General features: G+C 68.9%; 76 protein-coding genes and 6 pseudogenes (1 of these 82 running past the window's edge). 51 read left to right on the forward strand and 31 right to left on the reverse strand.

Translation table 11 applies throughout. From position 1 onward, the window contains the following. Positions 1-196: IS3 family transposase (locus tag B207_RS38960; RefSeq protein WP_154675631.1), on the forward strand; the 196-nt coding region annotated here is incomplete at its 5' end. Positions 197-237: 41 nt separating this feature from the next. Here B207_RS38960 and B207_RS0125875 read toward each other — a convergent pair. The 3 genes and pseudogenes from B207_RS0125875 to B207_RS0125885 form a co-directional block, all read right to left on the reverse strand. Continuing rightward, positions 238-639: pseudogene (locus tag B207_RS0125875) on the reverse strand (hypothetical protein); the annotation flags it as partial. A gap of 103 nt (positions 640-742) precedes the next feature. Beyond that, entirely contained in the window at positions 743-2,098 is a 1,356-nt protein-coding gene (locus tag B207_RS0125880; protein ID WP_026311456.1) for an ISL3 family transposase, read from the reverse strand. 133 nt (positions 2,099-2,231) lie between these two features. Next, positions 2,232-2,519, reverse strand: coding sequence for an AAA family ATPase (locus B207_RS0125885; RefSeq protein ID WP_018639582.1), 288 nt, complete (start codon positions 2,517-2,519; stop codon positions 2,232-2,234). 589 nt (positions 2,520-3,108) lie between these two features. Between B207_RS0125885 and B207_RS0125890 the strand changes: the two genes are divergently transcribed. The 5 genes from B207_RS0125890 to B207_RS43170 all read left to right on the forward strand — a co-directional run bounded on the left by B207_RS0125890 (position 3,109) and on the right by B207_RS43170 (position 10,734). Continuing rightward, complete coding sequence (locus tag B207_RS0125890; protein ID WP_018639583.1) at positions 3,109-3,465, forward strand: CHAT domain-containing protein; 357 nt, start codon at positions 3,109-3,111, stop codon at positions 3,463-3,465. Next, on the forward strand, positions 3,432-5,090 hold the full coding sequence (locus B207_RS0125895) for a CATRA conflict system CASPASE/TPR repeat-associated protein (protein WP_154675632.1): 1,659 nt from the start codon (positions 3,432-3,434) through the stop codon (positions 5,088-5,090). The genes B207_RS0125890 and B207_RS0125895 overlap by 34 nt, the downstream gene beginning before the upstream one ends. A gap of 174 nt (positions 5,091-5,264) precedes the next feature. After that, complete coding sequence (locus B207_RS0125900; RefSeq protein ID WP_154675633.1) at positions 5,265-5,594, forward strand: CATRA system-associated protein; 330 nt, start codon at positions 5,265-5,267, stop codon at positions 5,592-5,594. A gap of 245 nt (positions 5,595-5,839) precedes the next feature. Further along, the gene (locus B207_RS0125905) at positions 5,840-9,439 is read left to right on the forward strand and encodes a CHAT domain-containing protein (RefSeq protein ID WP_018639586.1); all 3,600 of its coding nucleotides are present in this window, start codon (positions 5,840-5,842) and stop codon (positions 9,437-9,439) included. A 213-nt stretch (positions 9,440-9,652) separates the two neighbouring features. Next, positions 9,653-10,734, forward strand: a protein-coding gene (locus B207_RS43170) for an IS630 family transposase (RefSeq protein ID WP_456095355.1) whose coding sequence is annotated in 2 segments (ribosomal slippage) — positions 9,653-10,148 and positions 10,148-10,734 — 1,083 coding nt in all. Because the reading frame shifts where the segments join, the coding sequence is not laid out codon by codon here. A 31-nt stretch (positions 10,735-10,765) separates the two neighbouring features. Here B207_RS43170 and B207_RS43045 read toward each other — a convergent pair. The 3 genes and pseudogenes from B207_RS43045 to B207_RS35660 all read right to left on the reverse strand — a co-directional run. Beyond that, positions 10,766-11,007 (reverse strand): annotated as a pseudogene (locus B207_RS43045) (transposase); the annotation flags it as partial. Positions 11,008-11,009: 2 nt separating this feature from the next. Beyond that, positions 11,010-11,477: a hypothetical protein gene (locus B207_RS0125920; protein WP_018639589.1), complete on the reverse strand. Its 468-nt coding sequence runs from the start codon at positions 11,475-11,477 to the stop codon at positions 11,010-11,012. Continuing rightward, positions 11,455-15,042, reverse strand: coding sequence for an RHS repeat-associated core domain-containing protein (locus B207_RS35660; RefSeq protein WP_051102673.1), 3,588 nt, complete (start codon positions 15,040-15,042; stop codon positions 11,455-11,457). The genes B207_RS0125920 and B207_RS35660 overlap by 23 nt, the downstream gene beginning before the upstream one ends. A gap of 1,905 nt (positions 15,043-16,947) precedes the next feature. On the opposite strand from B207_RS35660, the gene B207_RS0125930 reads away from it, so the two are divergent. The 4 genes from B207_RS0125930 to B207_RS35665 are packed head-to-tail and all read left to right on the forward strand — an operon-like array spanning position 16,948 to position 26,307. Continuing rightward, entirely contained in the window at positions 16,948-18,408 is a 1,461-nt protein-coding gene (locus tag B207_RS0125930) for a hypothetical protein (protein WP_018639590.1), read from the forward strand. Between the two features lie 17 nt (positions 18,409-18,425). Beyond that, positions 18,426-19,595 (forward strand): hypothetical protein, encoded by a 1,170-nt coding sequence (locus tag B207_RS0125935; RefSeq protein WP_018639591.1) that lies wholly within the window; start codon positions 18,426-18,428, stop codon positions 19,593-19,595. Positions 19,596-19,640: 45 nt separating this feature from the next. After that, positions 19,641-22,475, forward strand: a complete 2,835-nt coding sequence (locus B207_RS0125940) for an ATP-binding protein (protein ID WP_230205241.1) — start codon at positions 19,641-19,643, stop codon at positions 22,473-22,475. Between the two features lie 46 nt (positions 22,476-22,521). Then, positions 22,522-26,307, forward strand: a complete 3,786-nt coding sequence (locus B207_RS35665) for a CHAT domain-containing protein (protein WP_018639593.1) — start codon at positions 22,522-22,524, stop codon at positions 26,305-26,307. Between the two features lie 253 nt (positions 26,308-26,560). On the opposite strand, the pseudogene B207_RS35670 reads toward B207_RS35665, so the two are convergent. Beyond that, positions 26,561-26,908: pseudogene (locus tag B207_RS35670) on the reverse strand (hypothetical protein); the annotation flags it as partial. Between the two features lie 331 nt (positions 26,909-27,239). Here B207_RS35670 and B207_RS35675 point away from each other — a divergent pair. Further along, positions 27,240-28,184, forward strand: a complete 945-nt coding sequence (locus B207_RS35675) for a DUF4037 domain-containing protein (protein WP_230205226.1) — start codon at positions 27,240-27,242, stop codon at positions 28,182-28,184. Positions 28,185-28,483: 299 nt separating this feature from the next. Then, positions 28,484-28,993 (forward strand): helix-turn-helix transcriptional regulator, encoded by a 510-nt coding sequence (locus B207_RS0125965; protein ID WP_026311460.1) that lies wholly within the window; start codon positions 28,484-28,486, stop codon positions 28,991-28,993. Positions 28,994-29,271: 278 nt separating this feature from the next. On the opposite strand, the pseudogene B207_RS35680 reads toward B207_RS0125965, so the two are convergent. Continuing rightward, positions 29,272-30,819 (reverse strand): annotated as a pseudogene (locus tag B207_RS35680) (ISAzo13 family transposase); the annotation flags it as partial. Between the two features lie 263 nt (positions 30,820-31,082). On the opposite strand from B207_RS35680, the gene B207_RS41950 reads away from it, so the two are divergent. The 4 genes from B207_RS41950 to B207_RS0126000 all read left to right on the forward strand — a co-directional run bounded on the left by B207_RS41950 (position 31,083) and on the right by B207_RS0126000 (position 34,802). Next, positions 31,083-31,220, forward strand: coding sequence for a hypothetical protein (locus tag B207_RS41950; RefSeq protein ID WP_018639596.1), 138 nt, complete (start codon positions 31,083-31,085; stop codon positions 31,218-31,220). A 192-nt stretch (positions 31,221-31,412) separates the two neighbouring features. Beyond that, on the forward strand, positions 31,413-31,802 hold the full coding sequence (locus B207_RS43175) for a hypothetical protein (RefSeq protein ID WP_154675636.1): 390 nt from the start codon (positions 31,413-31,415) through the stop codon (positions 31,800-31,802). A gap of 149 nt (positions 31,803-31,951) precedes the next feature. Continuing rightward, positions 31,952-33,577, forward strand: a complete 1,626-nt coding sequence (locus tag B207_RS0125995; protein WP_018639600.1) for a (2,3-dihydroxybenzoyl)adenylate synthase — start codon at positions 31,952-31,954, stop codon at positions 33,575-33,577. A gap of 4 nt (positions 33,578-33,581) precedes the next feature. Beyond that, a complete protein-coding gene (locus B207_RS0126000; protein ID WP_018639601.1) occupies positions 33,582-34,802 on the forward strand; it encodes an FAD-dependent oxidoreductase in 1,221 nt (406 codons plus the stop codon). Positions 34,803-34,874: 72 nt separating this feature from the next. On the opposite strand, the gene B207_RS35690 is transcribed toward B207_RS0126000, so the two are convergent. Then, positions 34,875-44,390 (reverse strand): non-ribosomal peptide synthetase, encoded by a 9,516-nt coding sequence (locus B207_RS35690; RefSeq protein WP_195905354.1) that lies wholly within the window; start codon positions 44,388-44,390, stop codon positions 34,875-34,877. 465 nt (positions 44,391-44,855) lie between these two features. Between B207_RS35690 and B207_RS0126010 the strand changes: the two genes are divergently transcribed. From B207_RS0126010 to B207_RS0126025, 4 genes are read left to right on the forward strand one after another with little or no spacing between them, the layout of a single operon-like run. After that, a complete protein-coding gene (locus B207_RS0126010; RefSeq protein ID WP_230205227.1) occupies positions 44,856-46,460 on the forward strand; it encodes an ABC transporter transmembrane domain-containing protein in 1,605 nt (534 codons plus the stop codon). Further along, on the forward strand, positions 46,457-48,220 hold the full coding sequence (locus B207_RS0126015; RefSeq protein WP_018639604.1) for an ABC transporter ATP-binding protein: 1,764 nt from the start codon (positions 46,457-46,459) through the stop codon (positions 48,218-48,220). Before B207_RS0126010 ends, B207_RS0126015 begins: the two co-directional genes overlap by 4 nt. Next, positions 48,217-49,074, forward strand: a complete 858-nt coding sequence (locus B207_RS0126020; RefSeq protein WP_026311461.1) for a class I SAM-dependent methyltransferase — start codon at positions 48,217-48,219, stop codon at positions 49,072-49,074. The genes B207_RS0126015 and B207_RS0126020 overlap by 4 nt, the downstream gene beginning before the upstream one ends. 56 nt (positions 49,075-49,130) lie before the next feature. Beyond that, the gene (locus tag B207_RS0126025) at positions 49,131-49,382 is read left to right on the forward strand and encodes a phosphopantetheine-binding protein (RefSeq protein WP_018639606.1); all 252 of its coding nucleotides are present in this window, start codon (positions 49,131-49,133) and stop codon (positions 49,380-49,382) included. Between the two features lie 76 nt (positions 49,383-49,458). On the opposite strand, the gene B207_RS0126030 is transcribed toward B207_RS0126025, so the two are convergent. Together B207_RS0126030 and B207_RS35695 are read right to left on the reverse strand one after the other, a co-directional pair. After that, positions 49,459-51,309 (reverse strand): siderophore-interacting protein, encoded by a 1,851-nt coding sequence (locus tag B207_RS0126030; RefSeq protein WP_018639607.1) that lies wholly within the window; start codon positions 51,307-51,309, stop codon positions 49,459-49,461. Between the two features lie 342 nt (positions 51,310-51,651). After that, the gene (locus B207_RS35695; RefSeq protein WP_084692332.1) at positions 51,652-59,232 is read right to left on the reverse strand and encodes a non-ribosomal peptide synthetase; all 7,581 of its coding nucleotides are present in this window, start codon (positions 59,230-59,232) and stop codon (positions 51,652-51,654) included. Between the two features lie 694 nt (positions 59,233-59,926). Between B207_RS35695 and B207_RS42415 the strand changes: the two genes are divergently transcribed. Together B207_RS42415 and tcuA are read left to right on the forward strand one after the other, a co-directional pair. After that, positions 59,927-60,061, forward strand: a complete 135-nt coding sequence (locus B207_RS42415; RefSeq protein ID WP_268258218.1) for a hypothetical protein — start codon at positions 59,927-59,929, stop codon at positions 60,059-60,061. A 37-nt stretch (positions 60,062-60,098) separates the two neighbouring features. Further along, entirely contained in the window at positions 60,099-61,547 is a 1,449-nt protein-coding gene (gene tcuA / locus B207_RS0126045; protein ID WP_026311462.1) for an FAD-dependent tricarballylate dehydrogenase TcuA, read from the forward strand. A 112-nt stretch (positions 61,548-61,659) separates the two neighbouring features. Here tcuA and B207_RS42630 read toward each other — a convergent pair. Beyond that, positions 61,660-62,408: pseudogene (locus tag B207_RS42630) on the reverse strand (NF041680 family putative transposase); the annotation flags it as partial. Positions 62,409-62,764: 356 nt separating this feature from the next. Here B207_RS42630 and B207_RS35700 point away from each other — a divergent pair. From B207_RS35700 to panD, 5 genes are all read left to right on the forward strand, one after another. Next, positions 62,765-63,751: a DUF6444 domain-containing protein gene (locus B207_RS35700; RefSeq protein WP_051102674.1), complete on the forward strand. Its 987-nt coding sequence runs from the start codon at positions 62,765-62,767 to the stop codon at positions 63,749-63,751. Continuing rightward, a complete protein-coding gene (locus B207_RS41960; RefSeq protein WP_268258221.1) occupies positions 63,703-63,918 on the forward strand; it encodes an IS66 family transposase in 216 nt (71 codons plus the stop codon). The genes B207_RS35700 and B207_RS41960 overlap by 49 nt, the downstream gene beginning before the upstream one ends. Positions 63,919-64,053: 135 nt before the next feature. Next, a complete protein-coding gene (locus tag B207_RS35705; protein WP_084692333.1) occupies positions 64,054-65,430 on the forward strand; it encodes a lysine N(6)-hydroxylase/L-ornithine N(5)-oxygenase family protein in 1,377 nt (458 codons plus the stop codon). A 21-nt stretch (positions 65,431-65,451) separates the two neighbouring features. Further along, positions 65,452-65,727, forward strand: a complete 276-nt coding sequence (locus tag B207_RS0126075; protein WP_018639614.1) for an MbtH family protein — start codon at positions 65,452-65,454, stop codon at positions 65,725-65,727. A gap of 74 nt (positions 65,728-65,801) precedes the next feature. Next, a complete protein-coding gene (panD, locus tag B207_RS0126080; protein WP_018639615.1) occupies positions 65,802-66,215 on the forward strand; it encodes an aspartate 1-decarboxylase in 414 nt (137 codons plus the stop codon). Between the two features lie 405 nt (positions 66,216-66,620). On the opposite strand, the gene B207_RS35710 is transcribed toward panD, so the two are convergent. Continuing rightward, positions 66,621-67,064: a transposase gene (locus B207_RS35710; protein WP_018639617.1), complete on the reverse strand. Its 444-nt coding sequence runs from the start codon at positions 67,062-67,064 to the stop codon at positions 66,621-66,623. A gap of 197 nt (positions 67,065-67,261) precedes the next feature. Here B207_RS35710 and B207_RS43055 point away from each other — a divergent pair, with 197 nt between their 5' ends. The 3 genes from B207_RS43055 (at position 67,262) to dapB (ending at position 68,399) form a co-directional block, all read left to right on the forward strand. After that, positions 67,262-67,414, forward strand: coding sequence for a hypothetical protein (locus B207_RS43055; protein ID WP_407671472.1), 153 nt, complete (start codon positions 67,262-67,264; stop codon positions 67,412-67,414). Further along, the gene (locus tag B207_RS40825; RefSeq protein WP_018639618.1) at positions 67,348-67,512 is read left to right on the forward strand and encodes a hypothetical protein; all 165 of its coding nucleotides are present in this window, start codon (positions 67,348-67,350) and stop codon (positions 67,510-67,512) included. The genes B207_RS43055 and B207_RS40825 overlap by 67 nt, the downstream gene beginning before the upstream one ends. Before the next feature lie 140 nt (positions 67,513-67,652). Further along, a complete protein-coding gene (gene dapB, locus B207_RS0126095; RefSeq protein ID WP_026311463.1) occupies positions 67,653-68,399 on the forward strand; it encodes a 4-hydroxy-tetrahydrodipicolinate reductase in 747 nt (248 codons plus the stop codon). Positions 68,400-68,694: 295 nt separating this feature from the next. Here dapB and B207_RS41965 read toward each other — a convergent pair whose 3' ends face one another. The 6 genes from B207_RS41965 to B207_RS0126125 form a co-directional block, all read right to left on the reverse strand. Further along, on the reverse strand, positions 68,695-69,192 hold the full coding sequence (locus B207_RS41965) for an ABC transporter ATP-binding protein/permease (protein ID WP_018639620.1): 498 nt from the start codon (positions 69,190-69,192) through the stop codon (positions 68,695-68,697). Positions 69,193-69,313: 121 nt separating this feature from the next. Next, entirely contained in the window at positions 69,314-70,195 is an 882-nt protein-coding gene (locus tag B207_RS0126105; protein WP_018639621.1) for an ABC transporter ATP-binding protein, read from the reverse strand. Then, entirely contained in the window at positions 70,192-71,301 is a 1,110-nt protein-coding gene (locus B207_RS0126110; RefSeq protein WP_018639622.1) for a FecCD family ABC transporter permease, read from the reverse strand. Before B207_RS0126110 ends, B207_RS0126105 begins: the two co-directional genes overlap by 4 nt. Next, complete coding sequence (locus tag B207_RS0126115; protein ID WP_154675638.1) at positions 71,298-72,341, reverse strand: FecCD family ABC transporter permease; 1,044 nt, start codon at positions 72,339-72,341, stop codon at positions 71,298-71,300. Before B207_RS0126115 ends, B207_RS0126110 begins: the two co-directional genes overlap by 4 nt. Further along, positions 72,338-73,333, reverse strand: coding sequence for an ABC transporter substrate-binding protein (locus tag B207_RS0126120; RefSeq protein WP_018639624.1), 996 nt, complete (start codon positions 73,331-73,333; stop codon positions 72,338-72,340). The genes B207_RS0126115 and B207_RS0126120 overlap by 4 nt, the downstream gene beginning before the upstream one ends. A gap of 38 nt (positions 73,334-73,371) precedes the next feature. Next, on the reverse strand, positions 73,372-75,237 hold the full coding sequence (locus B207_RS0126125; RefSeq protein ID WP_018639625.1) for a siderophore-interacting protein: 1,866 nt from the start codon (positions 75,235-75,237) through the stop codon (positions 73,372-73,374). Between the two features lie 188 nt (positions 75,238-75,425). Here B207_RS0126125 and B207_RS0126130 point away from each other — a divergent pair, with 188 nt between their 5' ends. Then, positions 75,426-76,952, forward strand: coding sequence for a helix-turn-helix domain-containing protein (locus B207_RS0126130; protein WP_018639626.1), 1,527 nt, complete (start codon positions 75,426-75,428; stop codon positions 76,950-76,952). 267 nt (positions 76,953-77,219) lie between these two features. Here B207_RS0126130 and B207_RS0126135 read toward each other — a convergent pair whose 3' ends face one another. The 4 genes and pseudogenes from B207_RS0126135 to B207_RS38995 all read right to left on the reverse strand — a co-directional run. Beyond that, entirely contained in the window at positions 77,220-78,239 is a 1,020-nt protein-coding gene (locus B207_RS0126135; RefSeq protein ID WP_326829080.1) for a toll/interleukin-1 receptor domain-containing protein, read from the reverse strand. Then, positions 78,145-80,985 (reverse strand): CHAT domain-containing protein, encoded by a 2,841-nt coding sequence (locus B207_RS0126140; RefSeq protein WP_195905357.1) that lies wholly within the window; start codon positions 80,983-80,985, stop codon positions 78,145-78,147. Before B207_RS0126140 ends, B207_RS0126135 begins: the two co-directional genes overlap by 95 nt. 76 nt (positions 80,986-81,061) lie before the next feature. Further along, the gene (locus tag B207_RS0126145) at positions 81,062-84,424 is read right to left on the reverse strand and encodes a hypothetical protein (RefSeq protein WP_018639629.1); all 3,363 of its coding nucleotides are present in this window, start codon (positions 84,422-84,424) and stop codon (positions 81,062-81,064) included. 460 nt (positions 84,425-84,884) lie between these two features. After that, positions 84,885-85,022, reverse strand: a pseudogene (locus B207_RS38995) (transposase); the annotation flags it as partial. A 325-nt stretch (positions 85,023-85,347) separates the two neighbouring features. Between B207_RS38995 and B207_RS41970 the strand changes: the two are divergent. Continuing rightward, positions 85,348-85,803 (forward strand): DUF4037 domain-containing protein, encoded by a 456-nt coding sequence (locus B207_RS41970; RefSeq protein WP_230205229.1) that lies wholly within the window; start codon positions 85,348-85,350, stop codon positions 85,801-85,803. Between the two features lie 172 nt (positions 85,804-85,975). Further along, positions 85,976-86,224: a hypothetical protein gene (locus tag B207_RS0126160; protein WP_018639630.1), complete on the forward strand. Its 249-nt coding sequence runs from the start codon at positions 85,976-85,978 to the stop codon at positions 86,222-86,224. 198 nt (positions 86,225-86,422) lie between these two features. On the opposite strand, the gene B207_RS0126165 is transcribed toward B207_RS0126160, so the two are convergent. After that, positions 86,423-87,868, reverse strand: coding sequence for a CATRA conflict system CASPASE/TPR repeat-associated protein (locus B207_RS0126165; RefSeq protein ID WP_018639631.1), 1,446 nt, complete (start codon positions 87,866-87,868; stop codon positions 86,423-86,425). Positions 87,869-87,977: 109 nt separating this feature from the next. Between B207_RS0126165 and B207_RS0126170 the strand changes: the two genes are divergently transcribed. Continuing rightward, complete coding sequence (locus B207_RS0126170; protein WP_018639632.1) at positions 87,978-88,262, forward strand: CATRA system-associated protein; 285 nt, start codon at positions 87,978-87,980, stop codon at positions 88,260-88,262. A 221-nt stretch (positions 88,263-88,483) separates the two neighbouring features. Here B207_RS0126170 and B207_RS0126175 read toward each other — a convergent pair whose 3' ends face one another. Then, positions 88,484-91,738: a CHAT domain-containing protein gene (locus B207_RS0126175; RefSeq protein ID WP_018639633.1), complete on the reverse strand. Its 3,255-nt coding sequence runs from the start codon at positions 91,736-91,738 to the stop codon at positions 88,484-88,486. A 186-nt stretch (positions 91,739-91,924) separates the two neighbouring features. Here B207_RS0126175 and B207_RS37295 point away from each other — a divergent pair, with 186 nt between their 5' ends. The 3 genes from B207_RS37295 to B207_RS35730 all read left to right on the forward strand — a co-directional run bounded on the left by B207_RS37295 (position 91,925) and on the right by B207_RS35730 (position 94,256). Then, the gene (locus tag B207_RS37295; protein ID WP_018639634.1) at positions 91,925-92,593 is read left to right on the forward strand and encodes a TetR/AcrR family transcriptional regulator; all 669 of its coding nucleotides are present in this window, start codon (positions 91,925-91,927) and stop codon (positions 92,591-92,593) included. Continuing rightward, the gene (locus B207_RS0126185; RefSeq protein ID WP_018639635.1) at positions 92,590-93,357 is read left to right on the forward strand and encodes an oxygen-binding di-iron domain-containing protein; all 768 of its coding nucleotides are present in this window, start codon (positions 92,590-92,592) and stop codon (positions 93,355-93,357) included. The genes B207_RS37295 and B207_RS0126185 overlap by 4 nt, the downstream gene beginning before the upstream one ends. Positions 93,358-93,473: 116 nt before the next feature. Then, entirely contained in the window at positions 93,474-94,256 is a 783-nt protein-coding gene (locus B207_RS35730) for a maleylpyruvate isomerase family mycothiol-dependent enzyme (protein ID WP_018639636.1), read from the forward strand. 149 nt (positions 94,257-94,405) lie between these two features. On the opposite strand, the gene B207_RS0126195 is transcribed toward B207_RS35730, so the two are convergent. Next, complete coding sequence (locus B207_RS0126195) at positions 94,406-95,242, reverse strand: oxidoreductase (RefSeq protein WP_018639637.1); 837 nt, start codon at positions 95,240-95,242, stop codon at positions 94,406-94,408. 75 nt (positions 95,243-95,317) lie between these two features. Here B207_RS0126195 and B207_RS0126200 point away from each other — a divergent pair, with 75 nt between their 5' ends. Beyond that, on the forward strand, positions 95,318-95,971 hold the full coding sequence (locus B207_RS0126200) for a TetR/AcrR family transcriptional regulator (RefSeq protein ID WP_018639638.1): 654 nt from the start codon (positions 95,318-95,320) through the stop codon (positions 95,969-95,971). A 133-nt stretch (positions 95,972-96,104) separates the two neighbouring features. Here B207_RS0126200 and B207_RS0126205 read toward each other — a convergent pair whose 3' ends face one another. Next, on the reverse strand, positions 96,105-97,049 hold the full coding sequence (locus B207_RS0126205) for an NAD(P)-dependent oxidoreductase (protein ID WP_018639639.1): 945 nt from the start codon (positions 97,047-97,049) through the stop codon (positions 96,105-96,107). Next, complete coding sequence (locus B207_RS0126210; RefSeq protein ID WP_018639640.1) at positions 97,046-97,384, reverse strand: imine reductase family protein; 339 nt, start codon at positions 97,382-97,384, stop codon at positions 97,046-97,048. The genes B207_RS0126205 and B207_RS0126210 overlap by 4 nt, the downstream gene beginning before the upstream one ends. Before the next feature lie 144 nt (positions 97,385-97,528). On the opposite strand from B207_RS0126210, the gene B207_RS0126215 reads away from it, so the two are divergent. The 5 genes from B207_RS0126215 to B207_RS35740 all read left to right on the forward strand — a co-directional run bounded on the left by B207_RS0126215 (position 97,529) and on the right by B207_RS35740 (position 102,118). Next, the gene (locus B207_RS0126215) at positions 97,529-97,918 is read left to right on the forward strand and encodes a winged helix-turn-helix transcriptional regulator (RefSeq protein WP_035742438.1); all 390 of its coding nucleotides are present in this window, start codon (positions 97,529-97,531) and stop codon (positions 97,916-97,918) included. A gap of 112 nt (positions 97,919-98,030) precedes the next feature. Then, on the forward strand, positions 98,031-98,585 hold the full coding sequence (locus B207_RS0126220) for a Uma2 family endonuclease (protein WP_018639643.1): 555 nt from the start codon (positions 98,031-98,033) through the stop codon (positions 98,583-98,585). Positions 98,586-99,003: 418 nt separating this feature from the next. Continuing rightward, a complete protein-coding gene (locus tag B207_RS39005; RefSeq protein WP_456095356.1) occupies positions 99,004-101,139 on the forward strand; it encodes a CocE/NonD family hydrolase in 2,136 nt (711 codons plus the stop codon). 135 nt (positions 101,140-101,274) lie between these two features. Next, complete coding sequence (locus tag B207_RS0126230) at positions 101,275-101,610, forward strand: YnfA family protein (protein WP_018639646.1); 336 nt, start codon at positions 101,275-101,277, stop codon at positions 101,608-101,610. A gap of 181 nt (positions 101,611-101,791) precedes the next feature. After that, positions 101,792-102,118, forward strand: coding sequence for a hypothetical protein (locus tag B207_RS35740; protein WP_018639647.1), 327 nt, complete (start codon positions 101,792-101,794; stop codon positions 102,116-102,118). Positions 102,119-102,160: 42 nt separating this feature from the next. Here the strand turns inward: B207_RS35740 and B207_RS35745 are convergent, their stop codons facing one another. Then, a complete protein-coding gene (locus B207_RS35745; RefSeq protein WP_051102681.1) occupies positions 102,161-103,018 on the reverse strand; it encodes an RluA family pseudouridine synthase in 858 nt (285 codons plus the stop codon). 356 nt (positions 103,019-103,374) lie between these two features. Here B207_RS35745 and B207_RS37300 point away from each other — a divergent pair, with 356 nt between their 5' ends. Next, complete coding sequence (locus B207_RS37300; protein ID WP_230205231.1) at positions 103,375-104,169, forward strand: NUDIX domain-containing protein; 795 nt, start codon at positions 103,375-103,377, stop codon at positions 104,167-104,169. A 52-nt stretch (positions 104,170-104,221) separates the two neighbouring features. Beyond that, the gene (locus tag B207_RS0126250) at positions 104,222-105,421 is read left to right on the forward strand and encodes an ABC transporter substrate-binding protein (protein WP_018639650.1); all 1,200 of its coding nucleotides are present in this window, start codon (positions 104,222-104,224) and stop codon (positions 105,419-105,421) included. Positions 105,422-105,424: 3 nt separating this feature from the next. Here B207_RS0126250 and B207_RS0126255 read toward each other — a convergent pair whose 3' ends face one another. Further along, positions 105,425-106,609, reverse strand: coding sequence for a glycerate kinase (locus B207_RS0126255; RefSeq protein WP_018639651.1), 1,185 nt, complete (start codon positions 106,607-106,609; stop codon positions 105,425-105,427). 252 nt (positions 106,610-106,861) lie between these two features. On the opposite strand from B207_RS0126255, the gene B207_RS0126265 reads away from it, so the two are divergent. Further along, positions 106,862-108,202 (forward strand): aspartate aminotransferase family protein, encoded by a 1,341-nt coding sequence (locus B207_RS0126265; RefSeq protein ID WP_018639653.1) that lies wholly within the window; start codon positions 106,862-106,864, stop codon positions 108,200-108,202. 200 nt (positions 108,203-108,402) lie between these two features. On the opposite strand, the gene B207_RS0126270 is transcribed toward B207_RS0126265, so the two are convergent. Beyond that, positions 108,403-110,637: an MMPL family transporter gene (locus B207_RS0126270; RefSeq protein ID WP_018639654.1), complete on the reverse strand. Its 2,235-nt coding sequence runs from the start codon at positions 110,635-110,637 to the stop codon at positions 108,403-108,405. Between the two features lie 177 nt (positions 110,638-110,814). Here B207_RS0126270 and B207_RS0126275 point away from each other — a divergent pair, with 177 nt between their 5' ends. The 5 genes from B207_RS0126275 to hpnD form a co-directional block, all read left to right on the forward strand. Then, positions 110,815-111,762: a TetR/AcrR family transcriptional regulator gene (locus B207_RS0126275; protein WP_018639655.1), complete on the forward strand. Its 948-nt coding sequence runs from the start codon at positions 110,815-110,817 to the stop codon at positions 111,760-111,762. A gap of 91 nt (positions 111,763-111,853) precedes the next feature. Next, a complete protein-coding gene (locus B207_RS35755; protein WP_018639656.1) occupies positions 111,854-112,300 on the forward strand; it encodes a DUF192 domain-containing protein in 447 nt (148 codons plus the stop codon). 520 nt (positions 112,301-112,820) lie between these two features. Beyond that, on the forward strand, positions 112,821-113,549 hold the full coding sequence (locus B207_RS0126285; RefSeq protein ID WP_018639657.1) for an SDR family NAD(P)-dependent oxidoreductase: 729 nt from the start codon (positions 112,821-112,823) through the stop codon (positions 113,547-113,549). A 532-nt stretch (positions 113,550-114,081) separates the two neighbouring features. After that, positions 114,082-115,092, forward strand: coding sequence for a squalene synthase HpnC (hpnC, locus tag B207_RS0126290; RefSeq protein ID WP_018639658.1), 1,011 nt, complete (start codon positions 114,082-114,084; stop codon positions 115,090-115,092). Beyond that, positions 115,089-115,343 carry the 5' end (the start) of a presqualene diphosphate synthase HpnD gene (gene hpnD / locus B207_RS0126295; RefSeq protein WP_018639659.1) on the forward strand. It continues 648 nt past the right edge of the window, so 255 of the gene's 903 nt are visible here — the first part of the coding sequence; its start codon is at positions 115,089-115,091; the stop codon falls past the right edge of the window. Before hpnC ends, hpnD begins: the two co-directional genes overlap by 4 nt.

Raw genomic sequence — 115,343 nt, forward strand, 5'->3', positions numbered from 1 at the left:
GGCCGAATCGTTCTTCGCAACCCTGAAAAACGAACGTGTTCACCGCACCGTCTACCCCACCCGCGAACACGCCCGACGCGACATTGCCCGATACATCGAACTCCGTTACAATACGACACGCCGCCACTCGGCCCTCGACTACCGAACCCCACAGCAAGTCCACGATGAGTACTTGAAAAGACAGTCTGCTGCGTAGATCAGCTTAATAACGCCTGTCCGGAATTAACGGGGCACACCAAAGTCCTCCAACAGGCCGAAATCGTAGGTCTGCTTCAGGTAAGGATCAGGCTCGCTGCGAGCCAGCCATGCGGTGAGGTCGACCGCCTCCTGTTCGTAGCCAAGGGTGACCTCCAACGTCGATTCCTCGCCCGGAATCAACCAGTTCACGGCTTTCTGCTGCTGCTGCTCGATGCGGCGGATCTCCGCAAGCGCGGACTTCACCTCCGGAACGTCGGTGTGTCGGGCGAACTGGTGACTGAACAGCACCGCCTCGACCTCGATGCCGTTCATCGCGATCACCCGGCACCGGGTGTACGGGTCGACCGCCGTCTTGTCATACGGCTCGACATTGAGCTCCGACCAGTTCCGTATCTGGTCGCAGAGGGGCACACCCTTCTCTTCGAGCGGATTGAAACTCACGTTGCCTCCCTGGCTGGCCGATCAGGCACCAGGAACCTCCCGGATTCGACCGGCTCTCCTCCGGTCTGTTCGGAGACCGCGGAGGCAAACCGGGTCTTCGAAGTTAAGCGGGGTTGAAACATCCGCGGGCTCGGCGGGTGGTTGCGCAGCGTGTCCGTAGCCGCTGGTTGGTGGGGTTGCGGTATCCGAAGGCGTTGCGGGCGTCGAGCTTGACGACCCGGTTGTGGCCCTCGCTGCCGGCGTTGGTGAGCCCGGTGAGCAGGAATGCCTCGATGCACGGCCACCAGGTGCTGACCGTGGAGGCGAGGCGTTCGAGTTCGGGGATGCCGGCGTCGGCGCACCAGAGGTAGAACCTCGTCAGCCGGTGGGCGATCATGGTGCGGTCGGGGTGGGTGCCGGCGAGGGCGAGCAGGGCGCGCAGTTCCTCCTTGCCGATCCAGGCAGCGAGGATGGTCTGTCCGGGTTCGTCGAGGTCGACCAGGGTGTTCCACAGCTTCGTGAGCTGGCGGTCGGTGAGGTTCTCCCGGTTGTGGCCCAGCAGGTTACGGATTTTCCACTCGGGGTCGCTGTCGCGTCCGCGCCGGCCGCGCAGCAGGGTCGTGACGCGGCGGCGGACCTCTGCGACGACGTTGTTCGCGAGCTGCACGATGTGGAAATGATCGACGATGAGGGTGGCGAGGGGCAGGTAGCGGCGGACGGCCGCGAGAAACACGGTGCACATGTCGATCACCACGTAGCGGATCCGGTCACGCCAGGTGGCGGGCTGGCTGGCCAGCCAGTACGCGACGTCGTCGGCGGTGCGGCCCTCGACCTGGCCGAGCACGCCCTGCCCGCCGCCGAGGTCGGCGAATCCGACGTGCCACCGGTCGGCCAGCACCCGGGCTCTCGCCGGCTCCCCGCGCGCTGACGCATCCTCGCCGGCGGGGTCCGCGGGCCGCCAGCGCGGCCGGCCGCGGCGTGTCTCGTCGATCCCGAGCACGTCCACCGGCGGTGGGGCGGTGTCGGTCAACGGCGTGGCCACGTCGCGCACCGCGTCCATGACTGTCGGCCATGACAGCTCCAGCTGGCGCGCACTGGCCACGACCGTCGCGTAGATCCCATCGACCACCAGCCGCCCGGCCTGCTCGCGCAACCGGGTCGTCAGCCGCGCCCGCGTCGGCACTGCAGGCAGTGACTCGGTGAACGACCGTCTGCCGCACCCAGGCTCCTGGCAGTACCACCGGCGCTTGACCCACACCAGTCGCACAGGGGTGGAGCCGCAGGGCAGGTCACGCGGCCGGGTGGTCACGACGCCCTTGACCCGATGCGCGAACACTCCGCAGTCCGGACATGCCCGCGCCGTCTCGTCCGCGGTCGCAAGCCATGCCAGCCGTGATCCGTCAGCCTGCCGCTCGACGCGCTGCACCACCAGTCCGTCCAGCTCCAACAGCAACGTCGCCGCACTACTATGATCGTCCAAGCCCGTAACCCCGTGGCGTCTGGATTGCGTGAGAACAATCAAGATCGCCCGGGTTGCGGGTCTTTTCGTGTCACGACATGCCAGCGTCCCACGCACGGCACACAAAGCCACGACGAGCCAACATCACGCACGGTCACCAGCCCTGGTCGGGCCACCGTGCCCCACCCCGGTTAACTTCGAAGACCCCCATTTCAGCCAACAGCCGCGCGAAGATCCTCGCGACGGTCGTCTTGCCGGTGCCTGGCGGGCCGGCGAACACCAGATGCTGCGCCTCGAAGGAGACTTTCTGACCACGCTCGGCCATCATTCGGTAATAGTTGATCATCGCCAGGATCGATCGAACCTCGAGTTTCACTCCGTCAAGGCCGATCAGTGCGTCCAACTCGTTGTAACTTTTCAGCTGGTTCAGACCCTGCGGCATGCCCACCTGCCCGCGGTCCGGGCATGCTGACGACTGTTACCCACCTGCGCCCCCGAGTTTCGTCTTCCGTTCCAGGTGTCCGCGTGACGGGCTCAGACTAGCCGCGGCCCACCCCGCAGACTCAGGTTTTCGACGACTTTGCGTCGCCCTCGCGCCTCGCCCGATCGACTCACCGTGGTGATGGTGCCGCGTGTGGAGAGCCTGCCGACTGGGCAGCCTGTCGGCGACCGCGCAGATGCGGAGAATTGATTCCGGCCCTCAGGGGCGGACGCAAACAAGGTCGCAACCGGAGATCCTCCTGCCCGTCGTCCTCCCGGTCGGACGGCTACGAACGGGGAGCATACACAGCGATCCGTCGTCGATCGGGACACGGCGACGTGGACAGGCCGCCGATCCGCCTCAATGCCGCCTTTTCGCGGGGTTGCTGGCTGGCGAGAAGCGTCTGGACCCTGTCTTGCCGAGTCGCGGGGAAAGGCGCTGGTGGATGCCCGGGAACAGGAACACAGCTTTTTGTGCCGGGCCTCCGAGCCGACTCAGCGGTTCTGCTATGTCCGATCCGGTCAGATGAGCTTATGTGGATGATGTGAGAGTGACCGAACCAATCGTGCTCGATCCGGCTGTGGCGCGTGAGGTGGTGGAGCTGGTCAGGGCGGCCGGTGGTCCGTTCGCCGACACCGGGATGATGCACATGCGGTCGGGACCGGTGCTCCTGGACGAGGCCATCCACCTCGCCGCGGCGTTCCAGCCCGCCGGATACCGCCACGTTGTCGGCACGCTCTGGTCGGTGTCGGACGCCGTGTCAGTCTCGATCGCGGACGCTGTCTACACCGCGGTGGAATCCACCCGCGGCGACGTCGCCCTCGCCGTGCACACTGCTGTGCGTGCCGCCCGGTCGCGGGGTATCGAGTCGTCATGGTGGGCGGCCTACATCCACAATGGCGGCTGACGATGGAGGAGTCGGTGCTCCGCGCGGATCTGACCGGCCGGGAGCTGGTGGTTCATCTGTTCGCCCCGCTGGACGGACCGGACGCGGCCGCCGCGGCCGACCACTTGGCGCAGGTGTGGCGCCGATGCCAGCGTGGCCTTGGAATAAGCCACGAGGTCATCGGCTTGGGCCTGCCTGCCGCCCTTCCCGATGGGTGGTTCGCGCCGGGGCCCGGGCACCCCGACCACGTGGCGCTCGCCGCCTGTGCCCGGCGCGGCACCGGGGTTTTTCAGGCAATCCTGCGCAGGCACCATGACGTGGCCAACCTGTCGGTCGTCCTGGCACCGGCTCCGGGCGCCTCGGACGAGGAGACGTCCTGGACCAGCCTGGACGAGTTGTGGGCCCAGGCAGCCGGCGAGGCAACGGCCGCACAGCCGCCAGCGGCCAGGCCGTCGATGACCGAGCCAGCAGTGGCCGAGTCGGCCATGCCTGGGCCGATGGCGGCCGGGCTGCTCGGAGTTGTGCGGATCTATGTCGGTCGGCTGCGCGGCGGGAGTCCCGCCGCACTCGCGGCGCGATCGGGCACTGCGCAGCTACTCGCGGGCCTACTGCCCTGCGCTGTTGCGAGCAATGTCGATCGCAACCGGGCGTCCATCCCCTTGAACTCCCCGGCAACGATGTCCGGACCGGCAGTGATGTCTGGACTGGCCATGTGGGAGGCCGACCTCCTCCCGGACGGCCGGTCGCAGCGCCGGATCGCGCTGCTGGGCGCTGAGGAGGACGACGCTCGTTTGAGCGCCTGGGCCTGGTCGAGAGGAACCCCGGAGATGCCGCCATTTGCCCGGTATCTCCTGCACGCCGCCAAGGTGCGCTACCACCTAAGGGTGTGGGGGGACGGGCGGGCCGTCCGCGGGCTGCGGGACGACGTTGAGGCCCTGACGACCGCGCTGGCTCGAACGCTCGACGCAGATCCCGTCGACGACCAGGCGGGAGGGATCCCGGGCCAGCTCGCGCGGCTGCGGGCCGGGCAGGCACATCTGATCAACACCTCGAGCGCGCTGGAACGGATGCGACGCGCCGTCGACGTCGCCAGATGGAACATGAGCGAAGCTCTAGGCGGTGCCCAGGGCGTCGGGGCCGTCGATGGGTTGTTCCGTGAAGACGCGCGGCTGGTCGAATGGTTCGTTCAGCAGCTTGTCGACGATCAGGCTCTGCTTGAGGCCTCCACACGGCGCGCCCGCGGCATCACCGATCTTGCTCGGGAACACGCCCAGGCGCTGACCGAACGGCTTCCCGGCATCGGCCATGACGCCCGGGCCGGCTGGGAGGACTCGACGCACCCGCACTGGGCAGCCGATGTCCCCCTGACCTGGGAGGATCGCGAGCTTCTGCAGCGGGAGTTGGCGGCGGTCTTTCCCAGCGAGGCTGCCGCGGCTGCGATGCTTGACCGCGTCGGACTCGCTCGCGACCTGCGTCCCACCTTCACGGGCAGCACACCGCGGGATGTCTGGCGCGCAATCGTGATCGACCTGGAGAACGGGCGCGTCGACGCCCCGCACCGTCGGCTCATCGCCGCCGCCCTCGTCGACTTCCCCTTCAACAGGGTGTTCCTGGATCTCGCCCTCCGAACCAATGCGTCGGCCTAAACGGTTTCCGGCGGGAGCGTGGCGGCCCGGGCATCCATCCCGGTTCGACGGCCTCGGTGGAGCGCGCGATCAGGCCCGGGTAGCCTCAGCACTGTGGGGAACGAGATTACGCCGGAGAGTGCGTCCGGCAGGCCGGCCGGCGGCGCCGCCCTCGGCCCGCGGCAGCAGCAGTCGATGGTGATCTCGTTACGCTTGGCCGAGTCCTGGGCGCTGCCGACCCGGCGATGGCAGGAACTTGACAGGGCTCTTGACCGGCTTTCCATCGCGCTCGCGGACGGCGCCGCCGAGGCGATTGACCTTGTCTGGGCAGACCTGATCGATCTCGCGCCGAAGCGGGCCACGCCGCTCGGCGACGAACCCGTCCTTCCCGCACCCGAGCCCGTGCGCGAACGGATCAACGAAATGATCCACCGCCTTGTTGACGCGCCCGTGACCAGCCGACATCCCGCGGATTCCCCGGCCGGTTCTGTCGAGGATTCGTCATCAGGGATTCGCCGGCCCTGACACGCGCTGCCGAGCGCGAGGAACGTCGTCCCGGCCCCAACCGTCGGGCTGGAGCACTGGGCTGCCAGCACGGGCGGGAGTGCGCGTCGGCGGCAGGGCTGCCGGGACCACGGCGCGGTGGCGGACGAGCGCACGGGGCCCAAACCCCTTTGGCGTAGGCGGTTCGTAGTGGGCTTGCAGGATCGACTTGAGGCGGTGGCGGGTTGACCCGAGGAGCACGGGAGCGGGGCATCCGGGAGCAGGCGTTGGCCCGACTTCGAGAGCGGCTGGCGCTCTTCTCGATGCACCAGGATCCCGAGGTGATCCTTGATCCGGCTGCGCTGGTCGACGTCGAGATGCTCACGGACGAGGTGCCAGACCTCGTTGGAGACCTTGAGGTCCTCAGCGCAATCGGCTTGTTGCATTGGTGCCGCTACCTGACACTCGACGCAGGGCAGGACCGAGCGGATCTCACCCGGGCGCTCGCCCTGCTCGCGCCGCTGTACTGGATCGATCGGGCCAGCCTTCCTGGCGTGGTACTCGCCTTCTTCGAGGAGCATCAACCCCCGCGTCCGGACAGTCCCGAGAGCATCGCGGATCGCGCGATCAAGCTGCTGGAGCATAGTCAGACCACAGGCGATTTGGCGTTACTTGATGACGCACTTCCATTGCTTCGGTCGGCTGTAGCGGCGCTGCCGCCAGACAGTCGCTTCCGTACCGCGCATCTGGCCAACCTGACGACGGCGCTGGCTAACCGGTTCGAGCGGACCGGGGATCTGGCCGATCTCGACGAGGCGACGGCAGTGGGACGCGAAGCTCTGGGGGTACTGAACCGAGACGATCCCACCTCGTCAGTCGTGCTTACTAATCTTTGCGCTGTGCTGCTGCAGCGCTTCTCCCAGACTCAAGATCACACCGATCTCGACGCCTCGATCACCATGAGCCGTGACGCTGCCAGCTGTTCGTCGGACAGCGCGTCGCTCGCGTCGTCGTTGTCGACGCTCAGCGCCGGCCTCCTGCTGCGTTTCACGCTTCGTGGGGACCTCGCCGATCTGGAGGAGTCCATCGAGTCCGGTTGTGAGGGGACACGCCTCAGCTCGCCCGACGACGGGCACCACTCCGCCCGTTTGGCGACGCTCGGCAACGCATTCGCCGAGCGTTTCGAACGCCTGGGGGAGACTGGCGATCTCGATGCTGCTGTTGCCGTCTTTCGAGAGTCGGTTTCGGCAGCTCGGGCGGCCTATCCAGATAGCGTCGGCTTCCTGGCCGGACTCGCGCGAGTACTTACCCTCCGGTTCAGCCGCCTCGGGCGGATGGCCGACATCGACCAGGCGGTCGCCCTAGGGCGCAAAGTCGTCGCGACGACTCCACTCGGCCATTCCAAGCGCGCCGTGCGGCTGGCGGCTCTGGGTAATGCTCTCCAAGCCCGCTTCGTACGGTCGGGAGATCTCGCCGATCTCGACGCCGCGATAGGCGTCGGCTGGGACGCGGCGAAGGACTTGGGGGCTGATCACCAGCACCGCGCCGCCACCGTGGCCAACCTCGGCATCGCACTGCAGAGCCGCTTCGAACAGACCGGGAGCGGTGCCGATCTCGACGCGGCCATCAGCAACTACGAGCAGGCGGTCGTGGTGACTCCGCCAGGTCATCCGGACCACGCGGGATACCTCATCGCTCTGGGCCAGAGCCTCCGCCTTCGATTCCAACGAACCGAGAACATCGCCGACATTGACGCCGCTGTCGCAGCCTGCCGGGAAGCTGTCGCTGTCACCCCGCATGACCACCCCGACCGTCTGGCGATGCTGTCGAATCTGAGCGTCGTGGCGCAGTTCCGCTTCGCCGAGACCGAGGACATGGGGGACATCGACGAAGTGATCGCCGTGGGCACGGAGGTCGTGAGGGCATGCCCTTCTGATCATCCGCTGATGTCCCGGTACCAGGCCAATCTTTCAGGGGCCATCAGTGCGCGCGCTTTGCGAAGCGGCGACACTCAGGACTTCGACGCGGCCGTGAAGGCCGGCCGAGCCGCGATCGGCAGCAGCCCTGCCGACCATCCGGAGCGTGTAAGACACCTCATCAACCTTGGCGAGAGTCTACGTTCCCGAGCCGAGCCTCTTGGCGTCGGCGGCCGCACCGGGGACACCGACAGCTGGGAAGCGGACCTCCGAGAGGCAATCGAGTGCGGGCGACAGGCGGCTGCTATCGCGAACGCCCCGCCCCGGGAACGTGTCGTCGCTGCGCGGCTGTGGGCCCGGGCCGCGGCCCAGGCGGGCCGGTGGCGGGAAGCCGCCGAAGGCCTTGACGTGGCAGTGAGCCTCGCAGGTTTGGTGGCGCCGCGAAGTCTGGACCGCTCCGATCAGGAACATCAGATTGAGGAGCTCGGCCGACTAGGCTCGGACGCGGCCGCCTGCTGCGTGCGTGCGGGCCAGGTCGACCGGGCAGTCGAGCTTTTCGAGCAGGGAAGGGGAATCCTGCTCGGGCAGGCGCTGGAGAGCCGCACGGACCTGACCGTCCTCACTGAACGCCATCCGAACCTCGCTCGGCGATTCATCGCGGCGCGCGACGCACTCGACCAACCGAGCGCCGGTGCTGCGACGCCCATCCTTTCTCCGGCCGACACAGCCTCGGACTCGATGCACGCCAGGCATCGACGTCCCGACGACAGCGCGCGCACGCAACGGCGACGGGACGCCGCGACCGCATTTACCGGCGTGCTGGCGGACATCCGAGCAATGCCTGGCTTCGAGAGATTCCTCAGCCCACCGCTGATCCGTGACCTTACCGCGGTGAGCGTCGACGGTCCCGTTGTAGTAGTGACCGTCTCGACCTACGGCAGCTACGCGCTGATAGTGACCGGCGGTGGCGTCGACACGCCGATTCCTTTGACGACGCTCACACCCGAAATCGTCACCAGCCAGGTCACTGCCTTCATCACGGCTCTGGACGAGGGAACGAACTCGCCTGCGGCGGGCGCACCGGCCGAGCGAGTACTCGCCGAGATCCTGGGCTGGCTGTGGGACGAACTCGCCGGTCCCGTCTTTGCTCGACTCGGCATCACAGGTCCGCCGGCACCCGGCGAGCCATGGCCGCGAGTGTGGTGGTGCCTGTCCGGTCTGCTCTCGTTCCTGCCCGTCCACGCCGCCGGCCACCACACCGGTCGGGACGACCCAGAGCCGGCCACGGTGATGGACAGAGCCGTGTCTTCCTACACCCCGACGATCCGCGCTCTCGGTCACGCCCGTCGGCACGACACGGCCGCAGCCGGTGCGAGTATCCAGGACCGAGGCCTGATTGTGGCCATGCCGCGGACACCTGGCGCATCCGACCTGCCAGGCGCGACTGCGGAGGCTGCCGCCGTGAGCCGACATCACACGGGGCACCTCGAGGTGATAGTTGGCGCAGAGGCGACCCGCCGCTCAGTGCTGGCGGCGATGAAAAGGGCCCAGTGGGCACATTTCGCTTGTCACGGCGACGCGGACTTCACTCATCCGTCGGCGAGCCATCTACTCCTTAATGATCATCAAGAATCACCCCTGACTGTCATCGACGTCTCCCGCCTGCGGTTGGATGCCCGGCTCGCTTTCCTGTCCGCCTGCTCCACCGCCCAGTCAAGTGGTCGCCTTCTCGATGAGGCGATCCATCTCGCCTCCGCCTTCCATCTCGCCGGCTACCGCCATGTCGTCGGCACGCTCTGGCCTATCAACGACGCACTGGCGGTCTCGATCACCGATGACATCTACGCCCGACTCGTAGGCTCGGCCCCGACCGATGTCGCGGGTGCCCTGCATGCCGTAGCTCGGCAGCAGCGCGCCCGACTGGTCAACCGTCCGTCGACCTGGGCCTCCCATGTTCACATCGGCGTCTAACCTGACTTGGGCCACGATCTGATCGTCTCGCTGTTCTCAGACAGGTGACCTGCGGGTTTGGTCTGAGCGGCACGCACGGGCCTGTCTGGCGGATCATGTCGTGAGCCAGATCATGACCGAGGCGATGACGACCTCGGACCGGTGGTACTGATGATTAATGCGTGGTGTCAATATGCCTGGTGATGGCTGATGGTGTGTGGGTAAACCTTTTGCATGAGGTATGCGACGGGTGGCGGGTTGACGCCCGTCGAGCAGGTGGAACGGGAACGGATCCGGATGGCCGCGGCTGACCGGTTCGATCAGGGCGCGACCCGGGCGGAGGTGGCCCGGGAATTCAAAGTCACCCCGAAAACAGCGGGCCGCTGGTACCAGGCCTGGGAATCGGGGGGTGCGGCCGCGTTGCGGTCGACTGGCCCGTTGTCGACGTGCCGGTTGGATGATCGACAGCTGGCCCGGTTGGAGGCGATCCTGCGCCGGGGTCCGGGACCGTACGGCTGGGATGATCAGCGGTGGACGTTGGCCCGGGTCGCGGACGTGATCAGACGGGAGTTCGGACTCACGTACACGCTGCCCGGGGTGTGGATGCTGCTGGACCGCAACGGCTGGTCGTGTCAGCTCCCGGCGCGCCGGGCGATCGAACGTGACGACACCGCCGTCCGGGAGTGGCGCGATGAGCGGTGGCCGGCGGTAAAACCACCGCGGCGGCCCAGGCCGCCTGGGTCTGTTTCCTCGATGAGACAGGGCAGGGCCTGAGGCCGCCACGTGGTCGGACGTGGGCACGCCGTGGGGTGACGCCGATGGTGCGGGTGCCAGGACGGGGCGGGTCCGGGCGGGTCAGTGTGGTCGGGATGGTCTGCTACCGGGCGGGATGGCGGCCACGGCTGCTTTACCGGGCCCGGACCTGGCGCGGTGGTGACGGGCGCAAGGGCATCGGCTGGGAGGACTGTCGGGATCTGCTGGCCGCCGCGCACGCGCAGCTTCCCGGGGGCCGGCTGGTGCTGGTCTGGGACCGGGTGAACATCCACCGGCAGGGGGAGATGACCGGGTTCCTGCGAGAGCACGCCGGCTGGGTGAGCGTGGTGTGGCTACCGGCCTACGCCCCGGAGGTGAACCCAGCCGAGGGGGTGTGGTCCCAGCTCAAACGCACCGCGCTGGTGAACCTGGCCGCCCGCAGCCTCGACGAGGTCTGCCAGGCGGCCAAGCACGGGCTGAAACGGATGCAGTACCGGCCCTCGCTGCTGTTGGGGTTCCTCGCCGAAACCGGCCTGGCCTGGGAAGAGCTGTGGTCAACATGAATCTACGCATTAAAGCTTGGTAGTGCCCGCGTTTGCCGTAGCGGGTCGCCAGCTCGCGGTACTGCGAGTCGGTTGAAGCAGCGTTCCACCACGTTGCGCTGCTTATAGAGCTGCGCGTCGAACGCGGGCGGGCGTCCGCCCGCGGACCCGCGACGGCGCCGGTCCGCTTTCTGGTCCTTCTTTTCCGGGATCTTGTGGTATTTACCCTGCGTCCGCAGCGACTTTCGGATTTTCTTTGCTGGTGTAGGCCCTGTCGGCCAGGAGATGGCCGGGGATCAACGGAGCAGGAGGGACTCCCCGCACTCGCAGGCCAGCGTGGCCTCCACCGCCAGTGCGCTCTGGTGGCGCAGCATGTCGGTGAGTTCCGAGGCGCTCCCGGGTGACAGAGCCAGGTTTCCCTCACAAACCACGAGCGAGCGCCCGGCCTCCCCGGGCCAGAGTGAGAGTTTGTACCGGTTCTCGGCGTGCAGCGTCAGCAGTCGGGCTGCCACCAGCCGAACGATCTGGTCGTCGATCTCCCGCACGTGCCAGACCACGTCGAGGAGTACGGGACTCCACTGTGTGTCGGCATCAGTCTTCGTCTGGGGGCCCTGAACGACATCGACGGAGACATCGAACTGGAGCGGACAATCGAAAGGGTCCGGGACTGTCACCCAGGCCCCGTATCCTTCGCTGTCCCGGATTGGTTTAAAGTCGAACTCGGTGTTCCTGAATCCTTCCTCAATGATGTCGAACACGTCCACGGGATCGCTCCTGGAAGTCGGCGAGATGCTGCCACGCGGGGAGTGCTGGTCGGATCTGCACGCGCGGCAGCGGCGGACGCGCCACAGCGGGTGATGCCGGCACGCTCGCGCTGGTTGGGACCGTGCCCACCGTGTCCGTTCTTCCAGTCGGGAGAACGCGGCAGGGCGCCAGCCCGAGGGGATCGACGAGCACGGTGGGGTTGTCGACGTACGTCCGTGGGTTCGGAGCGGGTGCCAGACCGAGGGGGTCGGCGCTGAGATAGCGGCCGCATTCCGGATCGTAGTAGCGGTGCCGGTTGTACGACAGACCGCTTTCACGATCAAAGTACTGACCAGCGAAGCGAAGCGGGTGATCGTCCCTGCAGCCGTCCGCGATGTCCGGCCCGTGCAGCGGGAGCCCCCACAGCGTGGAACGCGCCAGCCAGGCAGCCTCGCCGTCGCGCACGTCCACGAGCGCAGTGGGCGTACCAATCTGGTCGGTCACCATCCCGAAGACCTCGACGGTGGTCTCCGCCCCAGCGGAGTCTGCGATGGAGCGCGTGGAGGTCTGCATGACCGGGGTGACGGTGGAGGGCAGGTAGTCCCACGTGGTCGTTTCGCGTCGCGGGTTTACGGAGGACGACCTGCACGTCTCCACCATCGTCTCGCCGTCCCATGCGAACAGCGTCCGTTCGACGGTGCCGTCGGCGAGCTCCACGGCTTTCTCGATCCGGCGCCCGAGTGGGTCGTACCAGTAGCGGCACCGGGTACCGTCCGAACTTTCGAAGCCGACGAGGCGGTCCTCGCCGTCCCACTCGTACCGCGCCAACAGCTCGTCGTCTTGGCCTGAGTGCTCCCGCCGGCCGACTCGCCGGCCGCGTTCGTCGTGCCAGTAAGCCACGAGGTCGTCGCCGTCTCCGGCGCTCACCAGGAGCGTGCCGGCGTAGGTCCGGCCACCTCCACCGCCGCGGCGGCCAGCCGCGGTGGCAGTGGGCCAGTGGGCGGCCGCGATGTTGCCGGCCGTGTCGTAGGCGTACCGCTCCATCCCGCTGTCGCCCTGGACGAGGGTCACCCGTCCGGCGGCGTCCAGTTCGTAATGCCACCAGCCCGACACCGAGTCGTGGACGCCCACGAGCAGTCCGTCCTCACGGTATGTGTAGTCGCGTTCCCACGTGGTCGGCTGGCGCGTGCCGAGCGGGTCGGGGGACGGGCGAGTGACCAGTCGCTGGGACGCCAAACTCGTGCCGTTCGCCCAGCCCTGGTGCAGCGTGGCCACCTCACCGAAGTCGACCCGCGTCGGTGCGCCCGAGCCGTCGTGGCGCAGCGCCGTCACCTCTCCGTCCGAGGCGGTGAGCTCCGTCAGCCGGCGCCGCGCGTCGTAGGACCAGGTGCTGCGAACACCGGACGGCGTCCGTCGGTGGAGCCGGCGGCCCAGCGGATCCCAACGGGAGACGACGGCACGCCCATCCTGGCTCTCCGACAGCACCCGGCCCAGCCGGTCGCGGGTGATGTCCAGCCGCGACGTGGGCGACACCGCGGCGATCAACCGACCCGCCGCGTCGTGGACGAACGTGACGCGCTCGCCGTTCGTGATCTTCGCGACCACGTTGCCGGCCAGGTCCCGGCGGTACTCGACGCGGACAGCGCCCTCACGCGCGACGACAGCACCGGCGGCGTCACGTTCGTAGCGGACGGTCCGACCGTCGAAGTCGGTTTCACGGATGAGATGGCCGGCCGCGTCGTACTCGTAGGTCCAGACCTGACCTGCATAGTTGGTCACGCTGCGTAGCCGCAACTCGGTGTCGTACCCGTAGGTGACCCTGTTCCCGTCTGGGCCGACGCGTGCGGTCGTCATGTCGAAGTGCCCGATCTCGAAGCGGGTCAGACGCCCGGCCCGGTCCGTGTGGGAGACGAGATTGCCCTCACCATCGTAGGTCCAGCGGTCGCATACGCCGTCCGAGGTCGTCCGGCGGACCATGCGGCCCTCCAACGACCAGTGGAACCGGACCGTGTGGCCCGTGGGGTCAACGACGCGCACCACACGACCGAGCTCGTCGTAGCTCAGGCGAGACTGGCCGCCGGCGGGGTCGATCAGGACCGTCGGAAGACCGGCCCGGTTGTTAACCATGCGGTGAACGTCTCCGACGGCGTCCACGACACTCGTGACCGCGCCGGCGGGACCGCACATGTACGCGGTGGTCGCGCCCTCGGCGTCGACGACGGTCCTGAGGGCGCCCCGTTCGTCGTAGGAATAGGTCCAGTGGGCGCCATCCGGGGTGAGGACACCTGTGGGAAGTGGACTGTCGTCGTACTGGTACCGGGTCACGGCATTGTCCGGGCGTTCGACGGAGAGCAGGTTGCCGAGGGCGTCGTAGCGGTTTCGAATCACCCGGCCGATGGGGTCCGTCCGCGCCAGCAGCTGGTCATGGCGATTCCACTCGTAGGTGGTGCTATGGCCGTTCCCGTCAATCTCGCGCACAAGCTGGCCGAGCGCGTTGGCGACGTACGTCGTGACGTGCCCGAACGAGTCGGTGACCGAGGTGCGGTGCGCATCGGCGTCGTAGGCGAGCTCCGAATCGAGGAAACCCTCCGGTCCCCGCGTCCGCACACACCGACCGGCCTCGTCGTATTCGTAGGTGTACTGGTCGCCGTTGCGATCTGTCCAGCCGGAGATGCGTCCGTGCTCATCGTGTACGAATGTCGTGGGAACTCCGGACGAGTTGGTGACGGACCGCAGCCGGCCGAGGGAGTCGTAACCGTACCGGATCAGGACCTGCCGCCGACCGTCGACCTTCGCACACAGCGCGGTCACGCGGGTGCCCTCCGACACGACATCGACCCGGTAGCCGCCGCTGTGTCGGACCGCCCTGGCCAGGCCTGCCCCGTCACGGTCGATGCGAACCCAGTTCTCGTGCCGGTCGGTGATCTTGAATAGCGGCAGCTCGACCGACCCGTCCTCGCGGACGGGGTCGGCGTCGCCGCCGGGAGGCGCGCAGAAGGAGCGGAACCTACCGTCGTGCCGGTTCATGACCGTGTAACCGGCTCCGGCCTGGGTCAGCGCCAGCTGGCGATCCGCGCTCGCGACGACGACCTCGCCGGTGGCCGGGGCCGGGAACCACAGCAGCTCGCCGTCCTCGGCTACGTAACCGACGCGAGAGCCGGTGACGACGAGCCGTACGTCGAACAGCGAGCACCACCCCGGTCCGAAGTGCCAGCCCACCGGATTGGCCGACCCGTAGGAGCGGCCCAGCGTCAGGGCGAGCGTGCCCGGTAGGTCCACGTCGACGACCTGCATGAACATCTCGCCCGTGACCACGTCGATCGGGTCCCTGCACGGTTTCTGTCGGCTGCTGCCGGGTCGACCGGAAGCGAAGACCAGCCCTTCCCGTTTCATCTCCTTCGCGAGTCTGAGCGCCGAGCGGACGGGCTTGGGCTTCGACTGCGAACCCTTGCGCTGGGACGTACGCGGCCTCGGCGACGGCGCCGGCCGACTCGGCCGCTGGCCCCGGCGGCGCTCCTTCTGCAGCCGGGCCCGCGCGATGGCGCTGACCTCGTCCCGCTGCTTGGTGATGTGCTTGTCGATCATTCTGGCCAACCGCCGTTTCGGCGTGTGTCGCGGCTTCTTCGTCGAGTTCCGCGAACGCCCGCCCTTGAGCGGCTTCGTGCCGTGCCTCGGGTTGTCACGGCCGGGAAGCACGCCCGTCCGGCTCGTCAGGCGGCCTCCCTCCACCCGTTGCGACGACGGGCGCCGTACTGCGCTCACCGCGGCGTTCGGCTTTCTCTCCCGCGAGGTCGACGGCGTCCGCTGGCTGCCGGCCGGACTCCGCGCCGGAGATCTTCCTGCGGTCGTGGCGGTTGTGGAGCCGGGACGTCCGCTGTGCGCCCTGCCCGTGCGAGCACGCCGGAGCCGGCGCGGGACCTCGGCCGGGTTATGACGCGTCGCCCGCGTCAGCCCGCCGCGGGAACGGCGTGCCGCCGAGACGTCAGCGGTCGAGGCGCGGGACGTCGTGCCACGTCTACGATCGACGATCGCCTGCCTGGGGCGCGGCTGGCGGGCGAGGGACCCGCGCTTCGCGGCCTGCGGGCTGGGCCGGACCCGGGACGGCTGGGTGCCGCGTACGCGTCGGGGATGGACCGGCGCCGGGGTCGCGGCCGACCGCTGGCGCCGGGATGCGGGACCGCCGAATCCGGACCGAGCCGCCTGACTCCGTGGGACCCGAGTGGACGCGCCGCCACCGGTCAGCCCCGAGCGGCGCCGGCCCGACTGCTCGCCCCGGCGCGTGTTGGTGCGGACCCTGGCCGCGCGCAGTGGCTTGGCTCGGACCGGCGGCGGGTCCGGCAACGCGCGACGCCGGCGCGGGTTCGCCGGCGCGGACCTGCTGGCCCGGGTCTGCCTTCGCTGCTTCGCGCGTTCGTGCACCTGCCTGCCCGAGCGCCGCGGTGTGGACGCGCGCTCTCCGGCCGGCACGGCCTCACGACGTCGGCGAAGTGCGCCGGCCACCACGGCACGGGCTCGCTTTGACGTCGGCGCGGCGGTGCGTGGAGAACCACTTCGGAACAGACCGGTGCCAGCCTCGACCGAGGCCGTGGCGTCGACCGTGGCGGGCGGGCGTGTGGCGGCCGACCGGGGCGGGTGCGGTGCTTCGGTGGGTCGGGGTCGCGGGCGCCTCCTGACGCGCTCGCCAGGCGGGCCGGCCGCGGCGGGGACCGTGGCGGCGACCGGAGCAGGAGCCGGCCTGACGGTCCAGCTCGGACGGCGCGGGCGCGTCGAGTTCGGATCTGTCGGCCGGGCGGACTCGACGGTGGGCGGGTCCGGGGCCGGCCGACGTGGTCGACGCGCGTGCCGCCGCGGCACGTCCTGCTGCGCCGCGACCACCCGCGCGGCGCCCAGCGGCGGGATCACGCCGTCAGACGGCGGTTGAGCGAGCGGCCGCCGGCGGGCGCGAGACCTGGTCGGTGGGGAATCGTCGGTCGAGGCCGTGACGGTGGCGTCCGGCCCAAGAATGCCCGTATTGTGCCGATTGGCGCGGATCATGGCCTCGCCCCGTTCGAGTCAGTCTTCGCCTGGATTCTGTCATCCGCCGGGTACTCGCGGCGGCGAATACTCGTGGTTCCCGTCGTCGTGTGGTCGGGGCGCCGCATGGAACCGATAGATACCGCAAACTCCTCCGGCCGTGGCGTCCACGGCTTATAGTCACGTCATACGCTGGGCAGTCGTCCGCGGCGCCAGGACATGGGAGCCTGGTCTGCTGGTGGCCAAGCAGGCGAAACGGGGGCGTGGCGCCGTGTGCTGAAGTTTTTTTTGCTTTCGGTCATACCGGCTGTCGTCATACCGGCGGCGATGATCTTAATTTTTCGCGTTCTTCGGAACACGCCGTTGGTGATGGTCGGGCCCGATGAGGTGTCGCCGACACCGACGTCCAGCTCGGCTCTGGTCCCACGTGCCCGCGGGCACCTCGTACAGAGTCGCGACGCACCGAGGGAGAACGCGATGCCCATCGACGACATCATCGTGAGAAGGCCGTGGCAGGCACGATCACTGACAGTCGAAGCCGAGCGCAAGGCGGTGCTGTTCCGCAACGAGATCCCGGTCAAGGTCCTGACCGCGGGCCGCCGTTACTCTCCCGCGCGGGGCCTCCCGTTCTCCGCCGACATGTACGTGATCGAGTTCGACATGCGCAAGACCTGGCACCAGGAGGTACTGCGCGGCCTGCGGCTCGAGGACGGTGACAGCGTCGACGTCGCGGTCGAGGCGTGGGTGGGCCTCCAGACGGCGAACGAGCAGCAGCTCAGCGAGTGGGTGACGAGCTACAACCTGCTCAGCATGCCGAAGGATACGTTGCTGCGGAGGGAGTTCCGCCGCCGTTTCCAGGAGGTGTTCGGGCGCCTCGACCGGAGCCAGGTCATGCGCCATGCCTACGATCGCGAGGACCTGTGGAGCAGCGTCCGCCCCGGCGGGTCGAGCTTCCTGTGTATCCACGAGATCGTCGACGTCACCGTCCTGGATGACGCCGTGGCACTGGCCGACCGGGAGGGCCAGGTGGAGCGGACCCGGCTGCGCCACGAGCTCGCCCGCAAGGCCGAGCGGCTGCGCGTCCTCATCGAGCTGGCACGGGAGCAGAACCTGCCGCTGCACATGGTGGACGAGGAGCTCGCGAAGCGTTTCCGAGCGGCCGTCGAAACCCTCCGCGATCTCTACTCCGTAGGCTCCAACGCCTTTGTCGGAGCTTTCCGGGAGCTCGTCGCCCACTCCAGCGGTATCGGCGACCTCGCGACCGAGCACCGCCAGCTCGTCCCGTGGCTGATGAGCCGGGTCGAGGACCTGGTACCCAACAACATCCTTGCCTCCGTCGTAGGTTCGATGGCTTCGGGGGAGGACCGTGGGCACCCGCCGCCTCCGGCCGCCGCGGCCGCCGCGGGTGGCGCGGGTGGCGCGGGTGGGCGGCGGGAGGCCGAGCCCGCGATGCTCTCACCGCGCTCGACAGCCTGGCGCCCACCCAACGAACTTCGGATGACGCCGCCCGAGGCCCGCCTCATGGTGCGCGGCCTCGCGCTGCCCCACGTCGTCGGATGCTGCGTCGCGTCGCCTCCCACCGCTGAGGCGACGCTGTACCTCGTGAGCGACGATCCCGATTTCCTGGCGGAACGGATCCGCTCGGTCCGTGAGCACCTCCTCCGCGACCTCGCCGTCACCGACGTCGTCGTCCTCGCATGGTGCGCCGACCCCGACGAACGGCTGCCCGAGTGGTGCCGGGGGACGAGCCGCGTGGCGGCCCGGGCTGTGTCGGGCCGCCGGGACGCGGACGGCTCGGTCGTGCTGTCCGCCTACGACGGGAACGGCCGATCGATCAGCGACGAGCTGAGTCTGCTCCGCCTACGGACGTTCACCGAGGTGGTGCGTCTGCTCTCCGGCGAGGACGTGGTTCGCATAGACACCGCGGCTGCGGCGTAACCGGGCACCTGTCAGTTGTGACCGACGATCTGTGGCGGGAACCGGACGACTGGTGGATGTTCGGCTTGTCGGTGCCGTGGCTGTCGAACCAGGAGTCCGCTCGCCGTGGTGACGACCCGAGCCGCTCCTTCGCCGACCAGGTCCTGTTCCTGCGCACCATGGCCTCACGCGTCGACCAGGCCCCGCTGGACCCGTCGGACGGGGACGAGGACCGGAACTGGCGCGTCCAGCTCCGCTACTGGACGGAGGGCTGGGGTGGCAAGACGCTGCGCTGCGCGCTGTTCGGCGCAGCGCGAGGGAGATACGGAGCGGAGGACCTGCTCGCCCATCTGCTCGGGGCGTTGCCGCGCTCGCTCCCGCTCGAGCAGCTGGGCCAGGACGACGCCCGGTCGATGCTGCGCATGGACACGCCGGACCTGCGGGCCGTGGAGATCCGCCGGGCGATCCGCCGAGGCGATCCGCGGGCGACGCGGTCGGAGGTTCAGGCCGACGGCGACCACCTGACGGTCCCGCAGCCGCCGGCTGGTGAGCTTCTGCGGCCGACGGGTCGTACGGTCGGCGGCGCCGACTCGGCCCGGGTGCCGCCCGAGCTCGATCCCCTCGGCGTGCCGGTCGAGGAGCGACGAGACCTGCGGGTGGTCCCCTGGATCTGGTCGGCCAACACCCTCGAGGCGACGCTGTACGCACTCGTGCAGAGACAGGTGCCGACCGCGCTGGCCGTCGTCCTGTCGCCCGCGCGCCTGACACAGCGGGAGCGGGATCATCTGTCGGTCGGCAGCACTCGCCAGGACCTGCACGCCAGCCGACGCGACGACCCGCTGGCGGAAACGCTCTACAAGGCGTACCGAGGTTACAGCCGTGAGATGCGCGAAAGCTGCGTCGAGATGCACGTCTTCCTCGCGTCCGCCGGTGAGCTGGGACTGTGGTTCCCGAAACTGGTCGGAAACGATCTAAGCGCCGGCGGCGGTGAAGTCTCGGGCCTGTGCGTCTTCGAGGCGGCACCCGTCCGGACGCGGCACGACCAGACGTTGGTCGCCGATGCGATCGCGCTGCGCCGCCACGGCGGTCTGCACCGGTCCGAGGCTGGCGCGGTCGCCGGGCTCGCCGACAAGTTCCCGGCCTGGGAGGCGAATGTCGCGTTCCGATTCCCGGTCCTGGCGAACGACCTGTTCATCGCGGACTGGTAGCCGTGCGGGCCACGACGAGGGGGAGGGCACCTGCGCGTGACCGACATGCGTGAGCCGGACGGAGCCGACGAGGCGATCGACGAGTCGGCGACGATGGCGCGCGAGGACGGCGGCACGACTGTCGCCGTCGCCGTCGCGGAGATCCCGTTCCTGCCAGAACCCGCTGACACCCCTCGTGCGGACGCCGAGCGCCGCCAGTTCACCGAGTCGATGGGACACATGGCGCGTGCCCTGCACGTGCTCGGCGGTACGAGTCGAATACGCCGGACCTTCGAGCTGCGCTTGGTCGCCCCGCGCGAGAGCTCAGCGGAGATCGCGATGTTCTTCCTGGTCCACAGTTCGGTCCCGAACGACGGGCAGCTGTCGTCCAGCCGTGAGACGGACGCGCGTCGCGACGCCGCCCGGACGCTGCGCCTCGTCCTGTCGCTGGCACCCACCCGGCTGACCTGCTCCAAGGTGAGCTGGGACGCCACCTCCGGTGCGGCCAAGGATATGATCCGTAAGCGCGCGGGCGTGGACACCCGGTTCGGCTGGCGAGCGGACCTGCGGAAGTTCGATCTGCTGACCTGGGCGACGGAACTCGACCCGCTGTCGCGTGGCGAACGACTCGAGCGCAATCGTCGCAGTCCCCACAACCCCCGTCCTCGGCGGCGCCACGTCTTCCCGGCGTCCTTTCCCCGCGCGCGGGGCGACCTGCTGCCCGTCGTGTCGGCCATGACGGGCGCACCCGGCGAGTTGATGATCCGGATCCTGCTGACGCCTACGAAACTCGCTCAGAACGAGTATCGCGCCGCGGGCCTGATCCAGCGGGACCTCGCTGTTCGGCTGAAGGAGAACGCCCCGGACGCGGTGCTTGCGGTGCGGGCGAGTTCGGCGATTCAAGCGCTGCTGGACGCCCACGAGGTGTTCGCCTACCAGGCCGCTGTCTACGGCGAGGACGTGGAGTCGGTGCGGTCGGTGACGGCGGCGTGGCGCATGGAATTCGACGGGGCCCGCGGCAGGTCGGACGCGGATCTCCCCGTCGCCACCGAACCAGTCGCGCTGTCCGACACCACGCGCGGCCGGCTCGCGTTCGTCGACCAGCCGCAGCACCAGAGGCCTACCGGCCCCGAGGACGTGGCGGGGGTGTTCGACTGGCCATCGCCCCAGGCCGAGGAGCCTGGCCGGGAGCGGGAACACGATCAGCAGACAGACCCTGGGCTGCTGCGGGTGGGAAGCCTGATGTCCGCCGCCGAGGCGGCCGCCCTGTGGCGCCTTCCCGCAGTGCGGCCCGGCGGCCAGTCGGGGTTGCCGAGCCGGCCAATCAACCCGTTCGAGCAGTTGCCGCGAATGACCGACCACAACTTCCGCGAGCACGCGGGACAGTGCATCCCCATCGGGCGGGTTCGGCACCGGGGTTACAGCCTCGCCGCTGATTTCGTGCTGCCGGTGAGTGACGGCAATCCCGCTGGTGTCAACATCCTCGACCGCGTGATGCTCGTGGTAGGGGCCCCGGGTTCCGGAAAGACGAACTTCGCCTGCACGGTCCTCGACCAGATCGACGCTCGCGGCACGCCGTTCCTGGTGATCGACCCGACGCTGGGAGGCGAGTTTCGCGGACTGTCACCTGGCAGGCTCGTCGTCTACACCGTGGGCGAGCGCCACAACCCGCTGAGGTTCAACCCGTTCGCCGTTCCATCGAACGTCAACCTCCAGACGCACATCACCCGGCTCATGACGTGCTTTCGGTCCGCCTTCTGGATGTGGGACCCGCTGCCGGCGATTTTCGAGCAGGCGATCACCGAGGCATACTCGCGCAGGCTGTTTCCCGGCGGTCGACCGCCGGGGTGGCGCGCGGCCGACGTCAAGGGCGCGGACCTCGCCGGCCGCGCTCCGACGCTGCGAGATGTCGCGCGCGCGATGGGAACCGGCGCGGCGGACGAAAAGGACACCGTGCTCGCGGGTATCGGCCGGATGTGGTCCGCAGGTGGAAACGCCACCGAGAACCAGTCCACAATCCTCGCGTCGACCTCGATGCGGCTAAGCAGCCTGGAACGCAACTACGGCCACATCATAGGTGACAGCGGCCCGTACACCGACGTCGCGAGGCTCCTCGACACCCCTACGGTGCTCGAGTTCGGTGCGATCGGGGACGGCCAGGCGCTCGCCCTCATCGCCTCGTTCCTGCTGGTGAGCGTGGTCGGCGAGATCGAGACCGCCGACCGCCGCGGCTACCACGTGCTCGTGCTGGAGGAGGCGCACCGCCTGCTGGCCGGCACGGCATCCTCCACCGCCCGCGCCGAGTCCGCCGATTCCTCCGCCCAGGCCGCTGCGGACCTCAACAATCTGCTCGCCGAGGTGCGCAAGTACCACCAGGGAGTCATGATCCTTGACCAGCGGCCCGGCTCCCTGGTCGGCGGCGTCATCGACAACGCCTACCTGGTGGCGATGCACCGGCTCGGCGAACGAACCGGGTTCGAACACCTGTCTGACATGCTCAACCTGAACGCCGAACAGCGCCGCTTCGCTCGGGTCGGGCTGGACGTCGGTGAAGCCGTCGTGCTGGACCGGCTGCTGGGGGCGCCGGTGCTGATTCGGCCGGAGGTGCGCGAGCCGCCGCCCGAGGCCGACTGGGAGGTATGGCGGGCACGTGCTCGGCGGTTGCTCAGCGACGGTGGTCGAGCTGCGGTCGACGGCGACCGGGCGCGCTCGGTGCTCGCGAAGCTGCGCGCCGATCCCGACGACACCCGCCGGCTGGCGGCGCTGGGCCGGCGGCTGCGCGCCGACGTCGTCGGCTCGGTGACGGTCGCGAGGGTGCTGTCCGCGCTCACCGGCCAGCCTGATCTGGACGAAGAGCTGCTCCAAGCGGTCATCGACATCCTGCGCGAGGAGGCGCATTGACCGGGCGGCTGCCCGCCGGGGTCGGACCGACGCGTCGGGTGAGGCCGTGAGCAACGCGCTCGCACGACTGCGGGACAGGCTCGACCGGTTTCGCGCGAGCGGCGATCCTACGGTGGTGCTGGCTGCGGCGGCTCTGATCGACGCCGCCGCCGCGTGGTGGGAAAGAGGAGCGAAACCGGACGTCGCGATCTTGCGCGACGTCGGCTGGCTGCACTGGTACCGCTACGTCTCGCTCGACCCCGAGGCGGACCTCCCCTCGGATCTCATGATCGCACATGGCCTCTTCGAGATCGTCTACCAGCACGACCCGCGTGCGGTGCCGACCGACCTTCGAGACCACTTCCGTGCCACTCCGTCCGTCCGCGACGACGGCTTCCTCGAGGCGTTGACGAGCAGTTACGGCGCACAACTGCTGGAGGAGGCGTTGCGCGACGACGATCCGGCCGGGCTGGACGCGGCAGTCGATCACCTGAAGCGCATCGTCGCCACGGCCCCGAGGGGCCAGCCCGACTGGGCCGGGGCACAGTCGAACCTCTGCTATGCCCTGCGGGTCCGCTTCGAACGCGCGGGCTCGCTGGTCGACCTCGACGCGGCTGTGGCCGCCGGCGAACAGGCTGCGGTGGCCTTCTCCGCTCACCATCCCGGACGGGCCGACGTGCTGTCCAACCTCGGGAACGCGCTGAGTACGCGATTCGAGCGATTCGGCGTACCGGCGGACATCGACGCCGCCGTCACTGCCGGACGGGCGGCGGTCGCGGCGGCCGCGGGTGTGAAATACCCGGACCCGGGTAGACACCTGTCCGGGCTCGGCTCCTCCCTCGCGATCCGACACGCGCGCGCCGGGTCTTGGACGGATCTCGACGAGGCCGTCGCCACGACCCGGGCCGCTGTGGTGGCCACTCCCGTCGGTCGTCCCGAGCGTGCCGCGAGACTGTCCAATCTGGCCGTCGTCCTGCGAAGGCGCTTCCAGCGCAGCGGGCAGACGGACGACCTGGACGCCGCCGTGTCCGCTGGCCGGGAGGCGCTGGCAGGGCTCGCACCTCACCGGCCGGAGCGGGCCGGAGCCTTGGCGAACCTGGGCAACGCTCTGTTCGCCAGGTACGAGCGGTCCGGTGCCATGGGCGACCTCGACGGGACCGTCGAGGTTGGTCGGGAGGCGCTGGCGACGATCCCGCCGGAACATCTTAGCTGGACCGCGATTTCGTCGAACCTCTCCCAGGCACTGCTCGCTCGTTCTCGTCGTCGCGACTCGTTGGCGGACTTGGACGCCGCCGTTTCGGTCGGTCGAGACGCACTGGCGAGAACCCCGCCCGACCATTCCGGCCGTGCTGCGCTCTTGACCGGCCTCGGGCTCGCGCTGCGCGCCCGCCACGACCGGACCGGCTCTCCGGCCGACCTCGACGCCGCCGTGGACGTCAGCCGCGAGGCCGCTGGCCGTCTTCCCGACGGGGACCCGACCCGCGTCCACGCCCTGTCGAGCCTGTCCAATGCCCTGCGGGCGCGGTTCGAACGCGGTGGCGCGATGACCGATCTCGACGAGGCTGTCACTGTCGCGCGGGCGACGGTTGCCGCTGTGCCGGACGCTCACGTCGACCGCTGCGCACACCTTTTCAACCTGGGCGGCGCAGTTAGCCTCCGGTTCGAACGCACGGGCGCCTCGGGCGACCTCGACGAGGCACTGTCGGCCTTCCGCCGGGTCGTCGATCTCACACCGGGCGACCACCCGGCCCGCGCCGGTCGGCTGTCGAGCTTCGGTAATGCCTTGACGGCCCGCTTCGGTCGGCGCCACGAGCAGGCCGACATCGACGAGGCCGTGGTGGTCGGCCGCGAGGCGGTGGCGGCGACACCCACGGATCACCCCGATCTAGCGAGCCGATGGTCGAATCTGGCAGTCGCCCTCGCCTACCGGCATCAGTGCACCGGCGATCTCGCCGACCTAGACGAGGCCGTCGACACGGAACGCGCCGCTCTCTCCGTCACCGGGCCGGACCATCCCGACAGGGCGGTCCGGCTGTCCAATCTCGCTCTCAGCCTGCACACGCGCTTCGAGCGCACCGGCGAGTCGTCTGACCTCAACGACGCGATCGCCGCCGGCCGCGAGGCGCTCGCGCTCGCCCACCTCGACCATCCCCTCCGGGCCGTCATGCTGTCGGGTTTCGGCAATGCGCTCAGCGAGAGGTTCGCGCGGACCGGAGACTCCACCGACCTCGCAGAAGCCGTCGCGGCGGGCCGGATGGGGTACACCCTGACAATCGCCAGCCCGACCGACCGGCTGCGGGCGGCACGAGTGTGGGGCAAGGCATCCGCCGCCGGTCGCCTGTGGAGCCAGGCGGCCGCGGGATACGCTGCCGCGACAGACCTGATCGGCATGGTGGCACCCCGAAACCTGGCCCGGCCCGACCAGGAACACCGCATCGGTGAGCTCGACACCCTGGGCTCGGACGCGGCCGCGTGCCACATACGGGCGGGCATGCCAGAACGCGCCCTCGAGGTCCTCGAACAGGGACGGGGCGTGCTGCTGGGACAGGCCCTGGATACCCGTACCGACCTGACAGCCCTCGCCGAGAGCCACCCCGACCTCGCTGCCCGATTCGTCGCTCTCCGCGAAGCGTCTGACCATGACGGCCGCGGCCAACCCGGGAGCACCGAGGCATTCGCCGAACTGACCGCGCGGATTCGCGGACTGCCAGGCTTCGAGGGCTTCCTTCGTCCACCACCCGCCCGTGAGCTGATCGAGGCCGCCGGCGAGGGCACCGTCGTCGTCGTCAACGTGTCTACCCACGGCTCGCACGCGCTGCTGCTCGCCCGATCGGGTATCGACGTCGTCGAACTCGACGGCCTGACACCGTCGAAGGTCCGTGAGCGGGTAGCGGCGTTCGTCCGGGCCGTTTCGCCCCTACCCGGGTCGCACGAGTTGGGGGGCGAGGCCCGACCACCCCATGATCCGGAAGTGACAGTGAACGAGACCCTGTCGTGGTTGTGGGACGTGGCTGCGGAACCCGTACTCGCCGCGATGGGTGCGACTGGCCGACCTGCCCCCGGCGCGCCGTGGCCGCGTATGTGGTGGTGCCTGTCGGGCCTGCTGTCGTTTCTCCCGATCCATACCGCTGGTCGCCACGAGACTCGCCGGACACCGAGCCCCGCTACGGTGATCGACCGAGTCACATCGTCCTACACGCCGACGGTGCGCTCGCTGGCCCGAGCCGCGCACGGGGCCGGGATGCTCGGTTCCGGCGTCGTCGACGGACCCGGTCTGGTCGTATCCATGCCCCGCACCCCCGGTCATCCCGACCTTCCGGGCGCCGAGGCGGAGGCCGAACTGCTGCGTCGCTGTCACGTCGGTGGTGCGCGCGTCCTCACGGGTCCCGACGCGACTCGGGAGCGAGTCCTCGACGCGATGCGTGCGGCCCGGTGGTCGCACTTCGCCTGTCACGGTCACAGCGACCCCACCGACCCGTCCAACGGCCGCCTTCTCCTGCACGATCACGACACCGCGCCGCTGACCGTCGTGGACGTCGCTCGCTTGCGACTCGGTGACGCCCGGCTCGCGGTGCTGTCCGCGTGCACTACCGCCCGGCCGGGCGACCGGCTGGCCGACGAAGCCATCCATCTGGCCTCGGCGTTCCAGCTTGCTGGCTACCGCCACGTCCTGGGCACGCTGTGGCCGATCAGCGACACGCTCGCGACGACCGTGAGCCATGACATCCACCAGCGGCTCAGCGGGTCGGAGCCCGACGTCGCCGGGGCCCTGCACGCCGTCGTCCGAGCTCTGCGTGACGCGCTGCCCGACCACCCGTCGCTGTGGGCGTCCCACGTGCACATCGGGCCGTGACGCGAGCTAGCAGAGCACCGGAACGCCACCGTGGGGATCTCGACCAGCCAGCCGGGAGCGCCCGGGGCGGCGACCGCCCGGCCCACCGCGAGCGCGTCCTGCCCGAACACCACCGCGAGACGGTCCTGGGTCGTCGCTGATGACGGCATCGTCCATCCGTCGACCCGCTCGCCGTAGCGGTGCGCCAACTCATCGATGTTCAGGGCGTCGGCCAGCCAGTCCGGAGCCGCGACCACGAGGGCCTCCAATGCCGGGGCTCGGTGATGTTCAGGGCGAACGTGACCGTGCTGGCGAAGATCAGTAGACGTCGTGCAGCGTGGATGACTTCCGCGGGGCCGCCGTGCAGGTTGAGGTGGCGGGCGCCGAGGAGGAGGTGTCCGATGACGGAGAGATCGACTGCGGGTGCCACGAGGATCGCGACGTAGGTCGGGACTCCCAGGCGGATGCCGAGGGTGGCGACGTTGCCCAGTCCGAAGAGGAAGGTGAGCCCGACGACGGTTCCCGCGATCACTGTCACCATGCGGGCGGTGCCGTTCGGACCCACCAGGTCTGTGGAACGTGTGTTCGACTCGATGGGTGAGGTTGCCGGCTGGGTGCTCACTGGGCATCGCCCCTGGCCAGGAGCCTTGTGGTGACTGGCCGGACGGTGATTTCGGGGCCCTGAACCATGATCGAACGGTTCTTATTGTGTTGCGTTAGGTCCACTCGACTTGGACGCCCCTTGCCTTGGTAGAAGGCAAGGGGCGTCTTCGTTATGTCTGCCCGGGGGCCGAGCCCCCGGACCCCCACGGGCGCGATGTCTGGCGGGGTCGGTGGGATCATGGCGTCATCTGGTTCATGACAGGATGCCGTGAGGAGATCTCGGAGCCGTGTTCGGTCTCGATCTTTCTCGGCGGTTCTACGAGCAGGCGGTCCGGCCGCTGGTCCCAGGTGTGCCTCATGCTGCGGCGTTGCTTGGTGAGGGGTCCGAGGTACTCGGCTTCGACGACGAGGTCTCCACGGACCACGATTTCGGCCCCCGCGTGCAGCTGCTCGTCCCACCCGACTTTGACACCACGCCGGTCGACCTTGCCATGGAGAGGTTGCCTGTTCGGTTCGACGGTCTCCCGGTCGCCTATCCGGACAGTGATCGACACGGCGGGTGGTCACACCATCAGGTGGAGGTGACGACCGCGCGGGCGTTCTTCGTCGATCGGCTCGGCGTCGACCCCGCCGACGGGATGGATCTGGCGGGCTGGCTGCTGGCCCCGACCCAGATCCTGGCGGGCCTCACGGGTGGCGTGATCCTGCATGACCCGCTCGATCTGCTCACCGTGCGGCGTCGGGCGCTGGCCTGGTACCCGGACGATGTCTGGCGCTATGTCCTGGCGGCCGGCTGGCTGCGGGTCAGCCAGGAGGAACCGTTCGTAGGCCGCACCGGTGGCCGCGGCGACGACATCGGCTCACGCATGGTCGCTGCCCGGGTGGCCCGTGACCTTGCCCGGATCGGCTTTCTCCTCGAACGCCGGTGGGCCCCGTACAGCAAATGGCTGATGACCGCGTTCACGCGGTTGACCCTCGCGGACCAGGTCGGTCGGCACCTGCGCCACGCGATCAGCGCGACGCAGTGGCGGGCGCGCGAAGCGGCGTTGTGCGCCGCGGCCAGTCACCTCGCCGACGCCACGAACCGGCTTGGTCTGGCTGAACCGGTCGACCCCGCGCCGCGCCGCTTTCACACCCGGGACATCCAGGTACTCGGCGCCGAACGCCTCACCCGTGCGTTGACCGATGCGATCAACGATCCCAGTTGCGAGCCCTCCTCGCCCGGCTCGGCCACCGACCCGACGGCCCGCTCGGCCATCTCCCCGGCGCGATCGACCAGGCCGTCGACAGCGTAGAAGTCCTCACCCAACCGAACCGCCGCCGGGACTACGCACCCCTCCTCGGTCTCCGGGCCTGAGCGTTGCGGCTACGCGCGAACGCGCCCTCTGCCTCGCCTGTCGAGAACCTGGCAGTCCGGTGGGGCTGCGAGGTTCACCGCGCCGCTGGACAGAGATCTTTCGACTGCTCGGGCCGCCTGGCGGCAGGGCTCATGTCGAGGTCACGGCGTATGGGCCGGCGAACAGATCAAAAGACGAGTAGCGTATCTCATCGGATACGCTTAACGTCGTGATGGAGGGGGCCCGACGGAGGAGGAATGGCGGATTCGCTGGCAGGCCGGCTGATCGAATCGGCGCGAGTGGAGGCGGGCCTGTCCGGGGCCGAGCTCGCGCGGCGGGCGCGCACGTCGCGGCCGACGTTGGCTGCCTATGAGCACGGGGTGAAGTCACCGACGTTGGAGACCGCGACGCGCCTGCTGGCAGCGGCGGGCTTCCGGCTCGACGCCGTGCCGGTGCCCTCGTTCGAGGTCGTGGTGGACAGGCGGGGACGACCGTTCACCGTGCCGGATCGGCTGCCCCGGCTCCCGCTCCGGCAGGCGTTGGCACGGGTGCGCCTGCCGGTTCATCTGAACTGGTCCGACCCCGATCGGACCTACGACCTTACGGATCGCCGACAGCGCCACCGCCTGTACGAGATCGTCTTGCGCGAAGGGACGGCGGAGGACATCCTCGCCTACGTCGATGGGGCACTGCTCGTCGATGCCTGGCCGGAGCTTGTCCTTCCCGCCCAGATTCGGCGCGCCTGGGAACGGACCGCCTTGAGGTGATCACATCGTTGCAGCGGGCGGTTGCGCGGATCTTCTTCGGGCTGCCCGAAAGCGTGGGCTTCGCGGTCGCGGGCGGCGCCGCGCTCATCGCGCATGATCTCGTCGACCGCGAGACCCGCGACGTCGACCTGTTCACCGCCCTCCCGCCCACCGCATCGATCCCCGACACGGCAGCGGCGTTCGAACGCGCGGCTGCTTCGCAGGGCTGGGCCACCCGGCGGGTCCAGCTCACGGACAGCTTCGCCAGACTTGTCGTCGAGGCAGGCAGCGAGGCGTTGATCGTAGATCGCGTCGCCGACAGCGCCGCGTGGTGAATCCAGCAGGCGGGTGAGGGCCTGCTGCTGGGTCTTCCAACGATGGTGGATCAGGGTAACGAGCAGCCGGTCGGACAGCGACAGGGGCCCGCGCCGCAGGACGCGGTGACGTGCGCGTTTGTGGTGCAGGCTGATCGGCGGGTGGTCGAGGATGTACTGCTCGGCGGCGGCGAGCAGGGCGGTGAACTCGCCCGGGTCCATACCGGTGATGGTCGGATGGTGCAGCCAGTCCGGGGCCCGGTCGTCGGGCTGGCCGGTCTCGACGTACCGGGACGCCGGCGTCGAGACGGTGCGGGGTGGCGCCGGGACGAGGGTGTAGTTCCACTGGCCGTGCCAGTCATGGGCGGTCAGCGCCAAGGCGTCCATGACCTCGTCGGGCACGGTCAGCCCGGTCGGGTAGACGCCGGGGTCGAGCTCGGCGTGGACGCTCAGCCCGGTGCGCGTCGTCGTCGCGCCGATCGTGTTGACCACGACCTCGTGGCTGGTCAGCGGCCGGCCGCGCCAGTTCGTGCTGATCCGCGAGAACAGCCGGTGCTCGATCTTGTTCCATTTCGAGGTGCCCGGTGGGTAGTGGCAGACGGTGATCTGTAGGCCGGTGTCGGCGGCGAGTTTCGCGAGTTCGTGTTTCCAGAGCCAGGGGCGGTTCCCGTTGGAACCCCCGCAGTCCGCGGTGATGAGCAGCCGGCGCGCGTTCGGGTACTTGTCCCGGCCCATCTCCTGCCACCATTTCCTGATGGTGGCGACCGCGAACGCGGAGGTGTCGTGGTCGATACCGACAGAGACCCAGGCGGAGTTGTCCGCGAGGTCGTAGACGCCGTAGGGCACCGCCTTCTGGGCGTTCTTCTCGGGGAAGTCATGGGCGCGGACCCGCACCGGCTGCCCGGCGCGGTGCCATTCTCGGCCGGCGACGGCGTAGTCGCCGAGGACTTCCTTCTTCTTCGTGTCGACGCTGACGACCGGCTGCCCGGCCGCGGTGAACTCCTTGACTCGCTCGTTGATGTAGCGGAACTGGCCGTCGCGGTCAGGGTGCCGGGCGCCCTCGGTCGTGCGTGAAGTGCCCTGCAGGCTGAACCCCTCCGCGCGCAGCAACGCGCCGACCGTGTCCGCGCCGACCGGATGCCCGCCGGCGGTCAGCTGTCCGGCGAGCCGGCGGGTGGACTTCACCGTCCACCGCAACGGTGACTCCGGATCCCCCCGCTGGTCGGGCTCGACCAGCGCCAGCAGCGCCGCCACCAGCTCCGGATCCTTCTCCCGCAGCGCTTTGCGGCCCGCGCCCGGCGCGCGTACCCGACCCGCCGGGACGGCGCCGGACTCCAGCTCGGCCACGCCACGCGAGACCGTGTCCTGCGACACCCCGGCCGCCCGGGCCACCAGACGGATCCCGCCATGCCCGAACACCCGTGCGTCCGCTCCCAGCACCAGCCGGCGTTGCCGCTCGTCCAGATGCGGCAACAGCACCGCGAACTTCTCCGCGAGCACCACCTCGTCAACCTGCTCCACGCGCCGGACCATCCCACGATCAACCATGTAGATCAAAGACCGGAGTTATTTTCCGGCAGCTCCCTGCGTCCTCCGCCAGTGGCCGCGACCTCCTGAAGCGTCGGCGGGTCATCCGATGACCGCCAACGACTCCTGCCCTGCATGGTGTTATCGGAAAAAGACTCGTCAAGGGCACCTCGCCGACGTCCTACCTCGCGGTCGCGGTCTACCTGACCTACGCCGCTCCGACCGGGCGCGCGTTCCTCGACAATGCCCTGTACCCGTCGAAGTCGTGGATGGCGGACCCGGACCGACGCCGGGCCGCGGGCATTCCCGACGACCTGGAGTTCGCGACCAAACCCGCCCTCGCCAGCCGCCTGGTCGCCACCGCAACGACCCCGCGCTGCGCACCGCGCTGGCGCAGCGTGGCCTAGACTACGTCCTCGCGGTCGCGAAGACCCACCAGATCGACACGAAAGCCGGCAGGAAGAAAGCGATCGACCTCGTCGTCACCCCGCCCGCCACCGCCTGGAACCGGCTCTCCGCAGGTCACGGAGCCAGCCACTACCGCTGCCAGGCCGCAGCACTCCAACTCAACTGATCACAGAAGTCGGGCTGGACTATACATGGCCGCGAGCCGGGTCAACATCTGCACCTCGCCGGCAACGGTGACGGTCTCGTCGACTCCATCAGGAAACGACTGGTGGACTTCGGCGTCGATGCCGACCGAGGCGATGCCCAGTGAGCTCGTGACCACCGCGGCGCGATACCCGTTGCAATGCATGAGGCTTGCCCACCACTCCGTCGGGCCAGATGGGTTCGCGATTCTTCCCCGCCAGGACCGGCACGGCCGGATGTTCGAGCCGGGACAACGCCTGCCTTCCGCAACAGCGAACCGTCGCGAATTCCGCGCGTCGCGTCGGTACGGCGCGCGCGATCGCCGCGTATTACTGCGGCATCAGCGCATCGAGGGGTATGCCGCTGGTCCGTTCGTCGACCTCGACGTCTTCGGGTAGCAGCGCCGCGATCACGGTTCGGCCGGTCACGTGATTGATCGACACTGTGCGCGTCTCCTGGCGGACCGGATCCAGCACCGCTAATCGTGGAGATGTTAGGGTAGGCTAACCTCTCCGGGCTGGGAGGCGGCTCCTCGAAGGGAAACCAATTGATCATCGAACCGCTGACCCTTGACGGGGTCGTTCCGTTTCCGTCCGAGACGGCAGCCAGGTACGTCGCCGAGGGATACTGGCGCGATCAGACACTGCCGGAGCTGCTGTTCGCCACCGCGGAGCGCTGTCCCGACAAACTCGCTGTCATCGACCGCAAAGCCGAGTTGAGCTATGCACAGCTCACGGACGAGGTTCTGCGCCTCGCTGCCGGCCTGCAGGATCTGGGGCTGAGCCGTGGCGACCGGGTGGTGGTACACCTGCCCAACATCTATGAGTACATTGCCCTCGTCTTCGCCTTGTGGGAGCTCGGGGCGGTTCCCGTCGTCGCTCCCATCGCGCACCGTCGTGCCGAGATCGAGCACTTCATCGAGATCACCGAGGCGCGTGCCTACATCACAGTCGCCTCGGACAGCGGCACCGATCTCGCTGCGATGGCTGCCGACCTGAAGCAGCGATGGCTTCATCTGGAGCACACCGTAGTACTCGAACGTGATGGCGGCGGGGCTGAGTACAAGGCGTTGCAGTCGAAAGGATCGCTCGAGCACGCGCGACGGTGCAGCCCGCAGGACGTCGCTCTGTTGCAGATGTCAGGCGGCACGACGGGCGTTCCGAAGCTGATGCCGCATACTCATCAGACGTACGGCTACGCACTGCGGCGAAGCGTTGGGGAACGAGGCATCACCGAGCGCACCGTGCATCTGCTGGTCATACCGATCTGCCACAGTATGTCGACGCGTTCGCCCGGATTTCTCGGTGCGTTCAGCGTGGGAGCCACCATTGTGATCGCACCGAACGGCAGCCCCGATGCGGCGTTCCCGCTGATCGAGAAGCACGGGGTGACCCGCGTTTCGCTGGTACCTCCGATCCTGCTGGCCTGGCTGAACTCCTCGCTCCGCAAGTCCTATGACATCTCCAGCTTGAAGGTGCTCATGTGCGGCGGCGCGAAGCTGAGCGAATCAGTGGCGGATCGGGTCGAGCCGGAGTTCGGCGTGCAACTGTCGCAGAGCTTCGGGATGGGAGAGGGCCTCGTCGTCAGCAATCCTGCCGACGTCGATCGGGCCACCAGCGTGCGATACCAGGGTCGGCCGGCCTCAGCGGCCGACGAGATCCTGGTCATCGATGACGAGGGCGACGAAGTGCCACCCGGCGCACCCGGTCACTTGCTGACCCGAGGACCGTCGGTGATTCGCGGATACTACCGCAACCCCGAGCAGAACGCGCTGGCGTTCACCAGCGATGGTTTCTACCGCACCGGTGACATCGTCGAGCGGGACGAGCGCGGGTTCATCAGAGTCGTGGGACGGTCGAAGGACCAGATCAACCGGGGCGGCGAGAAGATCGCGCCCGAGGAGCTGGAGAACGCGCTGCTCACTCATGCCGGCGTCCACAATGTCTCCGTCGTCGGCGTCGATGACGAGGTCCTCGGCGAACGTATCAAGGTGTACCTGATTCCCCGGATGCCGGAGAGCGCGACCGAGCTCACTCTGGGCAAGCTGCGCCAGTTCCTGCGCGACAAGGGTCTCGCCACGTTCAAGCTCCCCGATGTCGTGGAGGTCGTCGACGAGTTCCCGTACACAGCGGTCGGCAAGGTCAGCAAGCGTCTGCAGCGCGAGCAGAACTAGACGCATGTCGAACAAGACCACACGTGTCCTCGTCGTGGGTGCGGGCCCTGTCGGAATGGTCTGCGCGCTGGCGCTGAATCGGCGCGGTATCCCGGTGACCGTTCTCGAGTCCGAGCCGGCACCGGTGCAGGACCAGCGCGCGGCGACCATCCACCCGAGCACACTGGAGATGCTCGACGAGCTGGGCATAACCGAGAAGGTCCGGGCGCACAGTCTGCTCTCGAGCACCTATCGCTTCCACGACCGGCCGACCGGAGACGTCGTGGCGGAGTTCGATCTCGGCCGGCTGAAGGACGAGCTCCGGTTCCCGTACGTAATGCAGTACGAGCAGTACAAGCTGACCGCTTCGATCGCCGAGGAATACGCCAACGAATCCGACTTTGACGTACGGTTCTCCCACACGCTGACCGGTCTGACCGAAACCGCAGACGGCATCGAGGCGGAGTACACCTCACCTGCCGGCACAGAACGTATGCCGGTGGCCTATGTCGTCGGCTGCGACGGTGGCCGATCGACGGTTCGCAAGCTCGCCGGCATCGAATTCGAAGGATTCACCTATCCGGAGCGGTTCATCAAGATCGCGACCAGCTTCGACCTGAGGACCGTCAAGCCGGATCTGGCGCTGCGCAACTACTTCTCCGACCCCAATGAGTGGGCCAACGTGTTCAAGGTGCGCGGAGAAACGCCCGAGGGGCTCTGGCGAGTGATTCTGCCGATCGGTCACGACGAGGACGATGACACCGCGTTGTCGCCGGCGCGCGTCGAGGAGCGGCTGCAGAAGTTTCTCCCGAAGGCCGGCCGATACCACGTCGAGTACCGCAACGTCTACGGAGTCAATCAGCGCGTGGCCGCGACCTTCCGTAAGGGGCGCATCCTGCTCGCCGGCGACAGCGCGCACGTCAACAACCCGATCGGCGGCATGGGCATGAACGGCGGCATCCATGACGCCGTCAACCTGACGGAGAAGCTTGCGAAGGTGATCGCCGGTGAGGCCGGCGACGACCTGCTCGACCTTTACAGCCGCCAGCGTCGCCATGCGGCGGTGAACTATGTGCAGGCCCAAACGATCGCCAACAAACGGCTGTTGGAAGAACGCGACCCCGAGGTGCGTCGGCACAACCTCGACGAACTGCGCCGCACCGCCGAGAAGTTCGACACCGCGCGGGCCTACATGCGCCGCGCGGCCCTGTTCGACAGCCTGCAAGACGCCGCAGCCATCGCCTGAGGAACTCGATCTCGGGTTCGCCGAGTCTGGTGCAGCACGACGCTCCGTGCTGCACCAGACAACGAAATTCGATCAGATGGTCAACAAGTTCGTCAGCAGCGGACCCCATTTCAGCAGACCGGAGTCGGGCTCGATGATGGACTGGTGGTCTTCGTCTTCAGCGACGAAGAACGAAAAGTTGGTCAGGTGATTTTCCCATCCCAGCGCATCCTCGCGGCCCAGCTCCGCCACTCGGGGCACGTGAGTCGCGGATGACGCGATCACGAGCGTCTCGATGTCGAGAATGCCCTGTGCCGGCACGGACGTCAGGACATCACAACGACGGCCGGCCGTCTCGACAGCCTTGAGTTGCTTTGCGTCGGCGAGCAACTCGTTGAACGCCTCCTCGCCGAAGGCTTTCAGCATCTCGTCACGCATCGACTCGGCAGATCCCGGTCGTACGACGAGCTCCGTCGAGTTTTCCGAACCGGCCGGCATGGCATCCACGATCACCAGGGGGCCGACGCGTTCCCCTCGGGAGAGAAGCTGGCGCGCCACGGCAAACATGATGTGTGCGCCGTATGACCAGCCCAGCAGTTCGTACGGTCCGGCTGGCTGCAGCCCCTGGATGACGTCGGCATAGGTCGAGGCAAGGTCGTCGATATCATCGAACTCGATCTCCAGGCCGATCATCGCCGGATCATCGATCCCGACCAGCCCGACCCCGTCCGGGAGGTATCTCGACAGTTCCGCGTACATGAACGAGGCGCCGAACTTCGGGTGCGCGCAGAACAGCGTGCGGCTGTTCAGGGACTGAGTCAATCGGGTCGCAATCGCGGTGATATCGACCTCGGGATCGGCGCCCGGCTGCATCTTCAGGTCGACCACCGCACTCAGCTCGCCGATCGTCGAAGCGGTGATGACGTCTCGCATCGCTATGGTCACGGAGAACGCGCGATTCATCTGTGACGCAAGCCGCATGGCCGCAAGCGAATGCCCGCCCAGTCGGAAGAAGTCGTTTGCGGCGCCCAGGACCAGTTCCTCGTCGAGGTCGAGCACAGTACGGAAGATCGCGGCCACCGCCAGCTCCGTCTCCGACTCGAGTGCCCGACCCGAGCTGACTCCGGACGCGGCCACGTCAGCCGCGGGCAACGCCCGGCGATCCAGCTTCCCGGTCGGAGTGAGGGGGAAGGACTCCACCGGGACAAGGGCTGCCGGGACCATGTAGTCGGGCAGGTGCCTGGCCAGATGGTCACGCAGCGACTCACTGATGTCGAGGTCCGCGGTCGTGCTGTAGTAGGCAGCCAGTTGTAGCCCCGTGGCATGCTCGAAGGCGACCACTTCGGCGCGTGTTACCTCGGGGAACTTCTGCGCCACGTCCCGGATCTCGTCCGGTTCGATGCGATAACCGCGAATCTTGATCTGCTCGTCGGCGCGGCCGAGGTAGTCAATCATGCCGGCTTCGTTCCACCGGGCGAGATCTCCGGTGCGGTACATGCGTTCTGCGGGTTCCCACGGGCAGGCGACAAAACGTTCGGCGGTCAGCGCGGACTGGCCCCAGTATCCGCGTGCGGTTCCTTCGCCGGCCAGGTAGAGCTCGCCGGCGACACCGGGAAGGGTAGGTTGCAGGTTCTCGTCGAGGATGTAGGCCCGGGTGTTGAAGATCGGCGTCCCGACGCTCGAGTTGGTGCTGTCGGCCAGGTCGGCGCCGAGGGCGTTGATGGTGTACTCGGTAGGTCCGTACAGGTTGTACGACTCGACTCCGGGGGCGCCGCGCAGCTGTTGCCAGAGCCGGTCGGGGACAGCCTCGCCACCGAGGGAGACGAAGACGACACCGGGCGCATCGGAAGACACGGATTGGCCGGCCGGCCGGTCTCGCTCGAGCAGCCCTTCTTCGACCAGCAGTTGCCCGTAGGACGGGGTCACATCGAACCCGTCCATACGCACCTCGTCGTAGTGGGCCAGCAGCCGCTGATGGTCGCGTCGCATCTCCTCGTCAATGACGTGAACCTCATGCCCGTTCAGGAGCCAGAACAGTTGCTCCCACGAGGCATCAAAGGAGAAGGACGTCGTGTGCGCGATCTTCAACCGGCGCCCGCGCTGGTGGTCCACCACCCGATCGAAGATCTTCTCGACGTGATTGAAGTACATATTTGTCAGTCCGCGGTAGCCGACGGCAACTCCCTTGGGCCGTCCGGTGGTCCCCGAGGTGAAGATGATGTACGCGAGGTTGTCGAGCGAGATCTGCCCACCTCGTTCCGCTGCCGTGACCGGAGCTACGGCAAGCTGTGCGAGGCGGTCCACCGTCGTTGCGGAATCCAGGTTGATCACCTTGCCGACGGTGCCGGCGAGCCGATCCACGTCACGGCCGGTCACCAGAGTGACGGTCGGTTCAGCGACCTCGAGCATGTAGCCGATCCGTTGGTCCGGCAGTTCAGTGTCCACCGGGACGTAGGCAGCTCCGATGACGAACACCGCGAACATCGCGATGACCGTGCGCTCGTCGCGCGGCAGCAGCAGTGCGACCCGATGTTCTGGGCACACTCCCTCTGCAAGGAGCAGGCGGGCGTAGCTGTTCACCTCGGCGAAGAACTCCGCAAAGGTGAACTGGCGATCGCCGGCGACAAGCGCCGTCTCCGACCCGGACAGCAGCACCTGCCGGTGCAGCAGCTCGGCGACCGTGACCGGTTCGATGTCGCGGATGAGATCAGCGGCGATACCCGTGTGCGGGGCAGTCTCGTCCGGCAACAGGGCGGACAACATACCAACGGGCTCGTCGAGCCGGCGAACAAGAGAAGCGAGTATCTGGACGTAGCGCTTGAGCAACAGCTCCGCGGCCGGGGCATCGAACATGTCCCGGCGGTAGGACAGGCGCACATGCACGGTCGCCGCGCCGTCGCGTTCTTCTGGGTCGACCGCGAACGTCACTGGGTAGTGCGTCGCGTCATCGACCTTTGCGTCGACGACCTGCAACCCGGTTGTGTCCTGCCCCGCGGCCTCGCCGAGCGGCATGTTCTGCACCACGAACAGCGTGTCGAACAGAACAGGAACGCCTGCATTGATCTGGATCTGTGTCAGAGCGGCCTGCGGATGGTCGATGACGAGCAGCTGCTCGGACTGGACCTGGGCGAGCACCTGCCGAGTCGTTTCGAACGGGGGCAGAACCACCCGCATCGGGACCGTGTTGAACAGCAGCCCGATGATTCGGTCAGCGTCGGGCAACGACGGCGGCCGACCGGAAACCGTGTTACCGAACACAACGTCGTTGCTGCCGATGAGCCGGCTGAGCACGATCCCCCAGGCAGTCTGCAGCAGGGTACCCACCGTGACCTTGGCGTCCCGTGCGGCACCGAACACCATCGCGGCCTCTGCCGGGCTGAGGTCGAGGTGAAGTTCACCGGTCTCGCTCTGCGCATCACCGAGGTCGACGAAGCCAGGGCACAGCAACGTCGGACCAGTCAGTTCCGCAAGGTAGCCGTCCCAGGCACGATAGGCGGCAGCGGGATCCTGGTCGTCGACCCAGTCCAGGTAGGAGCGGAAAGACGCCGGTCGCACGCGATCGACGTATCCGTCATCGGCGTAGATGCTGAGGATTTCGGCGAGCAACGCGTTGATGGACCAGCCATCCAGCAGGATGTGCTCAAAACTCATGACCAGTGTCCACGCCCGGTGGCCGTGTTCGAGCAGTGTGAACCGGATCAGCGGCGGGACCTCGAAGTCGAACGGCTCACCTCGCTCGGCCGCCAGGAACTGCTCCACATCGACCCCGAGGCCACCCCACTCGTCCAGTCGGATGACCCGCACCGGGACTTCGACACCGGCCGGGATCACCTGTACGTCCCCGGGAGGGACGAACGCTGCCTGGAGGTTGGGGTACCTCTCCATGGCACTGGCGATGGCGGTCGTCATCCGCTCGGGGTCGAGATCTCCCGCAATCTGTCGGGTGATCTGCGCGACGTAGGTGTTGTGGTCGTCGGATTCCTGGGACCGCAGTAGATGGTAGAACAACCCGCGCTGCAGGGGGGAAAGCGGAAGGATCTGGGCGTCGTGCCCGTAGCGAGCTCGGATGGATTCCTCTTCGCCGGGCGTCAACGTGACCCGGTCGGCGCGACGCAGCGTGAATGGCTCTCGACGCTCGCGGCCGGCGGCAGGAACTCCAGCTCCGGCAATCTCTTCGGAGATGACGGCGGCCAGTGCCTCGGCGTTGACATCAACGGTGTCCGCCGACTCCACCCAGACGCGGACGACGCAGTCATCGGGCCCACGACCCGCGATGAGGACATGGATGTCGAGTCCATCCCCCGGTACGCCGACACCCGCAGCAGGCTCGGTGATCAGCTCCGCGTTGCTGCGGAACACACCTACACGGATCCGTGGGATCGGAAGATCATCGAAGAAGCGGCTGAACCGGGGGTGCCCGGCCAGCGCGGCATATTCGGCCGCTCGCTCCGGGCTCAGTCCGATGACATCACCATCATCAAGCAGCACGGGGAATCTACGCGCCATCAGGGGACCGTCGGACTCGTGGAGCTCCACGAGCAGATCACCTTCAGCGATCTCGGTCAGGGCCTTGGCCACGGCCGCCAGGACAACGGACCGCAGCGAGGTCTGGTCTGCGGCGGGAGCCGCTCGTCCAGCTGTGGTGCCTGATGCTCCTGAAGCTACCGAGTCACCTCGCTGCCGCAGCACAGTGGCGGTCGCATCAGCGAGCTGATCTACCCAGTCCTCCCAGAACGGATCGTCAAGGACAGCCGCCAGTTCGTCGTCCTTGTATCCAGACGCGGCCCGAGTGGACGTGACGACGACCATCGGAATTTTTGCCTGATATGCGGCGACCAGCTCGGTGAGCTTCTCCCTGACCGCATCCAGCATCGCAGGATTGCCGGTCTCGGCGACCAGTTCACCGGCGCCGCTGTCGCGGATCGCCAACCGCAAGGCGAGGCTTGATCCCGACAGGGCGTGACTGACGTGGTCGATCGCCGCCCGCCAGAGCGGAGCCACGCTGATGTCGAAATCTTCAAGCGGCAGCTGGAAGCGGCGAATGTCACCGACGTTGTTGTCGGCTTTGATCCGGCCCTCGTCACCGGCACGAACGATCTGGGCAAGTTGCCTGACCGTCAGATCCGGATACTTGGATCCAAGTACGAGGAAGCGTGCCGTGCTCCGCAACAGTCGTGATGTGGTTTCCGCCGAGAACAACTCACGGGCCGCGTTCAGATTCATTCCGAACGCGCCGCTGTCAAGTCTTTCGATACTCGACACGAGATCGAACAGCGCAGGTTGGGATGCCAGCGGGCCATCCGCAGTGGTCGAGGCGTAGTTGGTGAGCGGTGACTCCGCGCCCGAATCTCCACCGCGATCCACGTAGGCGGCCATCACCTGGAAAAGCGGACTGATCCCAACCCGCCGCAGCGGGTTCACCGCCTCGACGACGTGCTCGAACGGAACGAGCTTGTGGTCAGCAGCTTCGAGCATGCGATCGCGGCAACGGAGCAGCGTCTGCGCGAACCCGGTTGCGGCATCGATGTCGACGCGCACCACGACGGTGTTCACGAAATACCCGATGAGGTCCTGCAACTCGGGCTGGTCGCGCAGACTGGCCGGGGTGCCGACAGGTACCGTGTCGTCGGCACCTTCATTCCAGAGCGCCAGGGAAAATGCCGCGATCAACGCCTGCAGTGGTGTTGCCCTGTGCTCGACCATGAATTCGTCGACCGTGGCTGTCTCATGGCTGGTGAGGGACGTGGTGGCAGGTCGTATGGTTCGTTTTTCGGATTTTTCGCGTGGCTGGTCGAGGGGTAGGACGGTTTCCGTCGGGAGATCTGACAGTGTGTCCTGCCAGTACCGCAGGTCCGCCTGATAGCGAGACTCCGGATCTTTACGGCTGCCCAGCACATGTCGCTGCCAGACCGCGAAGTCGGCATACTGAATCGACAATGGTGCGACTTCTGTGGAATTGCCGGAAGCCGATTCGAGATAGAACTTGTTCAGCTCGTCAACGAGAATCACAAAGGAATCTGCATCGATAACCATGTGATGCCCGTAGGCTACCAGCACATCGCCATCGGAATGACGCAACAAATGAAACTTCAGTCCGAACTCGGAGGTGAAGTCAAGCGGCAGTGCGGCAACCCGAGCGATCTCGTCGCCGAGCGGCTCGGGGCCGACGTGTTCGACCTCCAGGACCTTGGTGTCGTCGTCGGGTTTCGCGCAGATGACCTGGCGGAGCGATGAGGTCTCCTCGTCCGGCACGAGGATCGTATGCAAGATCTCGTGACGAGCGACTACCCGGCGTACCGCCGTTGCCAATGCATCCAGATCGAGCCGCACGCCTGCTTGCAGCACGATTTCAGTGCGATAGATCGAACGCCCTGCGATCTGCTCTGTGAACCAGAGTGCTTGTTGTCCGTATGAGACTGGTAGGGCGGTGGGGCGTGGTAGGTCGCCGATGCGTGTGCTGGATGTCTTGGTGGTGGTGGTGGTGGCGGTGGTGGTGTCGGCGATGTGGGCGAGGTCGCTGATGCGGGGGTGGTCGAAGACGTCGCGGAGTGTGAGTGCGGTGCCGAGTTGTGCGTTGGCGCGTGCGACGACGCGTGTGGCGAGTAGTGAGTGTCCGCCGAGGCGGAGGAAGTTGCTGTCTACGCCGAGATCGGTGTCGTCGGTGAGGTGTAGTACGTCGCGGAAGATGGCGGCGAGGGTGATCTCGGTGTTGGTTTCTGGTGGCCGGCCGTGGGCTGTTTCCGTGCCGAGGTCTGGTTGTGGGAGGGCGTGGCGGTCTAGTTTCCCGTTGGCGGTGACGGGGAGTCGGTCCAGGTGTGTGAACGTTGCGGGGATCATGTAGTCCGGCAGTGATTGTGTCAGGTGTTCGCGGAGTGCGTCGATCGGTATTGTGTCGGTGGTGCTGGTGGTGGTGATGTATGCGGCGAGGTATTTTCCGCCGGCGGGGTGGTCCAGGGCGGTGATGACGGCGCCTGATACTGCTGGGTGTTGTTCGAGGACGGCGCGGATTGCGCCGGGTTCGATCCGGTATCCGCGTATTTTCACCTGGTCGTCGTTGCGGCCGAGGTATTCCAGCTGTCCTTGGGAGTTCCATCGCACGACATCGCCGGTGCGATACAGCCGTGTGCCGTTGTTACTGAACGGATCAGCCACGAACCGGTCGGCGGTCAGGCCCGCGCGTGCGACGTATCCGTGGGCGAGTTGCACTCCGCCCAGGTAGAGCTCACCTGCGACACCGGCCGGTACTGGGCGCAGCCACGCGTCGAGGACGTGCGCTGTGGTGTTCGTGACCGGTGTGCCGATGGGGGTGTTGTCGGTGATGATGGCTGCCGTGCCATCGCCGGTGACTTCGGTTGAGCCGTAGAAGTTGTGGAGTGCTGCCTGTGGCGTGGTGGTCCGCAGGGTGGTTGCGGTGCCGGGGGTGAGTGCTTCGCCGGAGGAGACCCAGGACCGGATCGTGGTGAGCGATGTGGGTGCGTCGTCGTGGCGGACGAGGACGTCGGCCAGGCTGGGCACGGTCAGGAGATGGGTGACGTGGTGTCGGGCGATGGTGTCGAGCAGGCCGGCTGGGTCCTGCGCGGTTTCTGGGGGCACGACCACGGTTCGGGCACCGGCGATCATCGGCCCGAACAGCTCGGTCACGGCGTCGACGAAACCGACACCACTTTTCGAGAGCGCCACACTGTCCGGTGTGTAGTCCAGTACCTGTTGACCCCAGGTGAGGCGGTTCACCAGGCCGCGGTGCGAAACGGTGACGCCTTTCGGGTTGCCTGTCGTTCCTGAGGTGAAGATCACGACGGCTGCGTCAAGGTCGTTCAATGGCCGTGTCAGAGCAGGGGCGGCTTCCTGGCCGGTGGCCAGCCGTCGCTGTACTTCGTGGTCGTGGATCCGCAGTGCTGGTGTGCGGTGTTCACCCAGTACGTGTCGATGCGTTTCTGCGGTGTGCTGGTCGATGATGACCAGCGCGGGTGTGGCGTTGTCGATGATGTGTTTGACGTGTTCTGTGGGGTATCCCGGATCGATCGGTACGTAGGCCGCTCCCACGCGGATCACTCCGGTGAGTGCCACGACCAGGTCGACCGAGCGCTTCATCGCGATCGCGACGCGGTCCCCGACCCGCACGCCCTCATCGATCAGGAGGTGAGCGACAGCGTTGACCTGTGCATCGAACTGGCTGTAGGTGAGTTCGGTGCCGTCGTCGGCGACGACCGCGACCGCGTCCGGATCGGCCGCGACCCGGCGGCGCACCAGCGCGTCCACCGTTACCGACGCGCCTACCGTCGCCGGCGCGATATCAAATGTCTCGCCTTGCGCCCACGACGGATCCGGGCCGTCGGTATCGGGTGTGAATCCGGCGCTCAGGTCGTGCAGGGTTCGGGCCGGGGACCCGTCGAGGACGGCGTTGAGGAAACGGCTGAAGTGTTCGGCGTGCAGGAACGGATCGCTCGTGGCGGATCCTGTGGATAGCTCTAGCCGGATTCCGGTGTCGGGGTGGCGGTAGATCGCGAGGTCGAGTGATCCGACCGGGCCGGTGCTGATCGTTTCGGAGACCGCGGCGGTGTCGCCGAGGTGCGGTGTTGAGTCGAAGAGCCTGATGTTGATTGTTGGGAGTGTGAGGTAGGAGGCTTGGCCATCTGGCCAGAGGCGGGCGATCTGGTGGTCTTCGACGGTCGTGTGGCGCCGGGACGTCTTCAGCTGGTTCGCGACGGTCTCGAGGATGTGTTCGAAGGTGTGGTACGGGCGGATCTCGGTGACGACCGGGATCGCCCGTGAGATCGCGCTTGGTGTTTTCAGTGATTCGCGGTCGTCGCGCATCATCAGAGGAACCCGGACCGCTACACAGTCACGACCGTCGACCAGAGCGGTGTAGACGCCCCACAGCGCGATCAGGGAATCGGTCCAGGAGACCCGTGCGGTGCGGGCGACCTGCTGAACCTTCGAGTAGGTGTCGTCGGGTATCGGGACGACCACGGGCCGACTGGAGGACACGAAGACCTCGGACAGGTCTTCCGCGTTCCCGTGGCCGGTCTGCTCGATGCCGAGGATGCCACTCCAGTAGGCGACACCTTCTTCGGTCCTGGAACCGCTGGAGTTCCTGGCGTCTGTGACGGTCTTCAGGCTGCCGAACCAGCGGTCCGGGACCGCGTCGCCGGCGTGCGTCGCGGAGTAGACCTCGGCGACGCGGCGGATGAACAGAGAAATGCTGTAGCCGTCAACGAGCAGGATGTTGGTGATCAGGATCCATGCCCAGGTGCCGCTCTCGCGGCGTATCAGGGTCGAGCAGGTCGTCGGTTCTCCGGTGGTGGCCGGTGGTCCGGTGAGTTGTTCGCGGGCCAGGACTCGGATCTGGTCGTCGCCGTGCCCGGCGTCGATGATCTCTGTGGTGATTGTCGTGGTGGTGTCGACGTACTGGAAAGGGACACCGTCGTCGTCACTGAAACGTACCCGCAGCGCGTCGGTCTCGGTAAATACAGCACTGACCGAGGACGCGAACAGCGTCGGATCGACCGGGCCGTCCAGCCACATCAACTGGCCCGCGCAGAACACCGATGAGTCGGGGGCGAGCCTCCGAGCCACCCAGTTGCCTCGCTGGCTCGCAGTCAACTCCACACGATCGGAAGCTGTCAACGGAAGCACACCCACCCCTCTTGAGACCAGATCGAGCCGACCGAGGCAACGATCACTACACCCTCAACGAAGGGTAGGTTAACCTTGCCTCATGCCACCACCCATACCGCCGCCCGACCGAGGAGAGGTCTTCATCAGGTACGACAAGCGTCTCGCGACGACGGCCTGTCGGTGTTCGATCCCGGGCAGGTCGTTCCAGGATGAGGAACTCTCCGGAGCCCGGCAGCGGCGAGCGTGGGTGGCTGCGGCGCTCACGCAGCGCACTGACATCCTGCTGCTGGGCACGGACCGGGGGCGGCCATGAGGAACGCCTCACACTCCGACCCGTCGGGGCTGGGGCGGGCACCTCTGGCCCGTCGGTTGCCTGTGCTCTGGCAGGCACCCACCGATCCGCCCGAGGTCCAGCCGTTCGAGGTCGGCCCGGGGACCACGGCCGGTCGATTCCTGTTGCACGCGATCCTCTCGGTGCCGCGGGTCTCCGTTCCCGCGGCGCTGACCTCGGCCCTGTGGCAGGTGGGCGAAGCCGCGGTCCCAGTGGTGATGGGCCTTGCGATCGACCGGGCGTTGGCAACCGGGAACGCGGGGCAGTTGGCGCTGTGGCTTGGCGTACTGGTGGCCTTGTACATCGTGTTGACGGTGGCGGCGAAGTTCGCCGTCCAGCTGACCGCGTATGCGATACAGCTGCTGCAGCACCGACTCCGGAGCACCCTCTCGACCGGCGTACTGCATCCGGTCGGCGGCAGCGTCCACGCGCCGGGCGGCGGCGTCGTCTCGGTGATGACCAACGACGTCGCCCGCATGGGGAACGGGGTCCAGCTCGTGATCATGCCGATCGCGAGGATCACGACCATCGGATTCATCGCTGTGTCGCTGTTGACGACGCACTGGCTACTCGGGCTTGCGGTGCTGGTGGGGGCGCCGGCGGCGGTGTGGTTGATGGGCATCCTCAGCGAGCGGCTGTCCCGGGACACCCGCGAGTACCAGGGACTGCTGGCCACCACAGTCGGACTGGCCACGGATGTCGTGGCCGGCTACCGGGTGGTCAAGGGGATACGCGCCGAGGACGAGGCGACCAGAAGGTACCGGCAGGCAAGCCAGGAGACGCTGGTCGGCGCCAAGCGCAATGCCGGACTGCTGGGGGGCTTCCTGATGGGCTCCGGTGTGGTCACCGGCACATTCGTCGCAGGGGTGATGGGGCTGGCGGGCTGGTTCGCCGTGGACGGGCGGCTGAGCATCGGCGAGCTGATCGCCACCGTCGGCCTTGCTCAGGCGCTGCTGCCGCAGATCCAGTCGATCGCATACGACTCCATCCCCAACCTCGCCGGATCCCGCGCCGCGTCCGCGCACATTCTCGACGTGCTCAGAACCGACGTCGCCGTGACGCCCGAGCCTGACGAGGTGGCGCGGCCGGTGGTTCTTCAGCAGCTGCCGGTGCTGGAGGTGTCGACGCCCAGCGCGACGATCCGGGTAAAGCCCGGCGAACTCGTGGGAGTGCGCACCGACGACCTGACTGCTGCCCGCGTCGCCGAGGCGCTGCTGGATCCGCGTGGGTCTGGCAGCGAGGTGGAGGTGCGGCTGGACGGGATCGCCGCGCGGGAGTTGACCGCGCAGGAGTACCGTTCCTGGGTCACGCTCACGCCACACCGAGTCATGCTGTTCAGCGGAACGATCCGCGACAATCTCACCACCACTGCGGCCGCCCCCGAGCTGGTGGCAGCTGCGGTGCGGGCTGCGGCATGCGGTGATTTCGCCACCGATCTCGACCTCCCGGTCGGCGAGGACGGCAATCGCTTCTCCGGCGGCCAGCTCCAGCGACTCGCGCTTGCCCGCGCCCTGGCCAGCGACGCGCCGGTGCTCGTGCTGCATGACCCGACCACGGCGGTCGACTCGGTCACCGAACACACGATCGCGAAGCGGCTGCGCGACGTCCGCGCGGGCCGCTCGACCCTGCTGATCACCTCGTCACCCGCGTTGCTGGGCAGCTGCGACCGCGTCGTCGACCTGCTCGCGGAGGCAGCGGAGGCACCAGTGCACGCAAGGACAACATCATGAGCGGGGCATCTGCGGCAACCGGGCACGCGCTGCCGGTCGCGGGCGGCGGGGAGACAGCCAGAGAGGTGTGGCGGCTCAGCCGCGGGCACCGGCTCCGGCTCGTCGCTGTCGGAGTGCTGGGGATAGTCAGCACCGGCATCAACGTGATCCCGGCCTTGATCGTCGGTTACCTCGTCGACCGAGTGCAGGACGGTACCGCTGACTCCGGCACCGTGCTGACGGTCACGGCCGTCATGGTGCTCTCGGCAGTTCTCGGCGCGGTCGGCACCGCGGTGACGATCGTCATGGCCACCCGCGTCTACCACACCATCCTCGCCGCGCTGCGTGAACAGCTCGTGGGCCGCGCCATGACGCTCCCGCAGCACATCGTCGAACGCGCCGGGACCGGGGACCTGATCTCCCGGACCAGCGACGACGTCACCGCCGTAGCCGATGCCGCACCCGCCGTGATCCCCGCGCTCACTGTCAGCGGGTTCTCCATCGTCGCGTCGCTGGGCGGGCTTGCGGCACTGGAATGGCCGTACGCCGTCGCGTTCGCCGTCGTACTGCCCGTCTACCTACTCGTCATGCGCTGGTATCTCCGCGTCGCTCCGCAGGTATATGGCGCCGAACGTGCGGCGATGAGCGCGCGGGCACAGCAGATCCTCGAGTCCCAGCGGGGCTACGCGACCGTACTCGGGCTCGGGCTCACCGAGCAGCGGCACCACACGGTGATGGCCACGTCCTGGGTTGTCGCGGTGCGCACACTCCGCGCGCGCACCGTGATGGCCATGCTCAGCCTCCGCCTGAACCTCGGGGAATGTCTGAGTCTGGCCACCGTCCTCATCGTCGGCTTCGTCCTGATCGATGCGGACGCATCCACCGTCGGCGGCGCCACCGCCGCGACGTTGATCGTCCTGCGTCTGCTCGGACCGCTCAACGAGCTGCTGTACGTCGTTGACGACCTCCAGTCGGCCCTCGCATCGCTCAGCCGCATTATCGGGGTCGCCACCATCCCGGAGGAAGCGGGCGAGCTGACAGCGACAGCGGGCACGGGCATCGCCGTGCGGCTTCACGAGGTCGCATTCAGCTATGACGGCGGCCCCCGTGTGCTTGACAACCTCACCTTTGACGTCCCCGCCGGTCAGCGCGTCGCTGTGGTCGGCGCCTCCGGGGCCGGCAAGACGACGCTCGCCGGCGTCATCGCCGGCATCCACCTACCCGACACCGGGGCGGTGGCCCAGCCCGTCCGAACTACGTTGATCACCCAAGAGACGTACGTGTTCGCCGGCACCCTGCGGGACAATCTGACGCTCGGCGCCCCCAGCGCCACCGACCACGACATCCGTGCAGCGCTGGACGCCACCGGGGCGGCCGGTCTGCTCGACCTGCTGCCGGACGATCTCAACACGATCATCGGGACCGGCGGGCATCCGCTCACCGATGCACAGGCTCAACAGCTCGCCCTCGCCCGACTACTGCTCGCCGACCCGGAACTGGCGATCCTCGACGAGGCGACCGCCGAGGCCGGCTCCACCCATGCGGGGTTGTTGGACCGTGCCGCCGAGGCGGTTCTGCGTGGTCGCACCGGGTTGGTGATCGCGCATCGCCTCTCCCAGGCCGCCACCTGTGACCGGATCATCGTCATGGAGCACGGCCGGATCATCGAGACCGGAACACATGACGAGCTGGTCGCCGCTGGTGGCGTGTACGGCGGGCTGTGGAGCGCGTGGGAGGCCGGGCGGAGTATGAACAACAAGTCCGGGAAGGACTACTCATGACGGGAAATATTGTCGGCACGCCGGACAACACAGCGGTACGGACCGCATTGTGGCGCGCCCTGCACACACAGGTGGACGAGCCGCCGCACGTCCTTGAGGACGTGCTGGGTGCCCGGCTGGCGCAGGACGACGACGGATGGCGCGAGCGCAAGGACATGGTCCCCGGCGACTCGCGAGGAAAGCGCGCCACGGTCGTCGGGCGGGCGCGGTTGACCGAGGAGCTGGTGGCGCAGGCCGCGAGCCGCGGCGTGGGTCAGTACGTGATTCTCGGCGCAGGCCTGGACACCTACGCCCAGCGTCATCCCGATGCGGGGTCGACCATGACCGTCTTCGAGATCGACCAGCCGGAGACGCAGGGATGGAAGCGGAGCCGGCTGATCGAACTCGGATATGACATCCCTGACTGGTTGCGCCTGGTCCCGGTCGATTTCGAAGCGAATGACGACTGGTGGGATCGGCTGCAGGCGGCGGGATTCGATACCTCACGTCCCGCGGTGGTGTCCTGGCTGGGGGTCACCATGTATCTGACCGAACAGGCCACGATGGCGACCCTCAAGCGGGTGGCGAGTCTGCCATCCGGCTCCTCGCTGATCCTCACGTTCTTCCGTCATATCGAAGATCTCGCACCCGAGGACGTACAGATTCGGCGAGCCTCCAGGGAGGGTGCTCGGCGGGCCGGTACGCCGTTCATCAGCTTTTACACTCCCGACCAGATCATCGAACTGGCACGACAGGCAGGTTTCGCCGATGCCGAACACGTCTCGGCGGCCGACCTGGCCGATCGCTACTTCGCGGGCCGGGCCGACGGCCTGCGGCCGTACAGCGGCGAGGAAGCGCTGATCGCCACCGTGTGACACAGCCGGCTGGAACTGTCAGAAGAGGTTGGGCAAGCAATGAACGAGGAGTCCCGATGAGCCTGAACACCGAGCAGTTGATCGCCGATGTCGCCGACGTGTTGTACCTCGAACCCGCGGAGATCGACTACGAGTTGAGCCTCCGCGACCAGGGGATGGACTCGGTGCGCCTCATGGATCTGGTGGAGCGGTGGCGCACCGCGGGGGTGGACCGGATCGACTTCATCACCCTGGCCGAGGACTCGCGACTGGGTCACTGGATCGAGGTCATGGAGAAACTCCAAGCTGGTGACGAAGTGGCTTCATGACCCTGCGGTAGGGGCGGTCGCCGGGCTCGTCGTGGACGACCCGGCCGGACCGCTCGGTGGGCCCATCATCCTCAGGTCACGGCGCCAGCACTCGCAACGTGTTACCCCACCCCACGAGCGACGTCGCGATCACTTTCAATCCGGCGTCGGCGATGACCGCCTCCAGTTCGTCCTCGGTGCGGTATCCAGACCCGTGGAGCGTCAGGCGCAGAATATCGAGTTCTGCGTCATGTTCATCCAACTCGTCGAGATCGAAGGTGTCCTCCACCAGTAGCACCCGACCACCGGGGCCCAGGCTCGCGGCGGCCCGCTGAAGAATGAGCTTCGCCTCCGCGTCACGATGTTGTCCGAGCGTGTCGATGATCAGCACGGCGTCCGCGGATTCGGTCTTTTCGAACACCGACTGCTCGACAATCCGTATACGGTCGCGTCGCGTCGCATCTGCAATGCTCATCGGAATGTCCCTGCGGAACCAGTCCGCCGCGGTGGGGAGCGCCACGATGGTCACCGTCGCCTCCAGATGCCCCGCGGTGAGGTAGTCGGCGTGGACCACTGCGCTATCTGCGTGGACAACCATCTTGCCGACGCCCTCGAGCACGGGTGACTTCGCGAGCGGCTCGGCGAGTACCTGCGCGAACCGGGACCTGTTCTCCAGATGCTTGTTCTCAAAGGTCGCATCGCTGCGGAGGGCGTCCCAGTCCTTGCCGGTCACCGACTCCAACACCGGATGATCGTGGCGGACCGCCGCTTCAAGACCGTAGAACGCCTGCGACATGCGGAATTCGACCCCGCCGGAAACCAGGTGATCGAGCGCGGACTCGTCGGTCAGAAACTCGCCGGTCTCACTGAGCCTGTATTCATCGCCTTCTTGTTCCAGGAGTCCGATCGCCTGCAGGTACCGCAGGAACTTCGCCAGGGAGCGTTCGTTCGCGCCGGTGTGCAGTGCGAGCGCCGGTATGGTGCGCACCCCGCGGCTGATGCAGTCGGCGATGCCGAGATTCGCGGCCGCCCGAATCGCCAACGGCGGAAGCAACTCGGACATCTCGTGGAACTTCCCGAAGGCCTCGTCGTTGCGCTCGGGGTCCGGCATGGCGGGGTCGTCGTCCAACGCCACAACCTCTGCGCGCCGCCAGTAGCCGGTGAAGTCGATGTCGGACCTGTCGACACCGCGTTCCTCGATGAGATGCCGCCGCAGATCGCGTACGACGGACTGTTCCCCGGCGAGCCAGGCGAACATCGAGCCCTCTCGCCAGCGGGCCTCGCGTACCGCCTGTAGCAGCAATGGCCTGGATCCCGCTGCCAGGCCGTCCCGCACGACCCAGGTCACCTCGACACCGGGACGTGCCGGGAAGTCGATCCGGTGCGACTCCTCGGCCACCTCGATGTAGACGTCGGCCTGTGCTTCGTCGGGCAGTTCCCCGAGCAACCGGCCGATCGCCGGGATGGCCGTGTCGTCGCCGACAACGAGGTACCAGTCGTAACCTTCGGGCCACCTGGTGGAGGTCGAAGGCCCCCCGACGTGGAGGCGATCACCGGGGTTCGCCCGGTACGCCCACGTCGTCGCGACGCCCACACCGTGTTTCACGAAGTCGATGTCGAGTTCGCGAGCCTGCGCGTCGTGACGTCGTACCGTGTAGACCCGCCACAGCGCCGGAGGGGCGGCCGGCCACCTGTACTTGCCGTCCTTGTGGACCGGGAGCACCGGCTCGCTTTCGCCAGGGTACGGAAAGATCAACCGAACATTGTCGTCGAAACCCTCGCTGGCAAACTCGGGGAAGATCGTGTCGTCGCTTCCGGTAAACGATCCCAGCTGATCACCGGTCAGGGTCACACGGCGCAGCCCGGGAGTGATATCGACAACCCGCGCCACCTCCAACTCCCGCAGGACAATGGTGTGTACGACGGTCGGGCGGGCGTGACGCGGCACGGCGACTCCTCTTCGAGCAGGTGGCGTACCGAAACTCGGTGTGCCAGTAGTCAGATGTCAAAGCTTAGCATTGCCTAACATAAGAGCGTGTCTTGTGCGGCTGCTCTGGGTGCATATTGATCGAGAATATGATGGAGAGCAGCCCTGCCGGGCGGCTGGTCCCGGGCGAGTTCGGGGTGCCGATGCCGACGGCGACGGCGACGGCATACCGCCCGGTTCCAGGAGTGGACCCGGGCAGGTGCCCGGCCCCGGCTCGGCTCCACCGCAGGATCCTGGACATGCATGGTGCGGCCGGGAAAGAAACTTCCGCACCTGATACGAGAGACGCTCCAACGACATTCCTCACCTCGACCCGAGGGGTTGAGGGGAGAGCTGACGTTCGACGGCGGCCCGACGGAGTTGGTCTGTCAGAGTTGCTCGAAGATCGGCGGCCACTTTTTCCGCGAAGCCCAGGAAAGTGATCGTTGTCGTGTCCGGGTCGATGTGATAACGGACAGTCGCGCGATACAACTGCTCGGTGCCCTCTGGGGTTGGTGACCCGCGGTCCGGCCCATAGACCCGCGTGAGGAGCACCGCGGGAGAGGGGGCACGCCGCAGTGCTCGGCGTCCGGCCTTGTTGTGGTAGCGCAGCAGTGCCAGCTCGGCGGTACCGGTCGACTCGGTCTCGTCGAGAGCGATGGTGGCGGCCGCGGTGAACGGACCGACTGACATCGTGTTGTCATCGGGAGTCAGTGGGACGTCTTCGTCGACCACGCCGCCGATCAGCGATGCGATTCCTGTTGAGTGGAAGGCGTTGCGGATGGCTTTGCTGACGACTCCTTCGGTGAGGGAGCTGTCCCAGCGGAAGGTGGCGACGGTGGCAGGGGCAAAGGTGGGTATGTCGATCGTCCGGGCTCGGGCGAGAAGGCCCTTCCAGCGATCGAGGCTGTCCGTGGCGACCGCGTCGCCGGCTGCTTCGATGGCTTCGAGGGCAGGGGCGAGCGATGGTGGGCGGAACACTTCCACTACGCCGGACACTGCCTGCTGAAGTGCCTCCGCAAGACGGTGCAGCGAGGCTCGGTCGACGGTTGCCGCGTGGACGGCGAGCACGGCAACCGTCTGTTCGGGGTTGTGTGTGAACACGAGGGCAGCCGGGCGGCCGGTCGAGATGTCAACGAGATCAACGGCGGCCGCCCTGATCGCGTCCACGTCCACGTCCACGTCGACGTTCGTGTCGGCGGTCAACTCCACGGTCTGGGGCTGGACTGTTTCCGGAGGTAGGAGGTAGGTGAACCAGAGCCGCCGGCCGGTAGCGTCAACTGACAGGCGAAGCGCGTCCGTGTTGGCGACGAGTGAGCGGAAAGACGAGGTGACCGATTCGCTCGTCGACCGCGCGGGCAAGTTGACGATCTCGGTGAAGACGTACTCATCGGGCGCGGGGTCCGCCTCGCGCAGCCGCTCGAGGGCAGCAGAAGTCGGTACAAGAACCGGCTCGGCCACAGTGGTGCCGTGTGTCGACGGTGCAAGCAGCGCGGCGAGGGCGCCAATAGTCCGTCGGACGAACACCTCAGACAGTTTGAACGTCAGATCGTGCTCACGAGCGCAGGCAACGAGTCGTGCCGCGGAAATACTGTCGCCGCCCAGGCGGAAGAAGTCGTTGTCCACACCGAGGTCGACGTCGTCGCTGAGGTGCAGTACGTCGCGGAAGATGCCGGCGAGGGCGATCTCGACGTCGGTTTCCGGTGGCCGGCCGTCGGCTGTGCCGGCAGCCAGGGTCGGTTGCGGCAACGCGCGGCGATCCAGTTTCCCGTTCGCCGTGACCGGGAATCGGTCCAGGCGCAGGAACGCCGTGGGCACCATGTAGTCCGGCAGCGACTGTGCGAGATGCTCGCGTAGCGCGTCGAACAGCACCGCGTCCTCGGCTGTCGTGGCACTGGCCGTGGTCACGTATGCCGCGAGGTACTTTCCACCGGCCGGGTGATCCAAGGTGGCGATCGCCGCACCCGACACTTCTGGATGCTGTTCGAGGACGGCGCTGATTTCGCCGGGTTCGATCCGGTATCCGCGTATTTTCACCTGATCATCGCTGCGGCCAAGGTATTCCAGCTGCCCTTGGGAGGTCCACCGCACCACATCACCCGTGCGATACAACCGTGCGCCCTTGTCGCTGAACGGATCGGCCACGAAGCGGCCAGCGGTCAGGCCCGTGCGAGCCACATATCCATCCGCGAGTTGTACCCCGCCCAGGTAGAGCTCACCTGCCACACCGATCGGCACCGGACGCAACCAGGTGTCAAGAACACGCGCTGTTGTGTTCGCCACCGGAACACCGATCGGTACCCCTACCGCATCGACGAGATCGGCCTGAACCACCGGGTGAGCGGTCACATCCACGGCCGCCTCCGTCGGCCCGTAGAGATTGTGCAGGTGCGCGTTCTCGAACAGCGCAACGGCACCGGTGGCAGAAGACACGGGCAATGCCTCGCCGGAGCAGAAAATTCGTCGTACCGAACGCACCGACGCCCGGTTCGGATCCGAGGTGAGGAAGGCCTGCAGCATCGACGGAACAAAATGAGTGACCGTCACCGCGTGGCGGTCAATCACTTCCAGCAGATATTGTGGATCCTTGTGTCCGCCCTCCTGTGCCACGATTACCGCTGCACCGGTGACCAGCGGCAGGAAGAACTCCCACACCGACACGTCAAACGTGAACGGGGTCTTCAGAAGCACCCGATCCGGCGCATCGATCTGGTAGAGATCGCGCATCCACCACAGTCGGTTGACTATTGCTCGGTGGGTGATCTGAACGCCTTTGGGGCGTCCGGAGGTGCCGGAAGTGAAGATCACGTACGCGGGATCCGCCGGGAGCAGTGGACGCGAGACCTGCGGTGGGTCGATCATGCTGGTACTGAGGTGTTGCCGCACCAGTTCGTCGTCGATGAACAGGAGGCGCACAGGGTGCTCGGTGAACACGTGATGATGAGCAGCGGCGGTGTGCCGGTCTGTGATCACCGTTCCTGGTTCGGCGTCCGCAAGAATGTGCCTGACGCGTTCGGCAGGGTAGTCGGGGTCGATCGGCACATACGCCGCCCCGGCACGGATCACCCCGGCCAAAGCGACCACCAGATCGGCCGAGCGCGGCAGTGCGACCGCGACCCGATCCCCGACCCGCACGCCCTCCTCAACGAGAAGGTGGGCGAGAACGTTGACCCGCCTATCAAGGTCGCCATAGGTAAGTTCAGTGCTGTCATCGGCGATGACCGCGGCCGCGGCCGGGCTCGCCGCGACCTGCCGGCGCATCAACTCGTCAAGAGTCGTCCCGGGAACCTCGGGCGTCTCACCACACGACCACGCATCGATTTGTCGCGACTCCGGTGCGGGCAACAGGTCCATGCCACCGACCCGCGCCTCTGGACCGGCAGCGATCGTCTCCAACACCGACTTGAAGACGGCGACAAACCGCTCGGCAGTATCACCATCGAACAGATCGGTCGCGTAGGCGAGTTTCCCCTTCAGCTTGTTGAGTGAATCCAAGATGTCAAGGTCGAGATCGGTCTTGACCGCGCCCACCGCCGCGGGACTCGGTGTTGTCGTGACATTCCCGATGCGCAGGCCGTTCGCACGGCGGCGGTCAGCGACGCGGTGGGTGAGCATGATCTGGAAGAGCGGGTTACGACCAGCGGATCGCTCGGTGCCTAGCGCACGGGTGATTTCCTCGAAGGGTGCAGCCTGGTGCTCGAACCCGCCGAGTACCGTTCGTCTGGTGTTCTGCAGAACATCGGTGATCGAGTCACCGGCGTGGAGCCGATGGCGGATCGGCAGTGTGTTCACGAAGTATCCGACCAGATCTTCCAGGCCGTCCTCGGTGCGTCCACCGACCGGTGAACCGATCACCACATCCGTACCGGCGCCCAGCGCCGAAACGGTCAACGCGGTCGCGGACTGGAGCATCATGAACATGCTCACGCCCTGCTCATCCGCGACCCGACGCAGGCCGGTCACGACCTGTGGATCAATGGTGAACCACAGATCCGCGCCGAGATGGGTCGGTGTCACCGGTCGGGCCCGGTCCAGCGTGATCGTGGACTCCTCGGGCGCATCCGCGAGGACGTCACGCCAATAAGCAAGATGCCTGGAAAGCAGTGAACGCGAATCCGACGCCTCACCCAGGACGTTGCGTTGCCAGATCGCGTAGTCCGCGTACTGGGCCCGCAACGGGGCCCATCCGGGCTCCTGCCCTGCGGCCCGCGCCTGATAAGCGGTCGACAGGTCGCTCAGCAGCGACGGGAACGACCATTCATCCACTGCGTGGTGGTGTACCGCGACAACGAACACCCAGTCGTCGGCGCCGGCGCGTAGCAGCGCGACACGGATCGGGATGTCGACCGCGAGATCAAACCTGGCCTGCACCACCGCGCCCACCCGCGCATCCACGCCGGCAGCATCCGCACCCGTGGCATCCTCAACGAGCAGAGTGAGCCTGTCGGCCGTTTCGCTCGCTGGAACGATGACCTGACGTAGCGTGCCGTCTTTCTCCGCCAGGAGCGTGCGCAGTGCCTCGTGACGAGACACCACATCCCGTATCGCCATGATCAGAACATCAGGATCAAGATCGCTGCCCAGACGCAGCACCACCGGAACCACATACCGCCCACCCGGCCCACCCAGCTGATCAATCAGCCAGAGTGCTTGTTGTCCGTATGAGACTGGTAGGACGGTGGGGTGTGGCAGGTCGCCGATGCGTGTGCTGGGGGTCTTGGTGATGGCGGTTGTGGTGGTGGTGTCGGCGATGCGGGCGAGTTCGCTGATGCGGGGGTGGTCGAAGACGTCGCGGAGTGTGAGTGCGGTGCCGAGTTGTGCGTTGGCGCGTGCGACGACGCGTGTGGCGAGTAGTGAGTGTCCGCCGAGGCGGAGGAAGTTGCTGTCCACGCCGAGGTTGGTGTCGTCGGTGAGGTGTAGTACGTCGCGGAAGATGGCGGCGAGGGTGATTTCGGTGTTGGTTTCTGGTGGCCGGCCGTCGGCTGTTTCCGTGCCGAGGTCTGGTTGTGGCAGGGCGTGGCGGTCCAGTTTCCCGTTGGCGGTGAGGGGGAATCGTTCCAGGTGTGTGAAGGTGGTGGGGACCATGTAGTCCGGCAGTGCTTGTGTCAGGTGTTCGCGGAGTGCTTCGATCGGCATGGCACCGCTGCCGTTGGTGGTGATGTATGCGGCGAGGTATTTTCCGCCGGCGGGGTGGTCCAGGGTGGTGATGGCGGCGCCTGATACTGCTGGGTGTTGTTCGAGGGTGGCGCGGATTTCGCCGGGTTCGATGCGGTAGCCGCGTATTTTCACCTGGTCGTCGTTGCGGCCGAGGTATTCCAGTTGTCCTTGGGGGTTCCAGCGGGCGACGTCGCCGGTGCGGTACAGCCGTGTGCCGTTGTCGCTGAAGGGGTTGGCGACGAATCGGTCGGCGGTCAGGCCTGCGCGTGCGACGTAGCCGTGGGCGAGTTGTGCTCCGCCGAGGTAGAGCTCGCCTGCGACGCCGGCGGGTACTGGGCGCAGCCATGTGTCGAGGACGTGCGCTGTGGTGTTCGGGACCGGTGTGCCGATGGGGGTGCTGGTCGGGGTGCCGGTCGTGGTGATGGTGGCTGCTGTGCCGTCGCCGGTGACTTCGGTGGAGCCGTAGAAGTTGTGGAGTGTTGCCTGGGGTGTGGTCGTTCGCAGGGTGGTCGCGGTGCTGGGGGTGAGTGCTTCTCCGGAGGAGATCCAGGACCGGATCGTGGTGAGTGAGGTGGGTGCGTTGTCGTGGCGGACGAGGGCGTCGGCCAGGCTGGGCACGGTGAGGAGGTGGGTGACGTGGTGTCGGGTGATGGTGTCGAGTAGGCGGGCTGGGTCCTGCGCGGTTTCTGGGGGCACGACCACGATGCGGGTGCCGGCGATCATTGGTCCGAGCAGTTCGGTGACGGCGTCGACGAAACCGACGCCGCTTTTCGAGAGCGCCACGCTGTCTGGTGTGTAGTTCAGTACCTGTTGGCCCCAGGTGAGGCGGTTCACCAGGCTGCGGTGTGAAACGGTGACGCCTTTCGGGGTGCCTGTCGTTCCCGAGGTGAAGATGACGACGGCTGTGTCGAGGTCGTTCAGTGGCCGTGTCAGGGTGGGGGCGGTTTCCTGGCTGGTGGCCAGTCGTCGCTGTACTTCGTGGTCGTTGATCTGCAGTGCTGGTGTGCGGTGTTCACCCAGGGCGTGGTGATGTGTTTCTGCGGTGTGCTGGTCGATGATGACCAGTGCGGGTGCGGCGTTGTCGATGATGTGTGTGACGCGTTCTGTGGGGTGTTCCGGGTCGATCGGTACGTAGGCTGCTCCGGCGCGGATCACTCCGGTGAGTGTCACGACCAGGTCGACTGAGCGTTTCATGGCGATCGCGACGCGGTCCCCGACGTGGATGCCTTTGTCGATCAGGAGGTGAGCGATGGCGTTGACCTGTGCGTCGAACTGGCTGTAGGTGAGTTCGACGCCGTCGTTGTCGGCGACGACCGCGACCGCGTCCGGATCGGCCGCGACCCGGCGGCGCACCAGTGTGTCCACCGTTACCGACGTGTCTGCTGTCGCCGGTGCGATGTCGGGTGTGTCGCTGTGCGCCGATGACGGATCCGGGTTGTCGGTATCGGGTGTGAGTCCGGTGCTCAGGTCGTGCAGGGTTCGGGTGGGGGGCCCGTTGAGGGCGGTGTTGAGGAAACGGCTGAAGTGTTCGGCGTGCTGGAGCGGATCGTTGGTGGTGGATCCTGTGGAGAGTTCCAGTCGGATTCCGGTGGCGGGGTGGCGGTAGATCGCGAGGTCGAGTGATCCGACCGGGCCGGTGCTGATTGTTTCGGAGACCGTGGGGGTGTCGCCCAGGTGTGGTGTTGAGTCGAAGAGTCTGATGTTGATGGTCGGGAGCGTGAGGTACGAGGCCTGGCCGTCTGGCCAGAGGCGGGCGATCTGGTGGTCTTCGGCGGTGGTGTGGCGCCGGGACGTCCTGAGTTGGTGTGCGACGGTCTCGAGGATGTGTTCGAAGGTGTGGTAGGGGCGGATCTCGGTGACGACCGGGATCGCCCGTGAGATCGCGCTGGGTGTTTTCAGTGATGCGGGGTCGTCGCGCAGCATCAGGGGAACCCGGACCGCTACACAGTCACGGCCGTCGGCCAGGGCGGTGTAGACGCCCCACAGTGCGATCAGGGAGTCGGTCCAGGAGACCCGTGTCGTGCGGGCGAGCTGCTGGACCTTCGAGTAGGTGTCGTCGGGTGTCGGGACGACCACTGGCCGGCTGGAGGACACGAAGACCTCGGACAGGTCTCCCGTGTTCCCGTGGCCGGTCTGTTCGATGCCGAGGATGCCACTCCAGTAGGCGGTACTTTCCTCGGTGCTGGAACCGTTGGGGTTCCTGGTGTCCGTGACGGTTTTCAGGTTGCCGAACCAGGGGTCCGGGACCGTGTCGCCGGCGTGTGTCGCGGAGTAGACCTCGGTGACGCGGCGGATGAACAGGGAAATGCTGTAGCCGTCGACGAGCAGGATGTTGGTGATCAGGATCCAGGCCCAGGTGCCGCTCTCACGACGGATCAGGGTCGAGCAGGTCGTCGGTTCTCCGGTGGTGGCTGTCGGTCCGGTGAGTTGTTCGCGGGCCAGTACCCGGATCTGATCATCGTCGTGGCCCGTGTCGACGATCTCTGTGGTGATCGTCGTGGTGGTGTCGACGTACTGAAAGGGAACACCGTCGTCGTCGCCGAAACGTACTCGCAGTGCGTCGGTCTCCGCGGCAACGGTACTGACCGAGGACGCGAACAGGGCCGGGTCGACCGGGCCGTTCAGCCACATCAACTGGCCCGCGCAGAACACCGAGGACTCAGGGGCAAGCCTCCGCGCCACCCAGTTGCCTCGCTGGCTCGCACTCAACTCCACGCGCTCGGAAGCCGTCAACGGAAGCACACCCACTTCTCTTGAGACCAGATCGAGCCGGCCGAGGCAACGATCACTGCAACCCTAATGAAGGTTAGGCTAACCTCGCAAGGAGGTGTCGCCCCTAGGTACTGTCGAAGCCCTGTCCAGGAAACGCGAGGCACGGTGGGTCGGGGGTTTGCGTTGGGGGACACGTGGTGGCCGTTTCTTGATCGTGACTGTGGGGTGTGGATGATCTGGTGGTGGGACTCCGACGCCAGGGCTGGTCTGGTAAGCGTCGATCAGCTCACGGTCGTCGGAGGCGATCGACGCCACCGGCGTCCTCGACGGGTTCACCGGCTACCTGACCCGCGACGACTACGCCGGCTGGCACCAGGACGACCGACCCTCGCCGGGGTGCAGCTGTGCTGCGCGGCTGCGCGCACCTCGTCTCCGCCCGCGACCCCGGCCTGGCCGCCGCCTGACCGCGATCGACGCGATCCGCCGTGCTCTCGCGGGCGACCCCTGGATGCCGGCCCGCCAGGCGACCCGTCCCGCGCCTGCCCTCACCGCCTAAGCCAACATCAAACAGGTTTGTCCAAGCCGCCACCCGTGAATGGATGGACACACCCGAACCCTACGGTCCAATCAATCGCTTTACACCAACACCCCGGGACCGTCAAGCTATCAAAGAGTCCCAGTCGGCCGGGGAACCAACCGTGGGAGATCTACGAGATCTGACCAGTTACCATTGCTGCAGGCTGAGCTGCGGATCAAGGACCGGCTGCGGCTCGCACGGATAGTGCCGCCGCTCGGCCTGGCCACGGTCGATGCCGGCTGGTCGGGTTATCGGTGGCAATTCATCTGGGTTGACGAGGCAGCTTGACTGCCGAAGAAATGTGGCTGTCGCTGGGGAGGCGGACATGCGCGATCCGGAGATTGTTGTGGTGGGCGGAGGAAACGCCGGTTACTGCGCGGCTCACGCGGCGGCCGAGCGTGGGCGACGCGTAGTGCTGCTGGAGAAGGCGCCGCGGGCGCATGCCGGTGGGAACAGCTACTACACCCTGGGTTCGACCCGGATGGTGCACGACGGGCTCGGCGATCTGCTCGAGGTCCTGGCGCCTGATGAGCGTCACGCGCGTACTGAGGTCCCGCCGTATCCGGCGGCGGAGTTCCTGGCCGATCTGGAGCGGGTCACCGAAGGGCGGGGCGACAAGGAACTCGCCGAGGCAGTCGTCGAAGGCTCGCGTGACGCTGTCCGCTGGCTGCATACATTGGGGCTGCGATTCCAGCTGATGTACGAGCGGCAGGCTCACGAGCATCCCGACGGGACCTTCGTGTTCTGGGGTGGATCGCACGTGTGTAACGTCGACGGCGGACCTGGGCTGATGTCGTTCCATGAGCGCGCCGCATCACGACTCGGAGTCGAGGTGCACTACAACTGCTCGGTCACGGGGCTGATGACTGATGGTGGTTCGGTCGTTGGCGTTCGGATAGGCGATCAGGAGCTTCCAGCGGAGTCGGTGGTGATCGCCAGCGGCGGTTTCGAGGCGAATGCGCAATGGCGTCAGCGATATCTGGGAGACGGCTGGCAGCACGCGAAGGTGCGTGGCACGCCGTACAACACCGGGGACCTGATCGGCGCGGCGCTGGAGATAGGTGCAGACCGTGGAGGCGACTGGTCGACCTGCCATAGTGTTCCGTGGGACGCGTCATTTCCCGGGAACGAGAGCAATCGTGCCCTGACGAACCGGCTCAGCCGGTACGGCTATCCGCTCGGCATCGTTGTCAACCGCCGGGGTCGACGGTTCTTCGATGAAGGCGCGGACTTTCGCAACTATACGTACGCGAAGTACGGCAAGGTGATCCTCGAACAGCCGGGTTCGGTGGCGTTTCAGATATTCGATGCGAAGTCGCGCCCGATGCTGGCGGGGTACGAGTACGAGATGCCCGGGATCGTCCCGTTTGTCGCCGACAGTCTCGAAGAGCTCGCCGCGGCCATGGATGTCGACGTCGACGGATTCGTTCAGACGGTTCGGGAGTTCAATTCATCGATCGACACCACCCATCCGTTCGATCCGACGATCAAGGATGGCCGCAGCGCAGCGGTGGAGCCCGTCAAGAGCAATTGGGCATCGGCGATCGAGGCCCCGCCGTACTACGCGTATCCGGTGACTTGTGGAATCAGTTTCACCTTCGGTGGCCTTCGCGGTGACGTTGATGGCCGGGTGCTTGATCGGTCGGGTAAGCCCATCCCCGGACTCTTCGTGTGCGGTGAATCGCTCGGCGGGCTCTTCAGCGCGAACTACCCGACAGGTGCTGGCCTGATCGCGGGAATGGTGATCGGGCGACGTGCCGGCTCGCTCGCCTGAGCCGCTGCCCAGGACGCGTGCGCACGTGCCGTCGGAAGCCGCCGTGCGGCCCGCATGCCTCGGGGTGAGCGGTCGGCCGCCGAGCGGACTGGCGATCTCCTCAGTTTGATTTTTAACCCTTTCCTTGCTGGTGGGTGGTCACGGTCAGGTCCCGTCGGGTGATTTTTCCGACGTCGCGGTGGGGCGCGGGTCTGCAGTTGTGGGAGCCGGGAGGGCGTCCGGGGCCGGGTCTGGTGGGTTTCGATGCGCTGGCGGGCAGGAGATGATCGCGCGGAGGTTTCGGAATCCTCGTCGGATGCGGGCGGGGGTGAGTCGTCCTGATGGGGCTGGTTGCTCCCAGGGCTGCGTAGGTCGTGGGCGAGTGGTCGGGCGAGGCGGAGCTGGGTGCGGACGGTGATGATCAGCCAGGTCCAGCGGTCGGTGGCCTGCGGGGTGCGGATCTTCGGGCGGGTCCAGCCGAGGGTCTGTTTGAACAGTCGGCAGGCGTGCGCCAGGTCGAAGCGGCGCAGGAACGCCTGCCAGGCGCGGTCGATGTTGGTGGCGGTGGCGCCGGTGGCCGACGACCACAGCCAGACGGGCTTGGGATCGCGGTCGCCGGGCAGGTGGTCGATCTGTAGGCGGATGAGGGTCCCTTCGATGGTCGGGAGGTCGCCGGGGTGGTCGAGCCAGCAGGTGCGGTGGGTCAGCCGGGGATGGAGCCGGTCCCAGTGGGCGGCGGTGGCCTGCCGGTAGCGGGTTGGTGTTGGTGGTCGTGGTGTGCCCCGGTTCGGGTGTCAACGGCCAGGTCGTGGGCCTGTCGAGGGCGAACTCGGGGCCGTGCTGGGTGGACGGTCGTGGACATGGCAGAACAGCCGCTGCGCGCTGGTCGGCGCGTCCGAGCGCAGCCATTCCGCTGACATCGACGGCCAGCACGAGCCGTCCATCGGCCGCTGTGGGCGGCGGAAGATCCGTGAGGGCACGCCGCGGCCGGGTGATCTCTATCTGGCTGCTGTTCAGCCCGTCGTGCGTAACTGGTCCCATTAGGCCTCGTAGATTGTTTGTTTTCGTTTCCTGGCCGGCTGGGACGCTGTGGTGGCCATGCGGTCCCGGAGTGTTGGCATAGTGTGGTTCATCGGCCCGTAGGGTCCGGGTGTGTCCGATGACCCGCCCGCGCCGCCCGTGGCGTCGTATGACGAGCTCACGGCGCTGGTGGTGGAGCAGGCGGCCTGATCACACAGTTGCGGGCCGAGCCGGAACAGGCCCGGGCGCGGATCGCCGAGCTGGAAGCCCAGGTCGCGAAGACGCCACGGAACTCCTCGAAGCCCCAGAGTTCGGACGGGCTGGCGAAGCCGGCCCCGAAGTCGTTGCGGACGAAGACCGGTCGGCGGCCTGGCGGGCAGGCCGGCCATCCCGGGGCGACGCTGCGGATGGTCGACGATCCTGATGTGCGTGTCACACACGAGCCCGGGCCGTGTGGCGGGCGCGGGACGTCGCTTGCGGGCCGGCCGGTGACCCGCCTCGAACGCCGGCAGGTGTTCGACCTGCCCGAACTACGCCCCCACGTCACCGAACATCAGCTCGTCGAGCGGGAATGCGGCTGCAGGACACGCACAAAGGCGACCGTACCGGCGATCTACCTGTACTCCGGGCAGTTCCTGTCGACCGAGCGGACCGCGATCGCGCTCGCGCTCGCGCTCGCCGAGCTGGTTGGGATACCGCTGTCCGCGGGCACGGTCGCGGCGATGACCGCCCGGACAGCCGCCGGGATCGACGCGTTGGGGGTGCTGACCGGCTTCACCGGGGTCGTGGTCCACGACGCCTGGGCGCCGTACGACACCTACACCTACACCTGCGCCACCCACCAACTGTGCGTCGCCCACCTGCTCCGCGAGCTGCAGGCCGTGAGTGACACCGCCCCGGCCGGCACCTGGTGCTGGGCGGCCCAGGCCGCCGACGCCCTCGTCGCTCTGCACCGCCTCACCGTCGACGCCACCACCACCGGCAATCCCGGCCGACCCGAAGACGCTGGCAGCCCACACCCAGGCGCTGCGTCACGCCGCCCACATCGGGATCAGCCAGACCTCACCGCGGGGCACGAAACTCATGGCCGCCCGCCACGCCCTGGCCTGCCGGCTCGTCGACCGCGAAGCCGACTACCTGCGGGTTCACCCACGACCTGCGGGTCCCCGCGGACAACAACGGCTGTGACCGCGACATCCGCATGATCAAACTACGGCAGAAAGTCTCCGGGTGCCTCCGCACCCTCACCGGCGCCCGCCAGTTCTGCGCGATCCGAAGCTACCTGTCCACCGCCACCAAACACGGCATCAGCCAGTTCGACGCCCTCCGCCGCCTGGCCGAGGGCCGCCCCTGGATGCCCGCAACCACCTGACCCAAGATCAAAAAAGTACTTGACTGGTTACGTTAGGTTTACCTAAGTTCTTGGTGCTATGGTTGGCCTTCGATGGGGGATGACCGGCCCTTGCGCCGTTCGTTCGTGACCTGTGGCAAAAGGGGCCATTGCTGGATGACGAAGGATGAGTTGATCAATTGCGGTGACCGTCGTCTCGGATCGGGAGATTGTGTCGGCGGCGAGGTCGACATTCTTGGTATCGGTTTCAGGTCGTCGGATCTGAGCCTGGCGAGCGCGATTGAGGAACTCAATGGTGGTCGTCGTACGGGCTGGCGGCTGACGGCGAGTTTTGTCGATGTCCGGCGGCGGTTCGGGTGGCATGGCGGGATGTTGTTTCCGGGCACGACCATGCAGATCGGTTTCCTGAAAGATCTCATCTCGCTGCGGAACCCGACCAGTCTGTCCACGTTTCTGAACTATCTGCATGAGCAGGGGCGGGTGTACGACTTCATCAATCTCAAGACGTTCTTCCCGACGAGACGTGAGTTCCACGGGTACCTGAGCTGGGCCGCGAGTCGGATCGACCTTCCGGCCTCTTACGGTACGAGGACGACCTGTATCGACTGGAGTGGCGGGAGGTTCGAGGTCGCGCTCGAGTCCGTAGGCGACGGCTCGGAGGTGACGAGGGTCGCGGCACGTCATGTGGTGATCGGCTCCGGTGGCCGGCCGGTGCTACCGGAGGGGATCGTGCCGGGAGCCAGGGTGTTCCACAACCATCACTTGCTGAACAGGCTCGCCGAGTTGCCCTCGCGGCCGCACGGCCGTTTCCTTGTCGTAGGGTCCGGGCAAAGTGCGGCGGAGGTCGCTGCGTACCTGCACGATTCGTATCCCGATGCCGAAATACACGCGTCCTTCCGCCGGTACGGCTATACTCCGTCCGATGGCACGCCCTACACCAACCGCATCTTCGATCCGGGGGCGGTTGACGCGTTCTACACGGCACCGCCGGAGCTCAGGCAGCAATTGCTGGACTATCACTGGCAGACCAACTACTCCGCCGTCGATGCCGACCTCATCAAGGATCTCTACCGGCGTGAGTACGCCGAAAGCACGCGTGGTGTGCGTCGGCTGATCGTGCACCGGGTCACCGGGATCGAGCATCTGAGCGAGGGCTCCGACGGGGTTACAGTGACGATCCGTGACCTGGGAAACCGGGGCAGCGCCACGCTCGAGGTCGACGCTGCCATCTTCGCCACCGGGTTCCGTCCCGCGGACACCCGCAGCATGCTTGGGCCGAGCATTGACGGGTCATCCTCGTCCGAGGGGGATCTCCCGATCGTCGAGCGTGACTACCGGCTGCGTCTGCGCAGCGTTCTCGAACGGATCTTCCTCAACGGAGGGTTCCTGCGCAGTCACGGGTTGACCTCGTCCCTGCCGTCCAACGTCGCGATCCGCGCCGCCGACATTCTGCGTGCGATCACCAGCGAGCAGCCCGGTCACCCCTCCGCCCAGCAACGATTGCCTGCTGCGATCCGGACCGACTCCCGATAGTAACAACGAGGAGCAACACTCATGGCCCAGAATCCGTTCGACGACGACAACGGTTCCTTCTACGCGCTGATCAACCGCGAGGAGCAGCACTCGTTGTGGCCGACGTTCAAGCCGGTGCCGGCCGGTTGGAGCATCGCGTACGGCGAACCCGGCGGCAGACCGCGCCAGGAAGTACTCGACTGGATCCACGAGCACTGGACCGACATCCGCCCGAAGTCGTTGCGCGATCACATTTTCCGGTACGAGACACACAACGCCAACAAGGCCGCTGGCGCATCCGACGCCGCCCTTGCGTAGCAAGGCGGCCCGAAGATCATCGACTGATCCACAGAACCCACCCCGCACAACTCATAGAGGAAGAGGAGCCGGACATGCTTCGCGAAGTCCTGGCCGGAAAAATCCACCGCGCCACCGTCACTCAGGCCGACTTGCACTACGTGGGTTCGCTGACACTCGATGAAGACCTCGCGCGTGCCGCGGGCCTGACCGAAGGTGAGAAAGTTCAAGTCGTCGACATCACCAACGGAGCCCGTCTCGAGACCTACATCATTGTCGGGCCCGCTGGAAGTGGCGACATCTGTATTAACGGCGCGGCGGCACATCTCGTCCACCCCGGCGACCTCGTGATCATCATGTCTTTCGTGCTGGCCGAGGAGTTCGAACTGGCCGGCTTCCAGCCCAAGGTCGTACACGTCGACGCCACCAACCGCATCATCGCCTTGGGTAACGACCTCGCCGAGCCGGTCCCAGGGGCGGACGATCAGGTTTCTTCTCGCATGAGATGAGCCTTCGACACCAAGCTGGTGATATCGCGAACGGGTGCTTGTGGACGGCATGATTCTCCACCGGCAACTGCAGTGGCCCACTGAACTTGAGCCGGCCACCGGCACCCGACTCGACCAGTGTGGTTTCGCAGGCGAGTCCCGACACCACCGGTTGGTGGCAGGCTCCTTCGGGTCTGTCGGTGGAGGCGGGTATGTCGCCGGTTCTGAAGGTCGATCTCTACGCCGCGATCCGTCGTGAGCTCGTGCTGGGCTGACGAATCGGGCGTGGCGGCGTGAGTACGGGGTGGGCTACTGCGCGGCCGCTTCGGCGTTGAAGCCGGTGTGGCCTTCGCCACGCAAGCAGTGTCAAGCTGGCCAGCACGCAGGTCACACGCTACAGATCTTGAATGGTCGGGGTCTGTTTGATCATGTCCGGGAAACGGGTAGCACCTCGTATGACACCCAATGGCCGTAGGTCAAGTGATCGTTGTGTTGGTAGGTTTGGCCGGTGGGGCATGACGGAAGTGAGGGGCTGTCGCCGGAGGGCTGGTTGCCGGACCGGGTGACGGTGAGCACACCGTCGGGTTGGCCGAGAGTCTCGGTGACATAGTCACGGAGATCGTGACGAAGGGCGTCGTCGTCCCACACGGCCTTCGTCAGGAAGTGCTGCATCGGTCCTGGCCGGTCCTCGCCCATGTCTTCGGCGAGTGTGCGGCAGTTGATTCTTTGCAGCTCGCTCATCATGCCGCGCAGGAAACGTCGCAGGCGCATCCGCGACTCGATCCGGGGGAACCGGCGATCAGGTCGGGCCGCGAGGGCCTCGAACTCGTCGCTCCATCGGTCCGGGTCGACACTGGGGCACGAAGCCATCGGTTGGTCTTTGCCGGTCGTCACAAACCGTAATGATCGCCGATGGCTTTTTCGTGCCCTGACCTGCACCGGAACGCGCCAGCCCGATCGCCTACCGTCAGCCCGCAGGACACGGTTGATCACAAAGGTCGAGTTGGAGTACTGACCGAACGCCCTTGCTGTGCTGGGACAACCTGGGCACCCACCGCAGCGCCGCCATGCGCGTGTTCCTCGCCCGCCGCGCCCACTGGCTCACCGTCGTGTCCCTGCCCGCCTACGCCCCCGACCTCAACCCCGTCGAGGCATGTGGGCCCACGTCGAACGCGGCCTGGGCAACCACTTCCGCGTCACCGTCGACCAGCTCACCGTAACGATCAAGGCCCTGCTCAAACACATCCAGTACCGGCCCGGCCTCATCACCGGGTTCCTCGGCCAGACCGACCTGCCCCTGGATCCTCGGCCCCCGTAACCAGGCCCCGACCGTTCAAGCTCTGGTAGCGCCTGCGCCGCTGAAGCAGCTTGCGGCATCCAGATCCGCCCCGCTCGCAGATCCCGTCCGTGTGACTCAGGCACTGGAGCTGGGCGGTCAACATAGGTTAGGCTAACCATATGAATCGAGTTGCTGTGTTGGGGGCCCGTGGGCGGATGGGCGTGGCGTCGGTCCGCGCAATCGAGGCCAGCTCCGACTTGACCGTGGTTGCCGAGATCGATGTTGAGGACGACGTGCAGGACATCGTCGACCGCAACGCTGATGTCGTGCTCGTGTTCTCGCCACCGGACGTTGCTCACGAGCAGGTCCAGTGGTGCATCAAGCAAGGGATTCATGTGGTGGTGGGGACGTCCGGCTTCGACGAGCGGGCTGTGGAGCAGATCCGCGCCGCGCTGGTCGACCATGGTGACGTCAGCGTGTTCGTCGTTCCGAACTTCTCGGTCGGTGCGGTGCTGATGACCAAGTTCGCCGCAAAGGCAGCCCCGTTCTTCGAGTCTGTCGAGATCATCGAGATGCATCATCCTGGCAAGGTGGACGCGCCATCGGGAACGGCGCTGCACACGGCCGAACTGATCGGTCGCGCTCGCGCCGAAGCGGGCTGCGCCCCATCACCCGATGCCACCTACCTTGACCCACATGGCGTGCGGGGCGGGCGGATCGAGGGAGTCTCCGTACACTCGGTCCGAGTCCGTGGCTTCATGTCGTCGCAAGAGGTGCTGTTCGGCGTCGACGGCGAAATTCTCAAGCTGCGATACGACTCCGTAACACGCGAGTCCCTCATGCCCGGAGTGCTCACCGCACTACGCGCCGTCCCAAATCTCACCGGAGTGACGGTCGGGCTCGACGTCGTACTGGGCCTGGACTGAAACGAAGCAACGACAGGGCAACGTATGGACCTTGCACCCGGTCCTGGCTCTGGTCGGCGCCGGATACCGGGTGACGACCTTCGATGCCCGCGGGATTAGCCCGATGCCTCGGCAGGCAGATTCCGACTTTCGCCGCATGACGATCAACGACCTGGCCGACGATGTCGCGAAACTGATACAGATCTTGAGGTGGACCGGGTGCTGGCCACCGCCGTGCCAGCGGTGCCAAGGACCGCCGAGACCATCATGACCGCCCTGAGCACCAGGCCCAGCAGATCGTCGAGTCCCAGCGCGGCTACGCCACCGTGCTCGGCTTCGGACTCGCAGAGCAGCGACACCACGCCGTGATGACCGCCGCGCGTTCGGCGCGATACACCGCCGGTCCGGTGCGCAGTACCACCGCCTCCTGGAGCGTCGCGGTGCAGGCGCTGAAGGCCCGCACCGTGCAGAGCATGTTCAACCGCCGGCTGAACCTCGGTGAATGCTTGAGCGAGTTCACCGGGCTCGACCTGGACGCGCATGCCCCCACCGACGACGTCCAGCGTGGGTACCGCTGACGTGGACGCCGGGGGTCGACCACTCGGTAGCCGGCGACCAGGTCAGTCGCTTGCCCGACCGTGGCGGCGAGCAGGGCCTGGTACTCGCGGTTGTCCCGGGACAGTCGCTCGCTGAGCATGCCCATCAGCCAGACCGCGACCGGCGCCCCGAACAGCACCACGAGTCCGAGCAGCCAGTGCGTCGCCAGCAGCGAGGCGGCGATGAACCCGATGGCGGCGATCCTCGCGATCGGCATGATCGCGAGGATCGCCGCGTTGGACAGGCGTCCGACGTCGCCCGGTCATGAGCGACACGACGTCGCCGTCCGGTGCGTACGTGTCTGGGACGACCCGCCGCACCGGCATCCTCCACGCCCGTCACGGCTGTCCCGCGGGCCGGTCCCTGCCCAGGGGCACCACGTGTGGTGTGCCGGTAACCGGGTCGGGGACGACGAGGCAGCGCAGCCCGAAGACGTCCTCGACGAGCTCGGCTGTCACGATCTGGGACGGCGCCCCCTCGGCGACCACGGCGCCGTCCTTCATCGCGATCAGGTGTGTGCCGTAGCGGGCGGCCTGGTTCAGGTCGTGCAGCACGGCGACCAGGGTGTGGCCGGCGTGGTGCAGGTCGGTGAACAGCTCCATCAGTTCGATCTGATGGGTGATGTCGAGGAAGGTGGTCGGCTCGTCCAGCAGCAGGATGCTGGTGTGCTGCGCGAGCGCCATCGCCACCCACACCCGCTGCCGCTGGCCACCCGACAGCTCGTCCACCAGGCGGCCGGACAGGTCGGTGACCGCGGTCTGGTCCATCGCCCTGGCCACAGCCTGCTCGTCGGCCTCGGTCCACTGCCGGATGAACCCCTGATACGGGTACCGGCCCCGGGCCACCAGGTCCGCCACGGTGATCCCGTCTGGCGCGATCGAAGTCTGTGGCAGCAGCCCGACTCGCTGCGCCACCTCCTTGGTCTTGAAGGAGCTGATGTCGGCGCCGTCGAGGAGGACCTGCCCGGCCAGTGGTTTCAACAGTCGCGACAGCCCGCGTAGCAGGGTGGACTTGCCGCACGCGTTCGGGCCGACGATGACCGTGAACGACTCGTCGGGGATCACCACGGACAGGTCGCGGGAGATGACCCTCCTGTCGTACCCGATCGTCGCCGCCTCCACGCGCAGGCGTGCGCCGCGCGCTGGCGGAGCGCACAGATGCGGGTCGCTCTCGGCTGCGTCGGCCGCGGGACCGGCGATGAGGCCGGTATGGGTGTTCACAAGCGCCTCCTGGCTTCGGTGAACAGCAGGTAGCCGAGGTAGCCGCCGCCGAGCATGACGGTGACGATCCCCACCGGCAGGGGCCTGGGTGCGGCGTGCTGGGCGACGTAGTCCGCCGACAGGCACAGCAGCGCGCCGACGAACGCGGCGGGCGCGAGGGTGATCCCAGCGGTGCGGGCGAGCCGGCGGGCGATCTGCGGCGCGACCAGGGAGATGAACGTGATGGGCCCGGACGCGGCGGTGACGGTCGCCGTCAGCGCCACGCCCACCACGATCAGGCCGAGGCGTACGGGCGAGGCCCGTACGCCCTGGGAGGCGGCAGCGTCGTCGCCGAGCTCCAGCTGTCGCATCGGCCGGCCCAGCATCGCCGCCGCCAGCAGCAGCACAGCGATGCAGGCGCCGCCGATGACGACCTGATGCCAGGCAATCGCGTTGAGTGACCCGGCGCGCCACGCGGCGGCGGCCATCGCCTCGTCCAGGTCGGCTTTGAGGATCAGCCAGGTGTTCAGCGAGTCCAGCATCGCCGAGACGCCGATGCCGATGACGATCAGCCGGAATCCCTGCACGCCTCGCCGGTAGGCGAGCACGTACACGAGCAGGGCGGTGGCCATCCCGCCGAGCAGCGCCCCGCCGACCAGTTGCAGGTAGCTTCCGTGGATGACCAGGACCACGATCAGCGCGCCGGTGTAGGAGCCCTGGGAGAAACCGATGATGCCGGGGTCCGCGAGCGGGTTGCGCAGCAGGGACTGGAACACCGCGCCGCTCACCCCGAGCGCGGCACCGAACACCACTGCCGCGGCCACCCGGGGCAGCCGCCACTCGACCACGATGTCGCGCACCAGCCCGGTCTCACCGCCGGCCAGCGCGGAGATCACCTGCCCGGGGCCCAGCGAGTAGGAGCCGGTCATCAGCGCGAGCACCGCCAGGCAGGCGATGACGAGCGCGAGAACGGCGCAGACGATGACCGAACGCCAGGCGAGCCGCACCGCGACCCGCCGGCGCCGCAGCGTCAACACCCGCCACCCGAAGTCCACCCGCTCTCCGAGGACCGGGCCGGTCGGGCGAGTACCAGCCGCCCGTGACCCGGACGAGACGTCGATGCTCATAGTTTGCTCGCCTTGTTGCGGCGGACGAGGACTATGAGAACGGGGGCACCGATGAAGGCTGTCACGATGCCCACGGGAATCTCACCGGGCCGCATCACGACCCTCCCGAGGATGTCGGCGGCCAGCAGCAGGATCGGGGCGAGCAGGATGCTGTAGGCGAAGATCCAGCGCTGGTGCGGGCCGACGAGCCAGCGGGCCACGTGCGGCACCATGAGCCCCACGAACGTGATGGGTCCGGCGACGGCCGTCGCCCCTCCGGTGAGCAGCGTCAGCGCGATCACCGCAAGCAGGCGGGTGCGTACCAGGCGAACCCCCTGGGTGACAGCCAGCTCGTCGCCCAGGGCCATGGCGTCGAGCGAACCCGACACCGCGAAGGCCACGATAACGGCCACTCCGAGGAACGGCAGGATCGGCCACACCACGTCGAGCGGGCGGCCCGCGATCGAACCGGCGTCCCAGGATCGGATCGCGTCGAAGGCGTCCGGGTTGGTCAGCTGGAGCGCGTCCCGGACGCCCCCGAGCACCGCGCCGACGCAGATCCCGGCGAGCACCATCACCACCGGTGACTGGCCCTGGCGCGTCGACCCGAGGGCGAGCACCATGAGCGTGACGACCAGTGCTCCCACGAAGGCGAACCACATGTAGCCCCGGACGTCGCGGATGCCGAACAGCCCCACGGCGACGGTCACCGCGAGGGACGCGCCGGCGTGGACGCCGAGAAGGCCCGGATCGGCCAGCGGGTTGCGGACAAGCGCCTGGATCAGCGCGCCCGACAGGCCGAGCGCGACGCCGACGACGAGACCCACGACCGTGCGCGGCAGCCGGAAGTCGCGGATCGCGAACTGGTCGATGCCGGCCGACGAGTGGACCAGCGCGTCCCACACCACGGACGGCGCGATCGCCGTCGATCCGATCATCACGCTCAGCACCAGCAGGACCAGCAGGACCACCAGCGCCACGATTAGGCCGAGCAGACGACGACGCGGTCCGGGCACCGTGACGGTGCCCGGACCGGTTCGCCGCAGGGCGAGGACTGTCACGCCCCGTCTGGGAGGGTCGCCAGCGCCTTGTCGAGCGAGTCCAGGTATCGGATGACGGATCCGTAGGAGTTGTTGCCGGGGCAGAAGACTCCGAGCGCATGACCGGAGGTCACGGCCGGCAGCGCCTTCCAGGTGTTGGTCTCGACCACCGGCTTGAAGGGCTCTGTCGGCTGGCCCTCGGCGTCGACGGGGTACGTGATCACGTCGTACTGGGACAGCTCGCCGAGCTGCTCGAACGGCAGCGACGTCCAGGCCAGGGGGTCGGCACCGGCGGCCGCCTCCGGAAGGTCCAGGCCGACCTCGTCCCTGGCGATCTCGGAGCAGCCGATGTCGGCGATGGCGAACGTGCCGGCATCGGACGACGACCAGCGGATGACGTCGACGAACGAGGTGCCCTCGATGGCCGCGCCGCGCTCCTCCTTGATGGCGGCAAGGCGCGTGTCGAACTCCGCCTTCTGCTCGCCCAGCCTGTCCGTCAGGCCACCGGCCGCCGCCACTCCGTCGGCAAGGGCCTTCCACTCGGTGTCAAGCCCGAAGAACGCCGTCGGGGCGATCGCCTCCAGCCGCGCCTTGAGCGGCTCGAACTCGGAATCGGGTATCTGGACCAGGATGAGGTCCGGGTTCAGGCCGGCGAGTTCCTCCAGGTCGACCTCGTCGGCACTGGCCGCGAGGATCGTGGCCGACTCGTACGTCGCCTGCTGGTCCTCGGGCAACTGCCCGACGTCGGAGGCCGATTCCTCCGTGACGCCGATCGGCTTCCCGCCGAGGTCGATGAACGGCAGAGTCGTGTTGCCGATCGTGGCCACGCGCTGCGGGTCGGCGGGGACCTCGATCGTGCCGTTGTCGGCCTGGATGCTGCGCGTCCCGCCGGCTGCGCCGCCGGTGTCGTCGCCGTCACCGTCGTCACCGCCGCAGGCGGAAAGAACGAGTGCGGCACTCAACAGGCCGGCCGCCAGGGCCGCGCCGCGTCGCCTCAGCGATGTCATGATCATGGATATCTTCTTCTTTCGTATCGTCGTCGGGGTGAAGGTCAGTGGGTGTCCACGGGTGTGAGTTCGTGGACGGTGGTGCCCCAGCCGACGGTGTGGGCGGCGCTCTGTTCGAGGCCGGCTCGGGTGATGACGGCGTCGAGCTCGGCGGCGGTGCGCAGACCGGAGCCGTGCACGGTGAGGGCGAGCAGGTCGGCTTCGCCGTCGTGTTCGTCGAGGGCGTCGGTGTCGAAGAGGTCTTCGACCAGGAGGACCCGGCCGTGGGGGAGGAGGTTCTCGGCTGCTCGGCGCAGCGCGTGGGCGGCATCCGCGTCGGCGAGGCTCTTGAAGGCGCGGATGACGAACACGGCGTCGGCGGCGGGGCTGGGCTCGAAGACCGACTGTTCGACCACGCTGACCCGGTCGCGCTGCCGCTCGTCGGGGATGGTGGCGGGCAGGTCGCGGCGCAGCCAGTCCGCCTGTGCGGGCAGCGCGCAGATCGTGATCCGCAGGTCGGGGTGGGCGGCGACGAACTCGCGGGCCTGGGCGCCGGCGCCGCCGGAGTGGAGCACCAGGTGCCGGACTCCGGCGAGCAGGTCGGACTTGGCGATCGGCTCGGCCAGCGTGGCCTGGAACGGCGCCAGGCGTTCCAGGTAGCGATCCTCGTAGTCCTGGTCGGCCCGCACCTCGGTGAAGGTCTGGCCCGTGACCGAGGGGTACGAGGCGCGGCCGGTGCGGATCGACTCGGTGAGCCCGTAGATGCCGAGCATCTCGCGCCCCGTCACCGCGGCGGAGTGCAGAGCCCCCGCGACGAACTCGACGGTCAGAACCTCACCGACCGGCGTCAGGCCGTAGTGGCCCGGTGCGGTCTCGGTCAGGACGTCGAGGGTGTGCAGGTAGCGCAGCAGCTTGCCCAGCGCCCGTTCGTCGGTGTCCGTTCTGCCGGCCAGCTCCGCGACGCCGGTGACGCCGCGGGAGACCAGCTCGGGAACGTCCAGCTCGACGGCGGTGCGGATCGCGATCGGTGCGATCAGCTCGGTCAGCTGGTGGAGTTTCTCGAACGGGGTCTTCGTCTTCTCGAGGTCGGGCACCGCCTCATCGGCCTCCAGCGCGACGACCTCGCCGCGACGCCAGTACCCGGTGAAGTCGATGTCCTCCTTGGGCACTGCGCGGTCCTCCACCAGATGGCGCCGGAGGTCCCGCACCGCCGTCTGCTCCCCGGCGAGCCACGCGAACGGCCGGCCTTCCCACCAGCCGCAGTTCCTGACCGCATCCACCAGGTGGGCGGTCGTGCCGGCCGCGGCGCCGTCGCGCACGAGCCAGGTGACCTCGACGCCGGGCAGCGCACGCAGCTCCTGGCGGTGTTCCTTCTCGGCGACCTCGATGAACACCTGTGCCCTCGTGCCCTCGGGCAGCTCGTCGAGTAAGCGGCCGATCGCGGGGATCGCCGTGTCGTCGCCGGCGACCAGCAGCCAGTCCGCGTCCTGCGGGAGCGTCCGCGACGAGGCCGGGCCGGAGAAATGGACGCGGTCGCCGACCTGGGCGCGGTGCGCCCAGGTGGTGCCGACGCCGATGCCGTGCCGGACGAAGTCGATGTCCAGCTCGCCGGTCGCGGGCGCCCAGCGACGCACGGAGTAGGCCCTCGACAGCCGTCGCGGATCTCTGGGCAGGTCCAGGCCCGTCGCCGTCTGCACCGGCAGCACCGGCTCGGACTCGCCGGGGTAGGCGAACGCCAGCCGGATGTAGTCGTCGAAGCCCGTCGAGTCGAACGCCGGCTGAGCGAAACCGTTCGCCGAGGTGAACGCGCCCAGCTGCGCACCGGCCAACGTGATCCGCCGCATCCCCGGCGTCAGGTCCCGCACACATACGACCTCGGCCTCACGCAAGGTCAACGGGCGCACGGTGATCCGGCGTGAGGTCTTCGGCATGCTGAGCCACAGCCCTTCCCGATCGTTACGAGGGTGACGAGGCCGCGCTCCACCATCGGCAGGAGGGCCGGTGCTAATGTTAGGCGAACCTAATCTTTATTGGTGTGCGTAAATCGCCACATGGTTAGGACGGGATGGGTGTGGATCTACCGCCACCGGGCACGGGCCGACCGCCGCCGATTCCTCGAGTGCGATCAAGCGGCTCCTGGGACCAGCCCGAGCATCTCCTGCTCTGGGTCCGGACGGGTGCGGTGTGCGTCCGGATCGAAGACGATCCGGAGGTTCGGCTCACCGCAGGCGAGGGGGTCTGGATTCCGGCGGCCCCCGGCAACCACTGGACGGTCGTCACCGAGCCAGGCACGGTCGCCTTCCCGCTGCTGACACATCCGAGCATCGCGGCCGAGAGCTCGTCCAGGCCGCGGCGTTTCGTGGTTCCCCATGGCTGGCAGGACTGGCTGATCCAGCACTTCAACCTCATGGTCACGCCGCTGACCGGCCACGGGTACTCCCAGGACGCGCTCGTCGGTCTTCTCCACGGCTCCGGTCGGCGACCACCCGCGCGAAGCGGGGACGTCCAGCCGTACGCGGTCGATCCGCCGGTCAGGCCGAAAGCCAGCGGAGCCCGAGAAGTGGCCGACGAACTGCTTCGGAACCCCGCGCTCGACCGCACCGTCGCCGAATGGGCGGCCCAGGTGCTGTCCAGCCCGCGCACCCTGCTCCGCGACTTCCGCGCCGACACCGGGCTCACCTTCGAGCAGTGGCGGCTGCGCTGCCGACTGCACGCGGCCCTCGAACTCCTGGCCGCCGGCTGTGGCGTCGACCAGATGGCGGCACGAGTGGGTTTCGCCACGCACAACGGTTTCACCCGCGCGTTCAAGCAGCAGTTCGGGCTGACCCCGCACGAGTTCGGCCGGAACCTCTCCGCCCGGCCTGTCGCATGTGAGCCGACGCAACGCGCGGCGGCACGCCAGGCCGACGACCTGCTGCGCATGATGCACGCGCAGAACACCCCCGCCATGCCCGGCCTGCTGGCCGCGGCTCGCACACCGTTGCACACGAACAACGTCCACGTGCTCATCTGGACGTATCGCGGCAGCGGATACCTGGAAATCGGCGATCACCGTTACGAACAGGAACGAGGCGTCGCGACCTGGATCCCCGCGGGCTCGGAGCACACCACGGGTGTGCGCGAGAACTCGATCTCCCTGCCGCTCGGGGACGCCAGCGCCGGCGACCTCCAGCTGACCGAGCCGCTGCAGGCCGAGTTCTCGCCCGCCTGGGACGACTACCTGATGTTCTGCTCCATCAGCGCCCGCACCCCACTGCGTCCGGACGACTACGACCCCGGCCATATCCTCGACCTGTTCGCCGATCAGGTCGCCGCGCAGCGAGCGCTGTCGGTACCGATGCCGACCGACTCCCGTGCCCGGGGAGTGGCGATGGACTACTTGCGCCGCATCGGTACTTCCGGCGGGTCAGGGCTCGACGTGCCCGCCGACATCCACCGAGCGTTCCGTGACGAGACGGGCATGACCTTCGCCCGGTGGTGCTACGCCGCCCGCATGCGCATAGCCCGCGACCTGCTCACCGGCGGTGCCAAACCCAGCGCCGTCGCCCGCCGCGTCGGCTACGCCCACCTACCCACCTTCAGCGCCGCCTTCACCCGCTTCCACGGACTCTCACCACGGGACTACCGGGAACGCGAATCCGGCTAACGGGCGGCCGCCAGCCGGGGGACTGTCTCTTTCAAGGCGAGCGGACTCCGTCCGAGCACATACGCCGAACGCCGGGGCCGCTCGGTCCGTGCCGGGTGCCCCCGTGAATCTTGGTTGCGGAGCGTAGTTTCGGGGATTGGTCGGCGGCGGCTGCGGCGCTGACGCGTGGGTGCCAGGTGAGGGGGCCGTGGCCGAGGTCGTGTTCGAACCGGTCGCCGAGGTCTCCGGGGCCTGTGAAGGCAGCTTCGAGGATCGTGCCGTTTTAGGTCAGGGTGGGGTGAGGCCGCGGAAGGCGGCACGGACCAGAGAGCGGCCCCGCGCCGGGGATATCGCGCGACTCTGGCCGGCCATGGTTTCGGCCCGGTAGGTGGTGATGCCTTTCAGTTCGCCGTTGGGGCCGAACGGCACAGCTTCGACCACCAGGTCGACGAGCGCGCCGTCGGGCAGGTGCACCAGCGTGTCGGGATCGCCGGTCAGTGGCCTGCCGTCAACGTTCAGCCGGTAACGGAAGCGGAAGCCGAAGCGGCCGTCGGCGCCGACTTGCTCGTCGGGCAGCGAGAGTTCGTCGCGGATGCACCGAAGAAGCTGCCAGACGGTCACGGCCGGGGGCACTGGAAGCACGATCGCGAAACCCAGGTCGCGGTTGCGGACCCGCATGGTGTGGGCCGCCACGAGGCGACCGATGTCACCGCTGGCACCCATACCGGAGGGGCCGATCGTGATCATGGTGGCGGCGTGGCGGGGTGGTGAAACAGCCCCGGCGGGCGGATCCCAGCCGCCCCGCGCAATCGCGGCCAGTTCGTTCGCCACATCGTCCCAGCGGCCATGGCATGCGTCCAGGTTCCGGTACGGCGCCATCAGCGGCGGCAGTGGGCTGTCGTCGAGCCGGATGACGAGTAGTGACAGGCTGCGGTCGTTCAGCTCGCGGGCCAGCGCCGCGGACCATTCGGCCCGGGCCAGTCCCGGATCGAGGCTCGCCGATGCCGACCACAGCAGTGCGTAGCAGTCGAACTGGGTTAACGCATCGTTGATCCACAGCACCCAGTTGGTTCCGGCCGGGATCTGTCGGTTCTGCCGGGCATCGATACCCTCCCGCAGAAGCTGCGCGGTCAGGTAGTCACCGACCTTCTGGTCGGCGTCGACGCAGCTGAGATACACCATGGGCGCACCGGTGGACGTGCCCGGCATCCGGTCATCTCCGTTCTTTTCGATCACTGCCGTCTGTGCCGCTCGTGGCTCGGCGTATCCTGCGCCGGACAGGGCCGGCGGTGGTCTGCCAGCCGGCATCGCCGAACAGAGTCCAGCAGGCCCAGCGCGCGGGATGACCGGGAGCCGCCACCTCTCCCCCCTCGCGGCGCACCGTACCTGCCCCTGCATCCGTGGGTACACCGGCGTGGATCTCACGCTGGGCCTGGCGCAGCGCGAGGTCGCGGGGCAGGTGGCGCAGATGGTGGCAGAAGCGGTCGAGGAGCACGGCCGCGACCGGGTCAGCCGCCACCCACCGGGCAGCCACCACCGCGGCGGCGCCGGCGTGCAGGCCGGCCCGCACGAAGCCGGTCCGCTCGTCCCGGCCGACCCGGGTGGCCATGCCGGACTCGCAGGCGCCGAGCACCAGTGTCCCGCAGCCGCTGAGATCCATCGCCTGCAGGTTCTCGGGCGACAGCCGGCCGGCCGGGCCGGCGGGTGCGAGCTGCAGCCAGGCGTCCCGCGGGCCGTACTCACCGTGGCAGTCGAGGCGGACCAGCCGGTGTCGGCGTTGGCCAAGCGTCGCCCGCAGCCGGTCCGGCGTCGCCGCGGCACCGTCGAGCACACTGCTGTGACGCCCGCGGGCTGGTGTGAGCCCCTCGGCGGGTGGGCTGACCAACAGGTCCCGTTCGCCGCGCACCGCGAGGGAGCGCCGGGCGAGCGGTCGACGCGCGGACAGGCAGGGCAGATCGGACAGCGCGATCCGAAGCCCCAGCGGCAGTGCCGGGTCGGGGTGGGTGTCGACGGCTCGGTGGCCGCCGGCCCGGAACCCGCCGGACACGGATCCGGCAGCCGTGGGCAGAGCGGCGAAGGGTATGTCGGCGAGGACATCACCGGCGACGAGCGTGAGTCTGCGCACCCGCGGCGGCAGCCGCCACAGGACGTCGGCGAGCCCGATCAGTCCGGCGATCCGCGCGGTGGCGGCGTCGAACATGTCCCGCCCGACCGGCGACTCCAACACCTCCCCGCTCCAACAGCCGGTCAGCTCGTCGACAGCCTCAGTCAGCTCGTCGCGTCGGCAGTCGACGCCGACGTGGTACAGCTGACGCCGGCCGAGCACGGCGTGGTGCAGCCGGAAGGGCGTCGCGTGCATCAGCCACACCGCCTGGTCACGGGGCAGGTGGTTCGCGGTCGCCCGGATCCACTCCCAGGCGGACGCGTCGTCGTCGGGGGCGGGCAGCTGACGTAGCCGGCCTTCCTCGGCGGGCAGGATCCGCCCGAGGAGCGCGGCGCCGCGCGCGGCCTCCATGGCGACGACGAGCGAGGCCACCGCGGCGGCACCCCGCTCATCACCCTGTTCACCCGGACCGCCGCGTGGGACGGCCCGTTCGGCGGCGAGACGGATGCGTTCGTCGTGCTCGTCGGCGACGGACTGCAGCATGCCGACCCGGACCGCGTCGCTGATCTGCCGGCCGGCGATCTGTTCCTCGATGTCATGGGCTTCGGCCCAGCAACGGACCGCCTGGTCGTACTCGGTCAACCGGTGCCGGGCCTCGCCGAGCAGCCGCAGCGCACGGGCTCTGATCCCGGCCAGCCCGGGCCGCCGCGCGTGTCGCACCGCTCGCTCGAACTCCGCGACGGCGGCATGAGCATGCCGCGGTTGCCGGTTCTGCCGGCACCTGGCCAGGTGCAGCTCGCCGGTGGTCAGGTGCCACAGTGCGAGGTCCCGGTCCGCGGCCGCCCGCAGCGTCTCGGCGCCGATTCCATCGATTCCACCGGCCCCACCGATCCCACCGGCCTGCAGCCGGTTGAGCGCGGTCTGGGCCTCGTCCAGGAGCCCATCGGCGATCAGTGCCTGGACATGGCGCACCGCTCGGTCGAACGCCACCACGGTGCCTGCCCGCGGCCCGGTGGTCGGGCCGGCTGTGCTGCCGGTTCGATCGAGGTCCTCGGGGACGGTCGCGTAGGCACGCGCGATCCACCGAGTGGCCTCGGCTGGGTCCGGCCATCGGGTCGCCGCCTCGTCCAGCCGCGGACGCAGCGCCAGAGCGTCCCTGTCCCGGCGCATCGCCAACAGCAGGGTGGTGAGCTCGACGTACACCGGAAGCCGAAGTGCCTCGTCGAGGTCGGGGTTGCGGACGAGAGCCAGCATGACCTGGGCGGCGGCCTCGTAGTGCAGCTGTCGGCGCAGGGCGAGCGCCAGCTGGAACTGGCCGGCGACGGTGTTCGGGCGTGGGGCGGCGAGGACGCCCGCGATCTCCGTCTCGACCCCTGCCCGCACCGCGAGCAGCATGCGGTCCTGCTCGATGATCGAGAAGGTGGGATCGCCGGCCGCACGCAGGTCCCGCTCGGCCTCGTCAAGCAGGTGGATGGCGGTGGCGCGGTCGCCGGCGTCCGCCGCGGCCAGCGCCTCCATCCGTCGCAGCCGGCCACGGGCCGCCACGGACAGCGGCGTGCGGAGGCCGGCCGCACGCACGGCTGCCGCGTCCGCGCCGGCCCCGCGCAGGTCGCCGGTCGCCGCCCGCAGCTGTGCCCGTTCCAGCAGCAGCTGGCGAGGGTCAACGCCGGTCGCGCTGGCCTGCGCGAGGTAACGCTCGGCGTGTTGCAGGCCCCGGCTCAGCGCGCCTACCTGCCGCAGGGCGGCGAGATGATCGGCGGTGAGCAGCACCCACAGGTCCGCCTCGCGGGCGTCGGCGGAGCCCGCGGCGGCGTCCGCACCGGCAGCCGCTGCCAGGCCGACGGCGGTCAGGTAGGCGGTATCGATCCCGGCCGTGTTGCCTTCGCGCAGCGCGTGGGCGCCGGCTTCGACCGCCCGGCTGAGCGGTGTTCCCCGCGGAATCCTCAGCACGTCGGCCATCGGTACCGCCGGGTGGAAGGCCGGCCTGGGCTCGGCCGGCCCAGTGCGTCACAGCAGCTCCGCCGGTTCACGTCGGGTCGCAGTCGTCAGCGTGTTCGCCGGTGGCCGGGCAGACCAGCACCACCGTGCTGACGGGCTGGTCGACCGGCCCGGTCGTAGCCGGGCTCGGGCGGGCCGGCGCGGCCGAAGCGAGCGTCTGGAGTGGTCTGAGCGGCGGAGTCGACCCGGGTGAGGCGGACGGCGTCGATGTCTGCAGGGATGTCTGCAGGGCTTGGGGGGGCACCATCACTGTTCGTGTCCAACTTGCGCCTCCATGTGCCAGGACGTCGGGGCGGGCAGCCGCGTTGTGGGTAGCCGCGGTCACGGCGGTCACGGCGGTCACCGTCACCCGCATGCCCTGCGCCTGGCTGTCGGCGATGAACAGGCCGTCCTGCGCGGTGACCGACGAACGCAGGCCCTCGTGCAGGTAGACGGCGACTTCGTCACCCGCGTCGGTGAGCACTTCGCCCAGGGTGCGGTCACGCTGAACCGAGCCGGCCAGCACCGACAGTGGACCGGCGTCGACGTACACGATGGCCTCGCCGTCCAGACGCAGGGTTGGGGCCGTGGACCGGGGGGCGGCGGCGACGATGCGGTGCACCCGGGCGGCCCGGGGATCGTCCGCGGCGAGCAGCCGAACCTCGTGCTCGTCGACGAGCGCGGCTGCGCCGTCCGGCAGCGCGAGCCCGCGTAGGAGGCCGTCATGTGCCTTCACCGCCTCGGCCATCACCGGGATGACCTGGTCGAGGTGGGCCAGCAGCGCCGCGCCCTCAGCACTGCCGTCGGGCCCGAAGGTCCGGTCACCGGCAGGCACCCACGACTCGCCGGTCGACGCGGTGCCGGCAAGGACGACCTCGGTGGTGCGACCGTCCGGATCGATCACCGTGATGGTTCGGTCCCGGTTCGTCGGTGGGGGGGTGAAGCTGGACGTCGCGTCGTTGTGGTCCGAGGCGGCCACCGTATGCCACCAGGTGTGGCCGTCGTCGGGTGGCTTCGGGGCCGCGGTCAGGGTCGCCTCGGCGAACGCGGTCTGCTCATATGTCAGGTTGCCGCGGGTCACGGAGGTCGGCCCGCCGATACGGAACGCCAGGTCCGCCCCCGGCGGGTGGTTGCCGGTGCCGTAGGTGAGCCAGGGCTCGCCCGGGCCGCCCACCTTGATGAACAGCTGGCCGGCGGAATCACGGTAGGTGGTCAGCGTGGTGTCGGGCCCGGGGGCGGGCGGCGCCGGCCCGGGCTTCGCGTTCCAGCGATCCTGCGCCGACTGGAGCACTCGGCGGGCTTGATCGACGAGGCTCCACCGCCAGTGGATGTCCACGGTGTCGACGGTGGCCCAGGCATCGAGCCTGCCGAGCTCGTGGCCCGCGTAGGTGACGTGCTGGGAGACCCGTCCGTCACCGGCGGTCACGGTGCTGGACATCGCCCGGGGCGTGGTGCCGGAACGCCAGATCCTGACCCCGCCCATCGGGATGACCTCGCGGGGCGAGGCGTCGATCCGGATCTCGGTCTGGTCGCCGTGCGTGGTGAGCGTGCGGGTGACTTTCTCGCTGACCGTGGCCGGTTTGCCGTCGCGCTGCTGGGTACCGATGCTGACCTCGGTGATGTGGCCGTCGCCGTGCTCGTCGATCTTCGAATCAGGATCGAGCAGTCCGGCGCGGCGCAGCGGAGACGGCAGATCCGCCTGGTAGTCGGCGTTCCCGATACGTGCGTTGAGATCGCCGAGCGAGACCCCCCCTCTGATCAGCAGCTGGCTGCAGGAGCTGTAGGTCTTCGTCGGGGTCTGGACCAGGGCCTGAGCCTCGCCGGTCGAGCCCGGGGCGAGGAAGGGGATCGGTGCCCGTTCTCGAAGCTGGTTGTTCGTGCGGTACCAGTCGGGGAAGGTCGGGCTCGCCGACCGCGTCTGGTCCGCGGGCAGCGTGGGCAGGGAGCCACCCTGATCGCGCAGCCATTCCAGTGCGCCGCTCCAGCGCATGATCTGCTCGAGCCGGGCGTACTGCGGCTCGTAGTCGGCGATCGCCTGGTAGTTCTGGTCCCAGAAGTGCAGTCCGCGGCTGGATGCGTAGCTCGGCTCGACCTCGCTGCCGTTCTCACCATCGGTGCGTGTGAACAGCCGGGTGGCCTGGGCACCGAGATCGATCCGGTCGTCGGACCTGGCGAAGGCCCGGTCGTTCTGCCCGAACCACAGCCGGCCGCTCTTCGCGCTCGCATCGGTCGTCGGCTCGCACTGGCTCCACGGAATGGACGCCTGGACGTCCGGGACGAATCCACCGACCGCCGCGGTCGGTATGCCGCTGCCGGTGCCGACCACCCAGCTTTTGGCGACGTAGTCGGTGTAGAAGAGCGTCATCCCGATGTCCGTGTTCTCGAGCCCGCCGTCATAGCGGGCCTGGCTGTAGACGGGTCCGCCGTCGACCAGGCGGCTCACCGACCACAGCTGGGTTCGGTCCTTCGGCAGGCCCTGCCTGGTCAGATCCGCGTCCGAGCGCGCATTCCGGAAAAGCGCCGCGTCCAGCTCGCCGCGGATCCTTTGCCGCGCGGCCGGATCATCGATGATCTTCATGGTGAGGTCGCGGTCCAGGTCGGGGATCGCCGCGTGCAGCGCGCTGAGGCCCGGGGGGTCCGCGGTCGGCAGGGGCCCCGGGTCAAGGGAGAATCCGGGCGGGACGGCCCCGCCTGCGGCCGGGTAGGCCCTCTGCAGTACGGAGACATCTGCCGGGGTCACCGGTGCCTGAGGTGGGCCCGGCCACTGCCAGCCGCTCGCCCAGACCTGTGATCCCCGCAGGGTCAACTGCGAGAGATCCTGAGTGGTGGCGAGGAATTTGGCCAGCTCATCCGGACTGTCCACGCGCATGGTGCGGTAACCGAAGTCGGATCGCACATCAGAGGTCGGGCGCGGCGAGCCGTCGATCATCTCGATCGTGTCCAGCTCTGGCCGCAACCAGTAGTGGTCGATGGTGACCCGGGCAGGGTCCGCGCCGTGGTCCGCGCGGTACTGGTCGAGCAGCAGGCCAACGGTCCGCGCCTCGTTCGGATCCTCCGTCGGCACCAGAACGTGCACGACTCCCTGGCCGTCGGTCAACAGTCGGCCCGGGCCGACCTGCTGGCGGGCGAGGTCCGCGAAGCCCGGATCCCGGACCGGCAGTGTGTCGTAGGCCGTGTGGACGAACGTCGCCGTGTCCAGGTTCAGATGCGCGGCCAGTCCGATCAACGCCCAGTCGCGTAGCTGCTCGTCGGAGTCGGAACGGCCGAGCCCGTCGAGCCGACCGGCAGCCCCGGCGTAGGAGATGTCGTAGCGTGCCAGCGCCGCCGCATGATCGATGGGTGGCGGCGGGTGGTGACTATCGCAGGCCGCCAGCGGCAGAGCCAGAGCAGAGACACAGCCGAGGACCGCCACCAACCTCGCCCGGCCCGCTCCACCCCCGTCCGGCGGGGCACCCGCGGTAACCCGCTGTCGCCTCCGACCCGAACTGAACGTCCACAGTCTCCCGTACCTGCTTCCGGCCAAGTTCCCTTTCCTGTCTGCGTTCTCGCCAACAAACGTCTGTGTCGTTGCCGACAAATGTCTGTGTCTTCGCCGACAAACTCCCCGAGTTTGCCGCCCCGCCCTCGGATCCCAGTCACGGTCGACAGCCGGGGCAGTACGACCATCGTCAACGGTCGACCGGGCCGGATACACACCGGGTGCGTCGCAAACAGCTGTGGAAGACTGGTGTTGAGAGGTTGCTGAGCCTTGACCTCGATCTTTCATGTGACGGGGTCGGCTGATCGCAGGTGTCTCCCCGGCCTCGTTGGCATGGGGTTGGGTTGGGCTGGGTCGGGCCGTGGTCTGGGTGCCCCGACAGGCCGACGGTGGAGACCTCGCCGTTCAGTCGTTCCTGCGGGTTGGATGACCAGACCTGCTTCCAGATCTGCCGCGGGTAGCCGGTGAACGCGAGCAGGTCGGCTTTCGCGTCAGAGAGATGATCCGCCGCCTTGGGAAGTTTCTCGGTGAGGGGTCCGAGGTTCTCGGCTTCGGTGTCGAGATTTCCACGGATCACGATTTCGGCCCCCGCGTGCAGCTGTTCGTCCCGCCAGGTTTCGACGCCACGCCGATCGACGCCGCTCTGGGGGTACCCGCGCGGTTCGATGGTTTCCCGGTCGTCTACCCCGACAGCGATCGACACGGCGGCCGGCCACACCATCAGGTGGAGGTGACCACCGCGCAGGCGTTCTTCGTCGACCGGATCGGCGTCGACCCCGCCGACGGGATGAAACTGACGGACTGGCTGCTGGCCCCGACCCAGATCCTGGCCGGCCTCACCGGCGGCGTGGTCCTGCATGACCCGCTCGATCTGCTCACCAAGCGGCGACGGCCTCGGCTCGCGGATGCTCGTGGCCCGCGTGGCCCGTGACCTCGTTCGGAGCGGATTTCTCCTCGAACGCCGCTGGGCTCCCTACGGCGAATGGCCGACCGCCGCGTTCGCGCAGCTGACCCTCGCCGACCAGATCGGTGAGCACCTGCACCACGCGCTGCGCGCGACGCGGTGGCGGGAACGCGATGCGGCACTGTGTGCCGCGGCCAGTCATCTCGCCGCCGCCACGAACCGGCCTGGTCTGGCCGAGCCCGTCGACCCCGCGCGAGCCTTCCTCGTCGACCGGGTTGGCATCGACCCCGCCGACGGGACTTCAGAGGCACGGACCGGCAGTTCCCAATCGCGCTGGCCCGCACATCATCCGGCCGCGGAGTGGCACCACACGACATCTACCGCGGAGGGCATCCGCAGCTGCGGTTAGACCGGATTTGGCCACCGTCGGTTTGGGATTGGCCCCGCGGGACGACCACGACACGCCATATGCCCATGCGGCCTGACACCTCGGGAGGCGCGTGGCTCGGGTCCGCGTCGCTGCGTAAGGATTTCCCTCGTACGAATCGAACCGATCTCTCCCATGTCCCAAGGAGGCTCCCTTGACCGACACGAACACCTACGCGTACGTCGACGCTGACACCCTCGACGTCCGGATCATCCGTGGTGAGGCTGACACGGAAGGCACCATCGTCGGCCGCCTCGACGCCGCCGACCTCCCCGCCCTCAGCGAGGCCGCCGACAAGCTGCTCGCGACCCTCGGCATCCGCCCCGTCAGCGACTGGCGTGATGTTGAGGGTGGCCTGTTCACCGTCGTCGAGGAGACCGCGGCGGTGCCGACGGCCGGCTGACCGGCGACCACGAGCGCCCCGGTCTGGGTCCAGGCCGGGGTTTCTCTTCGCCAGCTACCTGTTCCGCCGCCGCCGCCGACGGCCGCCCGGTCGGTGCCATCGCCCGGCTCGGCTCGATCGGCGTGCACATCGACCGTGCCGTCCCGGGCCGAGGTCGACAACGACGACGACGACAACGGCGGGGGGCGATAAGCGAGGTCAGCCGTAGCGGCGGGCCAGGTCGGTGAACGTCTCGTTGTGGGGGTAGCGGTCGAGAGCGGCGGCCAGGAGGCGGCGGTACGGGTGGGCGACGAGGCCGTTGTCGAGATCGTTGAGGATCTCGGTCCAGACGAGGTCCGGGGCGGCACGGTCGATGTTGCGGCGCAGCTCGACCGGGAAGCCGACGGCGTCCAGCACCGCTGAGGCAGCGGATTCCGAGCCAAAGGCTCGGGCCAGCGCGCGGCGGAACAGCGACCGGTCGGGCTCCGCGAAGGCGATGTCCGCCCGGTCCCGCTCCGGTCCGGGAGTGACCGGCAAAGGGGCGGGGATGCCGCCGAACACCGACTGGCCGAGGCGGCTGTATGCGGCGGCGCGATCCCGGGCCGTACGCAGGTAGCCGATGTCCTCGGCGAGTTGGCGTGTGAACCACGCGCAGAGCTCGCGGTCGTCGGCGAACAGGCCGCCGGCGTCCCGCCAGCGGACGGACTGCTCGGCCCACGCGGCCAGGTTCTGGACGGAGCCACGAACGGAGCGATGTATGTCCTGGACGTCGGCCAGGACGCGGGACACTCGGCCGCGGGCGACGTCCAGCGCCAGCAGCCGTTCCCGGAGAACGGCCAGATCGCCGAGCGGGGCGGAGCCGCCGCCGGACGGGACGACGGAGTCGGCGGCGTCGACGGCGGCGTCGAGATGGCGGCGCAGGTCCTGGGTCGGCTGGCCGTCTGCCCACAGCCGCAGGTGATGGCGGACCTTCGCCGCGTGCATGAGGTAGCGGGCCAGCGGGGTGAGGACGGAGTCGCCGCGGGACCAGGTCCAGGCGCTGAGCTCGGCGTCCTGATCGAGGCCGCCGATGACGACGATTTGCCGTTCGGCACGGGTGTCGGGCGCGGGGCCGGGCTCCCAGACCATGAACCCGGCGTCCGTTGTCACGAACCGGTCAGCCGGCTCGGCCATGACCGGGACGAGCGGTGGCCGGGCGCTGACACCACCGGTCGAGCCGACGTCAGCCCGCCCCAGGTAAAGGCGGGCGCCGCCAAGCAACGCGCCGGCCTGGCCGTCACCGACAATCCCGGTCCAGGCGTCGTCGAGCTGCCGCCAGTCACCTTCGCCGGCCGGCGGCGCGAGCATCGCCGAGAAGCACAGCACGTCCCGCACTCGGCGGAGCAATGCCTGGTAGACACCCGGCCGCCGGCATTCCTGGGCGGCGATCAGACCAGATTCCATCGCGGGTGAAGCGGTGGGCGGCAGGGCGGCGGGAACTCCGAAGGCGCGGATCGGCTCATCCATCATGAACTCACGGCGCAGCCCCGCCCAAAGGTTCCGGATCGTGTCGTAGCCGGCGGACGCCCGCGCGCCATGGACCGGGGCGTAGACATGGGCGACGAACTCCTGGCCGGTCAGGTCCGGCGACGCGATCCCCGAGCTGATATCCGCCCCGACGACCATGAAACGATAATAGGTATGGCCACCGGGCCTCGTCGGGGACGACGCGGAAACCGTGCGCTGGCCGCCAGCGTTACCCAGGCCCAGGACAGGACCAACCAGGGAGGCTCCGGTGCACCTGCCCGCTGTCCATGAGGAGTTCCGCGATGATGCCGCCGACCTGCTCGACCACGTCCCGTTCTGGGAGCTGACGCCGGAGGGGTGGGGCAGGGCGGAGAACGCGGTTCTAGCGATCGCCGCCGCCGGCGACGACACAGAGGCGCTGCGGGACGCGGTGGCGTCGCTGGACGTCCTGGACCCCAGACGGGGCACGAAGGCGGGCACCGAACCGGAGGTCCCGATCCCCAAGCGGGTCCGCGAGACCGTCACCGAGACCAAGGACAAGCTGGGCCACTGACCAGGCCGGCGGCGAAACTCCAGGCGCCGCGGTGGATGTGGGCGGCCCAGGCGGACGACATGTCCCACCGCCGCAGCCGGCGAATCCGCCGGGTGGCCGGATGCGGGGCCTCGGCCGTGTGGGCCCCGGAACCGGCCCCGGAACCGGAGCCAGCAGTTCGTCACGCCGGGCAGTCACCATGCCGCCCGATCACCATGCCGCCCGATCACCATGCCGTCGGGTCACGGACCGAGGTGGACGTGGGCGGCCCACCGTGACGGCTGCCGGCGATAGCGAGAGCGTAGTCGGACAGTGGCCGCGTGCACCGCCTGCGCCGGGCCCCGGCCGGCGATCTCCGGATACGTCCAGCCGGCGGCCTGCCTGCCGGCCCGGTCGCGGATCTCCCACAGTGTCCCGACCACATGCGGATAGCCGGCGATCTGGAAGGCCGACGACACGTGGATCGCCTCGTCGACCAGACCAGTGCCGCCGAATGCCGTGGTGCACGCGGACAGAAATGCGAACGTGGCCGTCCGCCCCGGCAACGCGGTGATCTCGCGGACGGTCAGCCGGCCGTCGACCAGGACCAGGTGGCTGTCGAACGGGTCGGTGGCGTCCGTCGTCGCGTGGCAGGCGAAGTGGGCCCAGTCTGCGGTGGCCAGCCCGGCGAGCACTCGGTCGCGGCCGGCGTGAGGGCCGTCGAGAAGCGTCGCGGCGTCGGTGAGGTCGCGGACGGTGGTGCCCTCCCGGTCCGCGCCGGGCAGCGGCCGGTAGCCCGGCGCCGTCGGGACGGCGACGACCAGGCCTCGCTCGCCCAGGCCGGAGCGGTTGTCGCGGCCACGAGCGTGAGCGAGGGTGCGCAGGGTCGGGGCGTAGGACGACACCGCGCGGTCCAGCGCGGCCGGCGGGTCGTCGCCGGTCTCCGTCGGACGCGGGCCGGCGCAGTGCAGGGGCAGGACGGCCAGCGGACCGGTCGGGATCCACCAGACGCGGGGCGGACCGGCGTCGGGGTCGGCGCCGGGCGGGGGCGGCGCCGGTAGGCCGAGCTCGTCGAGGACGTCGGCGACGAACGTCGTCCACATCCACTCCAGTACGCCTTCCAGGGCCTTCTCGGCGTCCGGGCCGCCCTCGTCAGCCGTGGCGAGCAGGATGTTCGCCTGCCGCGTCGCCTCGGCGTGGGTGAGCCGGGGCAGCTCGACCGAGCGGACGCCGGCCGGGGTGACCAGCAGCGCGTCGCAGCGGTGGGCCGCGAGGTTCAGCACGGCGACCGGGCCGTCGACCGGGCAGCGGGTCAGATCCTGCTCCTCTTCGGGCGGGAGCTGGAACCGCCGGAAACCGGGCTCGGCGCGGATCCTGGTAAGCAGCCGCGCCCGCTCGGTCAGCAACCGGGCCCGGCGGGCCGCGCGGGCGGACGTCCACGGCTGGTCGGGCGAGGCGCCCCGGTCGAGCTCGCGTCCGGTCCGGACGACGGCGGCGGCCAGGTCCGGGTGGCTCGCCGCGAGGGCTGTCAGCTCGTCACGGGAGTTCAGTAGCTGGGCGAGCAGCACCCCCCGGCCGCGTTCGAGCAGGTCGAGCGCGCGTAACGCCCCCGGGCCGGACAGCGCCTCCGGGCCGGACAGCGCGGCCGCCGCGGCCGCGCTGCCCAGGTTGGCCAGCTCCAGAAGGTGCCGGCCTTGGTCCCGGCTGGACAGACGGATGTCGGTGACGGCGTGCAGCAGGGCGATGGCCTGCTCGAACGCGTCGACCGCCGCGTCAGTCTGGCCCAGCTCCGCGAGGATGCCGCCGCTCTGGTGCGCGCTGATCGCCCGGACCAGTGGCGGGGCGGACGTCGTCCCGGCCGCGTCCCGGTAGACCGCGGCGGCTCGCTCCCGGTCGCCGGGTCCGTCCCGGCGCAGCAGGGCCAGCGCGGCGTTGGCCAGGATCGCCGCCCGGCCGGGGTCGTCGGGGCGGACGAGCCGAGCCGCCGTCTGGCCGGCCTCGACCGCCGCGTCCCGGTTCGACGCCTGGTCCGGGCCGGTGGCGTCCGCGCCCGTGTCGGCGCACAGGTCGGCGCGGCGGGACAGCGCGGCGCACAGGTTGGACTGGTAGCGCGCCGCCGCCGGTCCGTCCGCCGAGACAAGGCTGATCGCCTGACGCGACGCGTCCACCGCCTCGTCCAGGTCGCGCCGGGCCGGCTCCGGCGCGCCGGCCAGCGGGTGGCTCGACGCCCGTACCCGCAGCGCTGACGCCAGGTTCGACAGGTGGCCCGCGCGTTCCACCGGTACCGCGGCCGGATCGCCGGCGGCGTCGCGGAGCAGGTCGACGGCCTCGTCGAGGTCAGCGCGGCTCGGATCCCGCTGGTGGCGGGACCGCAGTGCCAGGGCCAGGTTGTTGCGCATGACGTGACCGTTGGCCGGGTCGTCCCCGGCGATCCGCACGGCCTCGCGGGCGACGTCCACGGCGAGCTCGAGATCGGCGCCGTCGCCACTGTCCGTGTACCGGCTCAACAGCGCCGCGGCCTGGTTCGACAGGCACTCGGCCTGACTCGCCGGGTCCGGAGCCAGGACGGCGGCCTCGGCGAGCAGCTCGATCGCCTCGGTCATGTCGCGCTGGTCGCCGCCGATGAGGAAGCGGCTGCCCAGAGCGGCGGCCAGGTTCGACATCCGGCCGACCTCGTTCGCCCCGGCGGCCGGGCCATCGGTGGTGGTGGTGGTGGTGGTGGCGGTGGTGCGCAGGGTTTCGACGGCCTGGTCGAGGTCGGACGGCTCGCCGCTGAACGCGAACCGCGCGGTGTACGACACACCGAGGTTGGACCGGAACGAGCGCCGAGCCGTTTCGGTGACGGCCGTCTCGACAGCCAGCCGGCCGACCCTGACGGCCTCGTCGATATCGCCGAGCAGCCCACTGCGCCGGCCGCGGGTCCGTAGCGCCAGCCCCAGATTGGTCAGATAGCCGGCGCGGCGGTCGGGGTCCGCGGTGGCGCCGCCGGGGTCCGCGAGGGATGGCACGGCATCGGCGTGTTCCACCACCAGCCGCAGCAGGCCGACGGCGTCGTCCACGATGTCAAGATCGCCCGTCACCCGGCCCCGGGCGATGAGCACGGTGGCCCGGGAGTTCCACGCCGCCACGAACTCCGCCCGCGGCGGCGTCATCGTCGCGCACACCTCGAACAGACCGTCCGGTAGCAGGTCCGGAGCGAGCTGGTAGACGGTGGCGAACCGGCTCAGTGCGGCCGCGACGTCTTCGAGGCTCGACGGCCCACCCGCACGCGGCTCGGCGGCGATCACCCGGTAGTGGAAGAACAGGCCCAGCGTGTAGTCGGCCGTCAGCCGGAAGTCGCCTTCGGCCAGGTCAGCGGCGTCGGCCGCCGCTTCGAGGCGGCGGGCACGGCCCAGCGCCTCCTCAGCCAGCACCGCGTCGCCGTCTCTGGTCGAAGTGAACCGCTCGACACACTCGTCGACAGCGGCGACCAGCCGAGCCAGGGAATCTCTCCCGCCCGGGCTTTCCTCATGGGGCACGCGACAGATCTATCACCACGCCGCCGGCCGGACAGCGGATTCGGAACCATCGGCTGGTGCTCCGGCCCTGCCCGGCTGCTCCCGAGGGGGACGCCGACGCGTATGCCGATCCGGAAGAGAACGAATGCCGATCGTACTTCCTACTGTTCACTTGACTTCCTAATGCCATTAGGGAAACCTGGGGTCATGCCAACCGTTCCCGCTGCCAACGTCGACCGCCGGCAGCGTCGACGCCTCGAGACCATCGAGGAGGCGATCGACGCTGCCATCGCGATCATGGGCGAGCAGGGTGCGGCGGGGCTGTCGCTGGGCGAGGTCGCCCGGCGGATGGGTATTCGTCCGCCGTCCCTGTACGTGTACTTCGCGAGCAAGAACGCGCTCTACGACGAGATCTTCGCCCGTGGCTGGCGTGCGCTGTCGGCGGCGGTCGAGACGCCCGGCGTCCCCGAGGGGCGTGCCGAGCTGCGTGCGTTCCTGGGCGGGCGCGCCGAGGCGTTCACCAGGTGGGCCATCGAGAACCCCGCTTCCGCGCAGCTGATGTTCTGGCGGCCGGTGCCCGGCTACCGGCCGTCCGACCAGGCGTACGAGCCGGCCGTGCGCCACATCGACTGGCTCGGCGAGATGTTCACGAGCCTGCGCGAACGCTCGCTGCTCACCGCCGACACGCCCGTGGACGAGGTGATCCGGCTCTGGAGCGTCCTGATCGCCGGCGTCATCAGCCAGCAGCTCGCGAACGCCCCCCACGAGGACTTCGACAACGGCGCGTTCACCACGTTGCTTCCCACCCTCATCGACGTCTTCGTCGCCCGGTTCGCCGTGGCACCAGACGCCTCCCGAACGGAGTCCCAGCCATGACCACCACCCACGAGATCGCTCCGGGTATCCACCGGATCTCGACCTACGTGCCGGACGTCGGCCCGCGCGGCTTCACCTTCAACCAGTTCCTCATCGAGGCCGACGAGCCGCTGATCTACCACACCGGGATGCACGCGCTGTTCGGTGCCGTGTCCGAGGCGGTGGCCCGGATCGTCCCGCTGTCCGAGCTGAGGTGGATCGCCAGCGGGCACTTCGAGGCCGACGAGTGCGGGGCCATGAACGACTTCCTGGCCGTCGCCCCCGCTGCGCAGGTCGTGCACAGCACCATCGGGGTCCTGACGTCGTTCGGTGACGCGGCGGCCCGGCCGCCGCGTGCCCTCGCGGACGGTGAGGAGCTTGACCTCGGCGGTGCCGGGAACGCGGCCGGCCGGCGGCGTGTCCGCCATCTCGACACCCCGCACGTGCCGCACAACTGGGAGTCCCGGATGCTGTTCGAGACGGAGACCGGGACGCTGTTCTGCGGCGACCTCGGCGCCCAGGACGGCAACCCGGCGGCGCTGACCTCGGATTCGGTCGTCGACGCCGCGATGCGGACCGAGGAGCTGTTCAGATCGAGCTCGCTCGGGCCGGCTGTGCCCGCGACTCTGCGACGTCTCGCCGACCTCAACCCGACGACCTTGGCGATCATGCACGGGTCGAGCTTCCACGGGGACGGCGCCGGCCTGCTCCGCGCCCTCGCCGATGCCTACGAGACGACGTTTCCGCAGACCCGCGCCGTCGCCGAGCCGTCGCACGCCGCCTGACGGCCGGGCAGCGAAACAAGCGCCATCCCAGCAGGGCATCACCTCAGCAGGGCACCACCTCAGCAAGGCACCACCTCCGCCGGGCGGACCGGGGAGCGACGACATGGGGGAGCCACATGACCACGCCGGATGACAGCCCTGCCGTTCTGACGCACAGGCCGCTGGAGCGAGACGACGCCGCGCGGGTCACGGAGGCCGAGACCGCCGCGTTCCGCGCTCTCGTGGCGTCGCTGGACGATGTCGACTGGCAGCGGGACACCGCCAGTGCCGGCTGGCGGGTCCGGGAGGTCGTCGCGCATGTCGGGGGCCAGTACGAGGAGTTCGCCCGGGTCGGGACACTGCTGCGCCGGCTGTGGGTCGCCCGCCGCCGCTACCGCGACCGCATCGTGCTCGACGGCCACAACCAGGTCCAGCTCGACGACACCGCCGACCGGAGCAACGCGCAGGTCGCCGCCCAGCTCGACGTGTTCGCCGCGGCCGGGATCCGCGCGGTCCGGCGGATGCCGGCTCCCGTCCGGCGCGCACCGGTGCGGTTGTTCTTCCCCGAGCCGCCGCTGCCGGAGAAGGGGATGCGGTACGTCTTCGACATCCTGGCCGCCCGTGACACCTGGATGCACCGGCTCGAGGTGGCGCGGGCCACCGACCGTGAGTTCGTGGTGGGTGACCACGACCACGAGATCGTCGCCCAGGTCGTCCGTGACCTGGACCGGCAGTGGCCCGGCCCGGCCGTCACCCTCGCCCTCGACGGCCCGGCCGGCGGTACCTGGCAGGTCGGATCAGGCCCGAGCGCAGGCATCGTCCGGGCCGACGCGGTCGAGATGATGCTGCACCTGTCCGGCCGCGCCGGCCTCGACCTGCCCCCGGACAGCCCGTTCGGCAACGCTCGGGTGGTGTTCTGAACCGGGCGCCGAAGTCGGGCACCGGCGCGGGCGGGGCTGGTCGGTTCTCGAAGGCGCGCAGTTCGTCCCGCGACTGGAAGCGCCGCGGCGAACGGCTCGTGCGCGCGAGCGGGCTGCCGTACACGATCAGGTGCACGACCCCTACATCGTCAGGCTGGTGTGCCGGAGGTTCGCTTGATGAAGGCGTCGAAGATCCGGTCCGGCAGAACCCGGCTGAGCAGGATGAGCGGGCGGGCGCCGTAGCCGGCGGTGTATCGGGTGCGGGGGCGACGGGCGGTCGCGGCCTTCGCCACGGCGTCGGCGATGACGGTGGGCGGCGAGGTCCGCCGCGCGTCGGGTCGTGAGCCGCCCTCCAACGATGCGGCCATGGCGCCGGCCTGTTCTGCGTAGGGGCCGTGTCCCGAGGTGGCACGAAGCTTGTCGGCGGCGATGGCGCCCCATTCCGTTCGGATCAGGCCGGGCTCGACGAGGACGACGTCGAGGCCGAAGCGCTTCAGTTCCAGGCGCATCGCGTCGCTGAGACCTTCGACGGCGAACTTGCTGGCGTGGTACCAGGCGCCCAGGGGAGTGGCGAACCGACCGCCCATCGAGCTGATGTTGATGATGGTGCCGCTGCCCTGGGCGCGCATGATCGGCAGCACCGTCCGCGTGAGTTGCGCGAGCCCGAAGAGGTTGACGTCGAACTGGGCGCGGGCCTCGGACATCGGGACGTCCTCCACCGCGCCGTACGAGCCGTAGCCGGCATTGTTGACGAGCACGTCGACGCGGCCCTCGGCCGCGAGGATCTCGGTGACAGCCTGCTGGGTGGAGGCTTCGTCGGTGACGTCGAGGGCGATGGTGCGCACGCCCGCGGCGGCGAGCTCCGCCATCCGCTCGACGCGTCGAGCGGCGCCGTACACGACGAAGCCGGCCCCGTGCAGGCGACGGGCGGTGGCATCACCGATGCCTGAGGAGGCGCCGGTGACCAGGGCGACCTTGTGAGCCATGACAGTTCCTTCCAACAGCGGACGGAGGGTGGCCGGTCGCCGAGGGCGGCAGCCTTCCAGCGCGCGAGGAGCGAGGTGCAGCGCACGGAACGCCGTGAGGGCATCCTCAGGACGGCGGCCGCGATGCTCGACGAGATGCCGGTGTCGGCAATGAGCCTCAACGAGCTCAGCCGCCGGGTGGGCCTGGCGAAGTCCAACGTCCTGCGCTACTTCGAGTCGCGCGAGGCGGTCCTGCTCGACCTGCTGGCCGCCGCCGCCGCCGGGTTCCTGGTCGAGATCGCTGAGAAGCTCCCGCCGACGGTCGACCCGTCGGCTCCGGTGTCCGTTCGGGCCGGCGACCTGGCGGCCGGGCTCGCCGCGTCGTTCGACGCCCATCCGATGCTGTGTGAACTCCTCAGCGCCCAGGCTGCCGTCCTGGAACGGAACGTCTCCACGGACGTGGCGCTTCGGTACAAGCGGGGGGCACGGGACAGCATGGTCGGGCTCGCCGCCCTGTTCCGCCGTCTCGTTCCCGAGCTCGACGAGCCGCGATCGGCGCAGGCGGCCGGTCTGCTCATCGCACTCGTCGGCGCGCTGTGGACCCGCGGCCATCCCGCGCCCGCCCTGGTCGCCGCCTACCAGGTCGAGCCGACTCTGGCCTTCATGAATCCGCCGTTCCGCGAGTCCCTCGACGCCGCCATCAGGACAGTCCTCCTCGGTTTGGCCGCGCAGAGCGACATCGCAGGGTAGCCACATACCACACGGCGGCTGTCCCCGACATGGCAGCGGTGTTCGACTGCGCGGCCGGCCTCGAAGGGCTGGGCCACCCGGCGGATCCAGCTCACGGACCTGTCCAGGTCAGGACCCTCGGTTTGGTCGTTGCTCAGTCGCCGGCTTCGAGCATCTCGTAGAGAACGGTCCAGTTCTCGGTGCCGCGGCCGGCGGCGATGGCTTTGTCGTAGTGCGCCCTGACGGCTTTCGGCAGCCGGGTGTCGATGCCCGCCTTCTCGCTCGTCCACACGATGTGGTCTGCTGTCGTGCCCATCATCCGCGCCGTGCTGAGGTCTCCGGGGTGTTCGCCGGCCTCCAGCCGTCGGGCGAGGTCCGCTCCGTCTCCGATCATCGCCGGGATGGCGGTGAGGGTGTCCAGCGCACCGGGCAGGAAGTCGGCGGCCGGGACCCCGGCGGCGGTGACGAGCGCGGTCGCGTGGAGCAGGCTCGACAGGGCGGTGAGGAAGACGTCGAGATGCGCCTGGTAGAAGAGCTGGGCCAGCCCCGGGTCCTCCCCGAGGTACCTGGGCTCGCCGATCAGCCTGAGCATCGGTTCGTGGGCGTCGAACACCGCGCGCGGCCCGCTGTAGAACACATATGCCCCGGGGCCGCCCACGGCGGGCGCGGGCACCATCACGCCTCCGGTCACGAAGGTCGCGCCGTGTCCGGCTGCCCAGGCCGCCGCGTGCCGGGAGGCGTCGGGCGTGTCCGAGCTGAGATTGACCAGGACCCTGCCGTCAAGAACGCCGGAGCCGTCAGGAACGCCAGCGCGGTCAGGAACAGCGGAGGTCCCCGAACTCCCGGCGACCGGGCCGAGAACGTCGTACATCGACTGGTAGTCGGTGAGACTGAGGATGGTCAGCTCACTGGCGGCGACCGCGGCCGCCGGGGTGGGTGCGAGCGTGGCGCCGCCGGCGACGAGGTCGTCGGCCCGCCGCGCGGTACGGTTCCACACCGTCACCGGATGGCCGGACCGCAGCAGGGACGCGGCCATCGCCCGGCCCATCGGGCCAAGGCCGATGACCGTCACAGGAGACAGGTCGCCCTCGCCGCTCATCGGGTGCTCCTGAGTTCTTCGAAGATGCGGGCGGTGCCCTGCCGGCCGTGTCCGGCAGCGATCTGCCGGCGAACGATGTCGTGGACGGGCCGCAGCACGTCGACCTGGACGCCCGCTTCGAGGCTGGCCGTCACCAACGAGGCCAGCGCGGCTTCGGTGAACTCGAGGCTCTGCTGGCCGGCCCCGGCGTAGTCCTCGGCGTCCACCGTGGCGGCGAGCTCGCGGGCCTGGCCCGGTGTCGTCGTCGTCAGATTGATCATGGTGCGTCCGGCCGGGCCGGCGGCGAGCGCGCTGCCCATCGCGCCCAGGCCCAGGAAGGTCGTACGGGTAGTCATGGAGTGTTCCTCGCTCTTGTTCGGTGGTCTGACTGGCGCGCCGTATCGACCCTCCCTGTGAACCCTTCCCGCCGGCAAGTACCTACTATTTTGTTCAGTACTTACCTGGAAGTCAGTGTCCAGCTGGGCGGAGTGGAGGGTCTGATGGTGACGAGTGCACGGCGCGGTCCCTACGTCTGTGGCATCGATGCCGGTATGGACGTGGTTTCCGGGAAATGGAAGTCACTGATCCTCTGGGAGCTGAACAGCCACGGAACCCGGCGGTTCGGTGAACTGCGGCGCGGCCTTCCTGGCGTCAGCGAGAAAATGCTGGTCCAGCACCTGCGCGAGATGGAGGAGGACGGCCTGGTCCATCGCGAGGTGTATCGCGAGGTCCCGCCTCGGGTCGAGTACTCCCTCACCGAGCACGGCACGTCACTCAACGAGGCCCTCCGCCCACTGGGGGAGTGGGGAGGGCGACGCCGCGAACGTATTGCCGCCGAGGGTGCACCCGGCTCCGCCGCGGGCCCGCTGCTCAGGCCATCTCAGGCGTGAGCGTGCCGCTGCTTCCATCGGCACGCCGGGACCAGCGGCACGCTCGCGTTACGCTGGCCGGTAGGAACTGAGCCGGTCGTGTCGGCTGAGGAGGTTCGTCATCGCCGGGGAGATGATCGCTCCCGCCTGGATGCATGAGCAGATCACGGCCGAGCAGTACGACTCGTGGTCCGAGGAGCAGTGCGCGGGCATCGAGATCGTGGACGGGATGGTCGTCGTGGTTCCCAGTGCTTCCAGACGACACAACCGGCTCGCCAGGATCGTCGCGAACGCGCTGGACTCGGCCGGCGGGCCGCGGTGGAACGCCGACACCGACTTCGATCTCCGTCTCCAGGACGTACCGCTTTCCAACCGCCGGCCGGACGTGCTCGTCTACCGCGCCGACACGATCGACATCATGCCGGCCCGCCCGGATCACGTGTTGCTCGTGGCCGAAATCGTCTCGCCGGGCTCCGAGTCCACCGACCGGTTCGTGAAGGCCGGAGAGTACGCGAGGGCCGGCATCACGTACTACTGGCGGATCGAGCAGCCCGCCGGCGGTGTCCCGCTCGTCTACACCTACGTCCTCGATCCGGCCACCAGGATCTACCGGGACGGCGACGTCCACGCTGGCGTGGTCACGGTGTCGGCCCCCTTTCCCGCGACGATCGACCTCTCCCAGCTGTAGATCATCGCCGAGGGCTCCGGAACACCGTACCCGCCGGGGGACCGAGGCCTCGCGCCGTAGGGCTCACTGCTGAAGACGTGGCAGTTCCTTTGCCGACGCAGCCGCGCTGACGAGACGGAGTACGCGAGAAAGCAAGGCCGTCGAGTGCGTTCGACGCGTTGGTTATGGCGCCCGCTGGAGGCACCATCGGGTGATTGTCCGGCCTGCTCGGCAGCCCTATGCTCTCGCCTGATCATGACAATTTGGCATGGGGTGTCAGATGAGGGAGCTGGATTGAGCTCAGTGCTGCTACCTGATCGGGTCGGGGCGGTTATGGCAGGAAAGGAAACGGATGCCTAGGCAACGTCGGCGAGGCGTACGTCGATCCCGGGCAGCTGGGCGCATCGGGGCCGCTCTGGCGGTCACAGCCGCCATGGTGATGGCGTTGGCGGGCTGCTTACCCTCGGGCGGCGGCGAGGGCCCGGGCGGAACGCCCGGGGTCACGTCCGCGCCCTTGTCGAGCGTCACCCGGGCCTGGTGGGGTTACACCCGGGAGGCGACCTTCGCGTCGACGCGCTCCACGGTGTCGGTGCCCGTCACGGACGGCACCGCGCTCGACTGCTCGCTGCTGAGGCCGGCGACGAACGGCGCGCCTGCCGAGGGGAGGTTCCCCGGTCTGGTGGTCGAGTTCACGCCCTACGCGGAGCTTCGAACCTCCTACGAGGGCGAGGCGGAGTACTTCGTGACCCGGGGTTACAACACCCTGATCTGCAACGTCCGCGGCACCGGCAGGTCCGGGGGCACCTGGCAGAACGCGGGATCGGCGCAGGACCGGAAGGACGCCCGCGACCTGGTCGAGTGGCTGGCGGCCCAGCCGTTCTCCGACGGGCGGATCGGCATGTTCGGGGAGAGCTACGGCGGACAGACAAGCTACGGAGCGGCCATCGAGCAGGCCCCGCACCTGGTGGCCGTCGCCCCGCTCCAGTCGCCGGCCAGCCTTTACGACGACGTTATCTACCCCGGCGGTATCAAGACCACCGAGAACGGCGCGATCGACAACTGGCCGCCCACCGCCCAGTTCCTGAGCCAGGGCCGCATCGACGCCGCCGCCGAGTACGCCACCAACCGCCAGCACCCGACCTTCGACGACTACTGGCAGAGCCGGTCCTTCGCCGGCAGGTACGACCGAATCAAGGTGCCCGTACTCGCCATGGGCGGCTGGATTGACGGCTATTTCCGTTCCGGCACTCTTGCCAACATCGAAGGCGCCCTCGACCGCACCTGGGCTGTCTACGGCCCGTGGCCGCACCGCTCGCCGATCGCCTTCCCCGGTTGCACCGGGCTCTGCGACCCGGCGGGTCTCGCCCCCGGCCTGCTGCTCGCCTGGTTCGACCACTGGGTGAAGAAGCTGCCCGCCATCCCCATTCCGCCCAGGCCGACCTTTGTCAGCTACGAGCGGCCCGACGCAGGTGGCGCCGGCTGGCGCGAGATCGTGAACTACAGCCCTCGCAACACCGTGGGCACCCGGACCCTTTCGCTCACCGCCGAGGGCACCCTGTCGGAACAGGCCGCCGGCCAGGGCACGGGCACGGGCACGGGTTCAGGCGCGGGTGTGGGCGCGGGCAGTGCGTCATCCGTTCCGGCGGAATCCGCCGGGGCGCCGACCTTTCACCAGCCGGCCGACCCCACGGCTCCCGGGGGCTCGGTCACCTTCCGGACCGCGCCGCTGACCGAGCCGAGGGCCATCTTCGGTCATCCGACACTGCGCCTACGCGCCTCGCTGTCGGGTGGCGACGCGAATCTCTATGTCGAACTCCTCGACGTGGCCGCGGACGGGACGACCACGCTGGTGAATGACGGGTTCCTCCGAGCGAGCCACCGGGCGTCGCACACGTCGCCGACTCCGGTGGCGGTCGGCGCGGTCACGACGTTCGAGATCGGTATCCGTGCGAACCACTACCAGTTCGCCGCCGGCCACCGCGTCGCCGTCCGGATCTCGGGGGGCGCGGCCAACGCGCTGACCCCGAACGCCACACCGGTCGACGTCACCGTCGTCACCGGCGCGGAAGGGTCCGTCCTGCGGCTGCCGACCATCCCTCCGGCCTCCCCGGCCTCCCCGGCCTCCCCGGCCTCCCCGGCCTCCCCGGCCTCCCCGGCCTCCCCGGCCTCCCCGGCCNCCGGCCTCCCCGGCCTCCCCGGCCTCCCCGGCCTCCCCGGCCTCCCCGGCCTCCCCGGCCTCCCCGGCCTCCCCGGCCACGTCCGCGACGCCGTCCGCGTCGATTCCGGCAACCACGGCACCAGCGGCCTGACCCGGCCGGACGAGGATCTGCCGGCCCGCCCGCCTGATCACTGCAGGCGTGCGGGCCGGCAGTTCTGCGCGCGCCCGCTGCCTGATCAGCCGGGTGCGCCTGCCGGGGCGTTGCGGGCCAGCGTCGATCCCGGTCTCGCCCGGCCCGGCTGCATCGCCCTGCGGCACCTGACCGGCGCCCCTGCGCGAGCAGCACCGCCGACTGCCCTAATGAGTTCTGGGAGCCAGCCATCCGGCAGACTCCGGGCGGTAGCCGCTGGCAGGTGAGCACTCGTCTTTCGGGCGGTCAGCCGGGATGGTTACCGTCGCGGTGCACGTGCCGCATGCTCTGGACGTCCGACTGCCCGGGCATCGTGCGATCGGCACCGTCCGCCGTCCGCCGTCCGCCGAAGGAGCATGCCTGTGACTGTCGTTCGCTCCCTCGCACTCTTCACGGTCGCCGCCCTGCTCGAGATCGGGGGGGCGTGGCTGGTGTGGCAGGGCGTGCGTGAGCATCGTGGCCTGCTGTGGGTCGGTGCCGGCGTGATCGCGCTCGGCCTGTACGGGTTCGCGGCGACGCTGCAGCCGGACGGCGAGTTCGGACGCATCCTGGCCGCGTACGGGGGCGTCTTCGTCGGGGGCTCGATCGTCTGGGGGATGGTCGCCGACGGCTATCGCCCGGACCGGCTGGACGTCGTCGGCGCCGCGGTGTGCCTTGCCGGCATGGCGATCATCATGTTCGCTCCGCGCGGCGGCTGACCGCCACTGCGGCCGGGCCTCCCCGAGCCGGTCACCCGTGGACCCGCCATCCCCGGACCGAGTGGTGACGGCCGCGGTCGCACCGGCTCTGTCGTCCGGCGGGCGCCCGCCCCGGCGTCCTGGCCGAGACAGCTGGGCGGGCTGGGGGAGAGCGGCACTGGGACGGAGCACGCCCGGCGGCGTGGGTGACCGGAGGAAGCTGGGGAGAGCCCAGCGCGCGCTGCTGGCCGCCCTCGTCGCGGGGGCACCCCTCCCCGCCGGATTCGACGCGGGCCGGGTCGAGGCCCAGGCCGCGGCGCTGGTCGAGAAGCGGTTGTGGGGGGTGGCCCACCGCCTGCCCGACCTGGTCGACCAGCTCGACGGGCGCTTCCCCCGCCTGTTCCGGGACTACGCCGCCGGAACGCCACGGCCGCCGGGTGGCTCGCTGGCCGACGCCAGGGCCTTCGCCGCCTTCGCGGCACGACACCTCGGCCCCGGCGGCGCCACGGTACCCGGCCGCCGGGCCTGAAGTCCGCCTACGGGCGGTCGAGCCACAAGGCAGTCGAGCTGCTCAGAAGGCTGCCGGGGCGGTGAACCCGGCGAGGGCGGCGGCGGCCGCCGCCGCTTCGGCGGGGTCCAGCGCGGCCCAGAAGTCCGCCCCGGGCGCGGCCTCGGTGAACCTGCGGCGACCACCGTCCCAGGCCGCGTCGTAGGCCAGCTGCCAGGAGTGCAGGAACGTGCGGGTGACGGGGGCCCGCTCGAACAGCGGGTCGCCCTCGATGGGGTGCCCGACCCAGGCGAGGTGGACCCGGATCTGGTGCCGGCGGCCGCTGATCGGACGCGCCACTAGCAGCGTGTGCTGGTCGCCCTGCCACACACGGGCGATGCGGGTGATGGACGGATAGGTCCTGACGTGCGGAAACGTCTTGGCCGCGGGAACCGTCCACAGCATGCCGCCGCCGTCGGAGGTGGCGCCGCCGTTGTCGGGGGCGGAGTGGCCGCTGTCGGGGGCTGAGTGGCCGGCGCCGGCGGGCAGGGCGACGATGTCGGCACGGTTGGCCGCGATGCGCACCCGGTTCTTGCGGCCCACGCTGAGCGGGAGGTCGATGGTGGCTGTCTCGGGGACTCCTCGGGTACGGGTCAGCGCAAGGTAGGCCTTCTCCACGGTGCGGCGGTTGAACTGCCGGGTGAGGTCGCCGTGGAAGCGCAACTCCCTGGCGAACAGGACGACTCCGGAGGTCACCTTGTCGATCCGGTGCGCCGGGAAGAGCTCCTCGCCGGCGGCCCGAGCCATGGTGACGAGATCGGTGTCGTGCCGTTCGCCCATGACGGACACCCCGACTGGTTTGTCCAGGGCGAGGACCGCCTCGTCCTCGAAGATCCGCCGCTCCTCGCGGACTCTTGTCCACTCCGTCACGAGACCGCCCATCCCCACCGTGTCGATGCTCACAATTCAAGTATTCGCCACGCGGCAGGCGGGGGAACGGGAACCTCCGGGAAGGAGAGGGTCTGTTCTGACCTGCGTGGGCGGCCTCGAGGTTTCCGATGTGTTTCAGGTGCTCGGCCGCGCGCGCCCCGCACCCGGCTGTGTCGGTGCCAGGCCCGACATCTGGCTGACAGTGCGCAAGCCGATGTCGGAAACCGCCGAGGATTCGTGTAATAAGCCCAGTAGCAGCTAGTTTGCCCGTAGCGGCAGAAGGGACCATCATGACTGCCGGCTCCCGCCAGCCAGACCATTCGTCACATTCCGTGACCGCGTTGCGTATGTCCGGGCCAACCGCCTCGATGCCCGGTCAGACCCTGGCGCCGGCCCCGGGGGGCGAGGGTGGCGCGCGTGCCGCCCGGTCCGGTGGTGTGGTGGGGGTCGCGGGTGCGGTGGCGGGCGAGGCACCCGGTGCGGCGAACGGCGCCGCGAACGGTGGCGGTGCCCCGGGCCGCGCGGGCCCCGGCGGCGCCGCCCCCCCCACCGACGTGGTGGCCCAGCCGGAGCCCGTCGACTGGTGGAAGGCCACCGAGAACGGCAACGGGGGCCCGCCGATGGCCCGGCCCCGGGCCGCCGCCGGGGCGCTCTTCTTCGACGAGGAGGGCCGGGTGCTGCTGGTCGAGCCGTCCTACAAGCCCGGCTGGGACATTCCCGGTGGCTTCATCGAACCCGGTGAGTCGCCGTACGCGGCCTGTGTCCGCGAGGTGGAGGAGGAGATCGGCATCGTCCCGCCGATCGGGCCGCTGCTGGTCGTGGACTGGGCGTCCGACGGGCGGGTCGGCGACATGCTGCTCTTCGTCTTCGACGGCGGGCTGCTGCCGACGGCCTGGCGGGACCGCATCCGCCTCGATATGAACGAGATCATCAACTGTGCGTTCACGCCGTTGTCCGAGGTCGGGGAGGTGCTTCCCGTTCTGCACGCGCGCCGCGTGCGCGCGGCGGCCGGGCTGCGCGGTCAGCACCACGGCGCCGGCTATCTCGAGCACGGCTACCTGGTGCCCGCCGAATCCCCGCCGCCCGCCGGGCCGGCCGGGGCGGTCGCGCCGCCCGCCTCGGCCCGCTCCGGCACCGCGGATTCCCGCCCGAACGGCGGCTGATCCTGCCTACAGTCTGATGACGGACCTTCCGCATTCTTCCGGAACAGGCACGATGAGACGACCTCGCGCCGCCGCGCTCACGGCGTGCCTGCTCGCAGCCCTGCTGGCAGGTGCCCTGCTCGCAGCCTGCGACCCGCGCGACGACACCCGCACCGCGGCCGGCGCGGCCGGCCTCGGCGGTAGCGGTGGTAGCGGCGCTGGCCCGGATGCCGGCGTCCCGGTCACCGCGGTGCGGCTACAGCTGCAGTGGTTCACCCAGGCGCAGTTCGCCGGCTACATCGCCGCCCGCGACAAGGGCTTCTACGCGGACGTCGGCCTGGCTGTGGAGATCCTCGAGGGCGGCACCGAGATCGTGCCGCAGGAGGTCCTCGCCCAGGGGAGGGCGGACTTCGCGATCGCCTGGGTCCCCAAGGCCCTTGCCGCGCGTGAGCAGGGCGCGCGGATCACCGACGTCGGCCAGATCTTCCAGCGTTCGGGGACGTGGCAGGTGAGCTTCGCCGACGCGGGCATCCGCCAACCGGCGGACCTGCGCGGCCGGCGGGTCGGGACCTGGGGCTTCGGCAACGAGTTCGAGCTGTTCGCCGGTATGGCCGGAGCGGGGCTCGACCCGGGCGCGGACGCGACCCTCGTCCAGCAGGAGTTCGACGTCACAGCGCTGTTGTCGGGCGAGATCGACGCCGCCGCCGCGATGAGCTACAACGAGTACGCCCAGATCCTCGAGGCGGAGAACCCCCGTACCGGCAGGCTCTACACCTCCGAGGACCTCGCCGTCATCGACTGGAACGACGTCGGCACCGCCATGCTGCAGGACGCCGTCTGGGCTTCCACTCCGAGGCTGGAGAGCGACCCGGCCTACCGGCGGACGACCACCCGGTTCCTGGAGGCCTCCCTGCGGGGCTGGGCGTACTGCCGGGACAACGCGCGGGAGTGTCGCGATCTGGTTGTCGCCGCCGGTTCGCAGCTCGGCGCCAGCCACCAGCTCTGGCAGATGAACGAGGTCAACAAGCTCGTCTGGCCGTCCCCGCAGGGCATCGGCGTGATCGACCAGGCGTCCTGGCAACGGACGGTCGAGATCGCCCGGGGCACCCGGAACGCCGACGGGCGGGCCGTTCTGCGCGCCGACCCGGCCGGGCCCGCCTACACCAACGAGTTCGCCCGGGAGGCGCTGGCGAACCTGCGGGCCGCGGACGTCGACGTCACCGGCGAGAGCTTCGAGCCGATCGAGGTGACGCCGAGCCCCGGCGGCGGATGAGCCTCAGGCCACCAGCCGGCGGGACGCGGCCAGGAGGGTCCCCGCACGCGTGAGCCAGTGGCCCGGCCGGGCGATGGCCGCCGCCCGGTCCCCGGCCAGGTCGACGAGTGCCAGGGCCTCACTGACCATGGGCGGGACGGGCCCGTCGAGCTGGCCCGCGACCAGCAGCACGGGTACCCGTGCCGCCGCCGCCAGGTCGAGCACGCCGCCGACCACCTTGCCCCCTGTCGACGTCCGGTCGAAGCGCCCCTCACCCGTGATCACCAGATCGGCCCGTGCCAGCGCGGCGGGCAGGGCCGCCTGCTCGGCGATGGTGCGGGCGCCGGGTACGAGCGTCGCGCCGAGCGCGGCGGCCAGCCCGTAGGCGGTCCCGCCGGCCGCACCTGCCCCGGGCCGCGTGGCGAGCTGGCCGTCCGCCCCGGCGCTGCCGGGCATGCTGCCGGGCATGAGGTCGGCGAGGCGCGCCAGCCCGGCGTCCAGCCGGGCGATCTGCTCCGGCCCGGCTCCCTTCTGCGGGCCGAAGACGGCCGCCGCGCCGGTGGGGCCGAGCAGCGGAGCGTCGACGTCGACCAGGGCCTGGAAACCATCCGGTGGCCCGGGGCGCAGCCCGCGCAGGTCGACGGCGGCCAGGTCGGCCAGCGGGCCGCCACCGGGGGGCAGCGGCCGGCCGGCGGCGTCCAGGAAGCGCGCGCCGAGGGCTTCCAGGAGGCCGGTGCCGCCGTCGGTGGACGCCGAGCCGCCGAGCGCCACCAGGATCCTGCGGGCGCCCTCGTCCAGCGCCGCGTCGATCAGCTCGCCGAGGCCGGTGGTGTGCGCGCCGAGCGGATCCGGTTCCCGCATCAGCGGCAGCCCGCTGGCCTCGGCGAGCTCGACCAGGGCCGACCCGTCCGGGAGGGTCAGCCAGGCGGCGCCGGGCACGGTGCGTCCGTCCGGCCCGGTCACGTCGCGCCGCTGCCGGCGTGCGCCGGGGACGGCGGCGGCGAACACGTCGAGGGTGCCCTCCCCGCCGTCGGCGATCGGGATCGTCACCACGGTGTCGTCCGGGCGGGTCGCGGACCAGCCGCTGGCCAGGGCGGCCGCCGCGTCGGTGGCCGGGATCGACCCCTTGAACGAGTCGGGCGCGATCACGACCCGCAGTGGACGCCCGGAGGTCGTGGGCGTCGGCGGCGACGCTGCGGGGACGGACATGGGACTCCCTTCCGTGACGGCCGACCGGCCGACCTCGACGCCGACCTCGACCTCGACCTCGACGCCGATCCCGGCCCTGGTGCCGGTGCCGGTGCCTGCCGGTGCCGCGACGAGGGCTGGTGGCGATCTCCCTCACTGTGCCGCACCGCCCGTCGACGACGCTGGCGGGGGATCCGATGCGTGTGGTCAGATGCATACTCCAGACGGCACCCCGGTGGCGGATGCCCGAGACCCGGTGGTTCTGGAGGCGACGTGACCGATGCCAGCACGGCGGGCGCCGATGACCACCGGCATGTGTTCCACTCGTGGTCCGCTCAGGGGAGCCATCGCCCGCTGGTGGTGGCCGGTGCCGAGGGAAGCTGGTTCTGGGACGAGCACGGCCGGCGCTACCTCGACTTCGCCTCGCAGCTGGTCTACGCCAACATCGGCCACCAGCACCCCGCGGTGGTCGAGGCGGTCGTGGCCCAGGCCCGCGACCTGGTGACGATCGCGCCCTTCCACGCGCACGCCGTGCGCTCGGAGGCGGCGCGCCTCATCGCCGACCGGGCTCCTGGTGATCTCGACCGGGTCTTCTTCACCAACGGTGGCGCGGAGGCGACCGAGAACGCGTTGCGGATGGCCCGGCTCGCCACCGGCCGACACAAGATCCTCACCGCGTACCGGTCGTACCACGGGGCCACCGCCGGCGCGATCACGCTGACCGGGGAGCCGCGGCGCTGGCCCAGCGAACCCGGAATTCCGGGTGTCGTCCGCTTCTTCGGCCCCTACCTGTACCGCTCGTCGTTCCACGCCGCGAACGCCGGTGAGGAAGGCGAGCGCGCGCTGGCGCACCTCGCCGAGGTGATCGAGCTGGAAGGCCCGGGAACCATCGCCGCCATCATGATCGAGCCGGTCGTCGGGACGAACGGCATCCTGGTGCCGCCGGACGGATATCTCGCCGGCGTCCGCGAACTGTGCACCGCCCACGGCATCGTTTTCATCGCCGACGAGGTGATGTCCGGGTTCGGGCGCTGCGGGGAATGGTTCGCCGTCGACCGCTGGAACGTCGTCCCCGACCTGGTCTGCTTCGCCAAGGGCGTCAATTCCGGCTATGCCCCGCTCGGTGGTGTCGTCCTCGCCCCGCACATCGCCGAGAGGTTCGCGCAGCAGCCCTATCCGGGCGGGCTCACCTATTCAGGTCACCTGCTCGGCTGCGCGGCGGCGGTGGCGTCCATCGGCGTTTTCGAGGCGGAGGGGATCCTGGCCGGGACCCGGCGGCTGGGCGAGGAGGTCATCGGGCCGGAACTGGCCGCGCTCGCGCGGCGGCACCCGTGCGTGGGCGAGGTGCGCGGCCTCGGCGCCTTCTGGGCGCTGGAACTCGTCCGCGACCGCGGCACGCGCGAGCCGCTCGTCCCGTTCAACGCGACCGGGCCGGACGCGCGGCCGATGGCGGCCCTCACGGAGGCCTGCCGGCAACGTGGGCTCTGGCCGTTCATCCAGTCCAACCGGGTCCACATCGCGCCGCCCTGTACGACGACCGCGGAGGAGGTCAGGCTCGGTCTGGCGATCCTGGACGAGGCGCTGACCGTGGCGGACAGCCACCAGGTCGGATAGGCGTCACCAGGCCGGCAGGCCACCCGGACCGGGCAGGCCGGACAGCCCCCGGGACCGGACAGCCCCGGGAGGGGAACCCGCCCCCGGAACCGCGACGCCCGGCTCGCGGGCCCCTGACGGGCAGGGGAGCGAGCCGGGCGGCGGGCAGCTGAACCGGGGTGAAGGGGGCTGGCCGGGCCCGAGTCCGGCCAGCCGGTGGATCAGTGGGTGCGCTCGGCCTCGGTGGACCCGTGTGGCTGCTGGGGGACCTCGTCGGAGAGCCCGAGGGGGAGCCCCTCCGGGTCGACCTCGGGGAGATCGTCCGCGGACTCGACCGACAGGTGCGGGATGACCCGGTCGAGGCTGCGGGGCAGCCACCAGTTCGCCCGGCCGAAAAGGTGCATGAGTGCCGGCACCAGAATCGTCCGGATGACGAAGGCGTCGATGGCGATGGCGAGGGCGAGCCCCAGGCCGAACAGTTTGATGACCCGCTCGTCGCCGAGAATGAACGACGCGAACACCAGGGTCATGATGGCGCCGGCGGCGGAGACGACGCGACCGGTCTCCGCCTGGCCGAGCGAAACCGCGATGCGGTTGTCGCGGCGGGCGACCCATTCCTCGTGCATACGGCTGACGAGGAAGACCTCGTAGTCCATGGAGAGGCCGAAGAGGATCGCGAACAGCATCACCGGGAGGAATGCCTCGATCGGCCCCGGGCTGATACCGAAGACGTCCGAGAGCCAGCCCCACTGGAACACCGCGACAACGGCGCCGAACGCCGCGCCGACGGCGAGCAGGTTCATCAGCGAGGCCGTGAGGGGAATCAGCAGGCTGCGGAACACGGCGACCAGCAGGATGAAGGCGAGTGCGACGACGATTCCGATGAACAGCGGCAGCTTGTCGGCCAGGACCGCTGCGAAGTCCTCGAAGGTCGCTGTGCCACCACCCACGTAGACCGGCGCCGCACCGGCGGTCGCCCGCGGGATGACGTCGTCACGCAGCCGCTCGAGGAGCTCCGCGGTCTCCGGCGCCTGCGGGCTGGAGGACGGGTAGAGCGTGGCGATCGCGGCGCGGCCGTTCGGGCTCTCCCTCGGCGGGGTCACCGACGCGACGCCCTCGGTGTCCCTCGCGGCCTCGATGGTCCGCTCGAACGTCTGCAGGTCCGCCGGGCCCGAGATCTCGGTGGCGAGGATGAACGGGCCGTTGAACCCGGGCCCGAAGCCCTCGGCCAGCAGCTCATAGCCCCGCTTGGTGCTCTTGCTCTCTGATCCGTTGCCGAGGTCGGACGATCCCAGCCGCAGGGAGAAGAAGGGAATCGCGATCACGGCGATCGCCGCGGCGCTCACCACGGCCAGGATCGCCGGGCGACGCTCGACTCCCTTGGCCCACCGCCACCAGAAGCCGGACGGCTGCTCGGGCTCAGGCCCGTTCGCGTCGATCCGGCGGCGCTCGCGGCGGCTGAGCACCTTGCGCCCGTAGAAGCCGAGCAGGGCGGGCAGCAGCGTCACCGAGGCCAGCATGGTCATCGCCACCGCCAGGGCGGCGGAGAGCGCGACCCCGTAGAGAAAGGTGACACCCAGGGCGAACAGGCCCAGCAGCGCGATGCAGACCGTCATTCCGGCGAAGATCACGGCGCGGCCGGAGGTGTTGACCGCGTTGACGGCAGCGTCCTCGGGCGAGCGACCGGCACGCAGGCCGATGCGGTGGCGGTTCACGATGAACAGGGCGTAGTCGATGCCGACACCCAGCCCGATGAGGGTCGCCAGCATCGTGCTGAACTCGGCGACCGAGGTCAGGTGCGACACCTGGACGGTGAGACTGAGCCCGACCCCGAGCGCGGCCAGCGCGGTGATCAGCGGGAGGGTGACCGCGAGCAGGGACCCGAACGCCAGGAACAGGATGACGGCCGCGGCCACGATGCCGATGAGCTCGCTCGCGCCCTGCTCGGCCTGCTCGGTGACGGCGGCGACCTGTCCCGTCGCCTCGACCTGCAGCGCGTCGCGGTCATAGGAACGCGCGGTGTCGACCACGTGCTCGATGTCGGACACGGCGAGCTCGTTGCCGGGCAGGTCGAGTGCGACGGTCGCGAACGCGGTGGTGCCGGCCTGGTTGATCTGGCCTTCGCCCTGCGGGCTGAACGGCCCGATGACCTCGGTGACGTGCGGCAGCTCGGCGAGCTCGTCCACCAGGTCCGTGATCTGGGCCCGGAGTGCGGCGTCGTTCAGCGTGCCGGTGCGGGCGTGGAGAACGATCGACGCGCTGTCGCCGGACTGGGCGGGGAAGTCACGTTCGAGGAGGTCGATCGCCCTCTGGGAGTCGGTGCCTGGCAGCGAGAACGTGTCCTTGTAGTCGTCGCCGGTGACCCGGCCGAGAACTGTCAGGCCGACAAGAGCCGCTACCCACACGAACAGGACGAGCCAGCGGTGCTGGAAGCACCAGCGCGCGAGCTTTGCCATGATCTCCCCTCGGAGGTTCTGGAAGGCCGATGCGTCACTGTCCGTGACTCGGTGACGGCCCTTGCTGATCGACGGTGGTCCCGGTGGGCGCCGTGCACGTACTCTACTTACCGATCGGTCGGTAAGTAGAGTCAGGGTAACATTCGCGCCTGACCCGTCCTCTGGGGGTGAGAACTGGTGGTCGCCGGACGCTCGCGTTCGCAGGGAGTCGACACCCGCACGCGGATCCTCGCGGCCGCCGTGGAGCTCTTCGTGGAACGAGGGTATGCGGGTACGTCGGTGCGTGACATCTCCGAACGACTCGGAGTGACGAAGGCCGCGCTCTACTACCACTTCTCGTCCAAGGAGATGATTCTCGACGCGTTGATTTCGCCCTTCGAGTCAGGGTTCGCGCAGTTGGTCGAGTTGGCTCGGCGTGACCCTCCGCCGCCGCCGCAGACGATCCTCGCCGCGCTGGTGAGACTGCTGGCCGAGACCGGGGTGGTGCTCTGTGCGTTCGCGAATGATCCCTCGGTGCTGCATCACCGGATCGGTAAGGACGACATCCTTTCCCAGCAGGAGGCGATCATCGGGGCGCTGGCCGGCCCGCGACCCACCCCGGCCCGGCTCCTGCGGGCCCGCTGCGCGGTGGGATGTGTGCAGAGCGGCGTCATGGGCAGTGCGATGCAACAGCTGCGCAGCCGCGGCGGCGAGGCCGGCGACGGGTCCGCCGCCGGTCCTGTCGCGGCGGCCGAGAGCGGCCCCGCGGCCACGGACAGCACGTCGAGCGCGGCGGATGGTGCCGCGGGGGCATCGGTGTGTGGCGTGGTGACAACACCGAGCGGCCCGGCGGGTCCGGGCGCGTATGGCGGTCCGGCGGGGTGGGTCGTGGAAAAGGGGGGTGCGCGGCCGGTCGTGGGTGCCACCACCACTGGCGTGGGGAGTCCGACAGGCATTCGGGCCCTGACCGGATTTACTGGTGGCGGCGGTGCGGATGGCCTGGCAGCCGCGGTGACCCGTGTCGGCGCGCTGTCACCGTTCGCGCCGCTGCTGCCCGAGGAACTTCAGCGTCTGATCGTGGAGGCCGCTCTTGCCGCGCTGGGACCAGAGCAGTCCGCGGACCCGTCCGCGGACCAGCGCCCGTAGCGCGCGCCTCGCCCGTGAGGGGCGTGCCGGGCGTGCCGGGCGAAGCCCGGATGGTCCGTCACGGTTGCGTGCGCGGGCGGCCCATGCTCTGGTGACGGCCGGTACTGCCGTGTTCGTCGTGGCCTGTGACGGGACCGCGAGTTCTGGCGACGCGGCGGGCCCGGCGGCGGAGCCGACGATCACCGTCCGGGTCCGCGGGCTCACGGTCGAGGCCGAGGTCGCCGACAGTGACGCGGAGCGGAGCGAAGGCCTGATGTTTCGCACCCACCTGCCCCCCGGGCGGGGAATGATCTTTGATTTCGGGGGCGAGACGACATCAGGCTTTTACATGTACCGCACCGTGCTGCCCCTTTCGATCATGTTTGTCCGGGACGGTAGGGTTGTCGGCGTGCGGGAGATGACGCCGTGTCCGGGCGACGATCCGTCGGCCTGCCCCGTCTACTACCCGGACGGGGTCTACACGCACGCGGTGGAGGCTCCGGCGCACACCTTCGCCGGTGTCGTCGTCGGTGATCCGGTGGCGATGGGTTCGGACTGACGGCAGGGTGTAGCCGATGGTCGGCAGGTTCGACAGGTGCGGTGGCTCCCGCAGGCGTGAGCTACGTCTCGATGTCCGGTAGATGTCAATGCTGTGTCATTCCACCCGGAAAATCCGGGCGGAATTCGGCACATGCTTCGGCGAGGTGAATCCGCATCTGGTCTGCCGCTGACCTGAGGAATGTGTGGTAAGGGAGCAAGGCCCGATGTCGTCCATCTGACGATGGACGACCCGGCCTCGGGACGATGAAATGGTGGAGCCGCTCGAAGCGAGCCGGCGGTGGGCGGGAGTGCACGCTGATCCCGCCACACGTGGAACGCCGATGCTGGAGGGCGACATAAACGGAAGCAGTAGGTGACGTGATACCTGTGCCGGAACGGGACCACGGGGGGGACCGTGTGACCCGAGGTGGTGGGCTGTGAACGCTCGGCCCCGCGCGGCTGCGCGCGAGGGGAGCCAGGCCGCCGTGTCCAGCGGCGCGCGACCCGCCTCGTCGAGGGGATGGCCGCCACGCACTGCCGTGGTGACCGGAGCCAGCTCCGGCATCGGACGGGAGGCGGCCCTCCTGCTCGCTGATCAGAACTGTCGTTCACTCCTGGTAGGTCGCAACGGCGCGGCGCTGGACGAGGTCGCCGCCGCGACCCAGGGGCACCGGATAGCTGTGGACCTCGCCGGTCCTGGCAGTGAGGTCACCGTGGCCTCCCGCGCCTCGGAGCTGCTCGGCGACGTGGATCTGCTGATCTGCTCGGCGGGCCTGGGCGCCGCGGGGCCGTTCGACGTGATGCCTCCATCCACAATCCAGGATCTTGTCGCGGTCAACGTCCTGGCCCCGATGATGCTCGTCCGGGCCATGCTGCCGGCGATGCTCGAGCGCGGGCAGGGCCGGATCCTGCTCGTCGGCAGCATCGCGGGTGTGCTGGGCGTGCGTGGCGAGGTCGCGTACTCGGCGTCGAAGGCGGCGATGGTCGGCTTCGCCGACGCGCTGCGGTCCGAAGTCGGGGGACGTGGCATCAGCGTCACGTTGTGTTTACCGGGAGCTGTGGACACGCCTTTCTTCCACCGGCGCGGCGCACCGTACGTGCGTCGGTGGCCGCGTCCCATCCCGGCCGGTCTGGTGGCGCAGCGCATGCTCACCGCCACCGGCCGAGGGGACGCGGAGGTGTGGGTTCCCCGCTGGCTGTCCGCCGCCGCGCGCGTTCACGGCGCGGCGCCGTCGCTGTACCGCCGCCTGGCCGGTGTCTTCGGATGATGTGCGCATCCGGCTGCCCCGGTCCGGGAGGTGAGTGAGCGGAGCGAACTACTCCACTCGCCGCCGGTGACCGCACCGGCGGCGATGGCGGATCCGGGGCGTCGCCCGCGCGGTGGCGTCCCGGCCCCGCCGCTGTGAACACCGCAACGCCCCGCCGAACACCGCAACGCCCCGCCTCTGACCACGGCATGCGTCGCCTGGGCGGACCCACCGCCGCCCCGGGCACGCGCTGTGCCTGGCTCCGACCGACCAGACCGGGTGACCCAGACCGGGGTGACCTGGTCACGTTACCGAGACCGGGCCGGCCTGCCGGGACCGACCGGCATCCGGCCTGACCGGCGGCGGCCCGGCCAGCACGCCCTCCGGCCAGCGGTGGCGGCTCCGGTGATCGGGCCCGGACGATGGCCGGAGTGACCGCGGGTCGGGGAGACATCGCGGTCGGCACGCACGGCGGTGGGCCGGCACGAACGACGCACACGACGCACACCGCACCGCGCACCCGGAGCGCAGACCGCCACGTAAGGAGAGGCGTATGACCGCAATCGACGCCCGAACCGGCCCACCGCGTCCGTCTGCCCCCCTCGGCGTGACCGATCTCAGCACGCCTGCCGAGCAGGTTCTGCTGGCGGCGACCGCCGAGAACTTCCCGGTCGCCTCGCGGCTGCTCCCGGCGCGGCTCCGCGAGCACCTGAACGCGATCTACGTCTTCGGGCGGCTCGTCGACGACATCGGCGACGAGGCCCCCGGTGACCGCCTCGCCCTGCTTGGCGAGCTCGGCGCCGATCTCGAGCTGATCTGGTCGGGAGGCGAGCCGAAGCTGCCCGTGCACCAGACGCTGGCCCGGACCGTGCGGGCCTGCGACCTGCCCGCCGAGCCGTTCCGCCGGCTGGTGGAGGCCAACCGCCAGGACCAGGTGGTCACCCGCTACGACACCTATGACGATCTTCTCCATTACTGCACCCTGTCGGCCGACCCGATCGGGCGCATGGTGCTCGGCGTGTTCGGGCTGGCAACGCCGGCGCGGATCGCGCTGTCCGACCGGATCTGCACCGCCCTGCAGCTGGCCGAGCACTTCCAGGACGTCGCCGAGGACCTGGCCATGGGCCGGATCTACGTGCCCCTGGAGGATCTGGAGGCCTTCGGGGTGACCGAGGCCGACCTGGCCGCGCCGGTCGCCTCGCCCGCGGTCCGCCACCTGATGGCCTTCGAGGTGGCCCGGGCCCGGACCCTGCTCGACCAGGGAGCTCCGCTGGTGGGCCTGGTGGGCGGCCGGCTCCGGCTGGCGATGGCCGGTTTCGTCGGCGGCGGGCGGGCCGCGCTGGACGCGATCCGGCGTGCCGACTACGACATGCTCGGCGGGACGCCCAAGGCTCCCAAGTCGCGGGTCGCAGCCTTCGCCGCGATCGCGCTGGTACAGACCTGGCTGCCCGGAGCCGGCGCGGCTGCCCGGGCCGCGGGCACCGCCGCCACGAACATCCCCCCGACGGGCGCCGCCGCGGCGGCTGCCGGAACCGACGTCCACAGCGCGGAGGGTGCGAAATGAGCTCGGGTGTGCCGGGTAGCTCGACGGTCGCCGAGGCGTACGCCTCCTGCGAGGCTCTGACCAGGGAGGCCGCGCGGAACTTCAGCTACGGCATCCGGCTGCTGCCGGCGGAGAAACGGGGCGCGCTGTCCGCGGTCTACGCCCTTGCCCGCCGGCTCGACGACATCGGGGACGGCGATCTCCCGGACGACGAGAAGCTCGCCGGCCTGGAGCAGGTCCGCACCGACGTCCGTGCGCTGGACCCGAACAGC

Source organism: Parafrankia elaeagni (genome assembly GCF_000374165.1).
GTDB classification, from domain to species: Bacteria; Actinomycetota; Actinomycetes; order Frankiales; family Frankiaceae; genus Parafrankia; species Parafrankia elaeagni.

What these genes read in the sequence shown, in the direction of transcription:
- B207_RS0125885 (WP_018639582.1), bottom strand. Translation starts at nt 2,519, where the DNA reads ATGCCGCAGGGTCTGAACCAGCTGAAAAGTTACAACGAGTTGGACGCA.
- B207_RS0125895 (WP_154675632.1), top strand. Translation starts at nt 3,432, where the DNA reads ATGGTGGGCGGCCTACATCCACAATGGCGGCTGACGATGGAGGAGTCG.
- B207_RS0125900 (WP_154675633.1), top strand. Translation starts at nt 5,265, where the DNA reads ATGGTGATCTCGTTACGCTTGGCCGAGTCCTGGGCGCTGCCGACCCGG.
- B207_RS35660 (WP_051102673.1), bottom strand. Translation starts at nt 15,042, where the DNA reads ATGATCGACAAGCACATCACCAAGCAGCGGGACGAGGTCAGCGCCATC.
- B207_RS0125930 (WP_018639590.1), top strand. Translation starts at nt 16,948, where the DNA reads ATGCCCATCGACGACATCATCGTGAGAAGGCCGTGGCAGGCACGATCA.
- B207_RS0125940 (WP_230205241.1), top strand. Translation starts at nt 19,641, where the DNA reads ATGCGTGAGCCGGACGGAGCCGACGAGGCGATCGACGAGTCGGCGACG.
- B207_RS0125965 (WP_026311460.1), top strand. Translation starts at nt 28,484, where the DNA reads ATGGCGGATTCGCTGGCAGGCCGGCTGATCGAATCGGCGCGAGTGGAG.
- B207_RS41950 (WP_018639596.1), top strand. Translation starts at nt 31,083, where the DNA reads ATGGCGGACCCGGACCGACGCCGGGCCGCGGGCATTCCCGACGACCTG.
- B207_RS43175 (WP_154675636.1), top strand. Translation starts at nt 31,413, where the DNA reads ATGGCCGCGAGCCGGGTCAACATCTGCACCTCGCCGGCAACGGTGACG.
- B207_RS0126000 (WP_018639601.1), top strand. Translation starts at nt 33,582, where the DNA reads ATGTCGAACAAGACCACACGTGTCCTCGTCGTGGGTGCGGGCCCTGTC.
- B207_RS0126015 (WP_018639604.1), top strand. Translation starts at nt 46,457, where the DNA reads ATGAGCGGGGCATCTGCGGCAACCGGGCACGCGCTGCCGGTCGCGGGC.
- B207_RS0126020 (WP_026311461.1), top strand. Translation starts at nt 48,217, where the DNA reads ATGACGGGAAATATTGTCGGCACGCCGGACAACACAGCGGTACGGACC.
- B207_RS0126025 (WP_018639606.1), top strand. Translation starts at nt 49,131, where the DNA reads ATGAGCCTGAACACCGAGCAGTTGATCGCCGATGTCGCCGACGTGTTG.
- tcuA (WP_026311462.1), top strand. Translation starts at nt 60,099, where the DNA reads ATGCGCGATCCGGAGATTGTTGTGGTGGGCGGAGGAAACGCCGGTTAC.
- B207_RS35705 (WP_084692333.1), top strand. Translation starts at nt 64,054, where the DNA reads ATGACGAAGGATGAGTTGATCAATTGCGGTGACCGTCGTCTCGGATCG.
- B207_RS0126075 (WP_018639614.1), top strand. Translation starts at nt 65,452, where the DNA reads ATGGCCCAGAATCCGTTCGACGACGACAACGGTTCCTTCTACGCGCTG.
- panD (WP_018639615.1), top strand. Translation starts at nt 65,802, where the DNA reads ATGCTTCGCGAAGTCCTGGCCGGAAAAATCCACCGCGCCACCGTCACT.
- B207_RS35710 (WP_018639617.1), bottom strand. Translation starts at nt 67,064, where the DNA reads ATGGCTTCGTGCCCCAGTGTCGACCCGGACCGATGGAGCGACGAGTTC.
- B207_RS43055 (WP_407671472.1), top strand. Translation starts at nt 67,262, where the DNA reads ATGCGCGTGTTCCTCGCCCGCCGCGCCCACTGGCTCACCGTCGTGTCC.
- B207_RS40825 (WP_018639618.1), top strand. Translation starts at nt 67,348, where the DNA reads ATGTGGGCCCACGTCGAACGCGGCCTGGGCAACCACTTCCGCGTCACC.
- dapB (WP_026311463.1), top strand. Translation starts at nt 67,653, where the DNA reads ATGAATCGAGTTGCTGTGTTGGGGGCCCGTGGGCGGATGGGCGTGGCG.
- B207_RS41965 (WP_018639620.1), bottom strand. Translation starts at nt 69,192, where the DNA reads ATGCCGATCGCGAGGATCGCCGCCATCGGGTTCATCGCCGCCTCGCTG.
- B207_RS0126110 (WP_018639622.1), bottom strand. Translation starts at nt 71,301, where the DNA reads ATGAGCATCGACGTCTCGTCCGGGTCACGGGCGGCTGGTACTCGCCCG.
- B207_RS0126120 (WP_018639624.1), bottom strand. Translation starts at nt 73,333, where the DNA reads ATGATCATGACATCGCTGAGGCGACGCGGCGCGGCCCTGGCGGCCGGC.
- B207_RS0126125 (WP_018639625.1), bottom strand. Translation starts at nt 75,237, where the DNA reads ATGCCGAAGACCTCACGCCGGATCACCGTGCGCCCGTTGACCTTGCGT.
- B207_RS0126135 (WP_326829080.1), bottom strand. Translation starts at nt 78,239, where the DNA reads ATGCCGGCTGGCAGACCACCGCCGGCCCTGTCCGGCGCAGGATACGCC.
- B207_RS41970 (WP_230205229.1), top strand. Translation starts at nt 85,348, where the DNA reads ATGACCCGCTCGATCTGCTCACCAAGCGGCGACGGCCTCGGCTCGCGG.
- B207_RS0126165 (WP_018639631.1), bottom strand. Translation starts at nt 87,868, where the DNA reads ATGGTCGTCGGGGCGGATATCAGCTCGGGGATCGCGTCGCCGGACCTG.
- B207_RS37295 (WP_018639634.1), top strand. Translation starts at nt 91,925, where the DNA reads ATGCCAACCGTTCCCGCTGCCAACGTCGACCGCCGGCAGCGTCGACGC.
- B207_RS0126185 (WP_018639635.1), top strand. Translation starts at nt 92,590, where the DNA reads ATGACCACCACCCACGAGATCGCTCCGGGTATCCACCGGATCTCGACC.
- B207_RS35730 (WP_018639636.1), top strand. Translation starts at nt 93,474, where the DNA reads ATGACCACGCCGGATGACAGCCCTGCCGTTCTGACGCACAGGCCGCTG.
- B207_RS0126195 (WP_018639637.1), bottom strand. Translation starts at nt 95,242, where the DNA reads ATGGCTCACAAGGTCGCCCTGGTCACCGGCGCCTCCTCAGGCATCGGT.
- B207_RS0126205 (WP_018639639.1), bottom strand. Translation starts at nt 97,049, where the DNA reads ATGAGCGGCGAGGGCGACCTGTCTCCTGTGACGGTCATCGGCCTTGGC.
- B207_RS0126210 (WP_018639640.1), bottom strand. Translation starts at nt 97,384, where the DNA reads ATGACTACCCGTACGACCTTCCTGGGCCTGGGCGCGATGGGCAGCGCG.
- B207_RS0126215 (WP_035742438.1), top strand. Translation starts at nt 97,529, where the DNA reads ATGGTGACGAGTGCACGGCGCGGTCCCTACGTCTGTGGCATCGATGCC.
- B207_RS0126220 (WP_018639643.1), top strand. Translation starts at nt 98,031, where the DNA reads ATGATCGCTCCCGCCTGGATGCATGAGCAGATCACGGCCGAGCAGTAC.
- B207_RS35745 (WP_051102681.1), bottom strand. Translation starts at nt 103,018, where the DNA reads ATGGGCGGTCTCGTGACGGAGTGGACAAGAGTCCGCGAGGAGCGGCGG.
- B207_RS37300 (WP_230205231.1), top strand. Translation starts at nt 103,375, where the DNA reads ATGCCCGGTCAGACCCTGGCGCCGGCCCCGGGGGGCGAGGGTGGCGCG.
- B207_RS0126250 (WP_018639650.1), top strand. Translation starts at nt 104,222, where the DNA reads ATGAGACGACCTCGCGCCGCCGCGCTCACGGCGTGCCTGCTCGCAGCC.
- B207_RS0126255 (WP_018639651.1), bottom strand. Translation starts at nt 106,609, where the DNA reads ATGTCCGTCCCCGCAGCGTCGCCGCCGACGCCCACGACCTCCGGGCGT.
- B207_RS0126270 (WP_018639654.1), bottom strand. Translation starts at nt 110,637, where the DNA reads ATGGCAAAGCTCGCGCGCTGGTGCTTCCAGCACCGCTGGCTCGTCCTG.
- hpnC (WP_018639658.1), top strand. Translation starts at nt 114,082, where the DNA reads ATGACCGCAATCGACGCCCGAACCGGCCCACCGCGTCCGTCTGCCCCC.